The sequence below is a fragment of the Nonomuraea sp. B5E05 genome (genome assembly GCF_039880665.1).
Classification (GTDB): domain Bacteria; phylum Actinomycetota; class Actinomycetes; order Streptosporangiales; family Streptosporangiaceae; genus Nonomuraea.
Map to the genome: position 1 here is coordinate 1 of NZ_JBDPMJ010000021.1, position 114,308 is coordinate 114,308.

Sequence of the window (114,308 nt, forward strand, 5' to 3'; positions counted from 1 at the left end):
ACCGTTCTTCGTGCGGCCGTCGCCACCACCCGACCCGGCTGGTCGCCGCCACCCGATCGCGATGGCCGGAGGTCAGGGATCCTCGTGCAACGTGGCCAGCACCTGCTCGCCGTATTTGGCCAGTTTGTTCTCGCCCACGCCGTTGACCTGGCTCAGCTCCGCCAGCGAGGACGGCGATCGGGTGGCGATCTCGCGCAGCGTCGCGTCGTGGAAGATGACGTAGGCGGGCACCCCCTGCTCCTTGGCGGTGGCGGCGCGCCAGGCGCGCAGGCGTTCGAAGACCGGCGCCGCCTCCTCGGGCAGCTCGGCCGCGACCTGGGCCTTCGCCGGAGAGGTCCTGGCGCGGGCCGGGCGTAGCGTGTCGCGGCGCAGCGGCACCTCACGCCGGCCCCTGAGCACCTCCGCGCTGCCGTCGGTGAGCACCAGCGCGCCGTGGTTGGGCTCCACCGCCAGCAGCCCCTGGGCCAGCAGCTGCCGCACGACCCCGTGCCACTCCGCGTTGCCCAGGTCGGCCCCGACCCCGAACACCGTCAGCGTCTCGTGGCCGTGCTGGAGCACCTTGGCGGTCTTCTTGCCGAGCAGGATGTCGACCGTCTGCCCCACGCCGAACTTCTGGCGCCGCTCCTTGTCGAGCCGCCACACGGTGGAGAGCACCTTCTGGGCCGCGGTCGTGCCGTCCCACGACTCGGGAGGCGTCTGGCAGGTGTCGCAGTTGCCGCAGGGCTCCGAGCTCTTCTGGCCGAAGTAGTCGAGCAACATCATCCGCCGGCAGCCCACGGTCTCGCAGAGCGCGAGCATGGCGTCGAGGTGGTGCACCTGGCGGCGGCGGTGTGCTTCGTCGCCCTCCATGGCCATCCGCCGGTGTTGCACCACATCCTGCAGGCCGTAGGCCATCCACGCGGTGGCGGGCAGGCCGTCGCGCCCGGCTCGCCCGGTCTCCTGGTAGTAGCCCTCCACCGACTTGGGCAGGTCGAGGTGGGCGACGAAGCGCACGTCGGGCTTGTCGATGCCCATCCCGAACGCGATCGTGGCCACCACGACCAGCCCGTCTTCGCGCAGGAAGCGGGCCTGGTGGGCGGCGCGCGTGCGGGCGTCGAGGCCGGCGTGGTAGGGCACCGCGGCGATCCCGTTGGCGGCCAGGAACTCGGCGATCTTCTCCGCCGAGGAGCGGGACAGGCAGTAGACGATGCCCGAATCGCCCGGGTGCTCGGTGCGCAGGAAGTCGAGCAGCTGTCGCTTGGGCTCGCTCTTGGGGAGGATGCGGTAGTGGATGTTGGGCCGGTCGAAGCCGGCGACGAAGTGGCGGGCCTCGTCGAGACCGAGCCGGGCGGAGATCTCGGTGCGGGTGGCCGGGGTGGCGGTGGCGGTCAGGGCGATGCGCGGCACGTCGGGCCAGGACTCGCGCAGCTGGGACAGCTCGAGGTAGTCGGGGCGGAAGTCGTGGCCCCACTGCGCCACGCAGTGGGCCTCGTCGATGGCGAAGATCGAGATGTCACCCTTGGCCAGCAGCCGCAGCGTGGCATCGACGCGCAGCCGCTCGGGGGCGAGATAGAGCAGGTCGAGCTCGCCCGCCAGGAACTCCGACTCCACCAGCCGGCGCTCGTCGACATCCTGCGTCGAGTTGAGGAACCCCGCCCGCACGCCGAGCGCCCGCAGCGCGTCGACCTGGTCCTGCATCAGCGCGATGAGGGGCGAGACGACCACCCCCACACCGCGTCGCACCAGGGCGGGGATCTGATAGCACAGTGACTTGCCGCCGCCGGTGGGCATGAGGACGAGCGCGTCGCCGCCGGTCACGACATGGTCGATGATCTCTTGCTGACCCGCCCTGAACGAGTCGTAGCCGAACACGCGGTGGAGGACCTCGAGGGGTGTATCCATGCGGCTACCTTACGTGTTCGGGGGACGGCTTTTCGTGAGTTCGCCGACGGCGATCGGAAGATCGGGCGGGTGCCCCGCCGGCACGCTCGCGCCGGTCGGCTCGCTCCACGGTAGTCACGTGATCCCGTGGGATGGTCGTCGCGGCTCCTCCCCGGAGCGGGGGACGCTGATCCCTCCCGCAGGGGAGTGTCCCAGGTTACGACCCGGTGAGGATGGCTGTCATGAGCACTGACACGCCCCCGAGCCGGCTCACCGTCTGGGCCGGCCACGCCATGATCCTCATCGCGGCGCTGCACACCGCCGTGTTCGCCGGCCTTGCCCCCTGGTCGAGCTGGTTCGCCGGTGACTTGCGCAACCGGACGGGAAGCACCGAATCGCTGACGACGTTCTGGGCCCTTCCGGGCGGGTTCGTCGTGGTCCTCGTGTTGCTGGGGCTGCTGGTGTCGCGGATGGGGAGACAGGGTCAGCGAGTCCCGGCATACGTGGGCTGGACGATGCTCGGGTGGGTGGTGCTGGCCGTCTTCCTGATCGGGCCGAGCGGGTTCCTCGGCGGGCTCATCCCCGCCGGATTGCTGATCGCGGCGAGTCTCACCGCCAGGCAGCCGGCGCCCGCGAGCAGGCTCCCGTCGTAGGGCCGACCGCCACGGTCGACGTCGTCTGTCGCGATGGCTCGGCAACCGGTCGACGCGCTGCGCAGGCGGGCCTGACGAAGGCGGCCTCCCCGGCGGGGTGAATACCCGGAACGCGTAATAGAGCACGCCCTATCCGGCGGTCTGGATGATCGCGAGTGCCCGATCAGTCGTACAGCAGACGATGCGCTCATTCCCTTCATATGACGGCACCTAGTGATAAAGGTCACGTCGCCGGGAATTGCATTGTCTTATATGTGTGAACGGCTAATAGCGTTGTGTCATGGGATATTCCTATGTGGTAACCGGTGGCGGACGCGGTATCGGCAAGGCTGTGGTCGAACGGCTGCTCGGCGAGCGGAACACCGTGGTCGCCGTCGAGCACGACCCCGACGCCCTGGCCTGGGCGGGCCTGAGCTCGCCCAGGAGGTACGGTGAGCTCGGTCCGGAGGTACGGGAATGAGAACGCCGCGCCTCCCGAGGAGCGGCATGTCCGTCCCCACGGCGGGTAAGAGGTGGTCACCGGTGTGAGGTGATCGCGATGAGTCTCTCCCCAAGGGAGCGCCGCATCCTCGCCGAGATCGAGGGTGCCCTTGAGCAGGAGGACCCCGAGCTCGCCAGGCGCGTCGCTGAGATCAACAAGGACGCGCGCGGCGTGCGCAGGCGGGTGCCCCGCGCCTGGATGATCTACCTCGCCGCCGCCCTGGTGATCGTGTCACTGCTGGTCGCCGTGCTGGCGACCTGATCGGCGGCGCAGCACCACCAGGTCGATGGCGGCGACGACGGCCACCGCGGCGGCGATGGCGGCCTCCCAGCGCCAGACCTCCTCGCCCGTGCTCATGGCGCGTACGAGGAAGAACACCCCCGCCACGACGGCGATCACGAGTGCCACCCACGACAGGATCCGCCGGGCGCGCAGCGGGCTGCGCGCGGTCACCGGCTCCGTTCCTGAGCGGTCGCGCAACCACATGACCCGATCTCCTCTCAGCAGCTCGAAGGGCTCAGGCCAGGCACCTCAGCGCCGCGACGACCCGCGGGTCGACGCCGCTCGAGGCGGGCAGCCTGCCCACCGTGGCCTCGACGAACCGCGCGGGCGACAGCGTCGCGGCGACTCCGTCCACGGACGCCCGGATCTGCCCGGCCGCCTGCTCGACCTGCACCTCGGCCTCCTGCTCCGCCAGCACGAACCGCCCCACGGCGACCCGCCACGCTGTCCTGCCCTCGGCCTCGCCGGCGGACACGGGGGCGCCGACGTCGTCGGCGTGGGTGGCGTACTCGGAGTCGTAGTGGAAGGCCTGCAGACCGTTGGGGTAGGGGCCGGCCATCGTGTCGAGCAGGGCGTCGGGGCCGAGCTCCCGCATGCGCCGGCGCGTCTCGCCGTTCTTGACCCGCCACTCCTCCAGGACCTCTCCGACGGGCAGTTCCCGGCACCTTCGCACGGACCACTCGTTGAAGTCGTTGTAGCCGCTCACGCCCTCCGCGGACAGCCGGGTCAGCAGGTCCTGGACGGTCCCGTCGAGGCAGGCGTGGTTGTACAGCTCCTCGCCCGCCAGGTGGCCCAGCACGTCGCGGACGGACCAGCCGTCGCAGCGCGAGGGACTCGACCAGCCGGCCTCGTCGAGCCCCGAGAAGAACCGGTCGAGCCGGGCCGCCTCGGCGTCGAGGATGTCGAACGGGTCGTAATCCTTGAGCAGGTCGTCAGCCATACCCCGGACGCTACCCGTCAGGTGCCGGCTTTCACCGCCATGGAGCCGAGGGCCGTCTTGACACGGGCGTATTCGCCGGCGCAGGAGGGCGCCCGCTCGGCGGGGACCCAGCCGCCCCTGGCGATCTCGGCGTGCTTGGCGGGGTCGGAGCCGTACAACAGGCAGGCGAACGTGGCCGACTGCGTCAGGCCCGACAGGTGGTCGACGCCGGTGTGCCCGGCCAGCAGGTGGCGGGCCTCGGCGGCGGACACCACCCGCTTGGACGCGTCGGCCGCGAGCGTGAGCGCCGCGAACTGGTCGGCCTGGCCTTCGCTGTCCGGCATGCCGTTGAGCGTGGTCAGGGCGTGGCCGAGCTGGTGGTGGAAGAGCATGCTCAGCGCGCCGTCCATGCGGGCGGCCGCGGCTTCGGCGTCGACCTCCTCGGTCTCCGCGATGCCCTTCATCGTCGTACGCACCTTGTCGACCAGCTGGTAGCAGATCGTGATGCGGCGCTCGGCGTGATCCCAGATGGCCTTGGGCGAGCCGCAGTCCTTGGCGACGACCTTGACGGGCTGGGGGACCCGGATCCTGGTCTTCAGCGCGCCGCTGTCCTTGAGGAGCTTCCTGGCCTGCTCGGCGCGCGGCGAGCCGGCGGGGTCGTAGCGTACGGACACTTCGGATGAAGGGGCCGTCCCGAGCGTGCTCGTCATGCTCAGGACGAGGGCGATCACGGGATGCGGCATCCGGCGGCTCCTTTGGGGTCGATCAACGCAATGGGGTAGTCCATGCAACATTCGCGTGATCGATAAACCTCGGATCGTGCACGAATCCGGAAAGCCTGAGGCCCGGTCCCCCCGACAGGGGACCGGGCCTCAGATGGTTGAACTACCAGTGCCAGCCGCGGTAGACCCGCACGTAGTCCGTGCGGCTCGTGGTCGGCTGGAGCTCGCGGTCACCGCGGTAGACGGCCTTGAAGCTGCCGCTGCGGTAGGCGCGAACCTTGCCGTAGAACTTGCCGTGCCGCCCGGTCCTGGCGGAGTCGACCCACTTCCAGGCGCTGGAGCCGCTGGCGCGGTGGTAGATGCTGACCCGCTCGCCGCGGACGCCCTCCCACCGGTGGTCTTCGGCCTGGAGCTTGCCGGAGAAGTAGATCGACCGGCCCTTGCGCACCTTGTACGGGGACGCGTTGAACCGGGTGATCCTGGTGTCGGCCCGGCCCTTGCGGATGTCCACGTAGAAGTACGCGGAGTCGGTGGCGATCCGCCTGCCGTCCTCGTTGTAGGCGACGGCCGTGGCCTTCCACTTGCCCTCGGGGTCGTTCTTGTTGAAGGCGATGGCGTAGCGCCAGCCCTCGAGGTCGTCGACGCCCTTGGTGCGCATGGTGCGGAACTTGGAGCTTGCCGGCTCCACGCTGAGCACGACCTTCTCGACGTCGCGGCTGGCGCCGACGTCGAAGTACGCCTTGGTCTCGGAGTTGCCCTTGACCACGACGGGGTTCGGCGAGATGTCGCGGATCCGAAGCTCGGTGTCGTAGGTGGTGGCCGACGCCACACCCGCGCCGGACACGAGCATGGTGCCGCCGGCGACGGCGGAAATGAGTCCTGCTGTGATCTTCTTCATGAGGGTGCTGATTCCTCTCCCCGTATTGACTTCAGAACCGGCCCGGGGCGCCGGCTCCTCTACTGCTTAGAGGCACCCGTTCGGGAAAAGGTTGGCCCAAGTTTCGAGAAAATTTTTGATCACGCTTTAACCTGCACTTATGCGGGGAAAAAGACTGTTTGGGTGACTTGAGCCACTACAGTTTGAGGTCATGACCGACGTCTACACCCTGGGCGAGCCGCTGGGCGTCGTCTCCAGCGGCCGCGTACGCCACGAGAGCGAGGCCAGGCTGGACGTCTGCGGGCCCGAGTTCACCCTGGCGATCGCCCTGGCCCGGCTCGGGCACCGGTCCGCGTACCTCGGCAAGGTGGGCGACGACGAGCTGGGCGCCAGGGCGCTCACCGTGCTCAAGGGCGAGGGCGTGGACGTGCTGGACATGCGCGTGTCCGAAGGGCTGCGCACAGGGCTGCTCCTCAGGGAGACGCGCGTCGGCCGGGACCCGAGGGCGGCCCAGTACCGCGCCGGCTCGGCGGGCTCGCGGCTGGCGCCGGGCAACGTGCCCATCGACCGGATCGCCGCGGCCAAGATGCTGCACGTCACCGGCCTGACGGCCGGCCTCGGCAGGGAAACGCTCGAGGCCGTGCGGGTCGCCGTGAACGCCGCCAGGAACGCCGACGTGATGATCTCCTTCGCAGTCGAGTACGTCCCGGACCTGTGGGCGTCCGTACGCGAGGCCGAGGACGTGCTCGGCGAGCTGGCCTGCCGCTCCCACCTGCTCTTCCTCCGCCAGGACGAGCTCGATCTGGTCAAGCCCGCGCTCACCCCCGAGCGCGAGGTCGTGGTGGACCGCGGGGCGAAGGGCGCGAGCGTACGGGCCGACCGCATGCGGTACGACGTGCCCGGCTGGCAGGTGCCCGTCGTGGACACGTCAGGGGCGGGGGAGGCCTTCACCGCCGGTTACATCAGCGCCGCGCTCGACGGCCTCATCCCCCAGGAACGCCTGCACCGCGGGGCGCTGCTGAGCGCCGCCGCGGTGACCAGCGCGAGCGACTGGCAGGGCCTGCCCACCAGGTCAGATCTCACCTGACGGGAAGGCGCATCACGGATCGATGTCCAGGGTGAAGGTCGAGGTCGTGTTCTTGACGTCCTGGGCGTTGCCGGAGAACCGCAGGCCGTTGAACGTGGCCGACCCGACCGCCGGGCCCTGACCGGGTTCGGGCAGCTCGTTCACCCAGATGCCGAACCCGGACTTGGCGTCGAAGGCGTCACCGCTCTTCTTCGCCCCGCTGATGGACACGTTCGTGAAGATCGTGTCCTCGATCGGGTTGAGCGGCGTCGGACCCTGGTAGCCGGTCTGGAACATGATCCCGCTGTACGTCGGGTCCACGATGTCCAGGTTGCTGACGCGGATGCCCTGGAACTTCTTGGACGCGGAGAACAGCCACATCGCCGGGAACGTCTGCTGCCCCCAGAAGTGCCCGCCGGCCCTGACCAGCGAGATGTTCTCGAAGACCGTGGGCGGGTCGGCCCCGAACCCGTGCATCGGAATGCCGAAGTCCAGCGAGCTGATCGTGACGCCGGAGTACACCAGCGTGTCGGCCACGTAGATGTTCCTGAACGTGTTGCCGTAGCCGCCGTAGACGGCCACGCCCGCGGCCCGCCAGGTGAGCAGCGAGGTCAGGTTCTCGTAGACGTTGCCGTGCTGCTCGCCCGCGTTGTTGTCGGTCGCGGAGAACAGCGCGAAGCTGTCGTCGCCCGTGGACCGCGTCTCGACGTTGGTGACGTGGTTGCCGGTGCTGCCGTTGGTCATGTTCAGGCCGTCGGCGAACACGTTGCGGATGCGCGAGTTCCTGATCGTCATGTTGTCGGTGTTGGAGCCCCAGTACATGCAGATCTGGTGCTCGACCCAGATGTTGTCGATCGTCATGTTCGCCACGTTCGTGAAGTCGAACACCTTGCCGGGGCCGTCGATGCGCGAGGTGTAGTTGCCGAAGTAGGCGAAGTTCGCGAACGTCGTGCCGTTGGCCGTGGCGTCGGCCCGGAAGCCGATGTCGGTGTTGGACTGCCCCGAGGGCGCGTGGAACCTGGTGAACCACGGGCCGGCGCCGACGACCTTGATCGCCTTGCCGTACACCTGGAACTTGCCGGAGGTCCGGTAGTCGCCCGCGGGCAGGTAGACGCCTACCAGGCCGGCGTCCATGCGGGCCTTGTCCAGCGCGTTCTGCACGTCCTGGTGGGAGAAGCCGGCCGGCACGGCGTACGTGTCCGGGTCGGGGTTGGCGACCGGGGACACCCGCTCGAGGTCCACGAAGTCGATCGCGTACGTGGAGCCGTTGGCCGCGTCCTTCTGCAGCCTGATCTTGCTGCCCGCCGGCACGGTGGTGCCGAGCATCAGGTTCGCCTCGTCGTAGATGTGCCGGGGCGGGCCCGAACCGGGATCGTTGCCGGGACTCGCCTCGGGGCCGTACAGCCAGGCGTAGCGGGAGGTCAGGTCGATGGCCTTGTGGAAGGCGCCGTCGACGTAGACGTTGAGCGTCGAGTCGATGCCGCCGCCGCCCGGGGCGTCGGGGATGGAGAAGCGGGTGACGAGGGTGTTGGCCGGCGCCTTGGTGGTGAACTCGACGTAGGCGCCGGTCCTGTCCAGCGTCACCGCGCGCCGCCCTGACGCCTCGCCGGCGGTCGTGCCGATCTCCCTGCTCGGGCCGGCGCGGGTGGCGCCGCCGCCGAGCACGGCGTCCTCGGCCTCGTAGGTGTCGTACGGCATGTTCGCGCCGCGGCCCACGAACAGCGGCAGCGTGCTGGTGTTGTTGTCGCGCCTGACCGGCAGTTCCTCGGAGTCGGCGGCGAGCACGGTCTTGACGGTGTACCTGCCGTCAGCCGCGGTCCAGGTGCCGAGGTCGACCGGGGCGGTGGTGGCGCCGGGGGCGATCACGCCGGTCGCGGAGCCGGTCAGCGTCCTGACGACGTCGCCGGAGTCGTCGGCGACGGTCAGCGTGACGCCGTGGGAGCCGCCGCTGGAGGCGACCGTGCCCTGGTTCCTGATCGCCACGGTGAACGTCACGGTGGCGCCGGCGGCGGGGTTGCCCGGCGTCCAGGAGACGGGGGAGGCGACCAGGTCGGCCGTGTCGGCGGGCTTCACGGTCAGCGTGCCGGTCGTGGCGTTGTTGGTTTCGTCCTGCTCGGTGACCTCGCCGTCCTCGTCCACCCTGGCGGACAGCTCGTGGGTGCCGGCCGTACGCGTCCCGATGTCCGCGGACACGGTGGCCGACGCCCCCGCGGCCAGCGCGGCGACGTCGGCGCTGCCGGCCCGGTCGTCGCCCACGTAGAAGTTCACCGTGGTCGCGGCGGAGCGTTCGGTGCCGGCGTTCCTGACCGTGGCCGAGAGCCTGACGTCGTCGGTCTCGACCGGCGACGCGGGCGAGGAGGTGAGGCCCGACACGGTCAGGTCGGGGTTGGGTGCGGGCGTGCCGAAGATCTGGAACTCGGCGATCTGGCCGCCGGGCGCGCCGGAGTTGGCGGTGATCCTGAGCCGGACGTCGGCGGCCCTGCCGGTCACGGGGATGGTGACCGCGTTCCCGGTGGCCGGGTCGAAGGTGTAGGTGGCCTGGGAGACGAGGCTGGTGAAGCCGGTGGCGCCCTGCGCGCGGCCGAGGACCTGGATGGCCTGCGTACGCCTGGCCCAGACCTGGGCGGGGTTGAGCTTGAGCGTGACGGAGCTCAGGTCGGTGTCGGCGCCGAGTTCCACGGTGAGCGTGCCGGGGTGGGCGGCGCCCTCCCAGTACGTGCTCAGGTCGTCGTCGTTGGCGTTGGCGGCGATGTAGGTATGGGTGTGGGACGAGCCCTCGACGGGCTTTCCGAGGGCCAGGTTGGCGCCGTCGCCGGGCCCGTCGGGGCGGCTGCCCCAGATCTCGAACTCGGACAGTTGCCCGGCCGGCCAGCCGGTGTTGGCGGTGAACGCCAGCCGGACGTAGCGGGTTCTGGCCTCGGTGAGGGTGATCGTCGCGGTGGGCTCGAAGGTGTACGTGGCCGAGCCGGCGAGCGTGGTGAAGGTCGTGCCGTCTGCGCTGCCCTGGACGGTCAGCGTCTGGGTGCGGCGGGGCCAGCCGGCGGGCAGCTTGAGCACGAGCCTGCTGACGTCGGCTGCGGCGCCGAGGTCGACCTGGATCCACTGCGGGAAGGCGTGGTTGGCCGACTCCCAGTAGGTGGCCTGGTCGCCGTCGGTCGCGTTGGCGGCGCGGTAGACGTCGGCGTGGCTGCTGGCGGTGGCGGTCTTCCCGGCGGCGAGGTCGGTGTCGGCCGCGGCGTGCGCGGGGGCGGCGAGGAGTCCGGTGAGTAACGTGAGGGCGGCGATGAGTGCTCTCATGGGGGTGGCCCTTCGGGTCAGGCGGTTGGCCGAACCATAGGATGCCGAGCAGATGGCCGCAATATTCCGACGAAATTTCGCAAGGAATTGACTGGCTCGCGCGATGGCTTTCAGGCTCTCCTCGCAGTTCAGGACGGCCCTCGACCAGCAAAGGGCGCCATTAAGGCGCTGCAAACGAGAGCGCTGGATTCACGTAAGCCGTTGCAAGCGCTTGCGTTCCAGGCCGTATAGTTTGCGCATGACACGACGACTCGCAGAGGTGGCCAAGAAGGTCGGGGTGAGCGAGGCGACCGTGAGCCGCGTGCTCAACGGCAAGCCGGGGGTGTCCGACGCGACCCGCGAGGCGGTGCTCACCGCCCTCGACGTGCTCGGCTACGAACGCCCCACCCAGCTGCGCGGCGACCGGGCCCGGCTGGTCGGCCTGGTGCTCCCCGAGCTGCAGAATCCGATCTTCCCCGCCTTCGCCGAGGTGGTCGGCGGAGCCCTGGCCCAGCAGGGTTTCACCTCGGTGTTGTGCACGCGCACGGTCGGCGGCGTCTCCGAGGCCGACTACGTCGACCTGCTGCTCCAGCAGCAGGTCAGCGGCGTGGTCTTCGCCGGCGGGCTCTACGCCCAGGCCGACGCCGCGCACGGGCACTACGAGCTGCTGCACGAGCGCAAGCTGCCCACCGTGCTGGTGAACGCGGCCGTGGCCCGGCTCGACTTCCCGCAGGTGTCCTGCGACGACGTGGTGGCCGCCGAGATGGCCGTCGCCCACCTGCGCGCGCTCGGCCACGAGCGGATCGGCATGGTGCTCGGGCCGAAGGACCACATGCCGTCGCGGCGCAAGCTGGAGACGTTCCTGTCGGAGGATGGCGATCCCGAGCTGGTCGAGCACACGATGTTCTCGCTGGAGGGCGGGCACGCGGCCGCGGCCAGGCTGGTCAGGCGCGGCGTCACCGGCGTGGTCTGCGCCAGCGACCTGCTCGCGCTCGGCACCATCAGGGCGGCCCGCCGCGCCGGGCTCGCCGTGCCCGCGGACGTCTCGGTCATCGGCTTCGACGACTCCGCGCTGATGAACTGCACCGAGCCGCCGCTGACGACGGTCCGCCAGCCGATCGACGCCATGGGCAGGGCCGCGGTGGACCTGCTGGTCGCGCAGATCGACAAGGCGGTCGTGCCCGCGGACGAGCTGCTGTTCGAGCCCGAGCTGGTGGTCAGGGCCTCCACGGCCCGCACCCCCGATGGAGCGCCGTTGACGCGAGGCCGCTCGTGACGTAGTCGTTATCTTGCAATAGTCCGTCGAAATATTGCGGACTTCGGTGGACGATCCTATGGTGTGGGCACCTCGCATCAGAAGGGTCAGACCATGCAGAGATCCACCGGACTCCTGCTCGTAACCGTGCTCGGGCTCGCGGCCACGGCTTGCGGCTCGGGCGAGCCCGCCTCCCCTTCCGCCGGCGGCGCCGGGGCCGTGACGATCACGGTGGCCTGCCAGCCCGCCAAGTCGGCGCCGAAGGAGCGGCAGGCCTGGGATGACGACGTGGCCACGTTCATGAAGAACCACCCCGGGGTGACGGTCAAGAGCACGGACCAGCAGCCGTGCTTCGACCCCAAGACGTTCGGCCCCAAGATGGCGGGCGGCCAGATGGAGACCGTCTTCGTGGTGCCCGTGACCAACTACGCCGACGTCATCGGCAAGGGCCAGGCGCTCGACATCACCCCGTACACCAGCACGATCAAGAACTGGAACGACCTGCGTCCCGACGTCCGCGAGCTGGTCACCAAGGACGGCAAGGTGTACGGCGTGCCGAACGTCCACTACGGCGTCGGCCTCGTCTACAACCGCGCCCTGTTCGCCAAGGCGGGGCTCGACCCGAACAGCCCGCCCACGACGTGGGCCGAGGTTCGCGAGGCGGCCAAGAAGATCGCCGCCCTCGGCCAGGGCTATGTCGGCTACGGCGAATACTCCGGCGGCAACACCGGAGGCTGGCACTTCACCCAGGCGATCTACGGCCGCGGCGGCAGCATCCTGACCCCCGACAACACGAAGGCCGCCTTCAACTCCCCCGAGGGCAAGGCCGTGCTGCAGACCCTGCACGACATGCGCTGGGTGGACGACAGCATGGGCAACAAGCTCCTGGTCGGCTGGGAGTCGCTGATGATGGCGATGGGCAGCGGCAAGGTGGGCATGATGCTCGGCGCGCCCGACGTGGTCACCGACGTGGTCAACAAGTTCAAGGGCAACGTCGCCGACTACGGCATCACCGGCTTCCCCGAGGCCAAGGCGTCGCTCAGCGGCGGCGAAGCCTTCATGATCAACCCGAAGGCCACCCCTGAGGAGGCCGAGGCGGGCCTGGCCTGGCTCGACTTCCGCTTCAACACCGTCGGCAAGGGCCGCTTCGACTTCGCCCGCGGCAAGGCCCTCGGCAACCCGGTCGGCGTGCCGGACAACGACGTCTACGGCGACTCGCCCACCGGCAAGGCGATCCAGGCCGACCGCGTGAAGCACGCCTCGCTGCCCGTCGAGAACTACGAGCCGTACGTGCGGGCCGCCGCCACGATCCCGCCGAAGGCCGAGCCGGTGCACGCGCAGGAGTTGTACGCCATCCTCGACGTGCCCATGTCGGGCGTGCTGAGCCGCGAGGACGCCGGCATCGACCAGCTCCTCGCCGACGCCGAGACCAAGGCGAACTCCCTGCTGGCGGCCAAGGGCTGACCCTGTGGGAATCGTGAGGCGCAATCTGACGGCCTACGGGTTCCTGTGCGCGGCGCTGGCCTGCTTCGCGGTGTTCGCCTGGTATCCGATGGTCAGGGAGTTCGTGCTGAGCTTCCAGAAGACCGACCTGATCAACCCGCCGGAATGGGTGGGCCTGGACAACTTCACCGCAGCCGTCCAGGACCCCGCCTTCGGCGAGGCCTGGCTGAACACCCTGGAGTTCACGCTCCTCGCGTTGTTGTGCGGCTATGCGGTGCCGTTCGTCGTCGCGCTCGTGCTGAACGAACTGCGCCACGCCCGGGCCTACCTGCGGTTCGTCGTCTACCTGCCGGTCATGTTGCCGCCCATCGTCGCGGTGCTGCTGTTCCGGTGGTTCTACGATCCGGGGCCCGGGCTGTTCAACCAGATCCTCGGCGCCGTCGGCCTGCCGCCGCTGGCCTGGCTCGACAGCTCGTCCACGGCGCTGATCTCGCTGGTGCTCGTCTCGACGTGGATGAACATGGGCAGCGCGACGCTGATCTATCTCGCCGCCCTGCAGAACATCCCGCCCGAGCTGTACGAGGCCGCCGAGCTCGACGGGGCCGGCATCCTCAAGCGCATCAGGCACGTCACCATCCCGCAGACCCGGCTGATCCTCCTCCTCATGCTGATGTTGCAGATCGTGGCCACCATGCAGGTCTTCATCGAGCCGTACATGCTCACCGGCGGCGGGCCGGAGAACGCCACGGTCTCGGTGGCGTACCTGATGTACCAGTTCGCCTTCTCGCAGATGAACTACGGCCAGGCGGGGGCGCTCGGCATGATGCTCATGCTGGCCCTCCTCGTCTTCGCGGCCTTCCAGCTCCGGACGACCAGGGAGGAGCAGGCATGACCTCCGCCACGGACGCCCGGCCCGCCGCACGACGCCGGGCCGGGAAGGCGCGCGCGCCGAGACCCATCCACGTGCAGTTCCGCACGATCGTCTCGCCGCACCAGCTCAACAGCAGGTGGGGGCGGCGGATCTACTGGCTGGTGCTGGCCGCGGTCATCGTGCTGTTCACGCTGGCCTTCGTCTTCCCGCTCTACTGGATGGTCACCGGCGCCATGAAGACGCCGGAGGAGATCGCCGAGATGCCTCCGTCGCTCTTCCCCGCCCGCCCGACGACCGACGCGTTCGCCGAGGCGTGGGACCTGTTCGACATCGGCACGCTGCTGGCCAACACCGTCTACTACGCGCTGGGCGCGTGGTTGTTCTCCATGGCGGTGGACGTCACGGCCGCGTACGCGCTGTCGAAGCTGCGGCCGGTCTTCGGCAACGTGATCCTCGGCGCCATGCTGGCCACGCTGATGATCCCGCCGATGGTGATCCTCATCCCGCTCTACGTCACGATCGTGGACCTGGGACTGCTCAACAACCCGTGGGGCCTGTGGTTCCCCGCGGCGGCCAACGGCTTCAACATCTTCCTGCTCAAACGGTTCTTCGACTCCATTCCCCGCGAGCTGATCGAGGCGGCGCAGATCGACGGCGCCGGCCCCGTGCGGGTGTTGTGGTCGGTCGTGCTGCCGGTCTCCAGGCCGATCCTCGGCGTGGTCTCCATCTTCACGATCGTCACCGCGTTCAAGGACTTCGTCCTGCCGCTGCTGGTCATGACCGACAGCGACAAGATGACCATCAGCGTGGGCCTGTCGCAGACGGCGGGAGCGGTGACGCAGAACCAGGTCATGGGAGGCCTGGTCATCGCCGGCATCCCCATGATCATCGTTTTCTTCATCTTCCAACGGCACATCATGGCGGGACTCACCGCCGGAAGCATCAAGGGATGAGCGCATGTCGCAAACGTGGTGGCGGGGAGCCGCGATCTACCAGGTCTACCTGCGTAGCTTCGCCGACGGCAACGGCGACGGCGTGGGTGACCTCGCCGGCCTGCGCGCCCGCCTGCCGTATCTGAAGGACCTGGGGATCGACGCCATCTGGCTGAACCCGTGGTATCCGTCGCCGATGGCCGACGGCGGCTACGACGTGGCCGACTACCGGGACATCGAGCCGGACTTCGGCACGCTCGCCGAGGCGGAGCGGTTCATCGCCGAGGCCCATGACCTGGACATCAAGGTCATCATCGACGTGGTGCCGAACCACAGCTCGACGGAGAGCGCCTGGTTCCGGGAGGCGCTGGCGAACCCGGCGGCCAGGGACCGGTTCTGGTTCAGCGACGAGCCCGCGAACGACTGGCAGTCCATCTTCGGCGGCTCCGCCTGGACCCAGGTGCCCGACGGGCAGTGGTATCTGCACCTGTTCGCCCCCGAGCAGCCCGACTTCAACTGGGCCAACCCGGAGGTGCACCGGGAGTTCGAGGACGTGCTGCGCTTCTGGTTCGAGCGCGGCGTCGACGGTTTCCGCATCGACTCGGCGGCCCTGCTGTACAAGTCGGACACCGGCTACGAGGACCTCGACGAGGTCCACGACGTCTACCGCCGGTGGCGCGAGGTGGCCGACGAGTACGGCGAGCGCGTCCTGATCGGCGAGGTCTGGCTGCCCGATCAGGAGCGGTTCGCCCGCTATCTGCGCCCCGACGAGCTGCACACGGCTTTCAACTTCGACTTCCTGTCCTGCCCGTGGGACCCCGCCGCGCTGCGCCGGGTCATCGATCTGACGCTGGCCACCCACACCCCGATCGGCGCCCCGCCCACATGGGTGTTGTCCAACCACGACGTGACCAGGCCCGTCACCCGCTACGGCCGCGCCGACACCACGTTCGAGCACGGCGGGCGCCTGCACGGCACCCCGTCGGACCCGGAGCTGGGCTACCGGCGGGCGCGGGCGGCGGCCCTGCTGTCGATGGCGCTGCCCGGCTCGGTCTACGTCTACCAGGGCGATGAGCTGGGCCTGCCGGAGGTGGAGAACCTTCCGGACGAGCTCCGCCAGGACCCGATGTTCGCCAGGTCGGGCGGCGCCAACCCGGGCCGCGACGGTTGCCGGGTGCCGCTGCCCTGGTCGGGCGACGAGCCGCCGTACGGCTTCGGGACCGGCACGCCCTGGTTGCCGCAGCCGGAGAGCTGGCGCGGGCTCACCGCGCAGGCCCAGCGCACGGATCCGGGGTCGATGCTCACCCTCTACAGGACGGCCCTGGCCATCCGGCGCGACCGGCTGGGCGACGGCACCATGACCTGGCTTCCGCTGGGGGAGAACGTGCTGGCCTTCACCCGCGAGTCGGGCCTGACCTGCGTCACCAACCTGGGCCCCGGCCCGGTGCCGAGGCCCGCCGGCGAGGTCGTCCTGGCCAGCGGCCCGCTGGAGGACGGCGCCCTGCCCTCGGACACCACGGTCTGGCTGACCACGAGCTGACCGCTCACGCGCTGTGCGCGGTGTGGACGGCCCGGCGGGTCCCGGACGTCTCGGGTGCGGATCGTCCGCGCCTGAGGAGCCGCAACCCGCCGGCCACCGCGAGCGCCAGGCACAACCAGGCGAACCAGTCGCCGAAACGGGCGTAGACGGTGGTGCCCGGCCCCTCGGGCACGCCGGCGGCGGCCATGACGAACGCGCTGCGGCTGCTTTCGGTGTCGGTCTCGGCGAGCACCCGTCCCCACGGGTCGGAGATCATCGGCGTGCCCTGCTGGGCGGCCCACGCCACCGAGAGCCCGCTCTCCACGCCGCGCAGCAGCGCGTTGCGGCTGTGCTGCCGGCCGTTGCCGAACTCGTCGGCGGCCGGCGTCGCCAGCAGGCGTGCCCCCGCCAGGGCGTAGCCGCGGATCGGCATGGGGAAGTTGAGGTCCATGCAGTTGGCCAGGCCGACGTCGTGCCCGTGGCCGTGCGCGAAGACCAGCGCGTCGCCGCGCCGGAAGGGCACTCCGGGGGCGAAGTGCCACTTCGTGTAGGAGACCGGCGCGGACCCGTCGGCCGGGAGGTGCACCGAGTAGTTGTACTTGATCTCCGGGGTCGTGTGCACGATCCCGATCACCACGTCGGCGCCTCGCTCGCGGGCGACCGCGCGCAGCGGTTGGAGCGCGCCGGCCAGGCTGTCCTCGTCGGTGCCCAGAGCGCCCTCCGGCAGCACGGCCATCGTGCCCTCCGGCAGCGCCGCGATCTGGGCCGCGTAGTCCTTGATCAGGGCCTGGCCTCCCGGGCCGGCCGCGTCGGGGGCCCACTGGTAGCGGCTTGCCGACATGACCACCACCCGCTGCGCGACGGGTCCGCCCGCATCGGCCAGGCGCAGCACCCCGAAACCGAGCACGACGGCGCACGCCGCCACCCCTGCGACGCCGGTGCGCAGCCGCGCCCCAGGGACCGCTCCCGGCCAGGCCACCGCCGCGATGGCGGCCGGCACCATGAGCACGAAGAACGTCACCCCCCACGCGCCTGTCACCGAGGCGATCTGGATCACGACGGGCACGTCGGCCACCGACGTGGCGAGCGGCCAGACGATGCCCGTCGGGTTGGCGAGGACGGTCGCGTACATGAACGCCACCCATACGGCGGGCGGCGCGCTCGCGGCGAGCAGCGGCAGCCCGCGCAGGAGGAGCGCCCGGAACATCCAGGCCACCAGCCCGAACAGCAGGGAGCAGCCGATGACGATGGTGATCCCGATGGGCAGCGGCACCGACGGCGTCTTCAGGAAGAACTCGAACTGGTTGCTCACGCCCAGCAGGTACGCCAGAAAGGCGACGCAGAAGGTCACCCTCGCGCTCACCCGCGGCGCCAGCAGCAACACCGGCAGCGGGGCCAGCCAGGTCAGCGCCGGGATCGGCGCGAAGCCGGTGCCGAAGTAGAACAGCAGCGCCGAGGCCGCCAGCGCGGCCGGCGCCCTGAGTCGTGATGCCATGAAACTTCCCCCGTCCGTTGGCGTGTATACACCGTAAACATCGACGTATACGGTGTCAACATGCCGCGGGGTGACACCGCCGTCCAGCGCTACCATCGCCTGATGGCCCGCCTGCGCAGAACACCGCCGCACGACCTGGCGCCGCACGCCCGCGCCCTCTACGAGAAGATCACCGCCGGCCCGCGCGGCACGTTCATGGTGGATCCCGAGGGCGGGCTGACGGGCCCGTTCAACGCGATGTTGCTCAGCCCGCCGGTCGGCGACGCGCTGCAGGAGCTGGGCGCGGCCGTCCGCTACCGTTCGACGCTCACCGACCGGGCGCGGGAGCTGGCGATCCTGGTCGTCGCCGGCCACCACGACAGCGCGTTCGAGCGGGCCGCCCACGAGCCGATCGCCCGCGACCTGGGGTTCACCGGCGACCAGCTCCAGGCGCTGCGCGACGGGTCGCCCCTGTCGCTGCCCGCGGACGAGCAGGCGGTCCTCGACGTCGTCCGCGCCCTGGTGACCAGCGGCGACCTCGACGACGACGAATACGCGAAGCTGGAGGAGAGCGCGTTGTTCGAGCTGACCACCCTGGTCGGCTACTACACGACGCTGGCGCTCCAGCTCCGCGTCTTCCGTGTCTAATTGGGCGGCGGGCCGCCGCAGGCTCCACGGATGCTCTTGAACCAGGCCTCGTACCGGTCGTGCAGGTCGCGGCCGGAGAGCCGCAACCAGGCGTCGTCGGCGTTCTCCAGGTACGTGAAGTTCGCGCTTCCGGTGTAGACGCGGGGCGTGATGTCGTCGTCGTAGAAGCCGTCCAGCATCATGAGCTTGGTGTGCGGCACCACGCTCCGTGAGCCGACGGTGAACCGGCAGGGCGTGACCTGCATGTATTTCCCGTTGGACGCCCGGGTGGCGAGGACCTTCCGGATCTCGCTGTCGACGTTCGTCATGGCGTTGCCGGCGTTCTCGTAGTAGACGATGTCGATCCAGCAGTTCTCGCCCCTCAGCCGCAGCAGCTCGTTGGCGATGGCCTTGCGGTTCTTGTTGAAGGCCGTGAGCGCCATGCGGATGTCGGTCTGCCGGGTGACGCCGTCGGCGGTCTTGTACGAGCACTCGACGAGCCGCAGGATGTTGACGACGGGGTCGCCGGACGACACCCGGCGGGGGAAGAACATCGCCCGGATGGGAGTGCCGGTCGGGGTGGTCCAGAAATAGCCGGGATTGACCGAGGTGCGCCGGCCCGCGCGCAGGTCGTCGAAGTATTTCAGGTAGCCGTCATAGACCGTGGCGTCGGTGAAGGTGTAGGCGTCGTTGTAGGAGTTGTACAGGTACCAGTCGGACAGGTTCGACGAGGTCTGGAAGCCCACCTTGGGGTGCACGGTGCCGTCGACCAGCACGTTGGAGAAGAGGGCGAACTTGTTGTGCTGGTAGTTGCGCGCGATGCAGCCGCGGTCGCCGGCGGACGGGTCGGGATATTCGCAGCCCACCACCCACGAGCCGGCGCTCTCCGAGGTGCCGAGCGCGGCGGTGAGCTGGGCCTCGACGGCGTCGTTGGAGGCGTCCTCGCGGCTGTCGAGGATGACCTTCACCCGCACGCCGCGCTCGTGGGCGGCGACCAGCGCGCCGGCCACCTCGCTCGACCGCTGGCCGGCGGAGAACTGGTGCATCACGAACCGGATGTCGCCGCCGGGCTGCACCGCCTGGATCAGCCTGATCAGCTGGTCCATGACGGCCGACTGGGCGGCGCTCGGCGTGCCGGGCACGCCCGAGTCGGCGGTGGGATCGTTGAAGACGGGCGCGTCGAGGACGGGCGGCCCGGCGACCGCCGTCCGAACGGGGCCGGCGGCGGCCGGGTGGCCGGTGGCCAGGAGCGAGGCGGCCAGGCATAACGCCACGGTGACGCGGCGGCTGACGGATCTCGTGGTCATGGGGTCCCCTTCGGGGGTGGGGCATGATCGTCGAGATCGACTGTCGTTTCAGTGGCCGGAGCTGTCAAGGCCGCGGTCAGGCCGACTCGCGGATCACCAGCTCGGTGGGCAGGATCACCGGCTCGCTCGTCCCGCCCTCGAAGAGGTTGAGCAGCAGCCGGACCATGGCCGCCGCCTGCTCGGCGACCGGATGGCGGAGCGTGGTCAGCGGCGGCTCGGTGTATTTCGCCGCCTCTATGTCGTCGAAGCCCACCACGGCGACGTCGTCGGGCACCCGCCGGCCGGCCTGGCGCAACGACTGCAGCGCGCCGACCGCCATCAGGTCGTTGGCCACGAACACGGCGTCGAGCTCGGGATCGTCGCGCAGGAGCTGGCGCATCGCCACCGCCCCCGACTCCCGCGTGAAGTCGCCGACGGCGACGATCGAGCGGTGGTCGGAGTCGCGCAGCACGTTGCGGTAGCCGGTCAGGCGGTCCTGGCCGCCGATCATGTCCTGCGGGCCGGCGATCGTGGCGATCCTGCGCCGCCCCGTCTCCACCAGGTGCCGCACCCCCGCCTCCGCGCCGCCGATGTTGTCGTTGTCGACGTAGGGGATCTCCACGGGGACGGCCGGCCGGCCGTAGGAGACCACGGGGACGCGCAACCGCGACAGGGCCGACGGCAGCGGGTCGGCGCCGTGCATGGAGATCAGCATGACGCCGTCGACGTGGCCGCCGGAGATGTAGCGCTCCACCCGGGCGTGGCTCTTGGCGGAGGAGGCCATCATGAGCACGACCTGCTTGTTGACCGCCTCCAGCTCCATGGAGGCCGACCTGATCGCCGTGGAGAACATCGGGTCTTCGGAGAAGACGCGGGTGCCGGGCTCGCTGACGACCAGGGCGATCGAGTCGGTGCGCTGGGTGACGAGGCTGCGCGCGGCGGAGTTGGGGACATAGCCCAGCTCGTCGATCGCGCGCAGCACGGCGTCGCGGATGTGCGGCGCCACCGTCGTCTGCTCGTTGACGACCCGGGACGCGGTGGCGCGCGACACGCCCGCCCGGGCGGCGACCGCTTCCAGCGTCGGACGTCTCATGGCTGGACCGGCAGGAGGGAGAGCATGGAAAAAATCTACAGGCCGTTTCGGCTGATCACGTCCCTGTACCAGAGGGCGCTGTCCTTGGGCGTCCTGGTTTGTGTCCCATAGTCCACATGGACGATGCCGAAACGCCGCCGGTAGCCCTCCGCCCACTCGAAGTTGTCGAGCAGCGACCAGACCAGATATCCGCGCAGGTCCGCGCCCGCCTCGATGGCCCGGTGCACCTCGCGCAGGTGCCCGTCCAGGTATGCCACCCGCTCGTCGTCGTGCACGCGCCCGTCCTCCACGACGTCCTCGAAGGCCGCGCCGTTCTCCGTGACCATCAGGCCGACCTGCGGGTAGTCCCGCGAGAGGCGTACGAGCAGCCTGGACAGGCCGTCCGGCACGATGGGCCAGCCCATCGCGGTCGTCGGCGCGTCCGCCGCGGCGAACCTGACGTTCTCCGAGCCCGGCCACGCGGCGTCCGCGGGCAGCCCTGGGCCCGCCTCGACCACGCACGGGTTGTAGTAGTTGATGCCCACCAGGTCGATCGGCGCGTTGATGAGCGCGAGGTCGCCGTCCTGGATGTGGCCGGTCCCGCCGTTGCGGGCCGCCGCGTCCAGCACCTCCTGGGGGTACGTCCCGTACACCGCCGGGTCCAGGAACTGCCGGGTCAGCAGCGTGTGGATGCGGTGGGCGACGGCCGCGTCCGCCGCGTCCGGCACCGCGGAGGGGTTGTTGACCTGGGCGGGGGTGAGCACCGGCGCCGAGTTGACCACCAGCATGATGCTCGGCGCGCCTCCGGAGCGCAGCCGCCGCGCGGCCAGCCCGTGGCCGAGCAGCAGGTGGTGCGCGGCGCGCATGGCGTCGGCCGGGAGGCGGCGGCCCGGGGCGTGCAGGCCGTTGCCGTAGCCGAGGAACGCCGCCACCCAGGGCTCGTTCAGCGTCGCCCAGTCGTTGACGCGGTCGCCGAGCCGGTCGTGTACGGCCTGGGCGTAGTCGGCGAACCGGTAGGCCGTGTCGCGGTGGGTCCAGCCGCCGCGTTCTTCGAGGGTTTGGGGGAGATCCCAGTGATAAAGCGTGACGTAGGGCGAAATTTCGGCGGCTAGTAGTTCATCGACGAGCTTGTCGTAGAACGCCAGGCCGCGCGGGTTGATCGGCCCCGCGCCGTCGGGCTGGATGCGCGGCCAGGCGATCGAGAACCGGTAGGCCGCCAGCCTCAGCTCGCGCATCAGCCCGACGTCGTCCCGGTAACGGTGATAGTGGTCGCACGCCACGTCGCCGGTGTCGCCGTCCGCCACGTTGCCGGGGGTGTGGGAGAAGGTGTCCCAGATCGACTGTCCCCGCCCGTCCTCCTTGACCGCCCCCTCGATCTGGTACGAGGCCGTGGCGGCTCCCCAGACGAAGTCCTCGGGAAAAATCATCCCTTCACAGCTCCTTGCATGATTCCGCCGATGATTTGCTTGCCGAACAGGGCGAAGACGGCAACGAGCGGCAGCGTGCCGATCGCCGTTCCGGCCAGGCCCAGCACGTAGTCGTTGACGTATCCGCTGGCCAGCGTCGACAGGGCGACCTGGACCGTCGGGTTGTCCGGGCTCAGCACGACCAGCGGCCAGAAATAGTCGTTCCAGGCCGACATGAAGGTCAGCATGCCGAGCACGGCCGCCGCGGGCCGGGCCGCCGGCAACACGACGTGCCAGAACAGGCCCCACGTCGTGCACCCGTCCACCCGCCCGGCCTCCAGCAGTTCGGTGGGCAGGGCGCGCGAGAGGTACTGCGTCATGAAGAACACGCCGAACGCGTTGACCAGCGCCGGCACGATCAGCGCGTAGTTGGTGCCGGTCCACTCCAGCTTCACCATGAGCATGTAGAGCGGGATGATGCCGAGCTGCGCCGGGACCATCATGGTCGCCACGGTGATCACCAGCATGGCGTTCTTGCCCCGGAACCTGAGCTTGGCGAAGGCGAACCCGGCCAGAGTCGAGAAGAACATCACCGCGATGGAGATCGATCCGGCCACGATGATGGAGTTGAGCAGCGCGAGCCCGAAGGGGACGGTGTCGAAGACCCTGGCGATGTTGGCGAAGAAGTTGCCGCCGGGCAGCAGCGGCGGCGGCACCTCGGCCAGGGCCGAGTTGTGCCGGGAGGCCACCACGACGCTGTAGTAGAGCGGGAACGCCGAGAAGAAGGCGACCGCGGTCAGGGTCAGATAGCGCAGCCTCACACCAGCCCTCCCTTCGACCTGCGGGTGATCAGGAAGTTGATTCCGGCCACGATCACCACGGCCAGGAACATCAGCCAGGACGCTGCCGAGGCGTAGCCGAAGTCGAACGTCGAGTTCGCGAAGCCCTGCTCGTAGACGAAGAGCGCCAGGGTCTGGAACTGCCGGTCTGGCCCGCCGGTGGCGATGCCGCCCCCGCCGCCGCTGCTCTGGCCGAACAACATGGGCTCGGCGATGATCTGCATGGCGCCGATCGTGGAGACGATGACCACGAAGATCATCGTCGGCCGGATCATCGGGATGGTGATTCTGCGCAGCTGCGTGAAGTTGCCAGCCCCGTCGAGGGTGGCGGCCTCGTACAGCTCGCGCGGCACGGCCTGCATGGCGGCCAGGAAGATCAGCGCGTTGTAGCCGGTCCAGCGCCACATGATCATCACCGAGAGGGCGACGTGCGAGCTCGCGGTGCCCGCCGCCCAGTCGATGCTGCCGACCCCGAACCACGACAGGACCCAGTTGATCATGCCGAAGTCGCGGCCGAAGAGCTGGCTGAAGATCACCACCACCGCCACCACGCTCGTGACGTTGGGCAGCAGCAGCGAGACCCGGAACAACGTCTGGAACCGCAGCCGCCGGTTGAGCAGGTGCGCCAGCCAGATGGCCAGCGCGAGTTGCGGCACCGTCGACAACACGCCGATCGAGAGCGTGTTGAATGTGGCGTTCCAGAAGTAGTCGTCGGCGAGCAACGTCGCGAAGTTGTCCAGCCCGACGAACGTCTGGGTCTCCGACAACAACGTCCACTCGTGCAGGCTCACCCAGGCCGTGTAGATGAGCGGGAACAGCCCGAACGCGCAGAACAGCAGGAAGAACGGCGCCACGTAGGCGTACGGCGACACCCTCACGTCGAGGGTGTGCCGCACGCCCTGCCCGCGCCGTCGCGTGACCGCGAGGGGAAGAGTGCTCATTTGATCTTCTTGACGTCCTCGAGCACCTGCGCCCACGCCTCGTCCGGCGTCTGCTTGCCCTGCTCCACCCGGCCGAGCCCGTTGCCGATGGCGACCCGGACGTCAGCCTCCTTGGGGCCGAGGTGCTGCGGCTTGAGCGCCTTGGCCGCGTCGGAGTAGATCTTGCCGATGGGGGCGTCGCCGAAGAACGGCTTGGTGAAGTTCTGGATCTCGGGGTCGTCGTAGAGCGCCGGGATCGAGGGGAACGTGCCCTCCTCCTTGAACACCTTGGCCTGGTTCTCCTTGGAGGTGAGGAAGTCGATCAGCTCGGCCGCCTCCTTCGGGTGCTTGCTCTGCTTCGGCACCATCAGGTGCGAGCCGCCGCTGTTGCCCGAGCCGCCGGGCACGGTCGCGATGTCCCACTTGCCGGAGGCGTCCTTGGCCTGCTCCTGGATGAAGCCCGTCATCCAGGCCGGGCAGATGATCGTGGCGAACGAGCCCTTGGCGAAGCCGGTGTTCCACGGCGGGGAGAAGGCCGCCAGCTTCGCGGTCAGGCCTTCCTGGGTGAGCTGGTTCGACAGGTCCCAGGCCTTCTTCACGTCGGGGTTCGAGTCCACGATGATCTGGTCCTGGGCGTCGTACAGGCCGACGGGGGCCTGGTTGACCATGGCGCGGAAGATCTCACCGGGGGAGTCGACGAACTTCGCGCCGGCCACGTCGGCCGCGGCGAACTTCTTGCCGGTCGCGATGTACTCGTCCCACGTCGGCCAGAGCGCCGCCACCTCCTCGCGGTCGCTCGGCAGGCCCGCCTTCTCGAACAGGTCCTTGCGGTAGCACATGGCCAAACCGCCCACGTCGGTGCCGAGCCCGAGCACCTGCGAGCCGTCCTTGCTCAGGCCCTGCTGCCACTTCCAGTCGAGGTAGTCGGCCTGCCGCTTGTCGAGCCCGAACTGCTTGAGGTCGGTGAACTTCGCGGGCTGCGCGGTGAAGGTGCTGATGTAGCCGACCTCGACGGCCGTGACGTCGCCCGCGCCCGCGTTCGTGGCCAGCCGCTTGACCAGGTTGTTGTGGTGGTCGTTGAACTGCGTGACGTTCTCGACGATCTCGATGTCGGGATGCGCCCTCTTGTATTCCTCGTAGAGAGGTTTGAACCCGAAGTCGCCGAAGAGGTCGACGGTCAGCTTGATCTTCTCGCCGGGGTCGGCGCTCGCCTCTGCGGCGGAGTCCCCGCCACCGCCGCCGCCGCACGCGGCCGCCAGGGTGAGCGCGGACGCGGCGAGCAACGACAGGCCGATCCGCCGGATACGAGGGGTCATCGGAAACCCTCCTGGGTAGGTGCTGAAGGGTGGAGAGAGCGCTCTCTCAAGAGATTCCAGGCGTCTGTGCGGCTCTGTCAACGGATCTCGCATAACAATCGGCGTTATGAAGAGAGCGTTCTCACGAGCCGGGCAGATGTCCGGCAGGCGTCGTGCGGGGGCTGATCAGTCGCTGAGTACGCGGCCGGCCATCCGGGCGTACATCCGGCCGGGGCTCGGCGCCCTGGTCAGGAACCCGGGCAACATCGGCAGGCCGACGGCGAACGGGTCGAGCCGCTCGTACAGCTCGTCGGCGTCCGCCGGCCGGTCGTCCGGCTTCTTCTCCAGCAGTTGCGCCAGCAGCGCGCCCAGCTCTCCCGGCAGCCCGGGCAGGGCGGGCGGACGCTCCTTGACCTGCTTCTCGAAGACCACGTAGTCGGTGGGACCGGTGAAGAGCTGGCGTCCGGCAAGCATCTCGTGCAGGACGCAGCCGAGCGAGTAGAGGTCGCTGCGCGGCTCGGCGACGCCGTGCTGGATCTGCTCGGGCGCCATGTACGCCGGCGTGCCCAGGATCTGGCCGATCCTCGTGAACGTGGTGACGTCCGCGTCACGGAGCATGGCCAGCCCGAAGTCCAGCACCTTCACGCTGCCGTCGGGGCAGAGCATGAGGTTCGTCGGCTTGAGGTCGCGATGGCAGATCGACAGCGCGTGGGCCGCCGACAACACCGCGCACGCCTGGGCCGCGATCGCCGCCGCCCACGGCACGGGCAGCGGACCGTGCTCGCTGACCACGTCGGCCACCGTGACGCCCTCGATGAACTGCATCACCTGGTAGAGCCGCTGATCGTGGGCGCCGAAGTCGTACAGCACGGGGGCGCCGGGGTGCTCCAGCCTGGCCAGGATGCGGGCCTCGCGGATGAACCTGCGCTCCAGCTCCTCGTCGGGCCCGCTGGGCAACCTGAGCAGCTTCACCGCGACCCGGCGATCGAGGTGGCGGTCGTGGCCCGCGTAGACCGCGCCCATGCCGCCCTGCCCTAGGGGAAGGTCGTCGAGCTCATAGCGGTCGCCGATGACCATTCGCCCTCCTGCCGCCTTTTCGGGAAAAAACTACACCGTCAGGACGGCGAGGAGTGCCGTCGAACGGAGGAGCGGCGGGAGCGCAGCGGCCAGAGCGGGGCCGCGAGGGAGTGCCGTCGCCTGGAGGAGTGGCGGGAGCGGAGCGACCAGAGCGGGGGAAGGCGGCGGCGTCTGGCGACCGAGCCCGCCGAACGGAGTGAGGCCATGAGCACGTGCCCGCCTCACGGAGTGAGGCCATGAGCGGGCGGGTGCAGGTGGCCGTCGGCGAGCCCGTCGAGGCCCAGCCTGATGAGCGTCTGTCCCAGGACGGCGGTCTCGCGCAGGGCGTCCTCCAGCACGGCGAGTTGCCGGAACGCCGCGCCGTAGGCCTGCTGATCCCGCAGCGACAGGCGCGGCAGCCGGGTGCGGCGCACGTCGAACCTGCTGGAGCCGGTCGTCACCCGGCCGCCCGCGGCCCGCAGGAAACCGGCGAGGAAGTCGGGGTCGAGCCGCCCGGCGTCGACGCGGTAGAGGGTCAGGTGGGGCCCCAGCACCGCGCCGTCGTCGGCCATCACCCGCACCGCCGAATAGGAGGCCACCACGTCGCCGGGGCGGATCGCGACCAGCCCCTGCTGCGTGCTGGTGAGCCCGGACGGCGAGGTGCCGTTGAGCACGTCGTCGGTGGTCAGCACCGGGATGTCGCCGCCGTCCGCGGCCATCTTGGGCGGGGCCTGCGCGGAGGTCACCAGGCCCTCCTTGATCAGGTCGCCCAGCGTGGTGGCGGGCTGGTCGAGCGGCTGCTCCAGGACCTTGAGGTCGGGCGGCACGGCGGCGGCCGCCAGGAACCGGTCGCGGGCCTCGGCGAACGCCCGCCCGACGTCGTCACGCCGCTGGTGGCGGGCCGGGGTCATGTCGACCTCGTCGGCCAGCAGGTCGATGATGCGTACGGTCTGGTCGGAACGGTCCTCCAGGTAGGCCTGCCAGGCCGGCTCGACCAGCGACAGGTCGGCTGTGGCGTCGAGGATCAGCACGTCGGACGGCGGCCGCTCGCCCGCCGCGGGGCGGCGCAGCAGCCACAGGTCGGAGCCGGGCAGCGCCACGACAGCCCGCAGCGCGCCCGCGCGCAGCAGGTTGGCGCGGATGCGGCGGCCGGCCTTGCGGCTGGCGGCCGCCGGGGGCATGAGGATGGCGACCAGGCCGCGCGGTTTGACGTGGGTGAGGCAGTGCTGCACCCATGCCAGCTCGGGCTCGCCGCGCGGCGGCAGGCCATGCTCCCAGCGCGGGTCGCCGGTCAGCTCCTCGTAGCCCCAGGCACGTTCGTTGAACGGCGGGTCGCACACCACCGCGTCGGCTCGCTCGCCGGCGAACCCGTCGTGGCGCATGGAGTCGCCCGCCGCGACCGTGGCCTCGATGCCGCGCAGCCGGAGCCGGGAGGCGGTGATGGCCGCCGACGTCTCGCTCAGCTCCTGGCCCAGCATCCTGGCGGGCATCCTGCGCTCACCGCCGTCCTGGCCATGAACCGAGCGTGCGGGGGCGAGCAGCAGCGTCCCGACGCCGCAGGCAGGGTCGAGGATGGTGGCGCCGTCCGGGCTGACGAGCCGGACCATCAGCTCGGCCACGTCGTCGCGGGTGACGGAGAGCTGCCTGGAATGCGCTTCGAGGTAGCGCTCACACAGGAACTCGTACGCGGTCAGCGGGCCGTGCTGCCCGGCCAGCTCCAGGATCAGCTCGGCCAGCTCCGGGTCGAGCCCGACCGGCTCGTCGACCGCCCTGGCGCCCTCGGCGGCGCGCTCGACGCCGGGGTCGCCCCCGGCGGCGTGGGGGGCGCCGTCGCCGGCGTGAGGCCGCTCGCCGTCCTGGCCGGGCCCGTCGACGGCGTAGTTTCCTGGGGCGGGAGAGGAGGCGAGGGCCTGCGCATGGCGGGTCAGGAGCACCCCGGCCTGGGCCACCAGCTCGCCCAGTCGCAAATCGCCGGCGGCTTTCAGGCGTTGCCACACCCGATCACCCAGGGAGACCTGGTAGGACTTCCCGTAGCGACGCAGCCAGGACTCGACCTGCCGCAGCGAGAACAGCGGCTGGTTGGCGGTGCCCCCGACGGGGTGGGGGAAGTCGTCGTGGCGGCGGCGCCAGTTGCTCACCGCGGCACGCCCGACACCGGCGAGCCGGGCGATGTCCCCGGCGTTGACGGTCGGGTCGTGGCTCATGGGGCCCACAGTAGTTCACAAGAGTCTTCAGCGCATCTGCTTGTGAAGTCTTTCAACCAATGATTTACTGCAGGGTATGAAGCACAACATCCGCTATGCCGCCGGATCAGACGTGGGCCGCCGCAGGGAGCAGAACGAAGATTCCGGCTATGCGAGTGGCCGGTTGCTCGTGGTGGCTGACGGGATGGGTGGGCACGCCGCCGGCGAGCTGGCGAGTTCGGCGGCGATCGCCGTCATGCGGGAGCTGGATGCCACGCTTCCCGAGAGCGGCGCCGACCTGGAGGCGGCGCTGGAAGGCGCCGTGCACGAGGCGGCCCGCAGGCTGGTCGAGCTGGCCGACATCGACCCCGCGCGCAGGGGGATGGGGACCACGGTGACCGCCATGTTGTGGGACGGCTACCGGTTCGCCCTTGCTCATCTTGGTGACTCCCGCGGATATCTGCTTCGCGACGGCGCTCTCTACCAGATGACCAAGGATCACACACTTGTGCAGTCGATGGTGGACGAAGGGCGGATAACGGAGGACCAGGCGGCCGTGCACCCCAGGCGCTCGATGGTGCTGCGGGTGCTGGGCAGCGAGGGCAGGGCGGAGCCGGACATGGCGCTGCGCGAAGCCGAGCCTGACGATCGCTACCTCCTCTGCTCCGACGGTCTCACGACCGTGCTCGGGCCCGAGGTCCTGCACGAGGTGCTGACCACGGTGGCAGACCCTGGTGCGGCCGTCCAGCGGTTGATAGATCTGGCCAACGAGGGCGGCTCACCCGACAACGTGACCGTGATCGTGGCCGACGTCGTCGCGCCGGGCGCCGGAGAGGTGAGCGTCTACCGTGTGGGCGCAGGTTCCTGATCTTCGCACCGGCCAGACCCCACGAGCCGCAGGAGTCTCGTCTGGTCAGATGAGCTTCGTCGGTGTGCTGATGTCCCTACAGCCACAGCGCCAAATTTCGCCTCATAGCAAGACACTTTCGCAGTGACGCACGCGTATGCGCGATGACGCTATTACAGTCCATCGTGATTTGTCGGTTATCTGGGAGGTGTCACCCTGGACCCGATCGCGGACGAGCTACTGAAGACGGTGCGGCAGGAACTCGGCTACAGGGAGAAGAGCGGCCAGGTCACCAAGTTCGGTCAGTGGTATGCGGATCGCGTCCAAGACACCCAGTATCGCAACGCGCCATGGTGCGACATGTTCCTCGCCTGGGCCGCGGACAAGGCCGGCCTCAGCGAATACGTGGGCCAATTCGCGTGGACACCCTCCCACGCGGCCTGGTTCATCAAGCAGGACGCGTGGACGCGGAAGCCCGAGCCGGGAGCGCTGGTCTTCTTCGACTGGCGCGGCGGCAAGAGTTACAAGGGTGTCGACCATGTGGGCGTCGTGGAGCGCGTCGCCGGCAAGAAGATCCACACGATCGAGGCCAACGTCGACCGCGAGTGGCTCAAGCGCAAGACCCGCGAGACGGACAAGGTCGTCGGCTACGGCGTCCCGCGATTAGTCAAGGCGAACGCCGAGCGGCTCGACGAGATCCGGTCGACCGAGCGGCCGTTCGTGTACGCGCCGCGACCGGAGACGGGCAACGGCTCGCCGCTGGACGTCTTAGGCACCCCGCTCGCGCTGCTCGCCGCGATGGTGCTCACCACGATCGTGCTCACGCTGCGCGTGACCGGCCGCCGCCGCGGCACCCACCGCCGCTTCACCTGGCCCTGGAACGCGCCAACCACCCACCGTCCCGCCAAGACCTCCTCCGGTACGCGATCTCCGAAGGTCCGGGAGAAGGCACGGGCCGCCGCCCAGCCCGGCCCCGCCCAGCGCCACCCGGCCCCCGAGCAGTCCGCCGGCCCTGCGAGGATCCGCGTCCCCGCCGGCCCGGCGCACCAGGCCACCGGCCGGGCCACGCCCACCCGGCGCCGCCCGTACGAACCCCGCTGACCGCACGTCCTTCCGGTAAGGGGGCGCTAGGACGGGAGGTCGATGACGGCCTTGACGTCGTGGCTCGGCTCGAAGGCCTCCAGGGCGCGCTCCAGCGGCAGCCGCCGGGTGATCAGCCGCTCCAGCCACGCGATGTCCGCCTGGGCCAGCGCCGCCGCCGCATCCCTGAAGTGGCGCAGGTTGCCGTTGACCGTACCGAAGATCACGTCGTTCTCCAGCACGATGTCCCGGTTGATCACCCCGGCGTCCACCCGGTGCGTACGCCCTCCAGAGGTGAGGCCGCACAGGCAGACGATGCCCGTGGCGGCGGTGGTGCGCATGGCGTCGATGACGAGTTGCCCCACGCCCGTGCACTCGATGATGATGTCCGGCTTCGCATCGGCGAACGGCTCCAGCCCCGTGCCCGAGTGGTAGGTGCCGCCCAGGTCCTCCACCAGGCTGGACTTGAGCCCTTTGGGGGCGCGGTCGAGCACGTGCACCTCGAGCCCTCGCTGGCGGCCGAGGAGCGCGGCCAGCAGCCCGATCGGCCCCGCGCCGGTCACGAGCAGCGTGCGTGGCTCGAACCAGGACCGCGACCCGATGCGCTCGATCTGCTCCCACGCCTTGGCGACCACGGAGGTGGGTTCGACCAGCATGCCGACGCTCTCCAGCGAGGGGTCGAGGCGCACGGCGTAGCCGGCTTCGACGACCCAGCGCTCGCTGGCGTACCCGTCGAGGTCTTTGATGCCCCGCTCGGTGTAGCGGCCGTTGCGGCACATGTCGAACTCGCCCCGCTCGCAGGCCCCGCAGGGCACGGGGTCGGGGCGGCGTACCACGCCCACCACCAGGTCTCCGGGTGAGAAGGCGGATCCTTGGGGCGACTGGAGCACCCGGCCCAGCGACTCGTGCCCGATGACCATGCGTTGCCTGCCCGGCGGCGGCCAGCCGTATTCGGCGGCGGCCAGTTCGCGGTCCGTCCCGCAGATGCCCAGGGCCAGCCCTTGGACGAGCAACTCGCCCTGGCCGGGCTGGGGTTCGGGTAGTTCCTCGACGCCGAGTGTCCCCTGTTTGCCCGGTGCGAACGTCAGTGCACGCATCGCGCTCACCTCCTCCAGCGGGCCCCTACCCCGGACGGGCTTGGGAAATAGTAGGACGTCCTAGTATCTTCGGAGGTGACACCCTCACGAAGGAGTGAACAGGCGTGCACGTCCCGGTACACCCAGTCCGTTTCGTGACCGCCGCGGCCCTGTTCGACGGCCATGACGCGGCGATCAACATCATGCGACGCATCCTCCAGTCACAGGGGGCCGAGGTCATCCATCTCGGGCACAACCGGTCGGTCGACGAGATCGTCACGGCCGCCATCCAGGAGGACGCCCAGGGCGTGGCGATCAGCTCGTACCAGGGCGGGCACGTGGAGTTCTTCTCCTACCTGGTGGAACTGCTGCGCGAACGCGGCGCGGGCCACGTCAGGGTGTACGGAGGCGGCGGAGGAGTGATCGTCCCCGAGGAGATCGAGCTGCTGCACTCGCGCGGCGTCGCCCGCATCTTCTCGCCCGAGGACGGCCAGCGCTACGGACTGCCCGGGATGATCAACAAGCTGATCGAGGAGTGCGACGTCGAGCTGGACGACCCGCCCTCGGTGGAGGCCGTGGTCTCCGGCGACCAGGCTGCCCTGGCCCGGGCGATCACGCTCGTGGAGTCCGGGCGCGCCCCCGCCGACCTGATGGAGGGCCTGCGGGCCGCGGGGTCGAAGGAGGGCGACGCGAGGGCGCCGGTGCTCGGCATCACGGGCACGGGCGGCTCGGGGAAGTCCTCGCTGACCGACGAGCTCGTCCGCAGGTTCCGCGTCGACAACGACGACAAGCTGCGCATCGCGATCATCGCCATCGACCCCACCCGCAGGCGCGGCGGCGGCGCGCTGCTCGGCGACCGCATCAGGATGAACAGCCTGGGACCCCAGACCTACTTCCGTTCCCTGGCCACCCGCGGCGCCGCCAACGAGGTGCCCGCCTGCCTCGACGACGTGATCACCGCCTGCCGCGCGGCCGGTCACGACCTGGTGATCGTGGAGACGCCCGGCATCGGCCAGGGCGACGCCGGCATCGTCCCGCACGTCGACGTGCCCATCTACGTGATGACGCCCGAGTTCGGCGCGGCCTCCCAGCTGGAGAAGATCGACATGCTCGACTTCGCCGAGGCCGTGGTGATCAACAAGTACGAGCGGCGCGGCGCGGAGGACGCCCTGCGTGACGTGCGCCGCCAGCTCGTACGCAACCGCGAGGCGTTCGGGGTGTCCCCGGACGAGATGCCGGTCTTCGGCACCATCGCCGCCCGCTACAACGACAGCGGCGTGACGGCCCTCTACCAGCACCTCAAGCCGCTCCTGCTGCCCGGCGCCGGCGCCGGGCTGCTGCCCCGGGTGTCCGAGCGCACCTCCAGGGCCTCGGCCGCCATCGTCCCGCCCGCCAGGGCGCGCTACCTGGCCGAGATCGCGGAGACCGTGCGCGCGTACCACGCCGAGACCCTCGCCCAGGCGGAGGTGGCCCGCCGCCGCCAGCAGCTCGCCGCCGTACGGTCGCTGCTGGAGGAGGGCGACGGGCGGCTGGCCGAGCTCGAAGCCCAGGCCGAGCGGGAGCTCAGCGACGAGAGCCGGGCGCTGCTCGACGCCTGGCCCGCCGTCAAGGAGCGCTACACCGCCGACGAGCTGGTGGTGAAGATCCGCGACCGCGAGATCCACACCCCGCTCTGGCGCGAGACGCTCTCCGGCAACCGCGTTCCCAGAGTCGCCCTGCCCCGCTACACCGACCACGGCGACCTGCTGCGGTTCCTGCGCGGCGAGAATCTGCCGGGCATGTTCCCCTTCACCGCCGGGGTGTTCCCGTTCAAGCGCGCCGACGAGGATCCGACCAGGATGTTCGCCGGTGAGGGCGACCCGTTCCGCACCAACAGGCGCTTCAAGCTGCTGTCGGAGGGCCAGCCCGCGACCCGGCTGTCCACCGCGTTCGACTCGGTCACGTTGTACGGCCACGACCCCGACCTGCGGCCCGACATCTACGGAAAGGTCGGCACCTCGGGCGTCTCCATCGCGACGCTCGACGACATGAAGGTGCTCTACGACGGCTTCGACCTGGCCGCGCCCAACACGTCGGTGTCCATGACGATCAACGGGCCGGCTCCCACGATCCTCGCCTTCTATCTCAACGCCGCCATCGACCAGGCCCGCGACCGGTTCCGGGCCGAGCACGGCCGCGACCCCGGCGAGCAGGAGGACCGCGACCTGCGCGCCCGCACCCTGGCCACGGTCAGGGGCACCGTCCAGGCCGACATCCTCAAGGAGGACCAGGGGCAGAACACCTGCATCTTCTCCACGGAGTTCTCGCTGCGGATGATGGCCGACATCCAGGAGTGGTTCATCCGCAACGGCGTGCGCAACTTCTACTCGGTCTCGATCTCCGGCTACCACATCGCCGAGGCCGGGGCCAACCCCATCAGCCAGCTGGCCTTCACCCTGGCCAACGGCTTCACGTACGTGGAGGCGTACCTGGCCAGGGGCATGAAGATCGACGACTTCGCCCCCAACCTGTCGTTCTTCTTCTCCAATGGCATGGACCCCGAGTACAGCGTGCTCGGGCGGGTGGCCCGCCGCATCTGGGCGGTGGCCATGCGGGAGAGGTACGGCGCCGGCGAGCGCTCGCAGAAGCTGAAGTACCACATCCAGACCTCGGGACGGTCCCTGCACGCGCAGGAGATGAACTTCAACGACATCCGCACCACGCTCCAGGCGCTGATCGCCGTCTACGACAACTGCAACAGCCTGCACACCAACGCCTTCGACGAGGCCGTGACCACGCCGTCGGCCGACTCGGTGCGCCGGGCCATGGCGATCCAGCTCATCATCAACAAGGAGTGGGGCCTGGCCAGGAACGAGAACCCGCTGCAGGGTTCGTTCATCATCGACGAGCTCACCGACCTGGTGGAGGAGGCGGTGCTCGGCGAGTTCGAGCGCCTGTCGGACCGGGGCGGCGTGCTGGGCGCGATGGAGACCGGCTACCAGCGCGGCAAGATCCAGGACGAGTCGATGTTGTACGAGATGCGCAAGCACGACGGCTCGTTGCCCATCGTCGGCGTCAACACCTTCCGCAACGGCGCGCACGGCGAGGACTCCGACCCGCACAAGCTGGAGCTGGCCAGGGGCACGGAGGAGGAGAAGCAGTCGCAGCTCGACCGCCTGCGCGCCTTCCACGAGCGCAACCGCTCGGAGGCGCCCGCCCAGCTCGCCCGGCTCCGTGAGGCGGCGATGTCGGAGGAGAACGCGTTCGAGGTGCTGATGGACGCGGCCCGCGCCTGCTCGCTCGGCCAGATCACGGACGCGCTGTTCGAGGCCGGAGGCCAGTACCGCCGCAACGTCTGAAAGGTCCGCTGGCGGGATTCCGTCAGGGCGCGTTCTCGCCGGCGGATGACCTACCCGACCTCGCGGGCGTACGCACGCGCGTGCGACTCGGCTGGCACGCCGCCCGCCACGGGTGAGCCTGACCCCCTGGTTCGTGGATTTCCGGCACAACCTGATATCCAGTGAATCGAACATCGCTACCAGGAGGCACTCATGTCCGACGTCACGTTCAAGGGCAACCCCATCACCGTAGGCGGCTCCTTCCCCAAGCCGGGCGACAGCGCGCCCGCGTTCCGCCTGGTCGGCGACGACCTGAGTGAGCGCACGCTCGCCGACTTCGGCGGGCAGACCAAGGTGCTCAACATCTTCCCGAGCCTCGACACCGGCGTGTGCGCGGCCTCGGTGCGCCGCTTCAACCAGGTGGCGGCCGAGCACCCCGGCGTGGCCGTGCTCTGCATCTCCGCCGACCTGCCGTTCGCGCAGAAGCGGTTCTGCGGTTCCGAAGGGCTCGACAAGGTGACCACGCTCTCGCTCATGCGGGGCCGCGAGTTCCTGGCCGACTACGGTGTCGCGCAGGAGTCGGGGCCGCTGGCCGGGCTGGCCGCGCGCGCGGTCGTCGTGCTCGACGGCGACAACAAGGTGGTCTACTCCCAGCTGGTGCCGGAGATCACGCAGGAGCCCGACTACGAGGGTGCGCTGGCCGCTCTCAAGTGAGCCATGAACTCCGCGGCCAGCTCCATTAGGTGCTCGTCGCCCGTGGCGGTGTGCTGGAGGTCGATGATCACCGCGTGGACCCCGGCCTCCGCCGCGGCGGCGAGATAGTCGCAGATCTGGGCGACCGTGCCGCTCCACGGCGGCCTGCCGGTCTCCGTGATCTCGGGGTTGGTCCGCAACACCATGCGGAGCGCGCCGGGGTCACGCCCGGCCCGCTCCGCCGTCTCGCACACCGTCCGCCACATCGCGGTGAGCATCGGGATCGGCAGCGAGGCCGTCAGCCAGCCGTCGGCCCTGCGGCCGATGCGGCGCAGCGCGGGTGCGGCGAAACCGCCCAGGTAGATCGGCGGGCGGCGGGCCGGCTTGGGCTCGATGTGGCTGGGCACGATCGTCCACGGCTCGTGCTCGAACGACACGGGATCGTCACGCCAGATCGCCTCCAGCGCGTCGAGCGTGGCGTCATAGCGGCTCGCCCGGTCCCGCCAGGGCACGCCGGCGGCGGCGTACTCGTCGGACGACCAGCCGAGCCCCAGGCCGACGTCCAGCCGGCCGCCGCTGAGATGGTCGATCGTGGTGAGCGAGCGGGCCAGCACCACCGGGGGATACCAGCAGGCGTTGAGCGCGCTGGTGCCCAGCCGGATGGCGGAGGTCGCCGAGGCCGCCACCGCGAGCACCGCGAACGGGTCGAGGAACACCCGGTGCGCCTCGGGGATCCGGCCGTCGCCACCCGGATAGCGGTCTTTGGGCCGCAGCGGCGTCAGCAGCCGGTCGCCCGCCCACAGGCCGGCGAACCCCATCGACTCGGCCTCCCGCGCCACCCGCAACACGCTGGACAGCGCGGCGAACCTGCCGTATTGCGGCACGGCCAGCCCGACGTCCATCAGGTCTTCCCGCCCAGGCCGCGCATGGCGTGGATTCTACGGGTCCGCATCGCTTTAGGCTCGTGTTGTGGAAGACGACACCGGTGTGCAGGTGAGGGTTCCGGAGACCGTACGACGGATCGTGTCGCTGGTGCCGTCGCTGACCGAGTCGGTGGCGGCCACCGTGCCCGAGGCGCTGGCAGGGGCGACCGACTGGTGCACGCATCCGGCCGACCTCGACGTGGCCAGGGTCAGGGGCACGAAGAACCCCGACCTCGACGCGATCAGATCGTTGCGACCCGACGTGGTGCTGGCCAACGCCGAGGAGAACCGCCCGCCCGACATCGAGGCGCTGCGCGCGGCGGGCGTCCCCGTCTGGGTGACGAGGATCGAGACCCTGGACGAGGCCTTCGCCTCCCTGGGCCGGATGTTCGCCCACGCGTGCCGTACCGACCGGCCCGGGTGGCTGGACGCGGCGGAGCGGGCGTGGCGCGCGCCCGCCGAGGGCCCGCGGCGCACGGCGATCGTGCCGATCTGGCGGCGGCCGTGGATGGTGGTGGGACGCGACACGTTCACCGGTGACGTGCTGCGGCGCCTCGGCGTGGACAACCTCTACGCGGGCCACGCCGAGCGCTATCCCAAGATCCCGCTGTCCGAGCTGGCCGGGTGCGGGCCCGACCTGGTGGTGCTGCCGGACGAGCCGTACGCGTTCTCCGAGACCGACGGGCCCGAGGCCTTCCCCGGGCTCACCTGCGCCCTGGTCAGCGGCCGTCTGCTCACGTGGTACGGCCCGTCGCTCGTGCAGGCGCCCGCCCTGCTCCGCCGCGCCCTGGGCTGACCGGTCAGCCCGTCGTGCGACCCTGGCCGGCGGGCCCGTGGACGCCGATCGTGGCGTCCACGGCGGAGGTGGAGAGCACGTGCTGCATGACGATGACCGCCATCCCGACGATTCCCGCCCGCTCGCCCAGCGACGTGGTGACGATCTCCAGGTTCGCGGTCGTGTACGGCAGGCTGCGCCGGTGGACGACCTCCCTGATGCCCGTCAGGTAGTGCTCCCTGGTGTCGGCCATGTCGCCGGCCAGCACCAGCACGCCCGGGTTGAGCAGGCTGACCGCCGTGGCCAGCACGAGGCCCAGCGTGCGCCCGGCCTCCTGGGTGCGCGCGATGGCCGCGGGATCGCCCGCCTGGACGAGGCGGACGACGTCGCGGCTGGACGCGTGGCCCAGGTCGGCGGCCACGGCGTGGCCGCTGGCCAGCGAGGCCACGCAGCCGCGCGAGCCGCAGGTGCAGACGCGGTCGTCGGTCTCGTGCAGCCGCACATGCCCAAGGTTTCCGGCGGCGTCCTCAACGCCGCGATATATCGACCCGTTGAGTACGATGCCGGTGCCTATCCCGGTCGACACCTTGACGAGGACCAGGGACTTCGTGTCCCGCCACGTCGACCACCACTCGCCCAGCGCCATCGCGTCGGCGTCGTTCTCGACCATGACCGGCACGTCGTAGGCCGCGCCGAAGGCCTCCCCGACCGGGTGATCGTCCCATCCCGGCATCAGGAACGACCCGATCAGCCGGCCGGTGCCGTGGTCCACCGAGCCCGGCACGTCCAGGCCGATCCCGCACACCTCGCCCGGCGCCCGCCCGGCCCTGTCGAGCAGGCGCCGGAACGCCTGCCGCACCCACGACAGCACGGCCTCGGGCCCGAGCTCGATGCGCATCGCGGTGCGCTCCTCGGCCAGCGACCTGGCCGCCAGGTCGGTCAGCGCCACCCTGACGTGGGCGGCGCCCAGATCGGCCACCAGCATCAGCCGCCTGGCGGCGTCCACGGCGAGCACCGAGGGCGGCCGCCCGCCCCCGGACACGGCCACCCCCGACTCGTGGATGTAGCCGGCGTCGATGAGCCGGTCGACCCGGTCGGTGATCGTCGAGCGGGACAGGCCGGTGTGCTCGATCAGTTCTCTGCGCGTCCGGCAGGTGCCCTGGCGGATGAGCTGGAGGATCTGCCCTGCCGTCAGCATGGGCCGCGGCGCCGGGCGTTCACCTGCGCCCCTCGCGGAGGGTGCGAATTGTTCTCGTAGCGGGCGATCGAGGAAAGCGCCGGTCCGGTCTCCGCGAAGACACGCCTGACTCGATCACATTCGGCGTCATCGTAACGATCTACTCTGATGTTATTTCGGTCATCAGAAGGCCACCGGCCCGCCACGTCGAGGGCCTCGAAGCCTTGCGCTGTCGCTGTTCGAGCGATGTCGGTAAGGTCGCTTTCCGCAAGACACGTTGCCAGAGACCCCAATTTCATCAGCCACCTCCAGCTCGAAGTCGTAGACTTACGACTGTTACGAGCGCAACTAGGGTGTGCAAACAACGACTAAATCTTTGACTTTTGTTTGATCATAAAGCGTAAGTGTGGGGAATGCGCGTCATCACCTTTGAAGAGCCAGGCCAAGTCCGCGTCAATCTGGAGCCACCCGCCGATCTCGCGCCGGGCTCCGTGCGCGTACGCACCATCTACTCCGGGGTTTCGGCGGGCACCGAACTCACCGCCTATCGAGGCACCAACCCCTACCTCAGCCGCAAGTGGGACACCGAGCGCCGGCTCTTCGTCGACGGCCGGACGCATGCCTACCCGCTGTCCGGCTGGGGCTACCAGGAGGTCGGCGAGGTGGTGGAGGCGGCGCCCGACGTCGCCGATCCGCCTGTCGGCAGCCTCGTCTGGGGCATCTGGGGCCACCGCGCCGAAGCCGTCGTCCCGGCCGGCAGGCTCGTCGGCCACGTGCTGCCGCCCGGCGCCGACCCGCTGGGTGCTGTCCTCGCCCGGGTGGGGGCCATCGCGCTCAACGCCGTGCACGCCGCCGACGTGCACCTCGGCGACCAGGTCGCGATCTTCGGCCAGGGCGTCATCGGGCTGCTCGCCACCCGCCTGGCCGTGCTGAGCGGCGCCAGGGTGGTGGCCGCCGACGCCATCGCCGACCGGCTCGAGCTGGCCAGGGCGTTCGGCGCGGCCGAGACGTTCGACGTCACCTCGGGGTCGGTCGCCGAGTTCATGCGCAAGCGCGTCGAGGGCGCCGACACCGCCATCGAGCTCAGCGGCACCCACCAGGGCCTGCAGGAGGCGATCAGGACCGTGCGCAAGGGCGGCCGGGTCGTGGCCGCGGGCTTCTACCAGGGCGACGGCATGGGGCTGCGACTGGGCGAGGAGTTCCACCACAACCAGGTGCAGCTCGTCTCCTCCCAGATCGGCGGTGTCGCCTCGTGGCTGGCGCACCGGTGGGACGTCGAACGCCTGCAGCGCACGTTCATGGAGCTCGTGCACCGCGGCGAGGTCGAGGCGCGTGACCTCGTCACGCACGTCGTCCCCGCCGAGCGGGCCGCCGAGGCCTACGACCTGCTCGACAAGCACCCGTCAGAGGTGCTCCAGCTCGTCTTCGACTTTGAGGAGGCACAGTGAAGCTCGCCGTACAGGAGCAGCTTCTTCCCGGCCGCACGCTCCAGGAGAAGTACGCGTTCGCGGTCGACGCCGGGTTCGACGCCATCGAGCTGCGAGGCAAGGGCGATTTCCACTTCGCGGGCCGTCTGACCGAGCTCAAGCGGGCGCTGGCCGACGGCGTGGTCATGCCGACCGTGTGCGTGGACATGCCGCACTTCATCGGCGACTTCGACCCGGCCAAGCGCAAGGACGCCATCCAGCAGCTCAGGTCGCAGCTCACGGTGATCGGCGAGCTGGGCGGCATCGGCGTCATGACCCCCGCCTCCTGGGGCCAGTTCTCGCGCAGACTGCCGCCCTTCGAGCCGCCGCGCAGCGCCGCCGAGGACCGCGAGGTGCTGACCGAGGCACTCGGCATCCTCGGCGAGCACGCGCAGCGCAACGGCGTGCTGATCATGCTGGAGCCGCTCAACCGCTACGAGAACCACATGGTCAACACCCTGGCCGAGGCGGTCTCCTACTGCTCGATGGAGACGATCAGGATCGTCGGCGACACCTACCACATGAACATCGAGGAGGACGACCCCTGCCGCTCGCTGGCCGAGGCCTCCCCCTACATCGCGCACATGCAGATCAGCGAGTCCAACAGGAACCAGCCGGGCACCGGCCACATCGACTGGGGTGCGCAACTGGCCTCGCTCGACGCCGTCGGCTTCGACGGCTATCTCGCGCTCGAATGCCGGCTGCGCGGCGAGCCCGAGATCGTTCTTCCCCAGACCGCGGCCTTCGTCAGGAAATACCTGTGATCCGCGCGGCCGTGCGCGTCCTGGTGAGCAACTGGGACGGCAGCTACACGATCCCCTCCCGCCGCCTGTACCCGCACCAGTGGAGCTGGGACTCCGCCTTCGTCGCCATCGGCAACGCCCGCTGGTCGCCGCGCAGGGCCCGCTCGGAGCTGTTGTCGTTGTTCGGGGCGCAGTGGCGTGACGGCAGGGTGCCGCACATCGTGTTCAACCCCGCGGTGCCGGACGGCGCCTACTTCCCCGGCCCCGGGTTCTGGGGCTCGCGCGCTCCGTCAGGCTCCGCGACCTCCGGCCTAGTCCAGCCGCCGGTCCACGCGCTGGCGGTGTGGAAGGTGCACCTGGCCGAGCCGGACGTGGCGTTCCTGCGCCGGATCTACCCGCGGCTCGTGGCGCAGCAGGAGTTCCTGCGCGCCGCCAGACGGTCGCCCGAAGGCCTGGTCTCGATCGTGCATCCCTGGGAGTCGGGCATGGACAACAGCCCGGCCTGGGACCTGCCGCTCCAGGCGGTCGAGCCGGGCACCGCCGGTTTCGTCCGCAGGGACCTCGACGCCGTCAGCGCCGACGAGCGGCCCACCGACCGCGACTACGAGCGGTACGTCGCGCTGGCCCGCGCCTACCGTGACTCCGGCTACCGCGACCCCGGCGCGTTCCAGGTCGAGGATCCGCTGTTCAACGCCGCGTACGGCGTCGCCGAGTCCACCCTCGCCGAGATCGCCGAGGCGTGCGGGCTCGACCCCGCGCCCCACGAGCGCGAGGCGGCCGCGGTCACCTCCGCCATGGTCGAGCACCTCTACGACGACGGCCTCTTCCATGCCCGCGACGTGCGGACGGGCTGCCTGATCCGCTCCAGCAGCGCCGCCGGGCTGACCCCGCTCCTGCTGCCCGGCCTGCCGCGCGAGATCGTCAACACGCTGATCGGCACCGCGCTCGACCGGTTCGCGCTCAAGGACGGGGTGCTGCCCAGCTACTCGCCGGCCGCACCCGAGTTCGACACCGCCCGCTACTGGCGCGGCCCGAGCTGGATCAACCTGGCCTGGCTCGTCTGGCAGGGCCTCAAGGACCGCCGCCCCGACCTGGCGGCGCCGCTCGCCGAAGGGATGATCGGCGCGGTGTCCAGCGCCGGGTTCCGCGAATACTTCGACCCGTTCACGCTGCGCGGCCACGGTTGCCGCGACTTCAGCTGGTCAGCGGCTCTCATCCTCGACGTCGTGGCGGAGCACGGCCTGGAGGGCCTGCCTGCGGCGGGCGGCGAGGTCGGAGAGCAGCCGGGGAGCCTCGGCGAAGCCGGCGACGTCAGTGATCACGTGGTCGTGTAGCAGCCGGCCGCGCTCCCTGAGCAGGAGGACCGTCTCGTGCGAGAGGCGTTCCCTGTCCCAGGCGTGCGCCAGGCCGCGCGGCACCCGGCCGATCTGGGCGCAGCGCAGCGACAGCCCGTTGTGGTGGAACTCCTCGCCGAGCCGCACCTCGTGCGCCCCCTGCGTGTAGAAGGCCAGGTCCACCAGCGTGCCCTGCGGGCGCAGCAGCCTGAGCCCCAGGGCCAGCGCCCGGCACTGGCCGCGGCACTGGAACACCACGTCTGCGCCGCGGTCGTTCTGGCCGTGCCGCCAGCGGCGTTTCAGCACCACCGCCGGGTCGTCGCCGGCGGCCAGCACGTTCGCGCCGAGCGCCTGCGCGACCGCCAGCCGCTGCGGGGTCTCGTCCACGACCACGACCTCGGCCGCGCCGGAGGACAGTGCGAAACTCGCGGTCAGCAGCCCGACCACGCCGGCGCCAACCACCGCGACCCGCCGCCCGCGCACGCCGTCGCCGAGCTCCCCGACGGCCGGGCCGTGCAGGTCGTGGGCCGCGTGCAGCAGGCCGTTGGCGCAGATCGGGCCCATGTGGGCGACGTAGATGCCGAGCAGCGGGTCCAGGTCGTCCGGCACCGGGACGAACCTGTCGGTCAACGGGTCGGCCACGTACGCGGTGCGGTGCCCGTAACACATCGCGACCAGCGTCCCTGGGGTCACCGCCCGGGTGCGCGCCTCGACCACGCGTCCGACCTGCATGTAGCCGATGCCGCGCACCGGGTAGGCCACCGACGGCACGCCCTCCGTGAACAGTCCCAGCGCCGGGTCCCAGCTGGAGTGCAGGTAGGGGTTGGTGCCCTTGACGTAGGTCAGCTCGGTGCCGGCGGACACGCCGCTGTACACGGTCTCCACCATGAACCCGCCCTCTGGCACGTCGGGCAGCTTCTCCTCGACCAGGCGAACCTCGCCCGGGCCTTCGATGCTGACGAGGGTGCTGCTCATGGCGTCACCTCAAGGATGTCGCTCGGTTCGAGGAACACGGGAGCGCGCTCGGAGGCCGAGCGGGCCAGGGCGAGGGCGAGGCGATGCGTGCGCAGGGCCTCGCGGTACGGCACCCGCACATCCGCCTGCCTGCCCTGCACGGCGTTGACGAACTCCCGGTCGACCCGCGTCTTCGCCTGCCCGTCGTCCTCGATGACGCGCCGGCCGTCGATCAGCAGCCGGGTCTCGCTGACCTCCAGGGCGATGCGCTCGGCGCACACCTCCAGCCCGACCCGGTGCTTGTGGGTGAGCAGGCAGGAGGTGGCCAGCAGCCCGGCCGCGCCGCCGGCGAACCGCATCACCGCCGCAGTGGCCCGGTCGACCTCGCCGTGCTCCGCCGCCCCGTTGTTCTCGGCGGGTACGGCGTGCACCATCGTCACCTCGCCCACCAGGAGGCGGGCCAGGTCGAGCACGTGCACGGCCTGCTCGACGATCTGGCCGCCGGACATGCCGGCATTCAGCCACCAGCCGACCGGGGGGACCTTGTCGAGCCAGTGGCCGAGTGCGAGGCGTACGGGGCGGCCGGCCAGCAGGTCGCGCGCCTGCTCGACGATGTAGAGGTAACGCCAGTGGTGCCCGACAGCGGACGGCAAGGATCGTCTGTCGATTTCCGAGGAGATGTTCTCCGCGGTGAGGAGATCCAAGGAAAGCGGCTTCTCCACAAAGATTGGGATATCACACGACAAAACATCGAATTCCGGGGTTCCGTGCGCGAAAGGCGGCACGCAGACGTAGACGGCGTCCAAACCGCCGGCTGCGAGCAGGGCCTCATGGCCGCCATAGGCGGGGGCGCCGTGCCGCGCGGCCATGGCCTCGGCCCGGCCGAGATCGGTGTCGGCGATTCCGGCGATCGTCACATCGGGGAATCCGGACAGCACGTCTGCGTGGCGAGCGGCGACATTTCCGGCGCCTATGATGCCGATGCGAGTCATTGGGGACACAATCTCGCATATGCCACATCAGGCAGCCATCAAACAAACATGTTCATAAGCGCTTGTATCGGGCAGATGCCGTGACCTCATGAGATCGGGGCTGACGGCATGGAGACAGATTTGCGCGCCTTGTCCAAGGTCCAGAAATGGTACGGCCCGCACTCGAGCACCGCGGCCGACTGGCCGGTCGACGCCTTAATCCCGGCCAAGGGAAACACGACGGTGAGCGTCGTCCTGCCCGCTCGCAACGAGGAGAGCACCGTCGGGGACATCGTCACCGCGATCCGCCGCGACCTCGTCGAGCGCACGCCGCTCGTCGACGAGATCCTCGTCGTCGACTCCCGATCCACCGACGCGACCGCCGAGCGCGCACGCCGGGCGGGCGCCCGGGTGGTGGCGCAGGACGAGGTGCTCGCCCACCTGCCGCCGCTGACCGGCAAGGGGGAGGCGCTGTGGAAAGGGCTGGCCGCCTCCCGCGGCGACCTCATCGTGTTCGTGGACGCCGACCTGCGCAGTTTCGACGCGCACTACGTGACGGGACTGCTCGGGCCGCTGCTGACCGACCGCGGCATCCAGTTCGTCAAGGCGGCCTACGAGCGGCCGTACACGGGGGAGGACGGGGTCGTGCGGCGTGGCGCCGGCGGCCGCGTGACCGAGCTGGTGGCCAGGCCGCTGCTCAACATGTTCTGGCCGGAACTCGCCGGCTTCGCCCAGCCGCTCGGCGGCGAGTACGCCGCGCGGCGCCGGGTGCTGGAACGGGTGCCCTTCGTCACCGAGTACGGCGTGGAGTTCGGGCTCCTCGTCGACCTGCTCCAGCTCGTCGGGCTCGACGCGATGGCCCAGGTGGACCTGGGTCACCGTACGCACACCCACCAGCCGATCGACGCGCTCGGCCGCATGGCCGGGCAGATCCTGCAGACCGCCTGGTCCCGCCTGGAACGGCAGGACCGCGTGCTCGCGCCGGAGCCTCCTGCGCGCACGCTGTTGCAGTTCGGGCTCGAAGGGCGGGCCGATCTGGTGGACGTGGCCGTGGCCGAGCGACCTCCGCTCGCCTCCCTCGTCCTGGAGGAAGATGTGGCATGAAAGTCCTCATGAACGCGGGGCCGTGGCTCTCCATCCCGCCCCCTGGATACGGCGGCATCGAGAACGTCGTCGCCACGCTGGTGCCGGCGCTGCGTGAGCGCGGCGTCAGCGTCGTCCTGGCCGCCGCGGGATCGAGCACGCTCGAGGTGGACGAGCTGGTCCGCGTCTACGACGAGGGCCGGTTCCCTGAGTTGCAGAAGCCGTACAACCAGGTCATGGGCATCGCCCACGCGCACCAGGCCAGGGTGGTGGCCGAGCTGCGCGCCCGCGACGACATCGACCTCGTCCACGACCACCTGGAGGTGGTGGGGCCCGCGGTGTTGTCCGCGTTCGGCGGGCCGCCCGTCCTGCACACCCTCCACTGGGACCTGCGCAAACATCCGGCCTTCTACGGCTCGTTCCCGCCGTCGATCGCGGTCAACGGCGTGTCCGAGTCGCAGCTCGCCCGCGCCCCCGAGGCCCTGCGCGCGGCCTCGCTCGGCGCGATCCACCTGGCCACCCCGCTCGCCGACGGCGACGTGCGGGCCGAACGCGGCGAGCACCTGATCGTCATGGGCCGCATCTGCGGGCTCAAGGGCCAGCACGTGGCGGCCAGGATCTGCCAGAAGCTCGGGCTGCCGCTGGTGCTGGCCGGCCCGGTGTGCGGCCGTGGCTCCGCGGCCGAACTGGACGTGGTGGCCCAGAACCCGGACCACCCACTGCACCACCACCCGGACGTGCGCTACCACCTCGACCAGGTGTCCCCGTATCTCGACGAGGAGCTGGTCCGGTGGGTCGGCGCGGTGGGCGGCCAGGCCAGGGACCACCTGTACGCCTCCGCGAGGGCCGCCCTCTTCCCCCTCCAGTGGGACGAACCCGGCGGCACGGCCGTCGTCGAGGCGCTGGCGCTCGGGGTGCCCCCGGTGGGCCTGCGCCGCGGCTGCCTGCCGGAGATCATCGACCACGGTCGTACGGGCTTCCTGGCCGACACCGAGGAGGAACTGGCCGAGTGGGTCCTGCGGGTGGACGAGCTGGACCCGGAGGAGTGCCGCCGCGAGGCCCGCCGCCGCTTCTCTCCGTCCGTCATGGCCGAGCGCTACCTGACGCTGTACGAGCAGGTCACGCGCCCCTAGGAGAAGCCGCGGGGGAGCACGGCGACGGGGCAGGGGGCGGCCCGCAGCACCTTCATGGCCAGCTCGCCGAGGAACACCCGGTGCGGCTGCGCGTCCTCGCTGGCCGCGCAGACCAGCAGCTCGCCGGGCAACCAGGCGACGTCTTCCACCGCGGCGGCCACGTCGTGGCCCTCGGCGACCTCCGACTCGGCCTCGATGCCCGTGGTCTCCCAGGCCAGCCGGACGGCCAGCGCGAGATCGTCCCTCAGCCTGCCCTGGTCGTCCGTCCGCAGGTCGAGGGTGATCAGGCGGAGCGGCACCCCGAGCCGCAACGCCGCCTGCGCCACCCGCTCGACGGCCTCGTCGCACTGCGGCCGGTGCACGTAGGCCAGCGTGAGCCGGGCGAGCTCGCCGGCGGGCTCGTGCCCGGCGGGCGCCAGCATGACCGCCTCCGACGACAGGTGGAGCAGGTGGTTGGAGGTGGATCCGATCGTGATGCGGCCCTGCCGGCCGCCCGACCCCGAGCCGACCACGATCAGGTCGCTTCGGATCCTGCTGGCCACCACCGACAGCCCGCGCCCCGTGCCCCGGCTCTCGAACGTGATGTACTCGGCCTGCGCGTCGCCCAGCTCGTCCGCCGCGTGCGCCAGGTTGGCCTGCGCCTCCACCGCCAGCCCGGGGCTGGCCGGCGGGTAGATCGTGGCGACCGTGAGCTCGCCGCCGGTGAGGTGGGTGATCGCGGCGCCGAGCGCGAGCGCGTCGCGCCCGCCCGCGTCGTTCGTGTATCCGACGATCACGTGCTCACCGATCACGACTGCCTCCCTACCCGCTCCCACCAGGGAGTACGCGGTGCTCCCCACACCATGATCCGCCGGCTGCCCATCCGGACGAAGGATCTCGGACTTTCGACCGAGGCTTTTCCGGATTTTCCATCTCATGATGGAGGCATCTGATGATCTCTGTTCGTAAGGTCGTGTCCATCGCTCATTCACCGATTGGACGCCTGTGTACGACGAGATTGTCGACTTCGCCCTGGCCACGCCCGCGTGGCTCCACGTGCTCGCCGAGGTGGGCACGGACGCCGGGTTATTCGTGTTCGTGGCGCTGTTCGGGGTGGCGGCCTGGCGCGCGTGGCGAGGGCCCGCACGTGACCTGGCGCTCGTGATCGCCGGCCCGGCCGGGGTGGTGCTGGCGTACATCGTCAGCGAGGTGGTCAAACTCGTCGTCCGGGAGGACCGGCCGTGCAGGGGCGGGGTCGCGACGATCGCCGCCTGCCCGCCCCTGGACGACTGGTCGTTCCCCAGCAACCACGCCGCGATCGCGGCGGGCGCGGCGGCCACGCTCGTGCTGGTCTGGCGCGCGCTGGCCTGGGTGGTGTTCCCGCTGGCGGCCGTCATGGCGTTCTCGCGGGTGTTCGTCGGCGTGCACTATCCGCACGACGTCGCCGCGGGCTTCGTGCTCGGGCTGGTGCTCGCGCCGTTGTTCGCGCTGCTGACGGTGGGAGCCGTCACCCCTGCGGTCAGGCTCGCGCGAAGCCGTCTGTCGCCGCGATGAGCCGGTCAAGGATGCCCGGCTCGGAGTAGGCGTGCCCCGCGTCGGGCACCACGTGGAACTCGGCCTCGGGCCAGGCCTTGTGCAGGTCCCAGGCGGTGGCCATGGGCGTGCAGGCGTCGTAGCGGCCCTGCACGATCACCGCGGGGATGTGCCGGATCTTGCCGACGTCCCTGATGAGCTGCTCGGGCTCGAACCAGCCGCCGTGGTGGAAGTAGTGGTTCTCGATCCTGGCGAAGGCGACGGCCATCTCCTCCTCGCCGAACTCCGCCACCCGCTCGGGATCCGGCAGCAGCGAGACCGTGGCCCCCTCCCACTGCGCCCACGCCCTGGCCGCCGCCAGCCGCTCCTGCGCGTCGTCGCCCTCCAGCCGGGCCCGGAACGCCGCGATCAGGTCGCCGCGCTCCTCGACGGGGATCGGCGCGACGTAGCGCTCCCACAGGTCGGGGAACAGCTGGCCGGCGCCCTCCTGGTAGAACCACCTCAGCTCCTGGGGCCGCAGGGTGAAGATCCCGCGCAACACCAGCTCGGTCGTCCGCTCGGGATGCGTCTGGGCGTAGGCCAGCGCCAGCGCGCTGCCCCACGAGCCGCCGAACACCTGCCAGGCGTCGATGCCCAGGTGCTCGCGCAGCCGCTCTATGTCGGCCACCAGATGCCACGTCGTGTTGGCGGCGAGGTCGGTGGCGGGGTCGGAGGCGTGCGGCCGGCTGCGGCCGCAGTTGCGCTGGTCGAACAGGACGATCCGGTACAGCTCGGGATTCCACTGCCGCCGGTGCTTCGCACTGCACCCGCCGCCTGGGCCACCGTGCAGCATGACAGCGGGCCTGCCCTCCGGGTTGCCGCAGACCTCCCAGTAGATCTGGTTGCCGTCGCCCACGTCGAGCAGGCCGGAGTTGTACGGTTCGATGGGCGGGTACAGAGTTCTCATGCCACCCGATCCTGCCATTTCACGCCCACGTGTGGCGGGTCAGGAACGACCGGTCGCCGGTGGCGTACTCGTGGAACACCTGCCGCACCTGCGCCAGGTCCGGCACCGTCGTGCTGACGAGCGTGCCCTCTTTGTACTCCAGCTCGTAGCCGGGTGAGACCTGCAGGAAGTGCCGGCCGAAGTTCACCAGGGCGGCGAACGGGTTCTGCGGGGAGAGCGTGCCCAGCACGTCGTGCACCAACGCCAGGTCGGGGTCGTGGACGACCATGCCGTCGCCCGTGTGCAGCTGCATGCCCTCGTAGACGCCCAGCGGCGCCACGTTGTGCACGAGGTCGCGCTGAGGGTCGTAGCAGACCAGCCCGTGCGCCCGGGCGATCGTGAACACCTTGGCGGACAGCTCGTCCATCGTGTCGAGGTCCATCGTCACCAGCACGTGCCCCGGATAGGGCGTGACCCGCCCCGGCAGCTCGTCGGCCACGGCCGGCACGTCACCGCCGCCGGGCTCGCTCCGCTTGACCGCCAGATAGGTGGCGCGCGCCTGGTCCCTGCTGATCGGCTCAGGCTCGTCCCAGACCATCAACTCAACACTCATCCGTCCATCTTGTCGGACCGCCGCCGCGCCCGCGCATCGGGTGGGCGCGGCGCACCCTTTTGACCTGGGTGAACGTTCAGCGGAGTAATGAAGAGGCGATGGGGGGAAGGTACAAGGTCATCACTGGGGTCCGGGCTTGTCCGGGGGAGCAGGGGAACAGAACATGGGGAGAGACCGCAAGGGAGCCTCGATGATCGAGATCTGGCCGGGAGACCCCTATCCACTCGGGGCGACCTATGACGGCGCGGGCACCAACTTCTCGCTCTACACCGAGGTCGCCGACAAGGTCGAGCTGTGCCTGTTCGACGAGGACAACACCGAGTCCAGGGTGCCGCTCACCGAGGTGGACGGGTTCATCTGGCACGGCTACCTGCCGGGAATCGGCCCGGGTCAACGCTACGGCTACCGCGTCCACGGGCCCTACGATCCGGCGCACGGGCTGCGGTGCAACCCGGCCAAGCTGCTGCTCGACCCGTACGCGATGGCCATCGAGGGCGGGGTGCGCTGGCACGAGGCGGTGTACGGCTACCGCTTCGGCCAGCCGGACACCAGGAACGACCTCGACTCCGCCCCCTACGTGCCGCGGTCCATCGTGATCAACCCGTTCTTCGGGTGGGGGCACGACCGGCCGCCCGCGAGGCCGTACCACGACACCGTGATCTACGAGGCTCACGTGCGGGGGCTGACGATCTGCCACCCGAAGATCCCCAGGCATCTGCGCGGCACGTACGCGGCCCTGCACCACCCGGAGATCCTCGACCATCTGACGAAGCTGGGCGTGACGGCCATCGAGCTGATGCCGGTGCACCAGTTCGTCACCGACCACATCCTGGAGCAGCGGGGCCTGTCCAACTACTGGGGCTACAACTCGATCGGGTTCTTCGCGCCGCACAACCGCTATTCCAGCCAGGGGCAGCGCGGCGGGCAGGTGCTGGAGTTCAAGGCGATGGTGCGGGGCCTGCACGAGGCGGGCATCGAGGTCATCCTGGACGTCGTCTACAACCACACCGCCGAGGGCAACCACCTCGGGCCGACGCTGGGGCTGAAGGGCATCGACAACCCCGACTACTACCGGCTGGTCGAGAACGACAAGCGCTACTACGTCGACACCACCGGCACGGGCAACAGCCTGCTCATGCGCTCGCCGCACGTCCTTCAGATGCTCATGGATTCGCTGCGCTACTGGGTCATCGAGATGCACGTCGACGGGTTCCGCTTCGACCTGGCCTCGACGCTGGCGCGGGAGCTGCACGAGGTCGACCGGCTGAGCTCGTTCTTCGACCTGGTGCAGCAGGACCCGGTGTTGTCGCAGGTCAAGCTGATCGCCGAGCCGTGGGACGTGGGTCCCGGCGGCTATCAGGTGGGCAACTTCCCGTCGCGGTGGACGGAGTGGAACGGGCGCTACCGCGACACGATCCGCGACCTGTGGCGCGGGCAGCCGGCCACGATGCCGGAGTTCGCCTCCCGCTTCACCGGGTCGAGCGACCTCTACCAGGCCGACAGCCGCCGCCCCGCCGCCTCGATCAACTTCGTCACCTGCCACGACGGCTTCACCCTGCAGGACCTCGTCTCGTACGACGGCAAGCACAACGAGGCCAACAAGGAGGGCAACGGCGACGGCACCGACGACAACCGCTCGTGGAACTGCGGCGCGGAGGGCCCGGCGGACGACGCCGTCGAGGCGCTGCGCGAGCAGCAGAAACGGAACTTCCTCACCACGCTCTTCCTCTCCCAGGGCGTGCCGATGCTCTCGCACGGCGACGAGCTGGGCCGCACGCAGCAGGGCAACAACAACGGCTACTGCCAGGACAACGCGCTGACCTGGGTCGACTGGTCGGACGTGCGGGCGAACCGGCTGATGCTGAAGTTCACCCAGAGCCTGGCCGAGCTGCGCAAGCGACATCCCGTCTTCCGGCGCAGGAGGTTCTTCTACGGCAAGCCTGTGCGCGGGCTGAGCGACATCGCCTGGTTCACCCCCTCGGGGGAGGAGATGACCGACAGCGACTGGAACGTTGGCTACGCGAAGTCGCTGGCCGTCTTCCTCAACGGCGACGCCATCACCGAGCCCGACCGGCGCGGCCGCCCGATCAGGGACGACTCGTTCCTGCTGCTGTTCAACGCGCACCACGACACGCTCCAGTTCACGATCCCCAAGGACTACGGCGAGATGTGGCACACAGAGATCGACACGGCCATGCCCATCGACGTGGGCGCGCGGATATGCCAGGCGGGCGAGGCGGTCGCGGTGCCGGGCCGCAGCGTACAGGTGCTGCGCCGTGTCTAGGCCCACGTCGACCTACCGGTTGCAGCTGACGCCCGACTTCGGGTTCGCCCAGGTGGCGGAGATCGCCGGCTACCTGCGCGACCTCGGCGTGAGCCACGTCTACCTGTCGCCGATCCTGCAGTCGACCCCGGAGTCGCGCCACGGCTACGACGTCACCGACCACTCCAGGATCAGGGACGAGTTCGGCGGGGCGAGCGGGTTCAGGGAGATGGCTCAGCACCTGGCCGCGCACGACCTGGGCGTGGTCGTGGACATCGTGCCCAACCACATGAACACGGTGAACGGGCAGTTCTGGTCGGTGCTGAAGGACGGGCCCGCCTCGCCGTACGCGCGGTGGTTCGACGTCGACTGGGTCGACGGGACGGTGGCGCTGCCCGTGCTGGGGGATGACGTCGAGCCCGTCGTCGACGGCGACGTGCTGCGCTACCACGAGCACGCCTTCCCCCACCCCGGCCACTACCGGCTGGTCGGCTGGCGCGAGGGCCCCGGCTACCGGCGCTTCTTCGACGTGTCGTCGTTAATCGGGCTGCGGGTCGAGGACCCCGCGGTGTTGTTCGCCACGCACGAGGTGATCTTCTGGCTGCTCGACGAAGGGCTGGTGGACGGCCTGCGGGTCGACCATCCCGACGGGCTCGCCGACCCGCGCGGCTATCTCGAACGGCTGCGCAGGCGCGCGGGCAGCGCGTGGACGGTCGTGGAGAAGATCCTCATCGGCCCCGAGCGGCTGCCGGACGACTGGGCCTGCGACGGCACCACCGGCTACGACGTGCTCAACCGCGTCAACGGCCTGTTCGTCGACCCGGCGGGCAAGGAGCCGCTCGTCCGGCTCTTCAGCGAGCGGACCGGGCAGCCGGCGGACTACCGGCCGGTGATGGCGCAGGCCAAGCGCGAGGTGCTCGACCTGTTCTTCGGCTCCGAGGTGGACCGGCTGGCCAGGGCCACCGGCTGCGAGCCGGCCGCCGTGCGCGAGTTGCTCGCCGCGATGCCGGTCTACCGCGCGTACATCGTGCCGGGGGAGGAGCCCCCGCCCGAGTCCGTCGAGATCGTCGAGCTGGCCGCCGAGGCGTGCTCTCCCGCCGTGCGCCCCCTCGTCCGCGAGGTCCTGTACGGCTCCGCCGAGGCGATCATCCGCTTCCAGCAGACCTGCGGCCCGGTCATGGCCAAGGGTGTCGAGGACACGGCGCTCTACCGGTGGTACCCGCTGGCCTGCCTCAACGAGGTGGGCGGCGAGCCCGACGTGTTCGGCGTCCCGGTGGAGGACTTCCACGAGTACTGCGCGGCGCTGTGGCCGTACACGATGACCACCCTGTCCACGCACGACACGAAACGGTCGGAGGACGTGCGGGCCCGGCTGTCGGTGTTGTCGGAGCTGCCGGAGGAGTGGGCCGCTGCCGTGTCGGAGTGGTCGTCGGCGCTGAGCTTCGACCCGTGCCTCGACTACCTGGCCTGGCAGAACCTGATGGCGGCGTGGCCGATCTCGGCCGAGCGGTTCACGGACTACCTGCTGAAGGCCGCTCGCGAGGCGAAAACCGCCATCTCCTGGATAAATCCGGATCCGTCTTATGAGCGGAAGTTGCGGGACTTCGCCGAGGCGGCCGTGCGGCTGCCCGTGGGAAAGTTCACCGCGCGCATCGAGCCGTACGCGATGTGCAACTCCCTCGGGGCCAAGCTCGTCCAGCTCATGATGCCCGGTGTGCCCGACGTCTACCAGGGCGACGAGATCACCGACTTCTCGCTGGTCGACCCGGACAACCGGCGGCCGGTGTCCTTCCCGCCCAAGCCCGTGACCGCATGGGACACGGCCAAACAGCTGGTGACCACCCAGGCGCTGCGGCTGCGCCGGCGGCTCGGCGGCGCGGGGGCGTACCTGCCGCTGGCGGCGGAAGGGCGGGCGGCGGAGCACGTGATCGCCTTCGCCAGGGGCGGCGAGGGTTCCGGCGAGCGGCCGCGCGCGGTCGCCGTCGCCACCCGGTTCCCCGTACGCCTGGCCGCGACGGGCTGGGGCGCCACGACGCTGACGCTGCCCACGGGGGCCTGGCGCGACCTGCTCACCGGCGTCCGGCACACCGGGCGCGTCCCGCTCGCGCACCTGCTCGGTCAGTATCCGGTCGCACTCCTGGAGAGACATGATCTTTGAGGTCTGGGCGCCGAAGGCCACGGCAGTCGAGGTGGACGTTATGGACGGGCGCCGGGCGATGTCCCCCGGTGAGGGGGGATGGTGGTCGGCCGACGTGGCCGAGGCGGGCCACGGCACGACGTACGCCTTCCTGGTCGACGGCGGCGGGCCCTACCCCGACCCGCGCTCGCGCCGCCAGCCCGAGGGCGTCTTCGGGCCGAGCGCCGTCTACGACCACGACCGCTTCCTCTGGTCCGACTACGACTGGAAGGGCCGCGACCTGCGCGGGGCGGTGATCTACGAGCTGCACGTCGGCACGTTCACGCCGGAGGGCACGTTCGCGGCGGCCGTGGAGAAGCTGGAGCACCTGGTCGAGCTCTGCGTCGACTTCGTGGAGATCATGCCGGTCGCTCCCGTGCCGGGCGGGCGCAACTGGGGCTACGACGGGGTCGACCTGTACGCGGTCAACGAGACGTACGGAGGGCCCGACGGGCTCAAGACGTTCGTGGACGCGTGCCACCGGGCGGGGATCGGGGTCATCCTCGACGTCGTCTACAACCACCTCGGGCCGTCGGGGAACTTCCTGCGGCCCTTCGGCCCGTACTTTGCCGGATTCGAGGGGAGCTACTGGGGCGAAGCGGTCAACCTGGACGGGCCCGGCTCCGACGAGGTGCGGCGCTACCTCATCGGCAACGCGGTGCAGTGGCTGCGCGACTTCCACATCGACGGGCTGCGGCTGGACGCCGTGCACGCGCTGCACGACAAGCGCGCCGAACACCTGCTGGCCGAGCTGTCGGAGGAGGTGGACGCACTGGCGTGCTTCGTCGGCAGGCCGCTGACGCTGATCGCCGAGTCCGACCTCAACGACCCCCGCATGGTGCGCCCGCTGGAGGCCGGCGGGCTCGGCATGACGGCGCAGTGGGACGACGACGTCCACCACGCCCTGCACTGCGCGGTGAGCGGCGAGTCCCACGGCTACTACCAGGACTTCGCGCGGCTGCCCGCGCTGGCCAAGGCGCTGACGTCGGGTGTGGTGCACGACGGGTCCCATTCCAGCTTCCGCGGGCGCTCCCACGGGCGCTCCTACGCGGGCGTCCCCGGACACCGGCTGGTCGCCTGCCTGCAGAACCACGACCAGATCGGCAACCGGCCGCAGGGCGACCGGCTGCCGATGTCCGCGCTCAAGCTGGGCGCCGGGCTGCTGCTGACCTCGCCGTTCACCCCCATGTTGTTCATGGGCGAGGAGTGGGGGGCGCGCTCGCCGTTCCTGTTCTTCTCCGACCACGTCGAGCCCCGGCTGCGCGAAACCGAGGCGGTGCGGCGCGAGCGGGAGTTCGACGGGTTCGGGTACGCGTGGAACGCGCCGGACCCCTCCGAGGAGGAGACCTTCCTGCGCTGCAAACTCGACTGGGGCGAGGTGAAGGAGGAGGCGCACTGGTCGCTGCTGTGCTGGTACCGCGACCTGATCGCCCTGCGCAAGGCCCTGCCCGAACTGTCGGACCCGCGGCTCGACCGGGTGCGCGTGGAAACGGACCCGCACGGCACCTGGCTGATCATGTGGCGGGGGTCGCTGGCCGTACTGGTGAACTTCGCCACGGACTCGGTGACGCTGCCCCTGACGCCGGGAACGATCGTCCTGGCCTCGGACGAGCCGGTGGCGGCCGATGAGGAGGGGGTGCGCCTGCCGGGCCAGTCCCTGCTGATCTGCCGCCCGCTTGCACCCCCGGAGGCATGAGAGTACGGCCAGGCGGTGTGAGGGTAGCGCATGAAAGGGGGGACCTACGAAGGCGCAGGCCCCCTAACGGTGGTGCTGGTCAGAAGTCGAACTCTCCGTGGGACACGCCGTCCTTGAAGGCAGCCCACTCCGCTGCGGTGAACACAAGAGCCGGGCCACCGCGGTTCTTGCTGTCTCTCACGGCGACGCGACCGCCGCTGAGGGGAGCAACCTCCACACAGTTGCCACCGGTCCCCCCACTGGCCAGAGCCTTGCGCCACGTGGCAGTCGCCAACTCCTCTTCAGGGGCCATTCTCCATCACTTCCCAGATGATCTTCTTGGTCTCGTACGTAGGCTGTGCCAGGCCGGACAGGAACTCCCATCGTTCGGACAGGCAGTGGACCATGTCTGGATGATTGGCGACCTCTCCACTCTCCGCATTCTCGAGGAACCCCACGGTCTCCGTGTCGTCCTGTGCGATCACGAAGGGAGCGATCAGACCTGCCGTCGCTCCGGAGGACAAGGGGACAACCCGCACGGTAATACACGGACGGGTCATCATGTCCAGCAGATACCGGAGCTGCGCCCGCATCACCTCACGGCCGCCGACCTGCCGGCGCAAGGCGCTTTCGTCCAGAATGAAGGAAGTGGCGGGAGGGTTCGGCCTTGACAGGATGGCCTGACGTTGTAGCCGGATCTTGACGCGCTTCTCCGCTTCCGGGGGTATCGCGTTCGGTTCGCCGTTGAAAATGGCCCGCGCGTAGTCCCCGGTCTGTAGAAGACCTGGGATCAGTGCCAGCTCGTAGGTTCTGATGACCCGCGCGCTCGCCTCGATGGCCGGCCACCGTCGGAACCATTTGGGCGCGAGTGACCTGATGGCCGGAAGCAGCTCCAGCAATTCGCCGTCCAGCCCGAGGGCCTTCTCCAGGGCTCGGGTGAAACCTTCGGTCGGTGACCTGGTGCCTCGTTCCACGGCCCCCACGAGGCTTTCGCTGGCAGGGAGAAGCATTGCGAGTCCGGCATGCGTGAGACCTTTGGCTGTCCGATAATTGCGCATTCGTTGCCGATATTCCTCCCTGGTGGCTTCGGCTGATTTGACGTGATATTCCGCCATGTCTTGCCTTCCCTCGGCCTTGCGTACATCCCCACGTACATATTGAACACAAGTTGTGAGTACGTTGGCGGGGAGTTTCCGTGGATATCCACGACGGCCGGAGGTCATGCTGGGGATCCCTAGCCGCACAGACGTGCTTCGGCATGTAGGTTTCGAGGTGATTCCATGCAGGTGGCAACCCGGGCTCCGAAATTCGGACGGCACACGTTCGTGATCGGGCGTACAGATTCCCGGCGCATCCCTGCCAGGGCGAGGGACCTAATCACGGGCTGGGTGGGAACACGGCACCCGCGCGTCGACGATCTGAGGCTGATCGTTGACGAATTGGTCACCAACGCCATCGAGTACGGCATGAGCGACGAGCATCGATGGGTGCGGATAAGCCTATTCGTGGAACACGGCGGATTCATTCTCTCGGTCGCCGATCCGGGTCACGCCGAAACAGTCCCGGCGCTACGGGAGCCGGATGACGACGGAGGGCGGGGTCTTCTGATCGTGGACAGGATGACGTGCGGCAATTGGGGTCACTACGTCAACGGCGTGAACGAGCGCGTGGTGTGGGCGCTGCTTCGTTGATGTCGTGCCACAGCGTGGTTCCGCGCGTGGACGTCCGCTGTTCTGTGGACAACCCTGCGTCATCCACAGAACGTCGCTCTACTTGCCGCACGGTTCCTGGCCTCGTCGATCCTGAGCGCCGCACCGTTTCGATACGTCCGGAGGTCGCTCATGAAGATCACCCTGCCCCTGCCCCGCACGCTGACGTCCCGGTTCGTCGTGGCCATGGAGCACCTGCGGTTCGACGTCGACGCGTTCCTGCCCTGGCGTGTCGCCGGCCCCCACAGGAAGGCCGTGGTCAGCGCCATGCGCAGCCGGGCCCTGACCGCGACGTACCATCCGACCCCGTGGAAACCGACCGGCGCCAACCTCGGCGACGAGGAGAGGCGTCGCCTTCGGCGGGCGAAACACCGTGTCGTGGTGTCCGCCACGGCGCCCCCGCACCTGCTGCCCGCGAGTGCGCAGGCGGCCAGGGCCGCGGCCAGAGCCCTGGCGCGCGAGTGCGACGGGCTGCTGATCGACCCCCTGACCGGAGCCGCCATCCTCACCTGCGGGCAGTGCGCCGGCGAGCCTGCGGCGTTCCACCTCAACGACGACTGGCTGGCCTGGGACGTCCGCGCCCACGAGGTCGCCGCCTGCGCGCCCTGGGATCCCGGTGACAGCTCCTGCCTCCGGGTGACCTCGCGCGGCCTGCGCCGCTTCGCCCTGCCCGAGATCACCCTTGACGGCGCCGCCTGCGCCCACAACCTGTGCGCCACCAACCTCCTGCGTACGGTGGCGAGCCGACTGATCGCCGACCACCTGGCCCACCTCACCGCCCATCCGGAGGCCACGGAGCGCCGGATCGACGACTTCCTCCAGATCCAGCCGTGCGACCAGCCCGACGGTGGTCTCCCCTTCGGCGTCCGGCTGACCCCTTACGAAGCCGACGCCGTGGGCCCCACGGGCGTCCGGCGGTTGAAGGTCGGTCCCGCGCCCGGCACCGGCCAGATCACCTGCCTCAAGGTCGGACCGCCCCTGGGCTTCACCGGCTCCACCAACGACTGGCTCTGCGCCACCCAGGGCCCCGCCCACGCCTCCCTGGCGAGCATGCACCCTCCGTCCTCCACCCTCGCCGCGTGACGACCCTCGCCGGGTGGCCTGGCTGTGGCGGGTCAGCGGCTGAGGATCTGTCTCATGACCCTCTCCAGGGTGGCCGCCGGGTCCCCGACGGGGTCGGGCGAGCGCCAGGCCACATATCCGTCGGGCCGGACGAGTACGACGCCGCCCCTGTTGACGCCGTACACCTCCTGGAAGCGTCCCGTCACGTCCACGAGCTCGGCATCGACGAGCAGCCGCGTGAGCTGCACGCCGAGCCGTTCCTTGACCTGGCGACCGGCGTCCACCCAGGCCCGGCCCTCCTCCTTGGCGGCCAGCAGCACGAAGCCGGAGCCGAACAGGTCGATGGTGGAGATGCGCTGCCCCTCCCAGTCGAGCACCACGTGCGGGGCCCGGCTGCCGGGGCGCCCGTGCGGGACGCGGGGGTCCTCCAGGATCGAGCCGTCGTCGCCGGATTCGTTCAGGATCGCCGTGGAGTGGTAGCGGTGTCCGATGAGCCAGGCCGCGGGGTCCTCGAGGGGCTCCGGATAGCCCTCGCGGGCGCCGGGAGGCATGCGGACTCCCAGGTTGGCGAGCTGGGCGTCGGCGGTCATGGTGCCGATGGGGCGGCGTTCGGCGTCGTACGTGTCGAGGAAGTCCGGACCTGCCTGGCCCGTGACCACCAGCCACAGCCGCCAGGCCAGGTCGCAGCCGTCCTGGAGCGCCGTGCTGCCGCCCTGCCCGCCGGTGGGCGGCATGGTGTGGGCCGCGTCGCCGGCGAGGAACACCCGGCCGGCCCGATAGGTGTCGGCGAGCACGTGCCCCAGGGCGAACGTCGTCTTGTCCAGGATGCGCACGTCGAGATCCGGCCGCCCGGTCGCGATCCGCACCAGCTCGGCGCAGCGCTCGTCGGTGAAGTCGGCCGCGCTCTCGCCTTCGGCGTGGTTGACGCCCAGCACGTGCGCCCCCACTCCGGTGCCGGTGAGGATGGCGCCGGTGAAGACGTCGTTCTGCAGATACCAGAGCGTGACCATACGGTCCTCGACGAGCCCGGTCAGGTCGGCGTCGAACATGATCGAGCACATGGTGCCCAGCGTGCCCTTGCCCGAGGTGGGCACGCCGAGCATCCGGCGTACGGGGCTGCGACAGCCGTCGGCGGCCACCACGTAGTCCGCCCGCACGACACGCTCCCCGTCCTCGCCGCGGATCAGCGCCGTCACGCCGTCCTCGTCCTGGTCGAGCGAGATCAGCTCGGTGGAGAAGCGCAGGTCGGCGCCGAGCGCTTCGGCCCTGCGCCGTAACACCCGTTCGATCTCGGCCTGGGGCGCGCCCACGACGGCGACGGGGGTGATGTCGGTGAGGAAGGCCAGCTCCTCGACCTCGCCCTCCATGATCATGTGAGGGTCCGGGTCGGCGAGGTCCTTGGCGATGGCGATGCGCAGGTTGTCGCCGATGCCCGCCCAGATGTCGCTCAGTTCCTGCTCGATGCCCGGCACGGGGCGGAGCAGCTCGATCGCCCGCGGTCCGACGCCGAAGGCCTTGGGCTGGATGGAGGTGCCCGGGTGCCGTTCGACCAGGATGACCGGCACACCCCGCCAGGCCAGGAGCGCCGCCGCGCTCAGCCCCGCATACCCGCCGCCGGCCACGAGGATCGGCACCCGCTCTTGCTCCATTGCCTGCCACCTCCAAAACACGTACTGTCGCGTTGACCAACAACACGATATGTCGCGTCTTAGGTGGCGGTCAAGATATATCTCGAACTGCGCCGGCTGTAGCGATCATTTCGCGCCGAGCAGCCGGAGCAGGCTGACGCGGAGAGCCTCGTCGGCCTCCGCGGCGGTCAGTCGTCCGGCGGTGCGTTCTTCGCTCGCGGCGTGGCTCAGCGTGATGGTGGCCGCGACCAGCCAGTCCGGTGGGAGGCGATCGTCGAATTCCCCGGTCCGCAGGCCGCGCTCGATGACGCGCTTGAGCCGGTCGGCGACCGCCGTGTGCCGCGCCTGGTCCTCTCCTGGAGGAACGGGCATCGCGCTGAGCTTCTGCATCAGCACGGGATAGCGCCCGGCCGTCCTGGCGCCGGCGTCGATCAGCCGCAGCAGCGCGTCGGCGGCCGGCCCTGTGTCGAGGTCGGCGGCGTCCATCTCGCCCACGGCCTCCTCCGTGAGCCGGTCGAGCACCGCCGCCAGCAACCGCTGGCGCGAGGGGAAGTGGGCGTAGACGGTCTGGCGGGTCACGCCCGCGGCGGTGGCGATGGCGTCGACGCTGGCGTCGGGCCGGGCGTTGAGCAGCCGGATCGCCGCGTCCAGGATGACCGCCCTGCTGCGTCGGGCGTCGGCGCGGCGAGTGCGGCCCGGGGGTGAACTCAATTCTTACACCTTGCCAAAGTTAATCGCTTGTGCATAACTTACATTCTGTCAAAGTTACCGCAGGCAGGAGTCCCATGCGTCCGTTCAGCGACAGCGACCCCACAGAGTTCATCACGGAGTTCTTCACCTCCCTCTCCGAAGAGCTCCTGCGCGACGACGAGGATCCGGCAGCGATCGTGGACCGTTACCACACAATGGACATCATCGAGATAGCCGACGGCCACCGGATGGACCGGGACAAATTGATTGCGCACACCCGCCCGGTGCGCAAGAACCGGCCCAGCAGCCGTATGGAGGTGCACGAAGCAGTGGCGGACGGCGACCGGATCGCCGCGCGCTACACGTTGCACGTACAGCAGCGCAAGAAGGAGTTCGCCATGGAGGTGTACTTCTTCGGGCAGTTCACCGAGGACGGGCGGATGCGCAGGGCGCACATGCTCACCCGCACCGTCCCCGCAGGAGGGAAGGCCGACCAGGCGACGGCGCTCAGCGACCAGGAGGCGCCGGCGTGACCACCAGCACCTACACCGTGATCGGCATGGCGTGCGGGCACTGCGCGGACGCCGTCACAGAAGAACTCGAACGTGTCCCTGGCGTCACCGCCGTGAGGGTGGACGTCGAGGCGGGCCAGGTCACGGTGACCAGCGACCAGGAGCTGCACCTCGCCCACGTGCGCGCCGCCGTCGAGGAGGCGGGCTACGAGCTCACCGTCCCCCCTTCCTGAGCCTGCCGGCGCCACCAGAGCCTGGAGTCTCGATCGTATCGGCAGTGTCGGCCGTCATTCCTCGCCCGAGCGCACGTCTGGGCCCGGGTCGGGGAGAACGTCGTCGTTCGTCTCCGTGGCCTGTTCGAGGAGATGGTGCAGGCGCTGCAGGACGCGCAGCTGCGCGGGGTTGTAGAGCTCGACCACCGCATGTGCCATCGCGTTTCCGGCCAGATGCGCTCCTCGTGGCGAATCCGCCACCGGGTCGTTCCACCACGGGTGCTCTTTCCGCATTCTGCGGACCGCCGGCAGGATGCGCTCGGCAAGCCGGTCGATCGTGGCATCGTCGGCGTCCGGGGGAAGGGCTTCGAACTCCTCGCCGGTGTCGTCGCGCACAGCGACGATCCGGCGGAATTCCTCCAGGCCCTCCTCGCTGAACACCGTCGAAAAGACCAGGAACAGGGACTGGTTCGTGTCGGAGAGCTCTTGAGAGAGGGGAGCCAGTCCGGGCGGCACGTGGATCGGCGCACGATGGCGCAGGATGACGGCCAGCTCCGCGCGCACACGCTTCAGCCGTTCGATCGTCGCCTCCAGCTCGGCGTCCAGCGCCCGGATCGCCTCGTCCGGCTCCTGGTCGGCCCGCCCCATAGCCGCGACCTGCGACAGCGGCACCCCCAGGTCACGTAACCGCTTGATCTGCAACAGCCGGATCAGGTGGGCGACCTTGTACTGCTTGTACCCGTTGGCCGTGCGCTCGGGCTGCTCCAGTAACCCGAGCTCGTGGTAATGCCGGACGGCCTTCACCGTCGAGCCGGCAAGATCGGCAAGTTGCCGCGTGCTCCACGCCATTCTCCGCCTCCCTCGTCGTTCACGGCCGCCGGCGCGTCCCAGTCCACACCATGCCCCAAGGGCACACTCAAGCGGCGCTCAGACATATCGCGTACGAGACGGCAGGACTCGGTGGCCGGTCGTGTGGCGCCCCTTGACTGTGCCCCAAGGGCACGCTGTTAGGTCGGTGTCAAACAGCACGGTCACGCCCTTCCCGGTGCCGCGCATCGGAAGTGAGCCTGCTCGGGCCCTTAAGGCCCCTTGCCCTCGTGGCCATCACCTTCGACCATGGGACAACGTACATGCCATATCGCAAGCCACCAGCCGTCGTCATGGGCCTCGCGGCGCTGACGCTGCTGCTCGGCGCCTGCGCCGGCCAGTCCGCCGCCCAGTCCGCCGGGCAGTCCGGCCCGGCCGGCACCGGTCAGGCCGGTCAGCAGTCCACCTTCTCCACCACCGACATGGACCGCTTCTACGGGCAGAAGCCCGCGTTCAAGCCGTGCGACGCCCCGAAGCCGACGCCGGACGCGCCGGCCGTCAAAGCCGAGTGCGCGCGGCTCAAAGTGCCGCTCGACTACCGAAACCCGAAGGGTAGGCAGGCGGAGCTGGCACTGCTGCGCGTCCCCGCGCGAGGCAAGGACCCGATCGGGTCGCTCCTGGTGAACCCTGGCGGTCCCGGTTTCCCCGGCACGGAGCACGCGGCCCTTACCGCCGCCGCGTGGGCGAGATCGCCGATCACGGAGCGCTTCCATATCGTCGGCTTCGACCCGCGCGGCGTCGGCGCCTCGAAGCCGGCGCTCGACTGCTTCACCGACGCCGAGCGCGAGCGCGACGTGAAGCTCTCGTCGATCCCCGCCGGCGTGGACGACTGGACCAAGCAGGAGACCCGCCGGCTCGTCGAGCAGTGCGCCAAGCGCTCCGGCGGCAAGCAGGTGCTCGCGCACGTCGGCACCCGCGACGTCGCGCGGGACATGGACGTGCTGCGCCAGGCTCTGGGCGATGAGAAGCTCTCCTTCGCGGGCTCCAGCTACGGCACCCGGCTCGGCGCCGTGTACGCGGAGATGTTCCCGAGAAAGGTACGCGCGCTGGTGCTCGACGGGGCGATGGATCCGCTGAAGGACACCTACGAGCGACGCGTCCAGCAGGCCACCGGAATGCAGCGCTCGTTCGAGCGCATGGCCGCGTCGTGCGCCGCCAAGCCGGACTGCCCGCTCGGCGCCGAACCCGGTCGCGCCACCAAGGCCTTCCAGAAACTCGTCCGGCCGCTGATCGACAAGCCTGCGCGGACGTCCGACGGGCGCGGGTTGACGTACGGACAGGCGGTCGTGGGGGTGGTAACCGCGATGTACAGCAAGGCTCTCTGGCCCGCCGCGATCGCGGGCATCGCCGAACTGAAGGCCGGCAAGGGCGACACCCTGCTCAAGCTGCGCGACGCCTACCACGGGCGGACCGCCGACGGCGCCTATCCCAACTCGCTCGAAGCCACGATGGCGATCAACTGCCTGGACGAGGATCGCCACACGCCGAAGGAGGAGACCGCGTCGAGCCGGGCGTGGAACAAGGCGGCGCCGTTCTCCGACTCCGGGCGCCCGATCAAGGAGGCGCGCGACGGCTGCGAGCACTGGCCTGTCAAGCCGACGCTCGGCTACCCGTACGCCACCGGCATCAAGGGCCTGCCTGACACGCTGACGGTCTCGGTCACGGGCGACGCCGCGACGCCGCACGAGGGCGGCATCAACCTGGCCAGGACGCTCGGCGGCAGCCTGCTCACCGTCGAGGGCGAGCAGCACGGCGCCCTTCTGGCCGGCAACGCCTGCGTCAACAAGATCGTGTCCGCCTACCTCATCGACCTCAGGTCCCCGGCAGAAGGGGCCCGGTGCAAGCTCTGAGCCACCCCGGTGAAATCAGGAGAGGTGGCGTTCCAGGGACTCCAGTTTGGACGTCATGCCGTCCGTGACACCCTCTCTGAGGTCGGCCTTCAGCACCAGGCTCACGCGGGGCGCGACCTCCGCCACCGCGTCCACCGCGCGCTTGACGACGTCCATCACCTCGTCCCACTCGCCCTCGATCGTGGTGAACATCGCGTCGGTACGGTTGGGCAGCCCGCTGGAGCGGACCACCTGGACGGCGCGGGCGACGGGCTCGGCCACCCCTTCACCGACGCCAAGCGGGGTGATGGAGAATGCGACGATCACTGTGTGCCTCCTGCGGTGAACGACCGATCTGAGCAGGAGCCGCTCAGTTGCTCCCGCTTGTCCGCGCCCGGCATGCCGGGGCTCTCGATCGTATCGGCAGCTTCGCGAAGAGCCACGACGCCGTCGAACGCCGTGGCCGCCGCTGACCATGCCGCCGGACGTCACCCGTGGTCGTGCTCTTCTTCCTCTTCCTCGCTCGGCCCTTCGGACGGCTCCACGCCGAGCACGGCCTCGCGTGGCTCGATCTCGGTGATGTGGTCGACGAGCTGCAGCACGTGGTCGGGCTCGATCAGCCACTGCAGCGCGGAGGCGCCGGAGTCGTCGGAGGAGACGAGCTCGGCCTGCTCGGTGCGCTCCTCCTCGGTGAGATCGGCGTCGGGGTGCCGGACCTCGGCCAGCGCCGCCGCCTGCAATGCGTCCACATCGAGCACCTCGACGGTCAGCTCGACCGTGAGACGCAGGAACTTCGGTTCATCACTCATGGCGATGATGTTAGGGGAGCTTCCACTCCACAGGTGCCGCACCTTGCTGAACCAGCGACTCGTTGGCGCGGCTGAACGGCCGCGAGCCGAAGAAGCCGCTGCGGGCCGACAGGGGCGAGGGGTGGGCGGACTCGACGCGCGGCACGTCGCCGAGCATCGGCGCCAGGTTGCGCGCGTCGCGGCCCCACAGGATGGCGACCATCGGCTTGTCGCGCGCGACGAGGGCGCGGATGGCCTGCTCGGTGACCTGCTCCCAGCCCTTGCCCCGGTGGGAGGCGGGCTTGCCGGGCATCACGGTCAGCACCCTGTTGAGCAGCAGCACGCCCTGCTCCGCCCACGGCGTGAGGTCGCCGTTGGCCGGCCGGGGCAGCCCGAGGTCGCTCTCCATCTCCTTGTAGATGTTGACCAGGCTGCCCGGCAGCGGCCGCACGTCGGGCGCGACCGAGAACGACAGCCCGACGGGGTGGCCGGGCGTGGGATAGGGGTCCTGGCCGACGATCAGCACCTTGACGTCGTCGAAGGGCTGGCTGAAGGCGCGCAGCACGTGCGCGCCGGCAGGGAGATATTGCCGGCCCTCCGCGATCTCCTTGCGCAAGAACTCACCCATCTGGGCGATCTGCGCGGCGACGGGCTCAAGCGCCCGCGCCCATCCGGCCTCGACGACTTCATGAAGGGGATGACCAGCCATGGCCGTGAAGCTTAGCCATGTCTGGTACGGCTTGCGTGCGAAACGCGGTCGCCCGCCGTACCGGAATGATCACATCGGTACGGCGGGCGACCGCGACGTCATTTGACCGAGCCGGCCATCATGCCCTGGACGAAGTACCGCTGGAACGCGAAGAACAGCACCAGCGGGATGATCAGCGACAGGAACGCGCCGGACGAGAGGATGTCGACGTTCGACCCGAACTGCCGCATCTGCGACTGCAGATATTTGGTCATCGGCTGGTTCCCGGTGTCGGCGAAGACCAGCGCGATGAGCATGTCGTTCCACACCCACAGGAACTGGAAGATGCCCAGCGAGGCGATGGCGGGCTTGCCCAGCGGGAAGACCACCGACGCGAAGATCTTCCACTCCGACGCGCCGTCCATCCGCGCCGCCTCCAGCAGCGAGCTGGGGATGCCGACGAAGAAGTTACGGAGCAGGAAGATCGCGAACGGCAGCCCGAACGCCACGTGGAACAGCACCACGCCGGCGATCGAACCGAACATGTCGGCGGCGCCGTAGAGGGACGCGACGGGGATCAGCGCGATCTGGATCGGCACGATCAGCAGCCCGACGACGACGAGGAACGCGGTGTCACGGCCGCGGAAGTCCATCCACGCGAACGCGTACGCCGCCATCGCCGCGATGCCGATCACCAGGACCGTGGTCGGCACCGTGATCAGCACGGTGTTCCAGAAGGACGCCGTGAAGCCGCTGCCCAGCAGGTTGGCGTAGTTGTCGACGGTCAGCTCGGCCGGCTTGGTGAAGATCGTCCACCAGCCCTCGGCGTTGTTGACCTCCGACGTCCGCATCGAGACGACGAGCAGGCCCAGCGTCGGCACCAGCCAGAAGATGCCGAGCAGCACCATCACGACCTGGACCGCCCCGCCGCCGAGACGGTCGACGAGCCTGCCGGCGAGGCTCCTGCGCGGTGCTCCCGCGTTCGTTCCGGTCGGCGCCGTGACCGTCGCCGTGGTCATGTGCCCCTCCCCGTCGGATCCCGCGGCGTCCGGCGTGCCGGGCCTGTCGATGGGCTCGCTCACGTGTCCTCCCTCCTGAACCTGCGGATGTTCATGATCATGAAGGGAAGGACCAGGATGAGCAGGAAGATGGCCAGCGCGCTGCCCAGGCCCTGGTTGTTGCCGCCGCCGAACGACACGCGCCACATCTCCAGCGCGACCACGTTCGCCTGGGGCTGGACCGAGGCCGGCGCGATGATGAAGACCAGGTCGAACACCTTCAGCGTATTGATGATCATCGTCACGAAGACGACGAGCAGCACGGGCGAGAGCAGCGGCACCGTGATCTTCCGGAACACCTGCCACTCGCTCGCGCCGTCGATGCGGGCCGCCTCCAGCGCGTCACGCGGGATCGCCGCCAGCCCGGCCGCGATCAGCACCATGGCGAAGCCGGCCCACACCCACACGAACGCGCCGATGATCGCCGGGGTGATGAGCGTGGGGCCGAGCCAGCTCAGCCCGCCGTAGGCGGCCTCGAAGTTCGACTCGGGCAGCCGTACGACGTAGGAGCCGGCGGGCAGCCCCTCGAAGCTGAAGGAGCCGTCGTCGACCGTGGTCGTGGTCGCGGCGACCTGGCCGTCGCGCACCGCCTCGACGGTCATGCCGGGCAGGCCCTTCTCGGCGGCGTCGACCGCGTTGTTCGTGCCCCCGCCTCCGGGGGTGAAGTCGAACCACACGGTGCCCGAGAGCCCGTCGCCGGCCGCGGGGGCCTTGGCGGGCTGGGCGTCGCCCGGCACCAGCTCCGGCTTGACGCCGACGATCGGCATCAGCACGGGCTGGCCTGCCTGAGCGGGCTGCTTGGTGACGACCGCGCCGCCCTGCTCGGCGACCGGGGACTCGTCGCCCCCGCGTGGGCGGGCCTCCGGGTAGCCCTGAGAGGAGGAGAACGTGTCGTGCACCGTGGTGAGCACGGCGTTGGCCAGGCCCTTGTCGGGGCTCTCCTCGTAGACGAGCCGGAAGATCACGCCGGCCGCCATCAGCGAGACGGCCATCGGCATGAACACGATCAGCTTGAACGCCGTCGCCCACCTGATCCGCTCGGTCAGCACCGCGAAGATCAGGCCGATCGTGGTGACCACGATGGGCGCGACCACCACCCAGATCAGGTTGTTGCGGATGGTGGTGAGGGTGCCGGCGTCGGTGAAGATCGTGGTGTAGTTGCCCAGCCCCACGAATCCGGTGCCCGTCGCGTCGAACAGGCTCCTGAAGATGGAGTAGGCGATCGGATAGATCACCCAGATGCCCAGCAGCAGCGCCGCGGGGAGGAGGAAGGCGATGGCGACCGCCGGGGAAGGGCCGAGGCGTCGCTTGCGTAGGGGGGTTTCAGCCGGTCCGGTGGAGGGCCCGCCCGCGACGTTCGCGGGCGGGTCCTGCGGGCCGTCCAACCGTTCGGTCACGGCCTTACCTCTTTACTTCCAGGCCTTCTTGGCCTCGGCTTCGAGCGCCTCCTGGGCGCCCTTGACGTCGCTCGGGTCGCGCAGGAAGTCCTGCAACACCTTCCACTCGCCCTTGCCGTCGGTGCCGCCGAACGCGCTCGGCGCCAGGTCGGACATGTCGTAGCGGACGGCGTCACCGGCCGAGACGATCGTCTGGCCGAGCTGCTTGGTCAGCTCGTCGGGGTAGTTGTCGGGGGAGACGTTCTTGTTGGGCGACAGGTAGCCGGGCAGCTTGGCCCAGACCTCGCCGCCCTCCTTGGAGGCCAGGAACTGCAGCAGGGCCATGGCGCCGGGGGAGTCCTTCATGGCCACCGCGACGTCGCCGCCGAGCACGACCGGGGCGGTGTCACCGACCTTGGGGAACGGGAAGTATTTCGCCTCCTCGCCGACCTTGGCGCCCGACTGGTCGGCCTCGACGGCCACGAAGTCGGCCTCGATGACCATGGCGGCCTTCTTGGTGCCGTAGACCTTGCTCACGCAGGTGGGGAAGTCGGTCTGCATGGTGCCGGAGACGCCGTCGACCAGGAACTCCTGCTTGCTCACGATCTGCTGGATCTTCTCCAGCGCGGTGGCGACGGTGGGGTCGGTCCACGGGATCTCGTGCTTGGAGAGCTTGTCGTAGTTCTCCGGGCCCGCCGTGGAGAGGTAGACGTTCTCGAACAGGTCGGTCAGCGTCCAGCCGGAGGCGCCGCAGAAGGAGAACGGCGGCGTGCCGGAGTCGGCGACGGTCTGCGCGGCCTTGACCAGCTCGTCCCAGTTGGTCGGCGCCTGTACGCCCGCGTCGTCGAACGCCTGCGAGCGGTACCAGACCAGCGACTTGTGCGCCGCCTTGATCAGCACGCCGTAGACCTTGTCGTCGGCGGAGCCGAGCTCCTTCCAGTAGGGGGTGTAGTTGGTGTCGATCTCCTTGATGACGGCGTCGTTCAGCGGCTTGAGCGCGTCCTGGTCGGCGTACTGCTGGACCAGGCCGGGCTGCGGCAGGATCGCCACGTCGGGCGGGTTGCCGCCCTGGATGCGGGGGCCGAGGTAGGCGCCGGTGTCCTCGCCGGTGGAGGCGTAGGTGACCTTGGCCCCCGTCTTGTCGGTGAAGGCCTTGAGCACCTGCTCGAAGTTCTTCTGCTCGGCTCCGGTCCACTTGGCCGCGACCTCGAGCGTCACGCCTTCGAGCGTCTTGTCGGCGCCGGTGGCCGGCGCCGACCCCGAGGCGGTGGGCTCCGTCGTCGTCGGCGCGTTGCCGCAGGCGGCGACCGCTACCGCGAGCCCGGCCAGGATCGCTGCTGCTCTGCTTCTTCGCATGGCTGCCTCACTGGGTTCTGATGATCTCTTCGAGTTCGGACTTCATGGAGGTCGCGACGTCGTCGGCGGCCTCGGTGGCGGGGTCGGCGAGGGCCTTGGCGACCGAACTGGCGATCACCAGGCTCAGCTGGTTGTAGTTGGCGCTGACCGGCCGTGGCTTGGCGGCGAGAATGCTCTCCTTGAGCACCGGCAGGTAGGGGAAGCGCTTGATCAGGGCAGGGTCGTCGTAGAGCTCGGTCCACACGGGCGGGAACGAGCCCTCGGTGAGCACCCGGCGTTCGTTCTCCAGGCTCGTGAAATAGCGGATGAACTCCTGCGCGGTGTGCTGGTGCTTGGAGAAGGCGCTGACGGCCAGGTTGGCGCCGCCCAGCGTGCTCGACCCCGGCCCGTCGAGCCCGGGCAGCCTGGTCACCGCGACCTTGTCGCCCAGCTCGGCCTTCGCGGGGCCGTACGCGTGGGGCCAGTTGCGGGCGAAGGCCAGCCTGCCCTCCTGGAAGGCCAGGCGCGACTCCTCCTCCTTGTAGCTCAGCGACTCTTCGGGGATCCAGCCCTCGCGCAGCCCCTGGAGCAGGAAGTCGAGGGCGGTCCCGCCCTGGGCGGGGTCGAGGGTCACCTCTTCGCCGTCGCGGCTGACGATCTGGCCGCCGGCTGACTGCACGGCCTCGCTGAAGTTGACCGTGAGCCCTTCGTACGCCAGGAACTGCCCGGCATAGCCGTCTATGTCATGCTTTTTCGTGATCCTTCGTGCTTGGTCGCGAAGCTCGGCCCACGTCCTCGGCGGCTTGGCGACCAGGTCGGTCCGGTAGTAGAGCAGCCCCGCGTTACTCGTGTAGGGGACCGCCCAGAGCTTGCCCTTGTAGACAGCCGTCTCCACGACCGGCGGCAGGAACCTGTCGAGCGGGAACAACCCGCGCTCCAGGGGGATGATCCAGCCGTTCTCCGCGAATTCGGCGGTCCACACCACGTCGAGCCCGAGCACGTCGTATCGGCTGCTCTGGGCCTGGAGGTTGGCCACCATCTGGGCGCGTTGCTCGTCGGCGGCCTCGGGCAGCTCCAGCAGCGTCACCTTCTCGGCCGGATGGGCCTGGTTCCAGCGGTCCAGCAGGGGCTGCAGGTATGCCGTGGTGTCGCGTCCGGTGGCGAACGTGATGGGCCCGGTGCCGCCCGTCCCCGTCGCGCCGCCGCCCTCGTCGCCCGCCGCCGCGCATCCGGTCGTGAGGACCACGGCCAGCAGGAGCACGAGCGGGCGGAGCACTGTTTCCTCCGGGTGTTCAGCGGGGTTACATACGTGTTAGGTAGATGCATTCATGTTATGCACAGCGGTAATCTGTAGGTCAACGGATATCTTCGTAACGCATACGTAACACAGCGGGGAGGTGGGGCGGTGCGGCTTCACCTGCTGGCGCTCCTGGCCAAAGAGCCGGCTCACGGCTACGAGCTCAAACAAGCTCTCGAGCAGACCTTCGGCGGCGCCTACCCCTCCCCCAACATCGGCCAGATATACGTGACGCTCGGCAGGCTGGAGAAGGACGGTCTGGTCAGGGCGGTGGACGTCGAGCAGTCCAACCGGCCCAACAAGAAGGTCTACTACCTGACGGCCAAGGGCCGCGAGCACCTCACCACCTGGGTCGACGAGCCCACCGAGGGTCCGAGGGTGCGCGACGAGTTCTTCATGAAGCTCGTCCTCGCCCCGCTGACCGGCATCGCCGACCGCATGGCGCTGATCAACAGGCAGCGCCGCCACTACCTGTCGCTGATGAGCGACCTCAACGACCTCCTCGACCGCACGTCCCCGTCCGACCGGGTGGCGATGCTGCTCATCGAGGGCGCCATGCTCCACCTCCAGGCGGATCTTGACTGGCTCGAACGTTGCCAGGAGGATCTGGCATGAGCGCCGTGCTGAAAACGGTCAATCTGGTCAAAATCTACCAGGATGGTGCCATCCCCGTGCCCGCCGTGCGCGGGGTGGATCTGCAGGTCGAGCCGGGCGAGTTCGTCGCGATCATGGGTCCGTCCGGCTCGGGCAAGTCCACGCTCGTCCACATGCTGGGCGGGCTCGAGGCCAGGACCAGCGGCGAGATCTGGCTCGACGGCAAGCGCGTCGACACCCTCTCCGAGAGCGCGTGGGCGCTGTTGCGGCGCAGGAAGGTCGGGTTCGTCTTCCAGTTCTTCAACCTCGTCGCCAACATGACCGTCGGCGACAACGTCGAGTTGCCCGCCCTGCTGGCCGGGGTCTCGCCCAAGGTGGCCCGCGAGCGCAGGGAGAGCCTGCTCGGCGCGCTCGACCTGACCGACAGGGCCGACGCCGCGCCGGCCCAGCTCTCCGGCGGTGAGCAGCAACGGGTGGCGCTGGCCAGGGCGCTGGCCAACGAGCCCAGCCTGCTGCTGGCCGACGAGCCCACGGGCAACCTCGACAGCCGCAACACGCGCGACGTGCTACGCCTGCTCGGCAAGGTGCACAAGGAGGGCCAGAGCATCGTCATGGTCACCCACGACGCCCGCGTGGCCGCCCTGGCCGACCGGGTGGTCTCGTTGTTCGACGGGGAGATCGTCGACGACGGCCGCATCGCCCGCAGGCGCACGGGCACCGCCGGCGAAGTGATCGACCTCCGATGAGCGACCGGTGAGCGACCGGTGAGCGACCGATGAGCACGGAGGAGCGGTGAGCGAGCGATGAGCACCGCGCTGGCGGGCAGCCGGTGGATCAAGGCCGACCTGCGGGCCAGGAAGGGCCAGGCGGTGCTGACGGTGCTGGCCGTGGCGGGCATCGTGGCCGCGCTGATCACCGCGGCCACCCTGCTGGAGGACGGCACCAACCCGTGGCGGAGCCTGTCGGCCCAGACCGACGGCGCCCATGTGTGGTTCTACACCGGTGACAGCCCCGAGGTCGCGCTTGGGGGCATCGACGGCGTGACGCAGATCGCGGGCCCCTACCGCTCGGCGCCCGTGACCGTGGGCCAGGACGGCAAGCGGGAGCCCGCGGCGCTGCGCGCGATGCCGGCCCGGCCGGCGGGGGTGGCGCACCCGCTGGTGGCCGAGGGCGACTGGCTCGACCCCGCCCAGCCGGACGGCGTGGTCGTCGAGCGGTCCTTCGCGTCGTCGCTGCGGCTGGGGGTCGGCGCGCCCTTCACGATCATCGCGCTCAGCGGCGAGCGCCACACCCTGTACGTACGCGGCATCGCCGACACCGCCGAGCACGGCTTCTACCCCGAGTGGACGCCGGGCCTGGCCTACGTGCTGCCCGAGATGCTCGACCGGATCGAGCCCATGATGGGCCGCAGCGAGTGGGTGACCGGGCTGCGCCTGGCCGATCCCGACGCCGCGCAGGTCGTCTCCCAGCGCGTGGTCGTCATGCTGGAGGACCAGCTCCAGCGCGTCTACACCTGGCGCGAGGTCAGGAGCGCCATGGAGCTGGACAACCGGCTGCTCGGCACGCTGCTGGCGTTGTTCGGGGTGGTCGGGCTGGTGGCGGCCGCGCTCGCGCTGGCCAACGCGGCCGGCGGCCGGGTGCTCGGCCAGCTGCGCGACCTGGCCACGCTCAAGTCGATGGGCTTCACCAGGGGCCAGATCACGCTGCTGCTGGTGGCCGAGCACGGCGCGCTCGGCCTGCTCGGGGTCGCGCTCGGCACGCTGGCGGGCTGGGGGGTGATGGCGGCGGTGCTCGGCCCGACCTCCGTGGCGCCGGTGCCGGTGCTGGCCATCGTCGCGGGCACCGCGCTGGTGGTGCTGGCCGCGGTGGGGCTGCCCGCGTGGCGCGGTGGCCGCACTCCGCCGATCCCCGCGGCGCCCGCCTCGCCGCCGCGCGGCCACCTGTCCAGGCTGGCCAGGCTCGCCCTCCTCGTACGCCTCCCGCCCGCCCTCGTCCTCGGCACCAGGGACGCTTTCACGAGGCGGGTGCCGGCGTTCCTGACGGCGTTCGGGCTGGCCGTGCCGATGATGATGATCACGATCGGCCTCGGCGTGTGGGCCACGCTCGACAACTTCCTCAGCCATCCCGAGCAGGTCGGCCAGCACGCCGGCCTGTACGTCAGGCCGGGCAAGCTGGAGGCGTCGGAGGCCGGGCGCATCGCCGGGCGCGACAAGGACGTGGCCGCGGTCTATCCGGGCACCGACGTGAACGCCCTGGCACCGGGGGAGGCCCGCTCGGTGCGGGTGCGGGCCGTCGGCAGCTCCACGGAGCCCTACCCGTTCCCCGTGGTCGAGGGCCGCAGATATGCCCGTCAGGGCGAGGCCGTCGCCGGGCAGGGCCTGCTCGACCTGCTCGGGATCAAGATCGGCGACCGGGTGCGGCTGACGGTGGGCGGCTCGCCGCTGATCGTCAGGATCGTCGGCAGGACCGTCGAGCCCGACCAGGACGGCGTGGTGCTCTCTGTGGGGCTGGACAGCCTGGCCGCGAAAGACTCCGTGCCGCCGGAATACTACGCGCTCGCGCTCAGGCCGGGCGCCGACCGGGCGGAGGTGCGCGGTCGGCTGCTGGCCGATTCGGCCGAGGGCCTGGACGTTCAGGCCGCGGTCAACCCCGCGGACCGCCTGTCGATCATCCGGGTCGTGATCGTGGCGCTGATCGCCGTGCTGGCCCTGATCGGCCTGGCCAACCTGCTCACCGCGAGCGCGCTCGGCCTGCGTGACCACGCCTTCGACCTGGCCGTGCTGAAGGCCATGGGCCTGACGCCCCGGCAGGTCATGGCCACGCTCGTGACCGGCACCGGGCTGCTGGTCGTGCTCGGCGTCGGCGCGGGCGCCGCCGCCGGCGCCTCCGTCGTCACAGGGCTGATCGACCTGCAGGGCCACACCAGCGGTGTGGGCGCCGGCATCGGCCGGCCACCCTCGCCGCTGACGCTGGCCGTCGCCGTGGTGATCGCCGTGGGCACGGCTCTCGCGGTCGCGCTGATCCCGGCCCGCCGCGCGGCCCGCGCCCAGGTGCCCGTCACCGCGCGCTGACGGGCTCGCTCACCGAGCCCGCCCGCGCGGACTCCTCCCGCTTCAGCGCGAACCAGTAGAACCCGTGCCCCGGCAGCGTGAGCAGGTAGGGCAGCTCGCCGATCGGCGGGAACCGCACCCCGCCGCGCGCCTCGACGGGCACCATGCCCTCGAAACGGCGCAGGTCGAGCTCGACCGGCTGCGGGAACTTCGACAGGTTGTTGACGCACAACATCGCGTCGTCGCGGTCCTCGCGCACGTAGGTGAGCACCGAGGGGTTCGACGACCACATTTCGGTGTACGCCCCGACGCCGAACACCGGGTGCTTGCGCCGGATCTCCAGCATCTTGCGGGTGAAGTGCAGCAGTGAGCCCTCATGGCGCTGCTGGGCCTCCACGTTGACCGCCTGGAAGCCGTAGATCGGGTCCATGACCGCGGGCAGGTAGAGGCGTCCGGGGTCGGCGCTGGAGAACCCGGCGTTGCGGTCGGGGCTCCACTGCATCGGCGTGCGGACCGCGTCGCGGTCCTCCAGCCAGATGTTGTCGCCCATGCCGATCTCGTCGCCGTAGTAGATGACCGGCGAGCCCGGCAGGCTCAGGAGCAGCGCCGTGAACAGCTCGATCCGGTCCCTGTCGTTGTCGAGCAGCGGGGCGAGCCGGCGCCGGATGCCGAGGTAGGCCCGCATGCGGGGGTCCTTGGCATATTCGCTGTGCATGTAGTCGCGTTCTTCCTCGGTCACCGTCTCGAGCGTGAGCTCGTCGTGGTTGCGCAGGAAGATGCCCCACTGGGCCGACTCGGGAAGCTTCGGCGTGCGCGACATGATCTCGGAGATCGGCTCGCGGGTCTCCTTCTTCACCGCCATGTAGATGCGCGGCATCAGCGGGAAGTGGAAGGCCATGTGGCACTCGTCGCCGCCCGTGGTGGGGTCGCCGAAGTATTCGACGACGTCCTCGGGCCAGCCGTTGGCCTCGGCCAGCAGCACCCGGTCGGGGTAGAGCCGGTCGACCTCCGCGCGGATCTTCTTCAGGTAGGCGTGCGTCTCCGGCAGCCCTGCGCAGGCCGTGCCCTCGCGCTCGAACAGGTAGGGGACCGCGTCCAGCCGGAACCCGTCGATGCCCAGGTCGAGCCAGAAGCGCAGCACCTCCAGCATCGCCTCCTGCACGGCCGGATTGTCATAGTTCAGGTCCGGCTGGTGGTGGAAGAAGCGGTGCCAGTAGTACTGCTTGCGCACCGGGTCGTAGGTCCAGTTGGACTCCTCGGCGCCGATGAAGATGATCGGCGCGTCCGGATAGGCGCCGGGGTGGTCGGACCACACGTAGAAGTCGCCGTACGGCCCTTCGGGGTCGTGCCGGGACGCCTGGAACCAGGGGTGCCGATCGCTGGTGTGGTTCATCACGAGGTCGGTGATGATGCGCAGGCCGCGCTCGTGCGCCCGCTCGATCAGCTGGACGAAATCGCCCAGATCCCCGAAGTCCGGCAGGATCTTCATATAGTCCGAAATATCGTAACCGCCGTCGCGCAGCGGCGACTCGTACAGAGGCAGCAGCCACAGACAGTCCACGCCGAGCCACTCGAGGTAGCCGAGCTTCTCGATGAGACCGCGCAGGTCGCCGGTGCCGTCGCCGTTGGAGTCCTTGAACCCCCGGACGAGGACCTCGTAGAACACCGCCCGCTTGTACCAACCTGGATCCTCCGAGACGAACGCCTCGGAGATCGGCTCCGGTGTTGGGGATGCGTTGATCATATGTCGCTCACAGGAAGAGATGTGGGCAGGACGAAGTCACCGGTTACCCCGGCGTTCTTATCTGGTGACCGCGCCGCCTGGAGTCGTCATCCCTGCGAACCCCATGCCCATGAACGAGACCGGATTTGTGATCTGGTGCCCGTTTGTGCGGCGCTTACGGGCCGAACACTACCAGCCCGTTGGCTTTCCGGAACCCGCTTCTGCTGTGCCGGGTTCATACCCGAGAGATCCGTACGTAATCGCCCTGTTACCCAGAGTTCACTAAAAAGGTGGAGCGACGTCCGAGAGGTCGTTCTCGAAGTCGCTCAGCCAGAGCCCGAAGAGCACCAAACCGCGCACCCAGAAGCGATCGTTCCACCCGTTGAACCTGGTCAGCGCGTCAGGGCCGCCCGCGATCACCTCGTGCAGCTCATCCGACAGCAGGCTCGGGACCCGGCTCACCAGGGTCTCCAGCATCCGGTGCGAATAATTTCGGGCGGGAACGGCCGTCGACCGCAGCGGCACCCGCCGCAGCGGCTGCTTGACGACGTTGGTCGACGGCAGCGCGGCGACCCGCGGGTTGGCGGCGTGCAGCACCTCGCGGTAGAAGCGGCCCTTGTCCTTACGGGCCACGCCGACCGACAGCGCCGCGTCGAAGAAGCCCGGATGGATGAACGGCGCCGCGAACGACGCCTCGGGGCCCACCAGGTTGACCACCGAGCGCGCGATGCCCCGCACGGTCCTGGTGTGCAGCACCGACAGCGGCAGCTCGGCCCGGTGCCCGTGGAGCATGGACGTGGCCGCCAGGAACTGCTCGCGGACGGTCTCCTCCATCCACTCCGCCGCCGCCTTGGACAGGAACGGCTGCGACGGCGCGCCCAGCGACAGCGACCTCAGCACGGCGGCCGAGCGCTCGGCCTGGGTCCTGGCCTCCAGGGCGGCCCCGCTGACCATGAAGTTCTTCAGCAGCGGCCCGCCCGCCAGCCCGTCGATCAGCATGCGGCCGGAGCCGTGCACCTCCTTGGCGAAGGGGGCGTACCAGGCGTGGTGGGGCGTCAGGTATTCGAGCCTGCGGGCCACGTCGACCGCGTCGGCGGGATAGTCGGCGGCGTCCTGGGTGATCACCCGGTGCGGGATGCCCAGCTCCCTGGTGATCGACTGGGCGAACGCGATGTCGGTGTCGGTGCCGTCGTCGGGGCTGGTGGTCCACGACTCGACGTCGGCCCCGACGGCCTTGGCCACGCTCGCCAGCAGGCGCGAGTCGTAGCCGCCGCTGACCGGCACGAGCAGCTTGCGGCCTTCGTAGCCGGCGTACACGTCGTGCAGCAGCTCCACGATCTCGTGCGGGCTGATCCACGCCTCGTAGGGCTCGGTGCGCAGCCAGCGCGGCAGCCTGCGCTCGATCATCGGCCTGTCGTGCTCGAACACCAGCGCGCTCGACCCCGGCAGGCGCTTGACCTCGGTGTACGGGGTCGCCTCGCCCATCGGGAACGTCGCCTGGATGATCGAGGCCCACGCCGCCCAGTCGATCTCGATCGGCACCAGGCTGAGCAGCGGCTGGATCAGGGACGAGAAGTAGACAGCGTCGCCGTGGCGGACGTAGTAGACGTCGACCAGCCCCAGCGCCCCCGTGTGGAGCGTCACCCGGCGGCCGTCGCCGATCAGGCCCGGAGTCTCGTACGTCTCCGCGACCGCCATCCAGTCGTCCGGCCCGGCGGGCTTGCGCTCGCCCCAGGAGAACGCGAAACCCCCGTCGGCGCGGTGGTAGGGCGGCAGCGGCGTGGAGCTGAACAGTGCGGCCTCGGGCGTCTGGAGCGCCGGCCGGACCTTCGGGCCCGCAGCGGTCAGCTTGCCGAGCATGGCGGTGTCGATCCGGCCGAGAGCGCCGCATACGTAGGGCCGCACGTTGAACTGCACCGGATCTCATCCCTTCGAGACGCTTGCTGCAAAAGAGTATCCTTTGCCGGGCCGAGAGAGCGGAGGGCCGGTTGTCTACTGAGCTGGAAAGCACGCGGAGGGCGTTGCGGGACGCCGTGGCGCAGGCCGAGCGCGCGGCCGAGCTGGCGAGGCTGCTGGACGCCGCCCAGGCCAAGCTGGCGGCGGCCGAGCAGAGCGCCGAGGAGGCCAGGGCGCTGGCCGAGCAACTGGGCGAGGCCGAGGAACGGCTGGAGGCCGAGCGGGCGGCGGCCGACAAGCTCCGCAAGGAGCTGGCCGAGCAGCGCTTCCAGGCCGAGGTGGCCAACTGGAAACTGTCCTCGATCAAGGTCGCGCGGTGGAACCGGCTCGGCGACGCCATCAAGAGCGGCAAGAACAACCCCATGCGGCTGGCCAAGGGTCTCAGGGGCGCCGCCAAGCCGGTCAAGCGGCCGTCCGCGCCCAAGCGCAAGCCCGTCGCCGGCGCGGGCAAGGCCAAGGACGAGCGCCCTGGAGCGGCGTTCCAGGCCACCAGCACCACCAGGACGCTCAACGGCGCCTCGTTCAAGCTCAAGCCGTTCCGGGTGCCGACCGGCCCCAACACGCGGCCCCACCTCACGGCGGCGGTGATCGCCGACCCGCACGCCGAGGCGCTGCTGCGCTACGAGTGGCGGCAGACGACCGGCTTCACGCCGCGCGACTTCGCCAGGGTGCTCCCGCTCGAGGTGCCCCACCTGCTCGTGGTCGAGTCCGTCACGCAGGGCCCGTGGGCCGAGGAGATCACCGGCGAGCCCGGCGACGGCCTCAAGGCGCTGCTGGCCTGGTGCGCCGAGCGCGGCATCCGCACGGTCTTCTGGCACACAGGGGGCGACGTGGCCGCCTACGCCGCGGCGGCCGAGCTGTTCGAGCACCGCTTCACGACCGACCTGACCGTGGCGTGGCCGCGGCTGCAGTTCGGGGTGCAGCCCCGGGTGCACAACCCGCTGCCGCTGGCGGGCGGGCGCATCGACCGGGTGCTCACGCTCGACCAGCTCCTGCCCGGCCACCTGGCCTATCCCGACGTGCTGACCTCCTACCGCTGGCCGGCCGCGGCCGACTGCCCGCCGGGCACGCCCCAGTGGCGGCTGGCCGAGATCGCCGCCTGCGGCACGCCCATCGGCACCGAACCCGACGCGCGGCGGGCGCACGTGGCGCTGCGCAGGGCGTACCAGATGGGCACGATGACCGAGCGGATCGACGAGATGCTCGACGCGATCGGCCTGCCCAGCGCCCGCGCCACGCTCAACACCTCCGTCCTGCTGCCCATCCTCGACCCGTTCCTAATGGAGCACGCGCTGGCGCAGGTCGCCAAGCAGTCGGGCGTCGACCAGCTCATCGTCATCGGGCCGCCGGAGGCCGAGCTGCGGGCCCGCGACGTGCTGCCCGACGTGGACGTGATCTACCGCAGGCCGCAGCCGTCGATGACCGAGGGCGCGATGCTCAACGCCGGCATCGACCTGTGCGAGGCCGACCTGGTGGCGGTCATGGACCCGCGCGACGTCTACGGTGCCCACTACCTGTCCGACCTGCGGCGGGCGTTCCTGTTCAGCACCGCCGACATCGTCGGCAAGGCCGCCTACTACGCCCACCTGCGCAAGCCGCAGGCCACGCTGCTCAAGCAGCCGGACGCCGAATACTCCTACCTTCCCGAGATCGCCGGCGCGACCCTGCTCGCGCGCAGGAACACGCTGCGCGAGCTGCGGTTCGCCGACCTCACCGACGGATGGGACGAGGTGCTGATGCGGCAGTGCCGCACCGACGGGATCAAGGTGTTCTCGGCCGACCGGTTCGGTTACGTGCGCGTACGCGACGAGGACCGCTGGCTGCTGGGCGCAGCCCTCCTGGTCGAGTACGGCTCCGCCGAGCCGCACGCCCTCATCTGAGGCCGTCGTCATGACGCCCGGCGAGCTGGCCGAGGTGCTGGGGGAGCCGCCGGCGCCCGAGGGGACGTGGGAGCGGGAGGCCGCGTACGTCTCGGCGGCCGCGCTGCGGAGGCGCGTCCCGCCCGTGACGCTCGCCGCCCGGGTGCGCGAGCTCGGCGGGGTGTCGCGCGTGGACGTGCGTGAGAACGGGTTCCTGCGGATCGTCGTGAGCGTGCCGGGTGAGCTGGTCGAGACTGTGGAGCCGCTGGACATCCCCGATCCCGGGTGGCCCGACTTCCCGCGCACCTGGGACAACCCCGGTTTCGTGGTGCGCTACGGCCACGCGCGGACCTGCGCGGTGCGGCGGTGGGCCCGCGAGCTGGGAGTGCCGTCCGGCGGCTTCCCCGCCGGGCTGCCGGCCGACCCGTACGACCGGAGGGTGCTGCGGGTGCTGGCCGAGCTGCCGGGGCGGCTGGCGAGCAGGGATCCGCGGTGGGAGGCGTACCTCGTGCGGCTGGCGCTGGCCTATCACGACGCGCACGAGCGCGCGCCCGCCGTGCCGATGGGGGACGCCCCGGCGGAGCCGGTGCACACGGCGCGGGTCCGGCTGGCGGAGGCGGTGGGCAGGGTGCTCATCGGGCCTGATCGGTTGTGATGGCTCACAAAAATATCCGGCCAAACGGCGAAATGGCGTAAAAATATCCCTTCTGGGGCGTGATCGCGTCTCGATCCGTGGTCAGGAGTCCTGGGAGGGGTGGCGGTTCCGATAGCCTCGATCGGGTGAGTCGATACGCCCATCCCGCCGGGGACCGCCACGCCGAGATGATGCCCCACGAGCGCCCGCCGCTGGCGCCCGCCGACATCAACCGCATCAATCCCGCGATCTGGTCCCGAACGTCGACGCGCGCCGAGCAAGGCGCGCTCACCGTCGGCGGCGTGGACGTCCGCGACCTGGCCCGCGAGCACGGCACCCCGCTCTACGTCCTCGACGAGGACGACGTGCGCTCGCGCATGCGCGACTACGCCACGGCGTTCGCCGGCTCCGACGTCCACTACGCCGGCAAGGCGTTCCTGTGCAAGGAGATCGTGCGCTGGCTGCGCGACGAGGGTCTCGGGCTCGACGTCGCCAGCGGCGGTGAGCTGGCCGTCGCGCTCAGCGTCGGGTTCCCCCCAGGGCGCATCACGATGCACGGCAACAACAAGTCCGCCGCCGAGCTGACCAGGGCACTGGAGGCCGGGGTCGGGCACATCGTGGTCGACTCGTTCGAGGAGATCGCCCGCCTCGGCTACCACGCCGAGCGGCTCGGCAAGCGGCCCAAGGTGATGGTCAGGGTGACCACCGGGGTCGAGGCGCACACCCACGAGTTCATCGCGACGGCCCACGACGACCAGAAGTTCGGGTTGTCGCTCAACTCCGGGGCCGCCGCGGAGGCCGTGCGCCGCATCCTGGCGCTGCCGCAGCTCGAGCTCGTCGGGCTGCACTCGCACATCGGCTCCCAGATCGTCGACACCGCCGGGTTCGAGGTGGCCGCACGCCGGCTGGCCACCCTCCTCGTGCAGATCAAGGACGAGCACGGTGTGGTGCTGCCCGAGCTCGACCTGGGCGGCGGCTACGGCATCGCCTACGTCGACGGCGACGAGGCGCCCGACATCAAGGAGCTGGCCGACGGCCTGCGCGAGATCGTCACCAAGGTCTGCGTCGACGCGGGCCTGCCCGTGCCCCGCCTCACGGTCGAGCCCGGCCGCATGATCGTCGGCCCCGGCGGCATCACCCTCTACGAGGTCGGCACCGTCAAGGACGTCGAGGGCCTGCGCACCTACGTGAGCATCGACGGCGGCATGAGCGACAACGTGCGCACGGCACTCTACGGCGCCGAATACACCGCCGTGCTGGCCAGCCGGGAGAGCCAGGCCCAGCCCATGCTCAGCCGCCTGGTCGGCAAGCACTGCGAGAGCGGCGACATCATCGTGCGCGACTGCCACCTGCCCGCCGACCTCGCCCCCGGCGACCTGATCGCGGTGGCCGCGACCGGCGCCTACTGCCGTTCGCTGGCCAGCAACTACAACTACCTGCCCCGACCCGCCGTGGTGGCCGTGTCGCGCGGCGAGTCCCGCGTGATCGTGCAGGGTGAGACCGAGGACGACCTGTTGAGGGGGCAGCTGTGAAACCGCTGAAAGTGGCGCTGCTGGGCTGCGGCGTCGTCGGCACCCAGGTCATCCGGCTCATGCACGAGCAGGCCGACGATCTGGCCGCCCGCATCGGCGCCCCGCTCGAGCTGGCCGGCGTCGCCGTGCGGCGGCTGGGCCGCAAGCGCGACATCGAGGTCGGCCCCGAGCTGCTCACCACCGACGCCGAGGCGCTGGTGACCCGCGACGACGTCGACATCGTGATCGAGGTCATCGGTGGCATCGAGCCGGCCCGCTCACTGATCGTCGCCGCCCTGTCGGGCGGCAAGTCGGTGGTGACCGCCAACAAGGCGCTGCTGGCCGAGGACGGCGCGAGCCTGTACGAAGCCGCCCGCCAGGGCAACGGCGACCTCTACTTCGAGGCCAGCGTGGCCGGCGCCATCCCGCTGCTGCGCCCCCTGCGCGAGTCGCTGGCGGGCGACCACGTCAAGCGGGTGCTGGGCATCGTCAACGGCACCACCAACTACATCCTCGACAAGATGGACACCACGGGCGCCTCCTTCACCGACGCCCTGGAGGAGGCGCAGACCCTCGGCTACGCCGAGGCCGACCCGACGGCCGACGTCGAGGGCTTCGACGCCGCCGCCAAGGCCGCCATCCTGGCCGGGCTCGCCTACCACAGCCGCGTCACGGCCGCCGACGTGCACCGCGAGGGCATCACCGAGATCACCGCCACCGACGTCGCCTCCGCCAAGGACATGGGCTACGTCATCAAGCTGCTGGCCATCTGCGCCCGCTCTGACGACGGCCGCTCCTTCGGGGTGCGGGTGCACCCGGCGATGATCCCGAGGTCGCATCCGCTGGCCGGGGTGCGCGAGGCGTACAACGCGGTCTTCGTCGAAGCCGAATCGGCGGGGCAGCTCATGTTCTACGGCAAGGGCGCAGGTGGCGCGCCGACGGCCTCCGCCGTGCTCGGCGACCTCGTGGCCGTGGCCCGCAACCGCCTGGTCGGCACCCGCGGGCCCGACGAGTCCACCTACGCCGACCTGGCCGTGCACCCCATGGGGGAGACCGTCACGCGCTGCCACGTGGCGCTCGACGTGGCCGACAAGCCCGGTGTGCTGGCGCGGGTGGCGGAGCTGTTCGCCAAGCACGACGTGTCCATCCAGACGGTGCGCCAGGAGGGCCACGGCGACGACGCCCAACTCGTCATCGTCACCCACCGCGCCACCGACGCCGCGCTGTCGGCGACCATGGAGGGGCTGCGCGAGCTCGACATCGTTCGCGCGGTGGCCAGCGTCATGCGGGTGGAGGGCGACGACTAGCGCACCTCACTTCCCGAGGAACGGTCATCGCGTGGCTTCACCAGGCGCTCGTCCACCGGCGGCACAGACCAAATCTGGAAATATCGTGCTTATCCCTCATGCCATAAGGGCTGCCGATTGTGCCGGATTGTTGCTACCTGGCCAGTACATCGGGCGTAAGGTAGGCGCCGACTGAGTCCCGAGCGTTCGAGGAGCGACCCTTCATGTCCGCCGCCCCGGCCTCCACCGGGTCCGCCGCTGGGCCGTCCGCTGGGCCGTCCACTGGGCCCTCCACCCCCAGCGGCTTCGTGCGCACGCCGGAGCAAGGGCTGGGCCGCCTGCACTGGGCCGACGGGAGCTGGGTGGTCGACGGGCAGCCGCCCGACGTTCCCGCGCTACGCCCGCTGCGCGGCCTGGAGGTCGAGTGGCCCGCCGTCGGCGTGCCACTCGACGGCCTGCTGAGCCTGGCCGCCGCCGGCATCCCGCTGACGGCCGAACGCGCGGAGCCCTGGGTGCCGGCCGGCCTCGCCGAGCTGCTCACCGACCGCGACTGGCTCCGCCACGCCGCCGACGGCACCGCGCGTTCCCTGGCCGACCTCCGGCGCGAGGAGCACAGCGTACGCCTGCGCCGGCTGGCGCACCCGGTCGCGATCCGCCCGAAGATCAGCATCGTCATGTCGAGCAAACGGGCAAGTCTGATCGGCGCGGCGCTGGCGCAGATGGAACGCCAGCGTGAGGTCGAGGCCGAGGTGCTGCTCGGGTTGCACGGGGTGGGGTTCGAGCAGGTGCGCGAGGTGGTCGAGTCCTGCTCGCTGCCGGTGAGGTGGATCGAGGCGGAGGCGTCGGTGCCGTTCGGCGAGGTGCTCAACCGCACGGCCGCGCTGGCGAGCGGCGACCACCTGGCGAAGTGGGACGACGACGACTGGTACGGACCCCGCCACCTGGCCGACCTGTTCATGGCGATGTCGTACACCGGCGCCGACGTGGTGGGCACGACCGCGGAGTTCTTCTACCTGGAGCCGCTCAGGGCGACGATCAGGCGTACGACGTTCGCGAGCGGGGCGCGTTATCCGAGCGAGGTGTGGTCCGATCACGTGGCCGGAGGAACGATCATGGTTTCTCGTGCCAAATTTGAGGAAATAGGGGGATTTCCTGCCGTGCCTCGTGCTGTTGATCTCGAGTTTCTGAAAGCCGCGCAAAAGGCCGGCGCGCGAATCTACCGCACCCACGGGCTGGGCTACGTCCTGCGCAGAGGGCTCAGCGCCGACCACACCTGGCAACTGCCTCTCGCCCACTTCCTCAAGGTCGCCGCCAACCAGTGGCGCGGCTTCCGGCCGAGCCTGCTGATGGAAGCCGCATGACGCCACCCGGAGGTGCCGCCGGCGCGTCCGCCCAGCCCACGCACGTGACCCCCCACGCCGCGGCCGGTCACGTCAGGGTGCGCGGCAACGACTACCGGGTTCTCGGCCCTCCCGAGCACGTCACCCCGGAGCTCACGGTCAGCGTCGTCATCCCCGCCTACGGCGGCCAGGACAAGCTCGACCTGGTGCTGCAGGGCCTGGCGCGGCAGACGTATCCGGCGGAGCTGACGGAGATCATCGTCGTCGACAACGGGACCTCGCCGCCGCTGCGCCTGCCAGGGGGCACGGCCGCCCGGCTGGTCGTCTGCGACAAGCCCGGCCGGGCCACCGCCCGCAACGCCGGGCTCGCCGAGGCCACCGGCGACGTGATCTTCTGGCTCGACTCCGACGTGGTGCTCACGCAGGGAGCGATCGAGGCGCACATGCGCTGGCATCACGCCGCCCCCTACGCCGTCGTGACCGGCTACATCAGGTTCACCGACGCCGAACCGCCCGCCGAGCTGCCCCAGGACCTGGAGGCGGCGTTCGAGCCGGCCGAGCCGCACGCCTGGATCGTCGACCTGGTCGAGCGCACCGACGGGCTCACCGCCAACCCGCAGCGCCCGTTCAGCCTGCACGTCGGCGGCGCGACCTCCGTCAACGCCCGCCTGATCGCGGCGGCGGGCCCGATGGACGACGACCTGATCCTCGGCCAGGACACCGAGCTGGGCTACCGCCTCGCCCAGGCCGGAGCCGTGTTCGTCCCCGAGCCGCGGGCCCGCGCCTACCACCTCGGGCCCACCATGCGGATGCGCGACAAACAGCCGATCGACCGGGTGAGCCACGCCTTCGTGGCCGACCGCATCCCGGCCTACCGCTGGTTGCGCGGCCATCCGGCGCGGCGGTGGAAGATCCCGTACGTCACGGTGGTGATGGACGGCACCGTGGGCTACGACACCGTGCGGCCGGCGGTGGACGCCCTGCTCGCCGGCACCGTCCCAGACCTCTCCGTGCTCCTCGTCGGCCCCTGGGAGCGGCTCGGCGGCGAGCGCCGCGCGCCGCTGAAGGACCCCGACCTCGAACTCGTGCTGGTCCACGGCCACTACGAGCACGAACACCGGGTGCGCCTTGCGTCCGCGGAAGAGATCGACCCGGCCGTGCCCTTCGTGCTGCGCCTGCCGCCCGGCTGGGCGCCCGGCGAGGACACCCTCGCCCGCCTGCTCGACCTGGCCCGCGACGAGGGCCTCGGCCTGGTGAACGTGCTGCTGCGAGAGTCGGCGGACGGCGTCGTCGCGGCCCGGCTGGAACGCACGTCGGCCTTCGCCAGGGCCCGCATCGTGGCGGCCCCGGACGAGGATCTCGACGACGCGGTGGACGCGGTGTCGGGAGTCGCCTGGGTCGACGGCGAGACCCACGGGTTCACCGCCGAGCCCGAGCCGCCGACCAGGCGCCGGGCGGCGTACAAGGCCCGCGTCGAGGCGCAGACGGAGGCGGCCAGGCGGGCCGCCGAGAACGAGCGGCTGCGGGCGCAGGTGGCGAAGTGGAAAGAGGAGGCGGGGCGCTGGCGCAAGAGCACCGTCGAGCTGCGCCGCGAGGTCGGCACCCTGCGCCGCCAGATCGCCGCAGCCAACCGCGCCCAGCAGAGCCTGCGCGCGATGGTGTCCACCACCATGAGACGCGCCCTCCGCAAACGCCTGCGCGGCTGACCGCCCCGCGCGGCCGGGGCCGAGCCCGCGCGGCCGGCCCACCGCGGTGCCGGTGCCCGGCCGCACCCCGCGCGCGGTCAGCCGGGGCGCAGGGCCGACTTCAGGCGTCTGATCAGGGTCTTCTCGGACGGCTCCGCGGGCGCCGTCACCTGGGCGGGAATGGTGACCGGCTCCGGCGCGGGCGCGGGCGCGGGCGGCGCGGGCCAGTAGCGGTCCGGGGGCTCGTGGCGTACCCCATGGGTGGTGTCGATCACCTCGTCCAGGTCCGCGCCCGCCCAGGCCGCCGAAGGCGACAGGAGCACGGCGCGGCCGAGCGCCGAGGTGCGTTCGAGCCGGGCGGAGCGCCCGTCGGGCAGGTCCACGATCAGGATGCCCGCCAGGTCCTTCTGCACCGATTCGATCATGCGCTCCAGCGTCGCCCGGTGCAGCGGCACGTCCACCGGCCCCCGATAGCGGAACGGCGTCGGCGCGGGCGTCGGGGCGGCCTCGTCGATGAGGCGCACGCGTTCGTCGTGCGCGAACAGATCACGCATCAGCCGCAGCTCGAAGCACGGGTCGGACAGCGTCACGCGCCGCTCGTCGTCCAGCCGCGACCACGGCCCGACCAGCGTCACCACGACGTCCTGCAGCTTGCCGTCCAGCGCCGCCGCCACCGCCCGCCGCACCACGGACTCGGACGTGTCGGTCACGTCGAGCACGATCTCGACGTACGGCACCAGCCACCGCCGCCCGCGGTCCTTGCGCAGGTCCCTGCGGAGCGGGATCCGGTGCGCCAGGTACGGTTCGACCGCACGCACGGCGCGCTCCCTGTCACGGTGTTGCGAGGGCAGCCCCAGGTGCACGGCCTGCGCCTCCATCTCGGGCACGAACACCACGCCGTGCATCGCCAGCCGGTAGGAGAACTCGGTGTCCTCGCCCCGCACCACGTTCGGGTCGAGACCGCCCACGGCGTGGAAGACCTCCCTGGGCAGGGCGAAGGTCGGCCCCGTGCACACGTGATAGGGGTTGCGGCTCTTGCGCAGCCCGTCGGTCTTGGCGATCGTCGCCTCGGTGGAGCTCGGCACGGCCTCGGCCAGGTCGAACACCTCGTCCAGGCGCCGCGCCGTGAAGACCTGGCGCGGCGTGACCGGCGGCGTGTCGACGAACTTCTTCATGCCGATGCTGACCAGATAGTCGGTCACGTGGTGCCAGCGGGCCATGGCCTCGATGTGCTCGCGGCAGGCCACCATGTCGGCGTCGAGGCGCTGGATGATCTCGCCGTCGGCGGCCTTGACGCCCGTGTTGACGGCGTTGGAGATGCCCCAGCCGTCGCGCACGCGGACGACGCGGGTGTTGACCGGCCTGATCTCGGGCAGCCGGATCGGCGGATCGCTGCCGTCGTCGACGACCAGAACCTCCATAAGATGGTCCGGGTACGTCTGCGCGGCCAGAGCGGCCAGCGTCAGATCGAGCCCCTGCCCGCCGTGAGCCGGTATCACCACGCTCATGGACAGATCCGGTGACCAGGTGCCGAGCCGCGGAACCGCTACTGGTGAATAGTCGTTCTGCCTCAAAGCAGGACGCGCGTTCATGGTGGTGACCCCCTGGCCGAGACCTTATCGGGAGATGCTGAGAATTTCCTGAATAGTGCCCCTGTCCAACGACTGTTCGGGGCAGGGGTACGTGGCCCGCGTCCATGTTGTGCCCGTCCTCGTGCCCGTCCCGTGGACGCGGCTCCGCGACGGTCGTCCGCACCCCGTACACTCTGTGCCGAACACCGCAGGTAGGGAGTCCATCATGAGCAGGTCGTGGCGTGGCCTCATCGAGGAATACCGAGAGCGTCTTCCCGTGACCACGAAGACGCCCGTCGTCACGCTGCTCGAAGGCGGCACGCCGCTGGTGCCCGCGCACCGCGTCTCCGCCCTGACGGGGTGCGACGTCTACCTCAAGGTCGAGGGCGCCAACCCGACCGGCAGCTTCAAGGACCGTGGCATGACCATGGCCATCAGCAAGGCGGTCGAAGAGGGCGCCAAGGCGGTCATCTGCGCCTCCACCGGCAACACCTCGGCCTCGGCCGCGGCCTACGCCGTCCGCGCCGGGCTGACCTGCGCCGTGCTGGTGCCGCGGGGGAAGATCGCCATGGGCAAGCTGGCCCAGGCGCTCGTGCACGGCGCCACGCTGCTGCAGGTCGAGGGGTCGTTCGACGACTGTCTCGAGATGACCCGCAAGCTGTCGTCCAACTACCCGATCGCGCTGGTCAACTCGGTCAACCCGTACCGGCTGCAGGGGCAGAAGACGGCGGCGTTCGAGATCGTCGACACGCTGGGCGACGCCCCCGACATCCACTGCATCCCGGTGGGCAACGCCGGCAACATCTCGGCCTACTGGATGGGTTATCGCGAATACGCCGACGACGGGGTGGCGACGAAGCGGCCGCGCATGCTCGGCTTCCAGGCCAGCGGGGCGGCGCCCATCGTGGCGGGAGCGCCCGTCACCCACCCGCACACGATCGCCACCGCGATCCGCATCGGCAATCCGGCCTCCTGGTCGCTGGCCACCTCGGCCCGTGACGAGTCCGGCGGGGCCATCCAGGCGGTGACCGACCGGCAGATCGCGGCGGCGTACAAACTGCTGGCGCAGGAAGAGGGCGTGTTCGTCGAGCTCGCGTCGGCGGCCAGCGTGGCGGGCCTGCTGCAGGCTCACGCGCAGGGCATGGTCGAGCCAGGGCAGCGCGTCGTCTGCACGGTCACGGGCAACGGCCTGAAAGACCCCGACTGGGCCATCTCGGGCGCGCCGGCGCCCGTGGTGATCCCCATCGACGTCCACGCCGCGGCGGCGGCGCTCAACCTCGCCTGACGCCACACCAGGGCGCGGGGACACGGGGGAAGCGAGGAATCATGAGGCAAACGTGAGCACTGTTCAGATCCGCGTGCCCGCCACATCGGCCAACCTGGGGCCGGGCTACGACACGCTCGGGTTGGCACTGAGCCTGCACGACGAGGTCGAGGCCGCGCTCACCGAGGAGCCGGGGGTCGCCGTCACCGTCGAGGGCGAGGGCGCGGGTGAGGTCGACCTCGGCGAGGGCCATCTGATCGTCAAAGCCATGCGCACGACGTTCGCCCGCGTGGGCGTGCCCCAACCGGCCGGGATCCGCCTGCGGTGCCGTAACAGGATTCCGCACGCCCGCGGGCTCGGGTCGTCGTCGGCGGCCGTGTGCGCGGGCATCCTCGCCGCGCGGGCGCTGGCCGGCGTGACAAGTTTCTCCGACGACCAGGTTTTCGCGCTGGCCACCGAGATGGAGGGCCATCCCGACAATGTCGCCCCCTGCCTGGCAGGCGGGCTGACCGTGGCCTGGTGCGACCACACGGGGGTGCCGCGTATGGTGAAACTAGCTCCCGACGAGCGCATCCGTCCGGTGGTCGTGGTCCCGTCGACCCGGCTGTCCACAGAGGCCGCACGGGGGCTGCTGCCGAAGGACGTGCCCCACAAGGACGCCTCCTTCAACGCCGGCAGGGCCGCGTTGCTGATCGCCGCGCTGACCCGACGGCCCGAGCGAGAGGTTCTGCTCGCCGCGACAGAAGATCGGCTCCACCAGCCTTACCGCGCGCCTGCCATGCCGGAGAGCGCGGATCTGGTAGAACGTCTCCGTGCGGTGGGTGTGCCCGCGGTCGTTTCGGGAGCGGGTCCCGCGGTTCTTGCGTTCTCCACATCGGATTCGCAGGATTTGATCGCGCCAGAAGTGGGTAATGACTGGCACATCCAGCAAATGGACGTCGACCCGGTTGGTGCGAACGTTCAGTTCCCCGAGACACGCTGATGCCTCTTTAGACCTTCAGGGAATAGCCGTGTGCGCTGGTGATGTTAGGCTGATAGCCGCACCAGATGCCCCCTTGGTGGGTGCGTGCTTGTCAGCCACACATCGCTGCATCATGCTTCACGTCGCGAGGCGTGAGCAGCGCGGCTGTCTCCCCGGAATCCGTTGCCTCCGGTTGGCCCACACCCGGTTGGCTCAACGCGAGGTGGCGACGACGGGGACCTGCGCGTTCGAATCATCTCGACATCTGGTTGGCGACAGCAATCTGGGGGGTGTCAGCCACGCGCCACGGTCCTGTGGCGGCCTGGACGAGCCCCTCCCCAAGAGTGGCGGCCGTCTCCAGCGACAGCCGAAGATCGCAGAGTGCACCCCGACCCGGTCTGTCCCGCCGGATCGCAAGCACCTCCGGGACGCCCGGCAGAACAAAACCGGCGCCCGACCCCTGGGAAGGACCTTTTAGTTGAGCGACACCACCGAACTCCTCTCCGACGCATCAGGCGCTGAGCCCGCGTCCGGCGACACCCCCACCCGCGCCCCGGCCAAGCCGCGTGCGCGTCGCTCCGGCACCGGCCTGTCCGCCAAGGTGCTGCCCGAGCTGCAGAAGATGGCGGCCGAGCTGGGCATCAGCGGGACCGGGCGCATGCGGAAGAGCCAGCTCATCGCGGCCATCCAGGAGAAGCAGGGTGGCGGTTCCGGCGAAGGCGCATCGGCTCCCGCAGCCGCGTCCGAGGCTTCTGCTTCGGCCCCGGCGGAGGCGACGCCCGCCGCGGAGCGACCCACCCGGACGCGCAGGGAGCGGTCGCGCAAGACCGCGGAGGAGCCCGCACCGCAGGCCGCCCAGCAGCCCGCCGCCGCCGAGCCCGTGGCCGCGAACTCCGCGAGCCCCGTGACCTCCGCCGCGCCCGAGCCTGTCGCCGCCCCGGCCGAGCCGCTCGTCGAGCAGCAGCAGGCGCAGCCCGCGGAGACCGGCCAGAACGACACCCGCCCTGAGCGTTCCGAGCGCGGCGAGAGCCGCCGCGAGCGCCGCAGCCGCGGCGAGCGGCGCGACAGGGGAGACCGCGGCGACCGGGGAGACCGCTCCGGCGGCGACCGGTCGGAGAGCAGCCGTGACGGCGGTCGTGACGGCCGTGACGGCGGTCGTGACGGTCGTGACGGTCGTGACGGCCGTGACGGCGGCCGTGGCGACCAGCGCGGCACCGACTCGGGCAACCGCGGCGACCAGCGCAACGACCAGCGCGGCGGCGATGACGACGAGCGTGGCGGGCGCGGGCGCAGGGGCCGCTTCAGGGAGCGCAACCGTGGCCGTGGCCGCGACCGCTTCGACAGCGGCGAGCCGGTCATCGGCGACGACGACGTGCTCATCCCGATCGCCGGCATTCTCGACATCCTCGACAACTACGCGTTCGTCAGGACCAGCGGCTACCTGCCCGGCAGCAACGACGTCTACGTCTCGCTCGCCCAGATCCGCCGCAACGGCCTGCGCAAGGGCGATGTCATCACCGGCGCCGTGCGCCAGCCCCGCGAGGGTGAGCGGCGCGAGAAGTTCAACGCTCTGGTCCGCCTTGACACCGTCAACGGCATGGACCCCGAGCAGGCCCGCAACCGGCCCGACTTCAACAAGCTGACGCCGCTCTACCCGCAGGAGCGCCTGCGCCTCGAGACCGAGCACAACATCCTGACCACGCGGATCATCGACCTCGTGTCGCCGATCGGCAAGGGCCAGCGTGGTCTCATCGTCTCGCCGCCGAAGGCCGGCAAGACGATGGTGCTGCAGTCCATCGCCAACGCGATCACCCGCAACAACCCCGAGTGCCACCTGATGGTCGTGCTCGTGGACGAGCGGCCCGAAGAGGTCACCGACATGCAGCGGTCGGTCAAGGGCGAGGTCATCCACTCGACCTTCGACCGTCCCGCGGAAGACCACACCACGGTCGCCGAGCTCGCCATCGAGCGGGCCAAGCGCCTGGTGGAGCTGGGCCACGACGTGGTCGTCCTGCTCGACTCGATCACCCGCCTCGGCCGCGCCTACAACCTGGCGGCCCCGGCGTCCGGTCGCATCCTGTCGGGTGGTGTCGACTCCACCGCCCTTTACCCGCCCAAGCGTTTCTTCGGCGCCGCCCGCAACATCGAGAACGGCGGCTCGCTGACGATCCTCGCCACGGCCCTGGTCGAGACCGGGTCCAAGATGGACGAGGTCATCTTCGAGGAGTTCAAGGGCACCGGCAACATGGAGCTCAAGCTCAACCGCTCCCTGGCCGACAAGCGCATCTTCCCCGCGGTCGACGTCGACGCGTCCGGCACGCGCAAGGAAGAGATCCTCATGGCCAAGGAAGAGCTCCAGATCGTCTGGAAGCTGCGCCGGGTGCTCCACGCGCTCGACATGCAGCAGGCGCTCGAGCTGCTCCTGGAGAAGATGAAGGAGACCAAGTCCAACGCGGAGTTCCTCCTGCAGGTCCAGAAGACCACGGTGAGCAACGACCGCGACTGACGGCCTTCGGCCGGCGGTGCGTCACGTGAGAGGCGGTCGGGGTTTCCCCGCCGCCTCTCGTGGCGTTTGCGAGGTACGAGCGAGGGCCCGGGCCTGACGGTCACCGGCCCGCGCCCGCCGAGCGTGATCGGGAATCCCTGATGGCCTGGGATGGTTGCACGATCTGGCACACTGGTAGCTGACCATTTTGCGGTTCCGGTTCACGCCCCCTGCGATAGGGCGACCCGGCGGCCGCAGCCCGAAAGGACAGCGATGAAGCGCGACATCCACCCCGAATACCACGTGACGCAGGTGACCTGCTCCTGCGGCAACACGTTCACCACGCGGAGCACCGCGAAGAACGGCGTGATCCACGCCGACGTGTGCTCGGCCTGCCACCCGTTCTACACGGGCAAGCAGAAGATCCTCGACACCGGCGGCCGAGTGGCTCGCTTCGAGAAGCGCTTCGGCAAGAAGCCCGCGGGCAAATAGCTCCACCGACGCCGGCCCGGACGCACCCCGGTGCGCCGGGTCGGCGTTGTCGGTTGCGACGCCCCAACCCACGACGAAGGACGCACGGTGAATCTCGACGAGTTGCTCAAGGAGTATTCCGAGCTGGAGCTGCAGCTTGGAGATCCCGCCGTGCACGCCGACCAGCACAAGGCCCGCACTCTCGGCAGGCGCTACGCCCAGCTCACGCCGATCATCGGCACCTACCGCGAGCTCGAGTCGGTCCGCGAAGACCTGACCGCCGCCAAAGAGCTGGCCGGCGAGGACGAAACGTTCGCCTCCGAAGCGGCCGAGCTCGAAGAGCGCGTCCCCCAGCTGGAGGAGCGGCTCAGGCACCTGCTCATCCCGCGCGATCCCAACGATGACAAGGACATCATCATGGAGATCAAGGCGGGCGAGGGCGGCGAGGAGTCCGCGCTGTTCGCGGGCGACCTGCTGCGCATGTATCTGCGCTACGCCGAGCGGCTCGGCTGGAAGACCGAGATCATCGACAACCAGCCCTCCGACCTGGGAGGCTACAAAGACGTGACGGTCGGCATCAGGGCCAAGGGCGACGAGGGCGTGTGGTCCAGGCTCAAATACGAGGGCGGCGTGCACCGCGTGCAGCGGGTGCCCGTCACCGAGTCCCAGGGCCGCATCCACACCAGCGCCGCGGGCGTGCTGGTCTACCCCGAGGCGGAGGAGGTCGACGTCCAGATCGACCCCAACGACCTGCGCGTCGACGTCTATCGCTCAAGCGGCCCTGGCGGCCAGAGCGTCAACACCACTGATTCCGCGGTCCGCATCACCCACCTGCCCACCGGTGTCGTCGTCTCGTGCCAGAACGAGAAGAGCCAGCTCCAGAACAAGGAGTCGGCCCTGCGCATCCTGCGCGCGCGGTTGCTGGCCATCGCACAGGAGGAGGCCGACGCCGCCGCCCAGGCCGAGCGCAAGTCGCAGGTCCGCACCGTCGACCGCTCCGAGCGCGTACGCACCTACAACTTCCCGGAGAACCGCATCTCCGACCACCGGGTCGGCTTCAAGGCGTATAACCTCGACCAGGTTCTCGACGGCGAGCTCAACGCCGTCACCCAGGCCCTCATCGACGCCGAAATGGCGGAGAAGCTCGCACAACACTCATGACATTTCTGCTGGACGAGATCGCCCTGGCCACTGCCCGGCTGGCCGAGGCAGGTGTCCCCTCACCGCGCACCGACGCTGAGGAGATCGCGGCGTTCGTCCACGGCGTGCGCAGAAGCGAGCTCCACACGGTCAAGGACGCCGACTTCGACGCGCTGTTCTGGGAGGGCGTGGCGAGGCGCGAGGCCCGCGAGCCGCTGCAGCACATCACCGGCCACGCCTACTTCCGCTACCTCGAGCTGGCGGTCGGGCCCGGCGTGTTCGTGCCGCGGCCGGAGACCGAGGTGATGGCCGGCTGGGCGATCGAGACGCTGCGCGCGATGGACGTCACCGCCCCTCTGGTGGTCGACCTCGGCACCGGCTCGGGCGCGATCGCGCTCTCCATCGCCCAGGAGGTGGCGCTGGCCGAGGTCCACGCCGTCGAGGTCGACCCCGGGGCGTACACCTGGGCCAAGCGCAACATCTCCGAGCACGGTCAGGGCCGCACCCACCTGCACCCGGAAGACCTCGCGGAGGCGCTGCCCGAGCTCAACGGCAAGGTCGACCTGGTCATCTCCAACCCTCCCTACATCCCGCTCGGCGCGATCCCGCGCGACCCCGAGGTGCGCGACTACGACCCCACCCGCGCCCTCTTCGGCTCCGGCGACGACGGGCTGGGAGAGGTGCGCGCGGTGGAGCGTACGGCCCGCCGCCTGCTGCGCCCCGGCGGCTGGGTGGCCGTCGAGCACGCCGACGAGCAGGGCAGGGCCGTCTACCTGACGTTCCCCGAGGACAACGGCTGGCGTGACGTACGCCTGCGCCAGGATCTCACCAGACGAGACCGCTTCGTCACGGCCCGCCTGGGCCAGGACTAAGATGCACGCCAGCGGCCCGGCCTTCTCCCGCACGACGAGAGAGAGCGAAGCCACCGAACGAGTTGAGGGGAGGAGGCCTCGAGAGCGCCGCTCGTAGCCGAGCGGAGCGAGGCAACGAAACCGTGGGAAGACGCTTTGACTGCTCCGACCTCGAGCAGCGGACCGAAGGACTGACGGAGGCGGCGGCCGCCGTACGCCGTGGCGAGCTCGTGGTGCTGCCGACCGACACCGTCTACGGCCTCGGCGCCGACGCATTCACCCCGGCGGCGGTCACCGCACTGCTCGACGCCAAGGGTCGGGGCCGTGATATGCCGCCGCCGGTGCTGGTGGGCACCGTCAGGGCCGCCACAGCGCTCATAGACGACCTGGGGCCCTATGGGCAGGACCTGATAGACGCCTTCTGGCCGGGGCCGCTCACGCTCGTCTGCAAGGCCAACAGGGCCCTTTCCTGGGACCTGGGCGACACCAAGGGCACGGTGGCCGTCCGCATGCCGCTCCATCCGGTCGCCCTCGACCTGCTCAAGGAGACCGGGCCGATGGCCGTCTCCAGCGCCAACCGCTCCGGCGCGCCCGCCGCCACCACGGCCGAGGAGGCGGAGGAGCAGCTCGGAGAGTCGGTCGCCGTCTATCTCGACGCCGGCAAGACCACCGACCAGACGCCCTCCACCATCCTCGACCTCACCACGGCCGTGCCCAGGATGTTGCGGCGAGGGGCGATCCCGGTCGAGAAGCTGCGCGGCATCATCGGCTACGTCGCCACCGACGACTGACGTATACCGGCTGCTTATTCCGGCTGCGGTCGCGCTCGCGCCAAATTACGGTGAGGCGCGGAGCGGCTGCCATCGAGAAACCTGCTCGCCAGACTGCCGCCCCGCTGTCGTTCCCGGCCACCGCCGTGGCGGCAGTCCACGTGACGGGTTTCTCATCGGACGTCGGGAGTGGCCCATGGGCAAGTTCGACGGCATGGATCCCAAGCTGGTCCGTGACCTGCTGGCCGAGGCGAAACACGCGGCCGCGGAGATGCGCAAGGTCGAGGACCAGGTCCGGCTCACCATGAACCGGGCCGGGCTCTCCACCCAGACGACCCACCGTCCCGCCCAGATCGCCGACGCGGTCGACACCATGATCAAGGACGTCAACGTCCGGCTCGGGGTGCTGGAGAAGCGCGCCGATCCGCCCGGGACGGGGGCGGGCGCCTCCGAGGACCCCAAGGGGGTTCGCGGGGATCGGGAGCGGTACGAGAATCCGCGCGCCGACGACAAGACCGACAAGGTCCCCCCGAAGACGGCCGACGATCCGCCGAAGACAGGTGACGCTCCTCCGAAGGCGGCCGACGATCCGCCGAAGACAGGTGACGCTCCTCCGAAGGCGGCCGACGATCCGCCGAAGGCGGCGGATGATCCGCCGAAGAGTGGCGATGCTCCTCCCAAGACGGGCGACGATCCGAAGGGTGACGCTCCGAAGACCGACCAGGACAGGGGGGTCGGTAAGGGCGACACCGACGTTCCGAAGGGCGAGGAAGCCCCGAAGAGCTGCGAGGAGCCCCGTACGGGCGACCAGCCCAGGACAGGCGACAGCGCGAGAACCGGTGACGAACCCAGGACGGGTGACCAGCCGGGGACCGGTGACGAGCCCCGGACGGGTGACCAGCCCAGGGGGGATGACCGGTCCGGGACCGATCCCGGCGGGAACGGCTGCGACGACGACAAGGGCACCGGCAACGGCACAGGTCAGGACACCGGCACGGATAGGGACACCCGGCCCGATCAGGACGCCCGGACGGGCGATCAGCCTGTCGGCATGCCCAAGGACGACGAGTTGGACAGCAGACGCGACCGCGGTGCCGAGGCCGAGACCGGCACGAGGGACGACCCGTCCGACACTCCGGCCCAGAACGGGCAGGGTGTGAACCAACCGCAGGTCGTGGTGGTCGACGGGGTCAAGGTGTTGCAGGTGCCGCTCGACCCGCCCACCGCCGAGCAACTCGAAGACCTGCTGGAGAACACCGACAAGGTGGTCCCGGCCGAGATGCCCCGGCCGCCGGAGAACGACACCACCGCCGCCTCCAACGTCAACGCCTGGGCGAACGACGGCAGCGACGTGGTCTCCGCCGGCACGACCCCGCCCGGCCAGGACGCCCTGAAGGCCGTGGTGGAGCACCACCGTGACATCCGGCCGCTGGACATGCCGGGAGTCGAGGTTCCGGCGGGTGAATACGGCAGGGGTGAGTGGGCCGAACGCGACATCCGCCCTGACGGCCCCGCGGGCTCCGTCGACCCCGGCCGTCCGAGCACCGGCGACGCGACCACCCCGCCGTCGGGCGACTCCGCAGGAGGCAAGGACGGCACCTGCGCCCCCGGCACCGGAGAGCAGCCGGGTGGCACGGGCAGGACACCAGGCGACACAACTCCGGGTGACGGTGGGACGACGGCCGACAGACCAGCGGGGGACGAACCAGGCCAAGGTACGCGTGACGGTCAGGACACGGGTGGTCGCGAGGCCGGAAACCAGGGCGACCGAGGAGCCGGCGACCAGGAGGCGGGAGGCCAAGGAGCCGACAGGAGGGGGGAGCAGGGCGAACCCGTGAGGATCCCGCCGACGAATCCCTCGGTCGACCCGCCCGATGGCAACTCCACCGGCAACTCCACCGGCAACTCCACCGGCACCCCGGCCACGACGGCCGTCGCTGACTCCGACCCCGGCCGCGCAACGGGACGGGGTGACGGGACGGCGACCGTGTACGGCCCGGAACCACGTCAAGCGGGTGGTACGGGTCCGGCCTACACGGTGCAGATCGCCTACGGCACTGAGCCTGCTCACGGCACCGAGCCTGTCTACGGCAGCGAATCATCCCGGGCCGAGCCGGCCTACGGCAGTGCGGGGGCGGGCGACGGCGGCGACGTGGTCTCCGTGAACGTCACCCCGCCCGACCTTGACGCCCTCAGGACGGTCATCGAGCACCACAGGGACATCCAGCCCGCCGACATGCCCTCCGTCGCGGTCCCGCCGGGTGAGTACGGCGAGGGCCGGTGGGCGCCCGAGGACATCAGGCCGGACGGCCCGAGCGGCTCGGTCGATCCCGGTACGCCGGAGAGGAGCGCGTGATGTACGTCGACCCGCCCGCCCCCAAGGCCAAGCAGCGCGACGAGACCCCGCCCATCAGCTCCACGGGCCCCTTGGACGACCCGCAGCGGGCCTGGGAGTTCAATCCCGACTACCAGCGCCTGGTCGTCGCATGGAACACCGTCCTGCCCCAGCTGGAGGCGCTCAGAAGGGTCCTGGACAAGGCGTACGCCCTGGCCAAGAGCCCGCAGACGTGGGATGCCCCGGTGGGCGAGCGCTACGTCAAGGACATCCGTGAGTGGCGCACCAGGCTGTCGGTCTACCGGCATGCCGTGCTGACCGCGATCAGCGACGAGGCCGCCGACACGCCGAGGTGGATCCAGACGACGGCCAACGCCCCGCACGCCTTCCAGTGACGGGGTGCGCTTGCACGTCTGGTCGTTCCTCTGCCGCGACATGCGGCCAGCGCGGACGAGCAGGCGCACCGGCCGCTCGCCGTCCGGATCGGACGGGGGCTTTCGCCCATCGCGGGCGCATCCCTGAAAGAACGGATTCCGGGCATCACCTCTCTATGGGAGAAACGGACATCAGGTCGTACAGTGGGGAAATGGGTGCGGAACCCTACTACGGTCCCGACTTCGGGCTGCTGCGCCGGCAGGACCCCGAGCTCGCGCAGGTTCTGCTCGACGAGCTCGAACGCGTGCGCGGCGGGATCCAGCTGATCGCGAGCGAGAACTTCACCTCGCCCGCCGTCCTGGCCGCGCTGGGCTCCACGCTGACGAACAAGTACGCCGAGGGCTACCCGGGCAGGCGCTATTACGGCGGTTGCGAGGTCGTCGACCGGGCCGAGCGGCTGGCGATCGAGCGGGCGTGCCGGTTGTTCGGGGCGGAGCACGCCAATGTCCAGCCCCACTCGGGCGCCTCGGCGAACCTGGCCGCCTACGCGGCGCTCCTCCAGCCGGGCGACACCATGCTGGCCATGGCCCTGTCGCACGGCGGCCATCTCACGCATGGCTCCAAGGTGAACTTCTCGGGAAAATGGTTCGACGTCGTGTCGTACGGGGTGCGTCGTGACAACGAACTCATCGACTACGACGAGGTGCGGGATCTGGCGCTGCGGCACCAGCCGAAGCTCATCGTGTGCGGCGCGACGGCGTACCCGAGGCTGATCGACTTCGCGGCCTTCCGCGGCATCGCGGACGAGGTGGGGGCGTGGTTGCTGGCGGATGTGGCGCACCCGATCGGGTTGATGGCGGGCGGTGCGATCCCGTCGGCGGTGCCGTACGCGGACGTCGTGACCTTCACCACGCACAAGGCGCTGCGCGGTCCGCGCGGCGGCGCAATCCTGTGCACGGGGGAGCTGGCCGCCAGGATCGACCGGGCGGTGTTCCCGTTCGTCCAGGGCGGGCCGCTCATGCACGTGGTGGCGGCCAAGGCGGTGGCGTTCGGTGAGGCGATGCGGCCGGAGTTCGCCGGCTACGCCAGGAAGGTGATCGCGAACGCGCGGGCACTGGCGGAGTCGCTGGACGCGGAGGGCATGCGGGCCGTGTCCGGGGGCACTGACACGCACCTGGCGCTGATCGACCTGCGCGGGGTGGGGGTGTCGGGCGTCGAGGCGGAGCGGAGGTGCGCGGCCGCGGGCATCACGCTCAACCGCAACGTGATCCCGTACGATCCCGAGCCGGCGGCCGTGACCTCGGGGATCCGGGTCGGTACGCCGTGCGTGACGACGCAGGGCATGGAGCCCGAAGATCTGAAGGAGCTGGGGTCCCTGGTCGCCAGGGCCGTGCGCGATCCGGGCAGCGCGGAGGAGGTCAGGGCAAGGGTGACGGCCCTGCTCGCCATCCATCAGCCATATCTCAGCGAATTTTGAGCGGGTCTGTGTCGTTTTCCGGTCACAGCGGGCCGGAGCATCCGGGAAACTAGGTTCGTGCGCGAATACCTTTTCATGGCGCTCATCTCGGCAGCGGTGACCTACCTGCTGGTGCCTCTGGTGCGCCGCTTCGCCATCGGCATCGGCGCCATGCCCGAGGTTCGCGAGCGCGACGTGCACACCACGCCGACGCCCAGGCTGGGCGGCCTGGCGATGTACGGCGGCCTGGTCGTCGGACTGCTGGTGGCCAGCAGGCTCACCCACACGGGCGCGGCCCTGGCGGAGTCCGACGGCGACGCCGTCACCGCACTGATCGTCGCGGGCGGGCTCATCACGGTCACGGGCTTCCTCGACGACTGGTGGGGCATGGACGCCTTCGTCAAGCTCGCCGGGCAGATCGCGGCGGCCGGCGTGCTGGTCTTCTTCGACCTGCGGCTCCTCTACATCCCGCTGCCGCAGGACTGGGGCGGCTCCACCAGCCTCGACTACACGCTCAGCACCGTCATCACGATCATGGTCGTGGTCGTGACGATCAACGCGGTCAACTTCGTCGACGGGCTCGACGGCCTGGCGGCGGGGGTCGTGTGCATCGCGGGCATGGCCACCTGGGCCTACTCGATCTTCCTGGCCGAGGAGATCAGCGGGGGCCGCATCACGACGACGGCCGCCATCGCCGCCGTGCTCATCGGCGCGTGCCTGGGTTTCCTGCCGCACAACTTCCATCCGGCGAAGATCTTCATGGGCGACACGGGGGCCATGCTCATCGGCCTCGTGCTCGCCTCGTCGATCGTCACCGTGACGCCGCTCGACCCGGCGATCATCGAGGGCATGAACCGGTTCGGCGTGCTGCTGCCGCTGCTCGTCCCGGCCGCGGTGCTGGTGCTGCCGCTGGTCGACCTGATCACCGCGGTGGTGCGGCGCACCTCGCGCGGCCTGTCGCCGTTCGCGCCCGACCGCGGCCACCTGCACCACCGGCTGATGGACATCGGCCACTCGCACCGCAGGTCCGTGCTGATCATGTACGCGTGGGCGTTCCTGTTCGCCTTCGGCATCGTGGGCATGTCCACGATCGGCGTGCCGGTCCTGCTGTTCCCCGTGGTCATCGTGCTCGCGCTGGCCGTGCTGGTGCTGATGGCCCTGCCGCGCTGGCGGGGCAGGGGCGGGGCGCACACGGCATCGCGCGACGACCCCGACGACGACGGCCCGCCCACGGGGCCGATGCCGCCGATCCCGCCGGAACCCGAGGTCAGGCGGCGGATGCCGCCGCCGGGAGACGGCTCGCCGCAGGGCCGCTCGACGGCCGAGGGCAATTCGGTCATTCCTGCCCATCCGGGGCGTTCGTGATCGCGAACTAGAAACGGCAGGTAAAAGCGGTCTTCTGTGAGCTTGTGATATCTTTCACGAGCAGGGACTCCAGACGCACCGGTTCTGGAGGTAGCAAACGCTCGCTTGACAACAGGCTGATGGAGCACCAATGCAGGCCAATGACGTGCGCGTCCTCAAAAGCGCCGCGATTCCGACCTCTGTGGTTGGGGTGGTCGCCGTGCTGGTCGCTTTCCTGACGGCGGGCGGCAAGGGAGCGCTCGGCGCGGCCATGGGCGCCCTGCTCGTCGGGATCTTCTTCAGCATCAGCGTCGTCGTGGTGTCCTACGCCGCCCGCGTCTCCCCGCAGATGATGGCGATCGCCGCGATGGTGAGCTATCTCGTCAAGGTCCTGGCCATCATGGCCGTGTTGTCGGCCTTCCGTGACACCACGGCCTGGAACACCCAGGCTTTCGCGTGGTCCGTGGTGGTCTGCACCCTCGTGTGGACGGGCTTCGAGGTCCGCGCCTTCATGAAGACCAAGATGCTTTACGTCGACCCCGAGGCCGGAGTTCCAGGAAAGGGCGACGCATGACGCTCCTGCCTGGACGGGGTCCGATATGACTAGTCCGCTGTTCGCCTGCTATCGTCGGGCCCGCGATGAGCGCACAGGAACGCCGACCCGAAGAAGACGGTCGCGACTTCGCCGACGCCATGTGGTCAGTCCCCAGCTCACTACTCGCCGGGATGGCTATCTACGGCGGCCTCGGATGGTTGCTGGACCGGTGGTTGGACATGTCCGCGTTCTTCCCCATAGGCGTGGTCCTGGGGGTTGTGCTCGGCGGCTACCTGGTCTACCGGAAGTTCGGTCGCTAGCCCGGAGCAGCAACCGCTTCGCTGAGGAAACTCTTGTGATCCACTACGACGTTGAAGGGAACGCCGCGTGAATGCGCTGACGGTCCTCGCTCCCGCTGGCGATCAATTCGGGGCGCCTACGCCAGACGAGTTGTTCAACCTGCCTCCCATCATCCCCGGGGTCTACTGGTTCACCAAGCCGGTGCTGCTGGCCATCATCAGCGCCATCCTCGTGGTCGGCGTGTGCTGGGCGGCTTTCGCCAAGCCCAAGCTTGTGCCGAGGGGCGTCCAGAACGCCGTCGAGCTCGGCTACATGTTCGTCCGCGACCAGGTCGCCCGGCCCTTCCTGGGCAAGGACGCAGACCGGTGGATGGGCCTGCTGGTCAGCGTGTTCTTCCTGGTGCTGGTCTGGAACCTCATGGGCGTCGTCCCGGTGCTCCAGTTCCCCGTCGCCTCGCACATCGCCTTCCCGGCCGTGCTGGCCCTCCTGATCTACGGCCTCAAGATTTACCTGGGCGTCAAGCACCAGGGCGGCGTCGGCTACTTCAAGAACATGATGTTCCCGCCCGGCCTGCCGAAGCCGATCTACTTCCTGCTGGCCCCGATCGAGTTCCTGTCGAACATGATCATCGCGCCCTTCACGCACGCGGTGCGACTGTTCGCGAACATGTTCGCGGGCCACATGCTGCTGGCCTTCTTCAGCATGGTGGGCTTCTGGTTCCTGTTCGAGAAGCTGACCCCGCTCGGCGCGCCCATCGGCGTCGTGGGTGTGGTGATGACCATCCTGCTCACGGGCCTGGAGATCTTCATCCAGTATCTGCAGGCGTTCCTCTTCGCGATGCTGGCCGCGATGTACATCGGCGGCTCCCTGCATCCCGATCACTGAGAACCACAGACCGGATTAGTCCAGACCGGTGAGACTCCGCTTCACCGGCCGTCCAGTAAAGGAAAACAGCAATGAGCGTTCTCGCTGAGGTCTCCGGCAACGTCACCGCCATCGGTTACGGTCTCGCCGCCATCGGCCCCGGCATCGGCGTCGGCATCATCTTCGGTCAGGGCGTGCAGGCCATCGCGCGCCAGCCCGAGGCCTACGGCCTGATCCGCCAGAACATGCTCCTCGGCTTCGTCCTCACCGAGGCCCTCGCCCTGATCGGCCTGGTCGCGCCGTTCATCTTCCAGGGCATCGGCGCGTCCTGACGATCCCCACCTGACGAAAGGCTGCATCCATGACTATGGCAGCTACGCTCCTCGCTCAGGAGGAGGGCGCCAACCCCCTCATCCCGCACACGTACGAGCTCGTCGTCGGCATCTTCTCCTTCCTCGTCGTCCTCTTCGTGGTCGGCCGGATCCTCGTCCCGCGCATCCAGAAGACGCTGGCCGAGCGGACGGACGCCATCGAGGGCGGCATCAAGAGGGCGGAAGAAGCGCAGGCCCAGGCGCAGGTCCTGCAGCAGGAATACCGCGACCAGCTGGCCGAGGCCAGGCAGGAGGCGGCCAGGCTGCGCGAGGAGGCTCGCGAGCAGGCCGCGCAGATCAAGGCGGAGCTCCGCGAGGAGGCCCAGGCCGAGGCCAGGCGTCTCGTCGAGGCCGCGCACGCGCAGATCGAGGCGGACCGCCAGGCGGCCTTCGCCCAGCTCCGCGCTGAGATCGGTCGCCTGTCGACCGACCTGGCCGGCCGCATCGTCGGCGAGTCCCTCGAGGACGAAGCCCGGCAGAGCCGCATCGTCGACCGGTTCCTCGACGAGCTGGAAAGCTCCAACGCGCAGGCGGTGCGTTAATGAGGGGCCTGAGCAGGGCGTCGCTGGCCGAGGTCGAGGAGCGCTTCAACGCGGTCGCCGGCAGTGCCGACCTCGGCACGCTCTCCGACGAGTTGTTCGCGGTCGCGGATCTGCTCGACCGCGAGCACGGCCTGCGCCGTGCCCTGTCCGACCCGTCCAGGCCGGGCGAGCAGAAGGCGGGCACGATCCGCTCGCTGCTCGACGGCAAGGTCAGCGAGGCGGCGCTCGCCACCGCCGAGACCGCGGTCTCGGCGCGGTGGTCGCGCGCCGGTGACCTGGCCGACGTGCTCGAACGGCTCGGCGTCGCCGCCGCTGCCGCGGAGGCGGAGGGCCAGTCACGGCTCGACGAGGTGGAGGACGAGCTCTTCCGCTTCGGCCGCATCGTCGCCGCCAACCCGGAGCTGCGCCGGGCACTCACCGACGCGGGTGCGCCGGCGGCCGGCAAGCAGGAGCTGCTGAGCCGGCTGCTCGACGGCAAGGTCGCCCCCACGAGCCTGCGCCTGATCAGCCAGCTGGTGCTGCACCCGCGGGGGCGTAGCCTGGAGTCAGGCCTCGAACAGGTCGGTCAGCTCGTGGCGGAGCAGCGCCGGCGCCTCGTGGCGGTGGTGCGCACGGCGGTCGAGCTGACCGACGCGCAGCGCGAGCGCCTCATGGCGTGGCTGCGCACCTCCTACGGCCGTGACGTGCACCTGAACGTCGAGGTGGACAAGCGAGTGCTCGGTGGGTTCTCGGTCCGCATCGGCGACGAGATCATCGACACCACCATTGTGGGACGAATCGAAGAAGTCCGCCGCCGGTTGGCCGGCTAAGGCGAATAGGGAGACAGAGTAGAGATGGCGGAGCTTACGATCCGGCCGGACGAGATCCGGGACGCGCTTGAGCGCTTCGTCCAGGCGTACGAACCGGAAGGCGCCGCGCGCGAGGAGATCGGGACCGTCGTCGACGCCGGCGACGGCATTGCCCATGTCTCCGGCCTTCCCTCGGCGATGGCGAACGAGCTGCTCGAGTTCGAGGGTGGCACGCGCGGTCTGGCACTTAACCTCGACACCCGCGAGATCGGTGCCGTTATTCTGGGCGACTTCAGCGGCATCGAGGAGGGCCAGACGGTCCGCAGGACGGGCGAGGTCCTGTCCGTGCCCGTCGGCGACGACTTCCTCGGTCGCGTGGTCGACCCCCTGGGCAACCCGCTCGACGGCAAGGGCGCCATCCAGGCCGAGGGCACCCGTGCCCTCGAACTGCAGGCCCCCTCGGTCGTCCAGCGGCAGCCGGTGAAGCAGCCGCTGCAGACCGGCATCAAGGCGATCGACGCCATGACGCCGATCGGCCGCGGCCAGCGCCAGCTGATCATCGGCGACCGCGGCACCGGCAAGACGGCGATCGCGGTCGACACGATCCTCAACCAGCGCGAGGCCTGGGCGTCGGGCGACCCCGAGAAGCAGGTGCGCTGCGTCTATGTCGCGGTCGGCCAGAAGGGCTCGACGATCGCGCAGGTCAAGGCCCGCCTGGAGGAGGCCGGCGCGCTCGAATACACCACGATCGTGGCCGCCCCCGCCTCCGACCCGGCCGGCTACAAATACCTTGCCCCCTACACCGGCTCGGCCATCGGCCAGCACTGGATGTATCAGGGCAAGCACGTTCTGATCGTCTTCGACGACCTGACCAAGCAGGCCGACGCCTACCGCGCCGTGTCCCTGCTGCTGCGTCGCCCTCCGGGCCGCGAGGCCTTCCCCGGCGACGTCTTCTACCTGCACTCCAGGCTCCTGGAGCGCTGCGCCAAGCTCTCCAACGACATGGGCGGCGGCTCGATGACGGGCCTGCCGGTCATCGAGACCAAGGGCAACGACGTGTCGGCGTTCATCCCGACCAACGTCATCTCCATCACCGACGGCCAGTGCTTCCTCGAGACCGACCTGTTCAACGCGGGTGTGCGCCCGGCCATCAACGTCGGCATCTCGGTGTCCCGAGTCGGTGGTTCGGCGCAGGTCAAGGCGATGCGCAAGGTCGCGGGCACGCTGAAGCTGTCGCTGTCGCAGTATCGCGACCTGGAGGCCTTCGCGGCGTTCGCGTCCGACCTCGACGCGGCCTCCAAGGCCCAGCTCGAACGCGGTCAGCGCCTGGTGGAGCTGCTCAAGCAGCCCCAGTACGAACCGTTCCCCGTCGAGCGCCAGGTCGTGTCGGTGTGGGGTGGCACCACGGGTGAGCTCGACGAGGTGCCGGTCGACGACGTGCGGCGTTTCGAGACGGAGTTCCTCGACTTCCTGCAGTCCTCGCACAAGGGCATCCTCGACACCATCCGCGAGACCAACGAGCTCACGGACGACACGGTGACCTCGCTCAAGGACGCCATCACGGAGTTCAAGAAGGGCTTCACCACCTCCTCGGGCGAGCTGCTGGTCAAGGACGAGCCGGTGGCGCCGCTGGAGGCCGAAGAGGTCGGCCAGGAGAAGATCAAGAAGGTCGTCCGTCGGGCGGAGAAGTAGGTCATGGGTGCCCAGCTAAGGCTGCTGCGGCGGCGGATCAACTCGGTCAAGTCGACCGCGAAGATCACGCGTGCCCAGGAGCTCATCGCCTCTTCACGGATCGTGAGGGCGCAGCAGCGGATGCAGGCGGCGTTGCCGTACGAGCGTGAGATCACTCGCGCCGTCACCGGCGTCGTCAGCAACGCGGCCAGCGTCGACCATCCGCTGACCGTGGCGAAGGACAACCCCGCGAAGGCGGGTGTCCTCATCGTCACCAGCGACAGCGGCTTCTGCGGCGGCTTCAACGCCAACGTCCTGCGCGAGGCCGAGGCCCTGCGCGGGTTGCTGGAGGGCCGCGGCCTCGACGTCGTGCCGTTCGTCACCGGGCGCAAGGGTGTCACCTGGCACACCTTCCGCCAGCGCGAGATGGGCGGCCAGTGGGTCGGTTTCTCCAGGAAGCCGGCCTACGCCGACGCCAAGGAGATCGCGCAGACGCTGATCGACTCGTTCAAGGACGACAACGGGATCGACGAGATCCACATCGTCTCGACCGAGTTCGTCTCCATGCTGACCCAGAACGTCGTGGTCAAGCGGATCCTGCCGCTCGAGGTCGAGGAGACCGAGGCGACGGAGTCCACCGCGATCCCGCCCTACTTCGAGTTCGAGCCGACCGCGGGTGACGTTCTCGAGACGCTGCTGCCGCGTTACGTCGAGTCCCGGATCTTCACGGCGCTGCTGCAGTCGGCGGCCTCCGAGGAGGCAGCGCGGCGGCGCGCGATGAAGTCCGCGACCGACAACGCCAACGAGCTGATGCGGCTGCTCACCCAGGAGATGAACCAGGCTCGCCAGGCGGAGATCACCCAGGAAATCAGCGAGATCGTCGGTGGCGCCAACGCGCTCGCTGACGCCGCAGCGGGGAAAGAGTGAAATGACTGCAGAGGCTGTTGAAACTGTGGAAGCCGCGGCGGCCGGCACAGGCCGCGTGGCACGTGTCACCGGCGCGGTCGTCGACGTGGAGTTCCCCGTCGACGCGATGCCCGAGATCTACAACGCGCTCAAGGTCGAGGTGACCCTCGGCGGCGAGACCAGGACCCTGACCCTCGAGGTCGCCCAGCACCTGGGCGACAACCTCGTGCGCGCCATCTCCATGCAGCCCACCGACGGCATGGTCCGCGGCCAGGCGGTGCAGGACACCGGCGGCCCGATCTCGGTGCCGGTCGGCGACGTCGTCAAGGGTCACGTGTGGAACGCGCTGGGCGAGACGCTCGACGTGCCCACCGCGTCGCTCAAGGTCGAGGAGCGGTGGGGCATCCACCGTCCCTCCCCGGCGTTCGACCAGCTCGAGTCCCGCACCGAACTGCTCGTCACCGGCATCAAGGTCATCGACCTGCTCACCCCCTACGTGCAGGGCGGGAAGATCGGCCTGTTCGGCGGCGCCGGCGTGGGCAAGACGGTGCTCATCCAGGAGATGATCCGCCGCGTCGCCCGTAACTTCGGCGGCACCTCGTGCTTCGCCGGTGTCGGCGAGCGCACCCGTGAGGGTAACGACCTCTGGCTGGAGATGGAGGAGGCGGACGTCCTCAAGGACACCGCGCTCGTCTTCGGCCAGATGGACGAGCCGCCGGGCACCCGTCTGCGCGTGGCGCTGTCGGCGCTGACCATGGCCGAATACTTCCGCGACGTGCAGAAGCAGGACGTGTTGCTCTTCATCGACAACATCTTCCGCTTCACGCAGGCCGGTTCGGAGGTCTCGACCCTGCTCGGCCGTATGCCGTCCGCCGTGGGTTACCAGCCCACGCTGGCCGACGAGATGGGTGTGCTCCAGGAGCGCATCACCTCGACGCGCGGTCACTCGATCACCTCGATGCAGGCGATCTACGTGCCCGCCGACGACATCACCGACCCGGCCCCGCACAACGCGTTCGCGCACCTCGACGCGCAGACCGTGCTCTCCCGGCCGATCTCGGAGAAGGGCATCTACCCCGCGGTGGACCCGCTCGACTCCTCCTCCCGGATCCTCGACCCGCAGATCCTGGGCGAGGAGCACTACCGGGTCGCCCAGGAGACCAAGCGGATCCTGCAGAAGTACCGCGAGCTCCAGGACATCATCGCGATCCTCGGTATCGACGAGCTGTCCGAGGAGGACAAGGTCACCGTGCAGCGGGCCCGCCGCATCGAGCGGTTCCTGTCGCACCCGATGTACGCCGCCGAGGCGTTCACCGGCCAGCCGGGCGAGACCGTCCCGCTGGACGAGACCATCGCCTCCTTCAAGGGCCTGTGCGCGGGCGAGTACGACCACCTTCCCGAGCAGGCGTTCTTCATGGTCGGTGGCATCGAGCAGGCCGTGGCCAAGGCCAAGGAACTCGAGCGCCGCTAAATCGCCCCAGTCGAAGGGCTTCGAGCCCGGACCTACCTAGAGGGCGAGTTCTGCGAGCCCGGACCTACGGTGGTGGTACGGCCGCCCGCCGTGCCACCACCTGATCGGAAAGGAACCTACACAAGTGGCGAAGCTACGCGTAGGGGTTGTCTCACCCGAGCGTGAGATCTGGTCGGGCGAGGCCGACATGGTGATTGCCAAGACCGTGGACGGCGAGATCGGTATTATGCCGCAACACGCACCTGTGCTCGGCGTCCTCGTCGAGGGCGGCGTGCTGCGCATCAAGCGGGAGGGCGAGGGCGATCTCGCGGCGGCCGTGCACGGAGGCTTCATCTCCGTGGCCGACGACGAGGTGTCCGTGCTCGCCGAGGTGGCCGAGCTCGGTTCCGAGGTCGACGTCGCGGCGGCCCGTGACGCTCTCGATCGGGCCCAGGCCTCGATCGAGGCCAACCAGGAAGACGCCGACGCGGCGATCGAGGCCAAGCGCGCCAGGGCTCGGCTCCGCGCGGCGGGCGAAGAGGTTTAATATTCACAACGGGGCGCGGGGGGCGGCATGATGGCGACGGTTGTGGTGGTCCTGGTGCTGTTCGCCGCCCTCGTGGTCCTGCGCTGGGTCACGCTGACCCGCTCGCGCGGCAGCGTACCCTGTCGTCTGCGGGTGGGGGAGCGGGCCTGGCAGAGCGGCGTAGCCCGCTACGCCGACGGGGAGCTCCACTGGATCCCGCTTCTGGGTGTCCGACTGAGGCCGCGCCACGCTATCGCGAGGCGCGGCCTCGTCGTTTCTCCCCGCCGCGAGATCGAGGGCGGGATGTTCGCGGTGGATCTCAGCGGGAGCACGCGCGGCGTGTCCATCGCGATGAGCGCCGACGCGCTGACGGGCTTCCTCGCCTGGCTGGAGTCGGCGCCGCCGAGCGCCTACCTCGACGTCGCCTGACCCTGGCGCCCCAGCGCCCAAGGGCTCAACGCCGCAGGACCTCAGGGCCGCGGCGACTCGGGGATTCAGCGCCCCCAGGACTCGGGGCTGACGGTCGCTTTCAGCGGGTGCCGCCGGGCTTCCAGAGGATCTCGTTGCCCGCGTGCGCGATCCGGCAGGCGATGAATAGCAGGTCGGACAGCCGGTTGAGGTATTTCGCCGTCAGCACGTTCATGTCGTCGTGCGCCTGGAGCGCGGCCCAGGCCGTACGCTCGGCTCTGCGCACCGTGACCCTGGCGACGTGCAGCGCCGCCGTGGCGGGATCGCCGCCGGGCAGGATGAAGCTGCGCAGCGGCTTGAGCCCGGCGTTGAAGCGGTCGCACTGCGTCTCCAGCCAGTCGATGTACGACTGCTCCACCCGCAGCGGCGGGAAGTCGGGGTTCGCCACGACCGGCGTGGCCAGGTCGGCCCCCAGGTCGAAGAGCTCGTTCTGGACGCGTACGAGCACCTCCACCAGGTCGGCGGTCAGGGTGCCGTGCGAGAGCGCGACCCCCAGGTGGGCGTTGGCCTCTTCCACGTCGGCGTAGGCCGCGAGCCGCAGGTCGGTCTTCGGGGCGGGGCTCATGTCGCTCAGCGTGGTGGTGCCGTCGTCTCCCGTGCGGGTGTAGATGCGGGAGAGGACGACCGGCTTGTCCTTGTCGGCGCGCGTCATGGCCCCAGCGTACTCGTGACAAATGTCATCGGGATGGGACGCGAAGTCCATATCGCGCCTGTGATTTCGGCGACTGGCTCGATGAAACGGGTGAAAGCCATGATTGACCCATGATGAAGGAGATGACCTGATGCTCGAGATCAACGAGCTGCGCAAGCGTTTCGCGGGCGGCGCCGGCTCCCCAGCGACCAAGATCGCCTTGGATGGGATCAGCTTCACCGTACGGCCGGGCGAGATGTTCGGGTTCGTCGGCGCGAACGGCGCGGGCAAGACCACGACGATGCGCATCGTGATGGGCGTGCTCCAGGCGGACTCCGGCTCGGTGACCCTGCGCGGCACACCGCTCGGTCCCGATGACCGGCGGCGTTTCGGCTACATGCCGGAGGAGCGCGGTCTGTACCAGAAGATGCGGGTCGCCGAGCAGATCGAATACTTCGGCCGCCTGCACGGGATGAGCGCGACGGTCGCCACGAAGGCCACTGACGACCTGCTGGAGCAGCTCGGGCTGACCGAGCGCAGGAACGACGCGGTGCAGGCCCTCTCATTGGGCAACCAGCAGCGGGTGCAGCTCGCCGTGGCCCTGGTGCACGACCCCGAGCTGCTCATCCTGGACGAGCCGTTCTCCGGGCTCGACCCGATCGCGGTCGACGCGCTGGCCACGGTGCTGCAGGAGCGGTGCAGGGGAGGCGTGCCGGTGATCTTCTCCAGCCACCAGCTGGAGCTGGTGGAGCGGCTGTGCGACTCCGTGGGTATCGTCTCGGCCGGGCGCATGGTCGCCGCGGGCACGGTGGCCGACCTGCGGGCGGCCGAGCGGAACGAGCTGCGCGTGGTCGTCAGGAACCCCGCGCCTGGCTGGGCGGACGGCCTGCCGGGCACGGTCACCGTCGATGGCGACCGGCACACCCTGCGCACCTCCGGCGGCGACGACCAGGAGATCCTGCGTCGCGCCGTGAAGGCGGGGCGGGTCGAACACTTCGGGGCCGAGCAGCCGAGCCTCACCGAGATCTTCAAGGAGGCCGTGGCGTGAACGGACTGATGCTGGTCGCCCGCAGGGAGATCACGACGCAGGTGCGGACGAAGGGGTTCGTCATCGGCCTGCTCATCACGGCGGTGCTGGTGGCGGCGGTCTCGTTCGCTCCCAAGGTGCTGGGCGGTGACGACTCCTACACACTGGGCACCGTCAACTCCCAGCAGCTCCCGCTGCAGGCCGCCGCGCCCGACACGACGTTCGAGTGGCGGGCGTACCCCGACGAGGGCGCGGCGTCGCAGGCGCTGCTCGACGGTGACGTGGACGCGGTGCTCGTCAACGGCTCCAAGGTGCTGACGGACGGGAAGATCGACGATGAGCTCGGCGTGCTGCTGCAGAGCGTGAACCGCGAGGTCAAGCTCGGCGCCGCGGGCGTGTCCATCCCGCCGCTGCAGATGCAGTCCGTGGGTGCCGACACGCGGTACGAGTCCGCGCGCGCCGGCATCGCCGTGGTGCTCGTCCTCGTGCTTTTCATGCTCATCATGGGCCAGGTCATGATGGTGGCCATGGGCGTGGTGGAGGAGAAGGGCAGCAGGATCGTGGAAATCCTGCTCTCCACCGTGCGGCCGTGGCAACTGCTCGGCGGCAAGATCGTGGGGCTGGGTGCGCTCGGCCTGATCAACCTGGTCACCATCCTGGTCGTCGGGCTCGGTTCGGCGATGGCCTCGGGCATCGCCACCGACTTCCCGCCCGGCATCCCTGGACTGGTGGCTGCGGTGCTGGTGTGGTTCGTGCTCGGCTACGCCTTCTTCGCGGCGCTGGCGGCGGCCTTCGGGTCGCTGGTCTCGCGGCAGGAGGAGGTGGGCTCGGTGATGACGCCGCTGACCATGCTCATCATGATCACGTACTTCGTCGCCTTCTACGCCACCAATGACGCGACGGGCATGCTGGCCACGGTCGTGTCGTACATCCCGCCGTTCTCGTCCATGGTCATGCCGGTGCGGATGGCGGCGACCGAGGTGCCGCTGTGGCAGGTGGGCGCGTCCATGGCGGCGATGGTCCTGGCCGTGCTCGCGGTGCTGGCCTTCGGGGCCAAGATCTACGAGCGCGCGGTGCTGCGGACTGGTGCCCGGCTCAAACTCGGCGACGTGCTGCGCACGAAGTAGGTGACTCCTCCGCTCCCTGAAGGGAGTGGCTTCTCGCTAAGCCGCTTGCGCAGCCTGGCGAAGGGCAAGCCCTGCCCTGAGGATGTTGATCGCCGCGTTGACGTCGGCGTGCGCGGTATGTCCGCATGCCGTACAGGTGAAGTCGGCTTGGGTGACGCGGTTGTCCTTCGCGCAGTGCCCGCAGCGGGCACAGGTGCGGGAGGTGCCGGCGGGGTTCACCGCGATCAGCTTGCGACCGGCGCTTTCAGCCTTGTACGACAGGATCGTCAGGAACACCCCCCAGCCCGCGTCCAGAATGCTCCGGTTGAGGCCGGACTTGGCGGCGACGTTACGGCCGGGAGCTTCGATCGTCCCGGACGCCGAGCGGGTCATGTTCGCGATCCGCAGGTCCTCGTGCACGATCACGTCATAGGTGCGGACCAGAGCGAGCGCGGCCTTGTGCGCGCCGTCCAGACGTTGCCTGCGCACCTTGGCATGCAGCGCGGCCACGCGGGCCACCGCCATGCGCTGCCGTTTGGAGCCCCGTTTCTTGCGGGCGAGGTCTCGATGGGCGTCCGCCAGACGGCCGGCGGTGGCGGCCAGGTGGCGGGGGTTGGCCACCCGGCCACCGTCGGAGGTGGTGACCAGCGAGGCCACGCCCATGTCGATCCCGGTCGCCACGCCGGTGGCAGGCAGCGGTTCGGCGGGCACGTCGTCGCACGACAGCACCACGAACCAGCGGGAGCCCTCGCGCTTGACGCTGATCGTTTTCACCTGGCCGCGCACGGGCCGGTGCTGGTGGACGCGGACGTGCCCGATGCCCTGGAGCCGCACGTAGGTGGCGGTCGGGTGCTCGGGCTGGGAGTCCCACCGGCAGCCGTCGCCGTCCTTGGGCCACTCGACCGTGTCAAATCGGCCGCGCCCTTTGAAACGGGGGAAGCCCGGGGTGCGTCCCTCGCGGACCCGCTTGAAGAACGCGCGAAACGCCTTGTCGAGCCGTCGCAGGGTGGCCTGCTGGGAGGAGAACGACCAGCGCCCCTGCCCTTCCGGGTCGTCGGCGCGGATGTGTTTCAGCTCGGCCGACTGCTCGCCGTACCGGACGCTCACGCCCGCCCTGGCGTAGGCGGTACGGCGGTGCTCCAGGGCGGCGTTGTACAGCGTGCGGTGGTCTTCCAGGCACGCCGCGAGCACCGCCGCCTGCCGGGCGGTGGGGCGCAGCAGGAATCTGAACGACCTGCGCACACCCATCCCCCATCACGCTCGGTAATGACACCATCACGATATCGGCTGCCGCCGACAAAACCGGGAAGGACATCCGTGATGCGCAGACCTGACAGGTCAGGGCACGCTCGGGCCTTGGCGGCCCTCCCGCTCCCGATTCACCCGTCGCCTCAAGGCGACGGTCCCCTCGGAAGGATCTGATGGATCCGATCAGGCGGGCGCGGCGCCTCACCTGGGCGATGATCACCTCGGGCCTGCTGACGATGTGGCTCCTCATCGTCGTCTCGTCCGTGGACGCGCACGTGGAGGGTACGTTCTCGTGGTGGCGGGCCGTTCCGGCGCTGATCGCCGCCGGCGGGCTCACCTGGCTCTACCCGCGCATGGCCGACGCGATCCTGGACCGCCGCTACCCCACCAGGCAGGTGGTGGTGGCGGCGGTTCTCGCGTTGGTCGCGGCGGGCGCGGGCGGGGCGGACCCGGCCGGATGGGGCTTCGTCCTCGTGGCCTGGCTGGGCATCGCCATGCTCGGCGTCTCCATCCGCACGCTCGTCCTGCAGATGTTCGGGACCTGGGCGGCCGGCGTCACGCTGGGGCTGGCGCCGGGCGCCATGGCCCTCGACGTGCCCACCGATCGGGAATTCTTCTATTACGCCCTGCTCTACGGTCTCTGGTGCGTCGTCCTGCCGCCGTCCGGCCGGGTCTGGCTCCTGATCTGGAGGCTGGCCGTGGAGGCCCACGAGGGCCGCGAAGCGCACACGCGGCTGGCTGTGGTCGAGGAGCGCCTGCGCTTCTCCAGGGACCTGCACGACGTCGTGGGGCACCAGCTGTCCGCCATCGCGGTCAAGACCGAGCTGGCCGTACGGCTCTCGGACAAGGACACCGGCGCGGCGAAGGCCGAGATGGCGGAGGTCAACACGCTGACCAGGAAGGCGCTCAAGGAGCTGCGCCAGGCGGTGCGCGGCTACCGCGAGCTTGACTTGGCCGCCGAGCTGAATAGCGTTGAAGGCGTACTCGAAGCGGCGGGGGTCCGCTGCGAGACGCGCGTGCCCTACCGCGAGCTGCCGGACGGGGTGGCGCCGGTGTTCGCCTACGCGGTCCGCGAGGCGGTGACCAACGTGCTCAAGCACAGCGCCGCGACAT

At 70.0% G+C, this 114,308-nt stretch carries 103 protein-coding genes (1 of these 103 running past the window's edge); 63 read left to right on the forward strand and 40 right to left on the reverse strand.

Annotated elements, in window-relative coordinates:
- Nucleotides 1–72 precede the first annotated feature (72 nt).
- Nucleotides 73–1,881 (reverse strand): DNA helicase RecQ, encoded by a 1,809-nt coding sequence (recQ, locus tag ABGB01_RS32160; RefSeq protein ID WP_347777256.1) that lies wholly within the window; start codon nt 1,879–1,881, stop codon nt 73–75.
- 221 nt (nt 1,882–2,102) lie between these two features.
- On the opposite strand from recQ, the gene ABGB01_RS32165 reads away from it, so the two are divergent.
- The 3 genes from ABGB01_RS32165 to ABGB01_RS32175 all read left to right on the forward strand — a co-directional run bounded on the left by ABGB01_RS32165 (nt 2,103) and on the right by ABGB01_RS32175 (nt 3,255).
- Nucleotides 2,103–2,513, forward strand: coding sequence for a DUF6463 family protein (locus ABGB01_RS32165; RefSeq protein ID WP_347777257.1), 411 nt, complete (start codon nt 2,103–2,105; stop codon nt 2,511–2,513).
- A 280-nt stretch (nt 2,514–2,793) separates the two neighbouring features.
- Nucleotides 2,794–2,973, forward strand: coding sequence for a hypothetical protein (locus ABGB01_RS32170; RefSeq protein ID WP_347777258.1), 180 nt, complete (start codon nt 2,794–2,796; stop codon nt 2,971–2,973).
- Between the two features lie 78 nt (nt 2,974–3,051).
- A complete protein-coding gene (locus ABGB01_RS32175) occupies nt 3,052–3,255 on the forward strand; it encodes a DUF3040 domain-containing protein (RefSeq protein WP_347777259.1) in 204 nt (67 codons plus the stop codon).
- On the opposite strand, the gene ABGB01_RS32180 is transcribed toward ABGB01_RS32175, so the two are convergent.
- The 4 genes from ABGB01_RS32180 to ABGB01_RS32195 form a co-directional block, all read right to left on the reverse strand.
- A complete protein-coding gene (locus tag ABGB01_RS32180) occupies nt 3,226–3,480 on the reverse strand; it encodes a DUF6343 family protein (RefSeq protein ID WP_347777260.1) in 255 nt (84 codons plus the stop codon). The two genes, ABGB01_RS32175 and ABGB01_RS32180, sit on opposite strands and share 30 nt — an antisense overlap.
- A gap of 31 nt (nt 3,481–3,511) precedes the next feature.
- A complete protein-coding gene (locus ABGB01_RS32185; RefSeq protein WP_347777261.1) occupies nt 3,512–4,216 on the reverse strand; it encodes a maleylpyruvate isomerase N-terminal domain-containing protein in 705 nt (234 codons plus the stop codon).
- 17 nt (nt 4,217–4,233) lie between these two features.
- A complete protein-coding gene (locus ABGB01_RS32190; protein ID WP_347777262.1) occupies nt 4,234–4,938 on the reverse strand; it encodes a DUF4344 domain-containing metallopeptidase in 705 nt (234 codons plus the stop codon).
- Between the two features lie 142 nt (nt 4,939–5,080).
- Nucleotides 5,081–5,815: a hypothetical protein gene (locus tag ABGB01_RS32195; protein ID WP_347777263.1), complete on the reverse strand. Its 735-nt coding sequence runs from the start codon at nt 5,813–5,815 to the stop codon at nt 5,081–5,083.
- Nucleotides 5,816–6,005: 190 nt separating this feature from the next.
- On the opposite strand from ABGB01_RS32195, the gene ABGB01_RS32200 reads away from it, so the two are divergent.
- Nucleotides 6,006–6,881 carry a sugar kinase gene (locus ABGB01_RS32200; RefSeq protein ID WP_347777264.1) on the forward strand — a complete coding sequence of 292 codons (876 nt, stop codon included), beginning with the start codon at nt 6,006–6,008 and terminating at the stop codon, nt 6,879–6,881.
- Nucleotides 6,882–6,893: 12 nt separating this feature from the next.
- Here the strand turns inward: ABGB01_RS32200 and ABGB01_RS32205 are convergent, their stop codons facing one another.
- On the reverse strand, nt 6,894–10,157 hold the full coding sequence (locus ABGB01_RS32205; RefSeq protein ID WP_347777265.1) for a discoidin domain-containing protein: 3,264 nt from the start codon (nt 10,155–10,157) through the stop codon (nt 6,894–6,896).
- Nucleotides 10,158–10,395: 238 nt separating this feature from the next.
- Between ABGB01_RS32205 and ABGB01_RS32210 the strand changes: the two genes are divergently transcribed.
- The 5 genes from ABGB01_RS32210 to ABGB01_RS32230 all read left to right on the forward strand — a co-directional run bounded on the left by ABGB01_RS32210 (nt 10,396) and on the right by ABGB01_RS32230 (nt 16,177).
- Nucleotides 10,396–11,412 (forward strand): LacI family DNA-binding transcriptional regulator, encoded by a 1,017-nt coding sequence (locus tag ABGB01_RS32210; protein WP_347777266.1) that lies wholly within the window; start codon nt 10,396–10,398, stop codon nt 11,410–11,412.
- A gap of 93 nt (nt 11,413–11,505) precedes the next feature.
- Nucleotides 11,506–12,855, forward strand: coding sequence for an extracellular solute-binding protein (locus ABGB01_RS32215; protein WP_347777267.1), 1,350 nt, complete (start codon nt 11,506–11,508; stop codon nt 12,853–12,855).
- A 13-nt stretch (nt 12,856–12,868) separates the two neighbouring features.
- Nucleotides 12,869–13,726: a sugar ABC transporter permease gene (locus tag ABGB01_RS32220; RefSeq protein WP_347777268.1), complete on the forward strand. Its 858-nt coding sequence runs from the start codon at nt 12,869–12,871 to the stop codon at nt 13,724–13,726.
- On the forward strand, nt 13,723–14,658 hold the full coding sequence (locus ABGB01_RS32225) for a carbohydrate ABC transporter permease (RefSeq protein ID WP_347777269.1): 936 nt from the start codon (nt 13,723–13,725) through the stop codon (nt 14,656–14,658). The genes ABGB01_RS32220 and ABGB01_RS32225 overlap by 4 nt, the downstream gene beginning before the upstream one ends.
- A gap of 4 nt (nt 14,659–14,662) precedes the next feature.
- Nucleotides 14,663–16,177, forward strand: a complete 1,515-nt coding sequence (locus tag ABGB01_RS32230; RefSeq protein WP_347777270.1) for a glycoside hydrolase family 13 protein — start codon at nt 14,663–14,665, stop codon at nt 16,175–16,177.
- Nucleotides 16,178–16,181: 4 nt separating this feature from the next.
- Here ABGB01_RS32230 and ABGB01_RS32235 read toward each other — a convergent pair whose 3' ends face one another.
- Nucleotides 16,182–17,651 carry a nitrilase-related carbon-nitrogen hydrolase gene (locus ABGB01_RS32235; RefSeq protein ID WP_347777271.1) on the reverse strand — a complete coding sequence of 490 codons (1,470 nt, stop codon included), beginning with the start codon at nt 17,649–17,651 and terminating at the stop codon, nt 16,182–16,184.
- A 60-nt stretch (nt 17,652–17,711) separates the two neighbouring features.
- Here ABGB01_RS32235 and ABGB01_RS32240 point away from each other — a divergent pair, with 60 nt between their 5' ends.
- Complete coding sequence (locus tag ABGB01_RS32240; RefSeq protein ID WP_347777272.1) at nt 17,712–18,278, forward strand: carboxymuconolactone decarboxylase family protein; 567 nt, start codon at nt 17,712–17,714, stop codon at nt 18,276–18,278.
- Here the strand turns inward: ABGB01_RS32240 and ABGB01_RS32245 are convergent.
- The 8 genes from ABGB01_RS32245 to ABGB01_RS32280 all read right to left on the reverse strand — a co-directional run bounded on the left by ABGB01_RS32245 (nt 18,275) and on the right by ABGB01_RS32280 (nt 28,335).
- Nucleotides 18,275–19,564, reverse strand: coding sequence for a phospholipase D-like domain-containing protein (locus ABGB01_RS32245; RefSeq protein ID WP_347777273.1), 1,290 nt, complete (start codon nt 19,562–19,564; stop codon nt 18,275–18,277). The two genes, ABGB01_RS32240 and ABGB01_RS32245, sit on opposite strands and share 4 nt — an antisense overlap.
- 76 nt (nt 19,565–19,640) lie before the next feature.
- A complete protein-coding gene (locus ABGB01_RS32250; protein ID WP_347777274.1) occupies nt 19,641–20,636 on the reverse strand; it encodes a LacI family DNA-binding transcriptional regulator in 996 nt (331 codons plus the stop codon).
- Nucleotides 20,637–20,671: 35 nt separating this feature from the next.
- Nucleotides 20,672–22,042: a GH1 family beta-glucosidase gene (locus ABGB01_RS32255; protein WP_347777275.1), complete on the reverse strand. Its 1,371-nt coding sequence runs from the start codon at nt 22,040–22,042 to the stop codon at nt 20,672–20,674.
- Entirely contained in the window at nt 22,039–22,842 is an 804-nt protein-coding gene (locus tag ABGB01_RS32260) for a carbohydrate ABC transporter permease (protein WP_347777276.1), read from the reverse strand. The genes ABGB01_RS32255 and ABGB01_RS32260 overlap by 4 nt, the downstream gene beginning before the upstream one ends.
- A complete protein-coding gene (locus tag ABGB01_RS32265; RefSeq protein WP_347777277.1) occupies nt 22,839–23,801 on the reverse strand; it encodes a sugar ABC transporter permease in 963 nt (320 codons plus the stop codon). The genes ABGB01_RS32260 and ABGB01_RS32265 overlap by 4 nt, the downstream gene beginning before the upstream one ends.
- Nucleotides 23,798–25,096 carry an ABC transporter substrate-binding protein gene (locus ABGB01_RS32270; protein ID WP_347777278.1) on the reverse strand — a complete coding sequence of 433 codons (1,299 nt, stop codon included), beginning with the start codon at nt 25,094–25,096 and terminating at the stop codon, nt 23,798–23,800. The genes ABGB01_RS32265 and ABGB01_RS32270 overlap by 4 nt, the downstream gene beginning before the upstream one ends.
- A 165-nt stretch (nt 25,097–25,261) precedes the next feature.
- The gene (locus ABGB01_RS32275) at nt 25,262–26,152 is read right to left on the reverse strand and encodes a serine/threonine-protein kinase (RefSeq protein ID WP_347777279.1); all 891 of its coding nucleotides are present in this window, start codon (nt 26,150–26,152) and stop codon (nt 25,262–25,264) included.
- 221 nt (nt 26,153–26,373) lie between these two features.
- Nucleotides 26,374–28,335 carry an N-6 DNA methylase gene (locus ABGB01_RS32280; protein ID WP_347777280.1) on the reverse strand — a complete coding sequence of 654 codons (1,962 nt, stop codon included), beginning with the start codon at nt 28,333–28,335 and terminating at the stop codon, nt 26,374–26,376.
- A gap of 76 nt (nt 28,336–28,411) precedes the next feature.
- Between ABGB01_RS32280 and ABGB01_RS32285 the strand changes: the two genes are divergently transcribed.
- Nucleotides 28,412–29,182: a protein phosphatase 2C domain-containing protein gene (locus tag ABGB01_RS32285; RefSeq protein ID WP_347643733.1), complete on the forward strand. Its 771-nt coding sequence runs from the start codon at nt 28,412–28,414 to the stop codon at nt 29,180–29,182.
- A gap of 228 nt (nt 29,183–29,410) precedes the next feature.
- The gene (locus ABGB01_RS32290) at nt 29,411–30,262 is read left to right on the forward strand and encodes a CHAP domain-containing protein (RefSeq protein ID WP_347777281.1); all 852 of its coding nucleotides are present in this window, start codon (nt 29,411–29,413) and stop codon (nt 30,260–30,262) included.
- Nucleotides 30,263–30,288: 26 nt separating this feature from the next.
- Here the strand turns inward: ABGB01_RS32290 and ABGB01_RS32295 are convergent, their stop codons facing one another.
- Nucleotides 30,289–31,338, reverse strand: a complete 1,050-nt coding sequence (locus ABGB01_RS32295; RefSeq protein WP_347777282.1) for a glucose 1-dehydrogenase — start codon at nt 31,336–31,338, stop codon at nt 30,289–30,291.
- Nucleotides 31,339–31,442: 104 nt separating this feature from the next.
- Here ABGB01_RS32295 and icmF point away from each other — a divergent pair, with 104 nt between their 5' ends.
- Both icmF and tpx read left to right on the forward strand, forming a co-directional pair.
- A complete protein-coding gene (gene icmF, locus ABGB01_RS32300; RefSeq protein WP_347777283.1) occupies nt 31,443–34,655 on the forward strand; it encodes a fused isobutyryl-CoA mutase/GTPase IcmF in 3,213 nt (1,070 codons plus the stop codon).
- A 192-nt stretch (nt 34,656–34,847) separates the two neighbouring features.
- Nucleotides 34,848–35,348, forward strand: coding sequence for a thiol peroxidase (gene tpx / locus ABGB01_RS32305; RefSeq protein ID WP_347621715.1), 501 nt, complete (start codon nt 34,848–34,850; stop codon nt 35,346–35,348).
- On the opposite strand, the gene ABGB01_RS32310 is transcribed toward tpx, so the two are convergent.
- The gene (locus tag ABGB01_RS32310) at nt 35,318–36,229 is read right to left on the reverse strand and encodes a TIGR03619 family F420-dependent LLM class oxidoreductase (RefSeq protein ID WP_347777284.1); all 912 of its coding nucleotides are present in this window, start codon (nt 36,227–36,229) and stop codon (nt 35,318–35,320) included. The two genes, tpx and ABGB01_RS32310, sit on opposite strands and share 31 nt — an antisense overlap.
- A gap of 67 nt (nt 36,230–36,296) precedes the next feature.
- On the opposite strand from ABGB01_RS32310, the gene ABGB01_RS32315 reads away from it, so the two are divergent.
- The gene (locus ABGB01_RS32315) at nt 36,297–37,046 is read left to right on the forward strand and encodes a helical backbone metal receptor (protein WP_347777285.1); all 750 of its coding nucleotides are present in this window, start codon (nt 36,297–36,299) and stop codon (nt 37,044–37,046) included.
- A gap of 4 nt (nt 37,047–37,050) precedes the next feature.
- Here ABGB01_RS32315 and ABGB01_RS32320 read toward each other — a convergent pair whose 3' ends face one another.
- A complete protein-coding gene (locus ABGB01_RS32320) occupies nt 37,051–38,223 on the reverse strand; it encodes an ROK family transcriptional regulator (protein ID WP_347777286.1) in 1,173 nt (390 codons plus the stop codon).
- A 392-nt stretch (nt 38,224–38,615) separates the two neighbouring features.
- Between ABGB01_RS32320 and ABGB01_RS32325 the strand changes: the two genes are divergently transcribed.
- Together ABGB01_RS32325 and ABGB01_RS32330 are read left to right on the forward strand one after the other, a co-directional pair.
- Nucleotides 38,616–39,650 (forward strand): zinc-binding alcohol dehydrogenase, encoded by a 1,035-nt coding sequence (locus tag ABGB01_RS32325; RefSeq protein WP_347777287.1) that lies wholly within the window; start codon nt 38,616–38,618, stop codon nt 39,648–39,650.
- Entirely contained in the window at nt 39,647–40,432 is a 786-nt protein-coding gene (locus tag ABGB01_RS32330) for a sugar phosphate isomerase/epimerase family protein (RefSeq protein ID WP_347777289.1), read from the forward strand. Before ABGB01_RS32325 ends, ABGB01_RS32330 begins: the two co-directional genes overlap by 4 nt.
- Nucleotides 40,433–41,613: 1,181 nt before the next feature.
- Here the strand turns inward: ABGB01_RS32330 and ABGB01_RS32335 are convergent.
- Together ABGB01_RS32335 and ABGB01_RS32340 are read right to left on the reverse strand one after the other, a co-directional pair.
- Nucleotides 41,614–42,720, reverse strand: a complete 1,107-nt coding sequence (locus ABGB01_RS32335; RefSeq protein WP_347777291.1) for a zinc-binding dehydrogenase — start codon at nt 42,718–42,720, stop codon at nt 41,614–41,616.
- Nucleotides 42,717–43,352 carry a Gfo/Idh/MocA family oxidoreductase gene (locus tag ABGB01_RS32340; protein ID WP_347777293.1) on the reverse strand — a complete coding sequence of 212 codons (636 nt, stop codon included), beginning with the start codon at nt 43,350–43,352 and terminating at the stop codon, nt 42,717–42,719. The genes ABGB01_RS32335 and ABGB01_RS32340 overlap by 4 nt, the downstream gene beginning before the upstream one ends.
- A 177-nt stretch (nt 43,353–43,529) precedes the next feature.
- Here ABGB01_RS32340 and ABGB01_RS32345 point away from each other — a divergent pair, with 177 nt between their 5' ends.
- From ABGB01_RS32345 to ABGB01_RS32355, 3 genes are read left to right on the forward strand one after another with little or no spacing between them, the layout of a single operon-like run.
- On the forward strand, nt 43,530–43,775 hold the full coding sequence (locus ABGB01_RS32345) for a hypothetical protein (RefSeq protein WP_347777294.1): 246 nt from the start codon (nt 43,530–43,532) through the stop codon (nt 43,773–43,775).
- 24 nt (nt 43,776–43,799) lie between these two features.
- On the forward strand, nt 43,800–44,774 hold the full coding sequence (locus ABGB01_RS32350; protein WP_347777296.1) for a glucosyl-3-phosphoglycerate synthase: 975 nt from the start codon (nt 43,800–43,802) through the stop codon (nt 44,772–44,774).
- Complete coding sequence (locus ABGB01_RS32355) at nt 44,771–45,886, forward strand: glycosyltransferase (protein ID WP_347777298.1); 1,116 nt, start codon at nt 44,771–44,773, stop codon at nt 45,884–45,886. Before ABGB01_RS32350 ends, ABGB01_RS32355 begins: the two co-directional genes overlap by 4 nt.
- Here the strand turns inward: ABGB01_RS32355 and ABGB01_RS32360 are convergent.
- Entirely contained in the window at nt 45,883–46,677 is a 795-nt protein-coding gene (locus ABGB01_RS32360; protein ID WP_347777300.1) for a universal stress protein, read from the reverse strand. The two genes, ABGB01_RS32355 and ABGB01_RS32360, sit on opposite strands and share 4 nt — an antisense overlap.
- Before the next feature lie 193 nt (nt 46,678–46,870).
- Here ABGB01_RS32360 and ABGB01_RS32365 point away from each other — a divergent pair, with 193 nt between their 5' ends.
- Entirely contained in the window at nt 46,871–47,419 is a 549-nt protein-coding gene (locus tag ABGB01_RS32365) for a phosphatase PAP2 family protein (RefSeq protein WP_347777302.1), read from the forward strand.
- Here ABGB01_RS32365 and pip read toward each other — a convergent pair.
- The gene (pip, locus tag ABGB01_RS32370) at nt 47,385–48,344 is read right to left on the reverse strand and encodes a prolyl aminopeptidase (RefSeq protein ID WP_347777304.1); all 960 of its coding nucleotides are present in this window, start codon (nt 48,342–48,344) and stop codon (nt 47,385–47,387) included. The two genes, ABGB01_RS32365 and pip, sit on opposite strands and share 35 nt — an antisense overlap.
- A gap of 19 nt (nt 48,345–48,363) precedes the next feature.
- Nucleotides 48,364–48,936 (reverse strand): hypothetical protein, encoded by a 573-nt coding sequence (locus ABGB01_RS32375; RefSeq protein ID WP_347777305.1) that lies wholly within the window; start codon nt 48,934–48,936, stop codon nt 48,364–48,366.
- Between the two features lie 190 nt (nt 48,937–49,126).
- Between ABGB01_RS32375 and glgX the strand changes: the two genes are divergently transcribed.
- Genes glgX through treZ form a run of 3 tightly spaced genes read left to right on the forward strand, consistent with a single transcriptional unit; the run spans nt 49,127 to nt 55,071 of the window.
- Nucleotides 49,127–51,220 (forward strand): glycogen debranching protein GlgX, encoded by a 2,094-nt coding sequence (gene glgX, locus ABGB01_RS32380; RefSeq protein WP_347777306.1) that lies wholly within the window; start codon nt 49,127–49,129, stop codon nt 51,218–51,220.
- The gene (gene treY, locus ABGB01_RS32385; protein WP_347777307.1) at nt 51,213–53,357 is read left to right on the forward strand and encodes a malto-oligosyltrehalose synthase; all 2,145 of its coding nucleotides are present in this window, start codon (nt 51,213–51,215) and stop codon (nt 53,355–53,357) included. The genes glgX and treY overlap by 8 nt, the downstream gene beginning before the upstream one ends.
- Nucleotides 53,347–55,071 carry a malto-oligosyltrehalose trehalohydrolase gene (gene treZ / locus ABGB01_RS32390; protein ID WP_347777308.1) on the forward strand — a complete coding sequence of 575 codons (1,725 nt, stop codon included), beginning with the start codon at nt 53,347–53,349 and terminating at the stop codon, nt 55,069–55,071. The genes treY and treZ overlap by 11 nt, the downstream gene beginning before the upstream one ends.
- A 79-nt stretch (nt 55,072–55,150) precedes the next feature.
- Here treZ and ABGB01_RS32395 read toward each other — a convergent pair whose 3' ends face one another.
- Both ABGB01_RS32395 and ABGB01_RS32400 read right to left on the reverse strand, forming a co-directional pair.
- A complete protein-coding gene (locus ABGB01_RS32395) occupies nt 55,151–55,363 on the reverse strand; it encodes a DUF397 domain-containing protein (protein WP_347621732.1) in 213 nt (70 codons plus the stop codon).
- Nucleotides 55,353–56,165 carry a helix-turn-helix transcriptional regulator gene (locus tag ABGB01_RS32400; RefSeq protein ID WP_347621733.1) on the reverse strand — a complete coding sequence of 271 codons (813 nt, stop codon included), beginning with the start codon at nt 56,163–56,165 and terminating at the stop codon, nt 55,353–55,355. Before ABGB01_RS32400 ends, ABGB01_RS32395 begins: the two co-directional genes overlap by 11 nt.
- Nucleotides 56,166–56,330: 165 nt before the next feature.
- Between ABGB01_RS32400 and ABGB01_RS32405 the strand changes: the two genes are divergently transcribed.
- Together ABGB01_RS32405 and ABGB01_RS32410 are read left to right on the forward strand one after the other, a co-directional pair.
- Nucleotides 56,331–56,741 (forward strand): ATP-binding protein, encoded by a 411-nt coding sequence (locus ABGB01_RS32405; RefSeq protein ID WP_347777309.1) that lies wholly within the window; start codon nt 56,331–56,333, stop codon nt 56,739–56,741.
- 150 nt (nt 56,742–56,891) lie between these two features.
- Complete coding sequence (locus tag ABGB01_RS32410; protein ID WP_347777310.1) at nt 56,892–57,842, forward strand: hypothetical protein; 951 nt, start codon at nt 56,892–56,894, stop codon at nt 57,840–57,842.
- 32 nt (nt 57,843–57,874) lie between these two features.
- Here ABGB01_RS32410 and ABGB01_RS32415 read toward each other — a convergent pair whose 3' ends face one another.
- Entirely contained in the window at nt 57,875–59,470 is a 1,596-nt protein-coding gene (locus tag ABGB01_RS32415; RefSeq protein ID WP_347777312.1) for an FAD-dependent monooxygenase, read from the reverse strand.
- A 105-nt stretch (nt 59,471–59,575) separates the two neighbouring features.
- On the reverse strand, nt 59,576–60,160 hold the full coding sequence (locus ABGB01_RS32420) for a TetR/AcrR family transcriptional regulator (RefSeq protein WP_347777314.1): 585 nt from the start codon (nt 60,158–60,160) through the stop codon (nt 59,576–59,578).
- Between the two features lie 74 nt (nt 60,161–60,234).
- On the opposite strand from ABGB01_RS32420, the gene ABGB01_RS32425 reads away from it, so the two are divergent.
- Both ABGB01_RS32425 and ABGB01_RS32430 read left to right on the forward strand, forming a co-directional pair.
- The gene (locus ABGB01_RS32425; protein WP_347777316.1) at nt 60,235–60,672 is read left to right on the forward strand and encodes a nuclear transport factor 2 family protein; all 438 of its coding nucleotides are present in this window, start codon (nt 60,235–60,237) and stop codon (nt 60,670–60,672) included.
- Nucleotides 60,669–60,884, forward strand: coding sequence for a heavy-metal-associated domain-containing protein (locus ABGB01_RS32430; protein ID WP_347777318.1), 216 nt, complete (start codon nt 60,669–60,671; stop codon nt 60,882–60,884). Before ABGB01_RS32425 ends, ABGB01_RS32430 begins: the two co-directional genes overlap by 4 nt.
- Before the next feature lie 54 nt (nt 60,885–60,938).
- Here ABGB01_RS32430 and ABGB01_RS32435 read toward each other — a convergent pair whose 3' ends face one another.
- Entirely contained in the window at nt 60,939–61,712 is a 774-nt protein-coding gene (locus tag ABGB01_RS32435) for a MerR family transcriptional regulator (RefSeq protein WP_347777320.1), read from the reverse strand.
- Between the two features lie 281 nt (nt 61,713–61,993).
- Between ABGB01_RS32435 and ABGB01_RS32440 the strand changes: the two genes are divergently transcribed.
- Nucleotides 61,994–63,580: an alpha/beta hydrolase gene (locus ABGB01_RS32440; protein WP_347777322.1), complete on the forward strand. Its 1,587-nt coding sequence runs from the start codon at nt 61,994–61,996 to the stop codon at nt 63,578–63,580.
- Nucleotides 63,581–63,595: 15 nt separating this feature from the next.
- Here the strand turns inward: ABGB01_RS32440 and ABGB01_RS32445 are convergent, their stop codons facing one another.
- From ABGB01_RS32445 to ABGB01_RS32475, 7 genes are all read right to left on the reverse strand, one after another.
- Nucleotides 63,596–63,886 carry an MTH1187 family thiamine-binding protein gene (locus tag ABGB01_RS32445; RefSeq protein ID WP_347777324.1) on the reverse strand — a complete coding sequence of 97 codons (291 nt, stop codon included), beginning with the start codon at nt 63,884–63,886 and terminating at the stop codon, nt 63,596–63,598.
- 161 nt (nt 63,887–64,047) lie between these two features.
- Nucleotides 64,048–64,368, reverse strand: a complete 321-nt coding sequence (locus tag ABGB01_RS32450) for a hypothetical protein (protein ID WP_347621743.1) — start codon at nt 64,366–64,368, stop codon at nt 64,048–64,050.
- Between the two features lie 10 nt (nt 64,369–64,378).
- A complete protein-coding gene (locus tag ABGB01_RS32455) occupies nt 64,379–65,056 on the reverse strand; it encodes a uracil-DNA glycosylase (protein ID WP_347777326.1) in 678 nt (225 codons plus the stop codon).
- Between the two features lie 98 nt (nt 65,057–65,154).
- A complete protein-coding gene (locus tag ABGB01_RS32460; RefSeq protein ID WP_347777467.1) occupies nt 65,155–66,054 on the reverse strand; it encodes a carbohydrate ABC transporter permease in 900 nt (299 codons plus the stop codon).
- A 59-nt stretch (nt 66,055–66,113) separates the two neighbouring features.
- Nucleotides 66,114–67,490 carry an ABC transporter permease subunit gene (locus ABGB01_RS32465; RefSeq protein ID WP_347777328.1) on the reverse strand — a complete coding sequence of 459 codons (1,377 nt, stop codon included), beginning with the start codon at nt 67,488–67,490 and terminating at the stop codon, nt 66,114–66,116.
- 12 nt (nt 67,491–67,502) lie between these two features.
- On the reverse strand, nt 67,503–68,825 hold the full coding sequence (locus ABGB01_RS32470; protein WP_347777330.1) for an ABC transporter substrate-binding protein: 1,323 nt from the start codon (nt 68,823–68,825) through the stop codon (nt 67,503–67,505).
- A gap of 7 nt (nt 68,826–68,832) precedes the next feature.
- Nucleotides 68,833–70,080: an ABC transporter substrate-binding protein gene (locus ABGB01_RS32475; protein ID WP_347777331.1), complete on the reverse strand. Its 1,248-nt coding sequence runs from the start codon at nt 70,078–70,080 to the stop codon at nt 68,833–68,835.
- Nucleotides 70,081–70,209: 129 nt separating this feature from the next.
- Between ABGB01_RS32475 and ABGB01_RS32480 the strand changes: the two genes are divergently transcribed.
- Genes ABGB01_RS32480 through ABGB01_RS32490 form a run of 3 tightly spaced genes read left to right on the forward strand, consistent with a single transcriptional unit; the run spans nt 70,210 to nt 73,766 of the window.
- Nucleotides 70,210–70,716 carry a PadR family transcriptional regulator gene (locus ABGB01_RS32480; RefSeq protein ID WP_347777333.1) on the forward strand — a complete coding sequence of 169 codons (507 nt, stop codon included), beginning with the start codon at nt 70,210–70,212 and terminating at the stop codon, nt 70,714–70,716.
- Nucleotides 70,713–71,441, forward strand: a complete 729-nt coding sequence (locus tag ABGB01_RS32485) for an ABC transporter ATP-binding protein (RefSeq protein WP_347777335.1) — start codon at nt 70,713–70,715, stop codon at nt 71,439–71,441. Before ABGB01_RS32480 ends, ABGB01_RS32485 begins: the two co-directional genes overlap by 4 nt.
- 57 nt (nt 71,442–71,498) lie before the next feature.
- The gene (locus tag ABGB01_RS32490; protein ID WP_347777337.1) at nt 71,499–73,766 is read left to right on the forward strand and encodes an FtsX-like permease family protein; all 2,268 of its coding nucleotides are present in this window, start codon (nt 71,499–71,501) and stop codon (nt 73,764–73,766) included.
- Here the strand turns inward: ABGB01_RS32490 and treS are convergent.
- Nucleotides 73,753–75,489: a maltose alpha-D-glucosyltransferase gene (gene treS / locus ABGB01_RS32495; RefSeq protein WP_347777339.1), complete on the reverse strand. Its 1,737-nt coding sequence runs from the start codon at nt 75,487–75,489 to the stop codon at nt 73,753–73,755. The genes ABGB01_RS32490 and treS overlap by 14 nt on opposite strands.
- 261 nt (nt 75,490–75,750) lie before the next feature.
- Nucleotides 75,751–77,385 (reverse strand): asparagine synthetase B family protein, encoded by a 1,635-nt coding sequence (locus ABGB01_RS32500; protein ID WP_347777341.1) that lies wholly within the window; start codon nt 77,383–77,385, stop codon nt 75,751–75,753.
- A gap of 71 nt (nt 77,386–77,456) precedes the next feature.
- Between ABGB01_RS32500 and ABGB01_RS32505 the strand changes: the two genes are divergently transcribed.
- From ABGB01_RS32505 to ABGB01_RS32530, 6 genes are all read left to right on the forward strand, one after another.
- Entirely contained in the window at nt 77,457–79,304 is a 1,848-nt protein-coding gene (locus ABGB01_RS32505; RefSeq protein ID WP_347777343.1) for a hypothetical protein, read from the forward strand.
- A gap of 10 nt (nt 79,305–79,314) precedes the next feature.
- Complete coding sequence (locus ABGB01_RS32510; RefSeq protein WP_347777345.1) at nt 79,315–79,938, forward strand: anticodon-binding protein; 624 nt, start codon at nt 79,315–79,317, stop codon at nt 79,936–79,938.
- Nucleotides 79,939–80,063: 125 nt separating this feature from the next.
- Nucleotides 80,064–81,449 (forward strand): diaminopimelate decarboxylase, encoded by a 1,386-nt coding sequence (gene lysA / locus ABGB01_RS32515; protein WP_347777347.1) that lies wholly within the window; start codon nt 80,064–80,066, stop codon nt 81,447–81,449.
- Entirely contained in the window at nt 81,446–82,735 is a 1,290-nt protein-coding gene (locus ABGB01_RS32520) for a homoserine dehydrogenase (RefSeq protein ID WP_347777349.1), read from the forward strand. Before lysA ends, ABGB01_RS32520 begins: the two co-directional genes overlap by 4 nt.
- A gap of 203 nt (nt 82,736–82,938) precedes the next feature.
- On the forward strand, nt 82,939–84,075 hold the full coding sequence (locus ABGB01_RS32525) for a family 2 glycosyl transferase (RefSeq protein WP_347777351.1): 1,137 nt from the start codon (nt 82,939–82,941) through the stop codon (nt 84,073–84,075).
- A complete protein-coding gene (locus tag ABGB01_RS32530) occupies nt 84,072–85,760 on the forward strand; it encodes a glycosyltransferase (protein ID WP_347777353.1) in 1,689 nt (562 codons plus the stop codon). Before ABGB01_RS32525 ends, ABGB01_RS32530 begins: the two co-directional genes overlap by 4 nt.
- 77 nt (nt 85,761–85,837) lie before the next feature.
- Here ABGB01_RS32530 and ABGB01_RS32535 read toward each other — a convergent pair whose 3' ends face one another.
- Nucleotides 85,838–87,247, reverse strand: coding sequence for a glycosyltransferase (locus ABGB01_RS32535; protein WP_347777354.1), 1,410 nt, complete (start codon nt 87,245–87,247; stop codon nt 85,838–85,840).
- Nucleotides 87,248–87,536: 289 nt separating this feature from the next.
- On the opposite strand from ABGB01_RS32535, the gene thrC reads away from it, so the two are divergent.
- From thrC to ABGB01_RS32645, 22 genes are all read left to right on the forward strand, one after another.
- Nucleotides 87,537–88,595, forward strand: coding sequence for a threonine synthase (thrC, locus tag ABGB01_RS32540; protein ID WP_347777355.1), 1,059 nt, complete (start codon nt 87,537–87,539; stop codon nt 88,593–88,595).
- A gap of 52 nt (nt 88,596–88,647) precedes the next feature.
- Complete coding sequence (gene thrB / locus ABGB01_RS32545; protein WP_347777357.1) at nt 88,648–89,556, forward strand: homoserine kinase; 909 nt, start codon at nt 88,648–88,650, stop codon at nt 89,554–89,556.
- 457 nt (nt 89,557–90,013) lie between these two features.
- The gene (rho, locus tag ABGB01_RS32550; protein ID WP_347777359.1) at nt 90,014–92,041 is read left to right on the forward strand and encodes a transcription termination factor Rho; all 2,028 of its coding nucleotides are present in this window, start codon (nt 90,014–90,016) and stop codon (nt 92,039–92,041) included.
- A gap of 252 nt (nt 92,042–92,293) precedes the next feature.
- Nucleotides 92,294–92,512 (forward strand): 50S ribosomal protein L31, encoded by a 219-nt coding sequence (rpmE, locus tag ABGB01_RS32555; RefSeq protein ID WP_132518486.1) that lies wholly within the window; start codon nt 92,294–92,296, stop codon nt 92,510–92,512.
- A gap of 87 nt (nt 92,513–92,599) precedes the next feature.
- The gene (prfA, locus tag ABGB01_RS32560) at nt 92,600–93,652 is read left to right on the forward strand and encodes a peptide chain release factor 1 (RefSeq protein ID WP_347777361.1); all 1,053 of its coding nucleotides are present in this window, start codon (nt 92,600–92,602) and stop codon (nt 93,650–93,652) included.
- A complete protein-coding gene (prmC, locus tag ABGB01_RS32565; RefSeq protein WP_347777363.1) occupies nt 93,649–94,503 on the forward strand; it encodes a peptide chain release factor N(5)-glutamine methyltransferase in 855 nt (284 codons plus the stop codon). The genes prfA and prmC overlap by 4 nt, the downstream gene beginning before the upstream one ends.
- A 122-nt stretch (nt 94,504–94,625) precedes the next feature.
- The gene (locus ABGB01_RS32570; protein ID WP_347621765.1) at nt 94,626–95,273 is read left to right on the forward strand and encodes an L-threonylcarbamoyladenylate synthase; all 648 of its coding nucleotides are present in this window, start codon (nt 94,626–94,628) and stop codon (nt 95,271–95,273) included.
- Between the two features lie 175 nt (nt 95,274–95,448).
- Nucleotides 95,449–97,608 carry a hypothetical protein gene (locus ABGB01_RS32575; protein ID WP_347777365.1) on the forward strand — a complete coding sequence of 720 codons (2,160 nt, stop codon included), beginning with the start codon at nt 95,449–95,451 and terminating at the stop codon, nt 97,606–97,608.
- A complete protein-coding gene (locus ABGB01_RS32580) occupies nt 97,608–97,982 on the forward strand; it encodes a hypothetical protein (RefSeq protein ID WP_347777367.1) in 375 nt (124 codons plus the stop codon). The genes ABGB01_RS32575 and ABGB01_RS32580 overlap by 1 nt, the downstream gene beginning before the upstream one ends.
- Before the next feature lie 191 nt (nt 97,983–98,173).
- Nucleotides 98,174–99,439, forward strand: coding sequence for a serine hydroxymethyltransferase (glyA, locus tag ABGB01_RS32585; protein WP_347777369.1), 1,266 nt, complete (start codon nt 98,174–98,176; stop codon nt 99,437–99,439).
- Nucleotides 99,440–99,496: 57 nt separating this feature from the next.
- A complete protein-coding gene (locus ABGB01_RS32590; protein ID WP_347777371.1) occupies nt 99,497–100,783 on the forward strand; it encodes an MraY family glycosyltransferase in 1,287 nt (428 codons plus the stop codon).
- Between the two features lie 199 nt (nt 100,784–100,982).
- Entirely contained in the window at nt 100,983–101,336 is a 354-nt protein-coding gene (locus ABGB01_RS32595; protein WP_347777373.1) for a hypothetical protein, read from the forward strand.
- A 119-nt stretch (nt 101,337–101,455) separates the two neighbouring features.
- On the forward strand, nt 101,456–101,617 hold the full coding sequence (locus ABGB01_RS32600; RefSeq protein ID WP_347621982.1) for an AtpZ/AtpI family protein: 162 nt from the start codon (nt 101,456–101,458) through the stop codon (nt 101,615–101,617).
- A 130-nt stretch (nt 101,618–101,747) separates the two neighbouring features.
- Nucleotides 101,748–102,482 (forward strand): F0F1 ATP synthase subunit A, encoded by a 735-nt coding sequence (gene atpB, locus ABGB01_RS32605; protein ID WP_347777375.1) that lies wholly within the window; start codon nt 101,748–101,750, stop codon nt 102,480–102,482.
- A 71-nt stretch (nt 102,483–102,553) separates the two neighbouring features.
- On the forward strand, nt 102,554–102,793 hold the full coding sequence (atpE, locus tag ABGB01_RS32610; RefSeq protein WP_157249910.1) for an ATP synthase F0 subunit C: 240 nt from the start codon (nt 102,554–102,556) through the stop codon (nt 102,791–102,793).
- 35 nt (nt 102,794–102,828) lie between these two features.
- Nucleotides 102,829–103,374 carry a F0F1 ATP synthase subunit B gene (locus tag ABGB01_RS32615; RefSeq protein ID WP_201761528.1) on the forward strand — a complete coding sequence of 182 codons (546 nt, stop codon included), beginning with the start codon at nt 102,829–102,831 and terminating at the stop codon, nt 103,372–103,374.
- The gene (locus ABGB01_RS32620; protein ID WP_347777377.1) at nt 103,374–104,183 is read left to right on the forward strand and encodes a F0F1 ATP synthase subunit delta; all 810 of its coding nucleotides are present in this window, start codon (nt 103,374–103,376) and stop codon (nt 104,181–104,183) included. Before ABGB01_RS32615 ends, ABGB01_RS32620 begins: the two co-directional genes overlap by 1 nt.
- A gap of 24 nt (nt 104,184–104,207) precedes the next feature.
- Nucleotides 104,208–105,854, forward strand: coding sequence for a F0F1 ATP synthase subunit alpha (gene atpA / locus ABGB01_RS32625; protein ID WP_347777379.1), 1,647 nt, complete (start codon nt 104,208–104,210; stop codon nt 105,852–105,854).
- 3 nt (nt 105,855–105,857) lie between these two features.
- The gene (locus ABGB01_RS32630; RefSeq protein WP_347777381.1) at nt 105,858–106,760 is read left to right on the forward strand and encodes a F0F1 ATP synthase subunit gamma; all 903 of its coding nucleotides are present in this window, start codon (nt 105,858–105,860) and stop codon (nt 106,758–106,760) included.
- Between the two features lies 1 nt (nt 106,761).
- A complete protein-coding gene (gene atpD / locus ABGB01_RS32635; RefSeq protein WP_132509766.1) occupies nt 106,762–108,210 on the forward strand; it encodes a F0F1 ATP synthase subunit beta in 1,449 nt (482 codons plus the stop codon).
- A 124-nt stretch (nt 108,211–108,334) separates the two neighbouring features.
- Entirely contained in the window at nt 108,335–108,736 is a 402-nt protein-coding gene (locus ABGB01_RS32640; RefSeq protein ID WP_132331956.1) for a F0F1 ATP synthase subunit epsilon, read from the forward strand.
- A 27-nt stretch (nt 108,737–108,763) separates the two neighbouring features.
- Nucleotides 108,764–109,144, forward strand: a complete 381-nt coding sequence (locus ABGB01_RS32645; RefSeq protein WP_132331954.1) for a DUF2550 family protein — start codon at nt 108,764–108,766, stop codon at nt 109,142–109,144.
- Nucleotides 109,145–109,244: 100 nt separating this feature from the next.
- Here the strand turns inward: ABGB01_RS32645 and ABGB01_RS32650 are convergent, their stop codons facing one another.
- The gene (locus ABGB01_RS32650) at nt 109,245–109,835 is read right to left on the reverse strand and encodes a cob(I)yrinic acid a,c-diamide adenosyltransferase (protein WP_347777384.1); all 591 of its coding nucleotides are present in this window, start codon (nt 109,833–109,835) and stop codon (nt 109,245–109,247) included.
- A gap of 130 nt (nt 109,836–109,965) precedes the next feature.
- On the opposite strand from ABGB01_RS32650, the gene ABGB01_RS32655 reads away from it, so the two are divergent.
- Both ABGB01_RS32655 and ABGB01_RS32660 read left to right on the forward strand, forming a co-directional pair.
- On the forward strand, nt 109,966–110,862 hold the full coding sequence (locus tag ABGB01_RS32655; protein ID WP_347777386.1) for an ATP-binding cassette domain-containing protein: 897 nt from the start codon (nt 109,966–109,968) through the stop codon (nt 110,860–110,862).
- Nucleotides 110,859–111,968 (forward strand): ABC transporter permease, encoded by a 1,110-nt coding sequence (locus tag ABGB01_RS32660; RefSeq protein ID WP_347777388.1) that lies wholly within the window; start codon nt 110,859–110,861, stop codon nt 111,966–111,968. The genes ABGB01_RS32655 and ABGB01_RS32660 overlap by 4 nt, the downstream gene beginning before the upstream one ends.
- A gap of 36 nt (nt 111,969–112,004) precedes the next feature.
- Here ABGB01_RS32660 and ABGB01_RS32665 read toward each other — a convergent pair whose 3' ends face one another.
- A complete protein-coding gene (locus ABGB01_RS32665; RefSeq protein ID WP_347777390.1) occupies nt 112,005–113,195 on the reverse strand; it encodes a transposase in 1,191 nt (396 codons plus the stop codon).
- Nucleotides 113,196–113,368: 173 nt separating this feature from the next.
- Here ABGB01_RS32665 and ABGB01_RS32670 point away from each other — a divergent pair, with 173 nt between their 5' ends.
- Nucleotides 113,369–114,308, forward strand: the 5' portion of a protein-coding gene (locus tag ABGB01_RS32670; protein ID WP_347777392.1) for a histidine kinase. The gene runs 212 nt beyond the window's last position; only the first 940 of its 1,152 coding nucleotides appear in the window; the start codon lies at nt 113,369–113,371; its stop codon lies beyond the right edge, outside the window.

Coding starts and splice junctions, on each gene's coding strand:
- ABGB01_RS32310 (WP_347777284.1), bottom strand. CDS start 36,229: ATGGACGTCGGGCTGGCCGTGCCGCAATACGGCAGGTTCGCCGCGCTG.
- ABGB01_RS32215 (WP_347777267.1), top strand. CDS start 11,506: ATGCAGAGATCCACCGGACTCCTGCTCGTAACCGTGCTCGGGCTCGCG.
- ABGB01_RS32435 (WP_347777320.1), bottom strand. CDS start 61,712: ATGGCGTGGAGCACGCGGCAACTTGCCGATCTTGCCGGCTCGACGGTG.
- ABGB01_RS32185 (WP_347777261.1), bottom strand. CDS start 4,216: ATGGCTGACGACCTGCTCAAGGATTACGACCCGTTCGACATCCTCGAC.
- thrC (WP_347777355.1), top strand. CDS start 87,537: ATGAGCAGGTCGTGGCGTGGCCTCATCGAGGAATACCGAGAGCGTCTT.
- ABGB01_RS32665 (WP_347777390.1), bottom strand. CDS start 113,195: ATGGGTGTGCGCAGGTCGTTCAGATTCCTGCTGCGCCCCACCGCCCGG.
- ABGB01_RS32450 (WP_347621743.1), bottom strand. CDS start 64,368: ATGAGTGATGAACCGAAGTTCCTGCGTCTCACGGTCGAGCTGACCGTC.
- ABGB01_RS32650 (WP_347777384.1), bottom strand. CDS start 109,835: ATGACGCGCGCCGACAAGGACAAGCCGGTCGTCCTCTCCCGCATCTAC.
- glgX (WP_347777306.1), top strand. CDS start 49,127: ATGATCGAGATCTGGCCGGGAGACCCCTATCCACTCGGGGCGACCTAT.
- pip (WP_347777304.1), bottom strand. CDS start 48,344: ATGAGAACTCTGTACCCGCCCATCGAACCGTACAACTCCGGCCTGCTC.
- ABGB01_RS32375 (WP_347777305.1), bottom strand. CDS start 48,936: ATGAGTGTTGAGTTGATGGTCTGGGACGAGCCTGAGCCGATCAGCAGG.
- ABGB01_RS32440 (WP_347777322.1), top strand. CDS start 61,994: ATGCCATATCGCAAGCCACCAGCCGTCGTCATGGGCCTCGCGGCGCTG.
- ABGB01_RS32285 (WP_347643733.1), top strand. CDS start 28,412: ATGAAGCACAACATCCGCTATGCCGCCGGATCAGACGTGGGCCGCCGC.
- ABGB01_RS32485 (WP_347777335.1), top strand. CDS start 70,713: ATGAGCGCCGTGCTGAAAACGGTCAATCTGGTCAAAATCTACCAGGAT.
- ABGB01_RS32230 (WP_347777270.1), top strand. CDS start 14,663: ATGTCGCAAACGTGGTGGCGGGGAGCCGCGATCTACCAGGTCTACCTG.
- ABGB01_RS32175 (WP_347777259.1), top strand. CDS start 3,052: ATGAGTCTCTCCCCAAGGGAGCGCCGCATCCTCGCCGAGATCGAGGGT.
- ABGB01_RS32490 (WP_347777337.1), top strand. CDS start 71,499: ATGAGCACCGCGCTGGCGGGCAGCCGGTGGATCAAGGCCGACCTGCGG.
- ABGB01_RS32600 (WP_347621982.1), top strand. CDS start 101,456: ATGTGGTCAGTCCCCAGCTCACTACTCGCCGGGATGGCTATCTACGGC.
- recQ (WP_347777256.1), bottom strand. CDS start 1,881: ATGGATACACCCCTCGAGGTCCTCCACCGCGTGTTCGGCTACGACTCG.
- ABGB01_RS32415 (WP_347777312.1), bottom strand. CDS start 59,470: ATGGAGCAAGAGCGGGTGCCGATCCTCGTGGCCGGCGGCGGGTATGCG.
- ABGB01_RS32510 (WP_347777345.1), top strand. CDS start 79,315: ATGACGCCCGGCGAGCTGGCCGAGGTGCTGGGGGAGCCGCCGGCGCCC.
- ABGB01_RS32320 (WP_347777286.1), bottom strand. CDS start 38,223: ATGCTGACGGCAGGGCAGATCCTCCAGCTCATCCGCCAGGGCACCTGC.
- ABGB01_RS32245 (WP_347777273.1), bottom strand. CDS start 19,564: ATGACCACGAGATCCGTCAGCCGCCGCGTCACCGTGGCGTTATGCCTG.
- ABGB01_RS32240 (WP_347777272.1), top strand. CDS start 17,712: ATGCCGCGGGGTGACACCGCCGTCCAGCGCTACCATCGCCTGATGGCC.
- ABGB01_RS32190 (WP_347777262.1), bottom strand. CDS start 4,938: ATGCCGCATCCCGTGATCGCCCTCGTCCTGAGCATGACGAGCACGCTC.
- atpE (WP_157249910.1), top strand. CDS start 102,554: ATGAGCGTTCTCGCTGAGGTCTCCGGCAACGTCACCGCCATCGGTTAC.
- ABGB01_RS32270 (WP_347777278.1), bottom strand. CDS start 25,096: ATGACCCCTCGTATCCGGCGGATCGGCCTGTCGTTGCTCGCCGCGTCC.
- ABGB01_RS32255 (WP_347777275.1), bottom strand. CDS start 22,042: ATGATTTTTCCCGAGGACTTCGTCTGGGGAGCCGCCACGGCCTCGTAC.
- ABGB01_RS32645 (WP_132331954.1), top strand. CDS start 108,764: ATGATGGCGACGGTTGTGGTGGTCCTGGTGCTGTTCGCCGCCCTCGTG.
- ABGB01_RS32250 (WP_347777274.1), bottom strand. CDS start 20,636: ATGAGACGTCCGACGCTGGAAGCGGTCGCCGCCCGGGCGGGCGTGTCG.
- ABGB01_RS32295 (WP_347777282.1), bottom strand. CDS start 31,338: ATGCGTGCACTGACGTTCGCACCGGGCAAACAGGGGACACTCGGCGTC.
- ABGB01_RS32265 (WP_347777277.1), bottom strand. CDS start 23,801: ATGAGCACTCTTCCCCTCGCGGTCACGCGACGGCGCGGGCAGGGCGTG.
- ABGB01_RS32525 (WP_347777351.1), top strand. CDS start 82,939: ATGTCCGCCGCCCCGGCCTCCACCGGGTCCGCCGCTGGGCCGTCCGCT.
- ABGB01_RS32235 (WP_347777271.1), bottom strand. CDS start 17,651: ATGGCATCACGACTCAGGGCGCCGGCCGCGCTGGCGGCCTCGGCGCTG.
- atpD (WP_132509766.1), top strand. CDS start 106,762: ATGACTGCAGAGGCTGTTGAAACTGTGGAAGCCGCGGCGGCCGGCACA.
- treS (WP_347777339.1), bottom strand. CDS start 75,489: ATGATCAACGCATCCCCAACACCGGAGCCGATCTCCGAGGCGTTCGTC.
- ABGB01_RS32580 (WP_347777367.1), top strand. CDS start 97,608: ATGTACGTCGACCCGCCCGCCCCCAAGGCCAAGCAGCGCGACGAGACC.
- treZ (WP_347777308.1), top strand. CDS start 53,347: ATGATCTTTGAGGTCTGGGCGCCGAAGGCCACGGCAGTCGAGGTGGAC.
- ABGB01_RS32170 (WP_347777258.1), top strand. CDS start 2,794: ATGGGATATTCCTATGTGGTAACCGGTGGCGGACGCGGTATCGGCAAG.
- ABGB01_RS32335 (WP_347777291.1), bottom strand. CDS start 42,720: ATGAGCAGCACCCTCGTCAGCATCGAAGGCCCGGGCGAGGTTCGCCTG.
- ABGB01_RS32535 (WP_347777354.1), bottom strand. CDS start 87,247: ATGAGCGTGGTGATACCGGCTCACGGCGGGCAGGGGCTCGATCTGACG.
- ABGB01_RS32165 (WP_347777257.1), top strand. CDS start 2,103: ATGAGCACTGACACGCCCCCGAGCCGGCTCACCGTCTGGGCCGGCCAC.
- ABGB01_RS32225 (WP_347777269.1), top strand. CDS start 13,723: ATGACCTCCGCCACGGACGCCCGGCCCGCCGCACGACGCCGGGCCGGG.
- ABGB01_RS32615 (WP_201761528.1), top strand. CDS start 102,829: ATGGCAGCTACGCTCCTCGCTCAGGAGGAGGGCGCCAACCCCCTCATC.
- ABGB01_RS32530 (WP_347777353.1), top strand. CDS start 84,072: ATGACGCCACCCGGAGGTGCCGCCGGCGCGTCCGCCCAGCCCACGCAC.
- ABGB01_RS32325 (WP_347777287.1), top strand. CDS start 38,616: ATGCGCGTCATCACCTTTGAAGAGCCAGGCCAAGTCCGCGTCAATCTG.
- ABGB01_RS32345 (WP_347777294.1), top strand. CDS start 43,530: ATGGCCGCCATAGGCGGGGGCGCCGTGCCGCGCGGCCATGGCCTCGGC.
- ABGB01_RS32410 (WP_347777310.1), top strand. CDS start 56,892: ATGAAGATCACCCTGCCCCTGCCCCGCACGCTGACGTCCCGGTTCGTC.
- ABGB01_RS32620 (WP_347777377.1), top strand. CDS start 103,374: ATGAGGGGCCTGAGCAGGGCGTCGCTGGCCGAGGTCGAGGAGCGCTTC.
- ABGB01_RS32405 (WP_347777309.1), top strand. CDS start 56,331: ATGCAGGTGGCAACCCGGGCTCCGAAATTCGGACGGCACACGTTCGTG.
- ABGB01_RS32655 (WP_347777386.1), top strand. CDS start 109,966: ATGCTCGAGATCAACGAGCTGCGCAAGCGTTTCGCGGGCGGCGCCGGC.
- ABGB01_RS32395 (WP_347621732.1), bottom strand. CDS start 55,363: ATGGCCCCTGAAGAGGAGTTGGCGACTGCCACGTGGCGCAAGGCTCTG.
- ABGB01_RS32210 (WP_347777266.1), top strand. CDS start 10,396: ATGACACGACGACTCGCAGAGGTGGCCAAGAAGGTCGGGGTGAGCGAG.
- ABGB01_RS32575 (WP_347777365.1), top strand. CDS start 95,449: ATGGGCAAGTTCGACGGCATGGATCCCAAGCTGGTCCGTGACCTGCTG.
- tpx (WP_347621715.1), top strand. CDS start 34,848: ATGTCCGACGTCACGTTCAAGGGCAACCCCATCACCGTAGGCGGCTCC.
- ABGB01_RS32350 (WP_347777296.1), top strand. CDS start 43,800: ATGGAGACAGATTTGCGCGCCTTGTCCAAGGTCCAGAAATGGTACGGC.
- ABGB01_RS32180 (WP_347777260.1), bottom strand. CDS start 3,480: ATGTGGTTGCGCGACCGCTCAGGAACGGAGCCGGTGACCGCGCGCAGC.
- ABGB01_RS32280 (WP_347777280.1), bottom strand. CDS start 28,335: ATGAGCCACGACCCGACCGTCAACGCCGGGGACATCGCCCGGCTCGCC.
- ABGB01_RS32355 (WP_347777298.1), top strand. CDS start 44,771: ATGAAAGTCCTCATGAACGCGGGGCCGTGGCTCTCCATCCCGCCCCCT.
- ABGB01_RS32470 (WP_347777330.1), bottom strand. CDS start 68,825: ATGCGAAGAAGCAGAGCAGCAGCGATCCTGGCCGGGCTCGCGGTAGCG.
- ABGB01_RS32275 (WP_347777279.1), bottom strand. CDS start 26,152: ATGGTCATCGGCGACCGCTATGAGCTCGACGACCTTCCCCTAGGGCAG.
- ABGB01_RS32455 (WP_347777326.1), bottom strand. CDS start 65,056: ATGGCTGGTCATCCCCTTCATGAAGTCGTCGAGGCCGGATGGGCGCGG.
- glyA (WP_347777369.1), top strand. CDS start 98,174: ATGGGTGCGGAACCCTACTACGGTCCCGACTTCGGGCTGCTGCGCCGG.
- ABGB01_RS32200 (WP_347777264.1), top strand. CDS start 6,006: ATGACCGACGTCTACACCCTGGGCGAGCCGCTGGGCGTCGTCTCCAGC.
- ABGB01_RS32195 (WP_347777263.1), bottom strand. CDS start 5,815: ATGAAGAAGATCACAGCAGGACTCATTTCCGCCGTCGCCGGCGGCACC.
- ABGB01_RS32630 (WP_347777381.1), top strand. CDS start 105,858: ATGGGTGCCCAGCTAAGGCTGCTGCGGCGGCGGATCAACTCGGTCAAG.
- ABGB01_RS32425 (WP_347777316.1), top strand. CDS start 60,235: ATGCGTCCGTTCAGCGACAGCGACCCCACAGAGTTCATCACGGAGTTC.
- ABGB01_RS32400 (WP_347621733.1), bottom strand. CDS start 56,165: ATGGCGGAATATCACGTCAAATCAGCCGAAGCCACCAGGGAGGAATAT.
- rpmE (WP_132518486.1), top strand. CDS start 92,294: ATGAAGCGCGACATCCACCCCGAATACCACGTGACGCAGGTGACCTGC.
- atpA (WP_347777379.1), top strand. CDS start 104,208: ATGGCGGAGCTTACGATCCGGCCGGACGAGATCCGGGACGCGCTTGAG.
- ABGB01_RS32205 (WP_347777265.1), bottom strand. CDS start 10,157: ATGAGAGCACTCATCGCCGCCCTCACGTTACTCACCGGACTCCTCGCC.
- prmC (WP_347777363.1), top strand. CDS start 93,649: ATGACATTTCTGCTGGACGAGATCGCCCTGGCCACTGCCCGGCTGGCC.
- ABGB01_RS32460 (WP_347777467.1), bottom strand. CDS start 66,054: ATGACCACGGCGACGGTCACGGCGCCGACCGGAACGAACGCGGGAGCA.